Origin of the sequence: Hymenobacter sp. BT559, assembly GCF_017571525.1 — a bacterium.
In the GTDB taxonomy this organism is placed as follows: Bacteria; Bacteroidota; Bacteroidia; order Cytophagales; family Hymenobacteraceae; genus Hymenobacter; species Hymenobacter ginsengisoli.
The window spans coordinates 287,190-401,075 of record NZ_JAGETY010000001.1; the positions used below are offsets into that span (position 1 = coordinate 287,190).

General features: G+C 60.4%; 98 protein-coding genes, 1 tRNA gene and 2 pseudogenes (2 of these 101 running past the window's edge). 57 read left to right on the forward strand and 44 right to left on the reverse strand.

The window, feature by feature from the left end:
* Positions 1-636, reverse strand: partial view of an aspartate carbamoyltransferase catalytic subunit gene (locus J4D99_RS01150; protein ID WP_208129857.1) — the 5' portion only. It extends 351 nt beyond the left edge of the window; only the first 636 of its 987 coding nucleotides appear in the window; it begins with the start codon at positions 634-636; its stop codon lies off the left edge, out of view.
* 834 nt (positions 637-1,470) lie between these two features.
* Here J4D99_RS01150 and J4D99_RS01155 point away from each other — a divergent pair.
* The 3 genes from J4D99_RS01155 to J4D99_RS01165 all read left to right on the forward strand — a co-directional run bounded on the left by J4D99_RS01155 (position 1,471) and on the right by J4D99_RS01165 (position 4,049).
* Complete coding sequence (locus tag J4D99_RS01155) at positions 1,471-2,715, forward strand: site-specific integrase (RefSeq protein WP_208129858.1); 1,245 nt, start codon at positions 1,471-1,473, stop codon at positions 2,713-2,715.
* A gap of 126 nt (positions 2,716-2,841) precedes the next feature.
* The gene (locus tag J4D99_RS01160) at positions 2,842-3,408 is read left to right on the forward strand and encodes a hypothetical protein (protein ID WP_208129859.1); all 567 of its coding nucleotides are present in this window, start codon (positions 2,842-2,844) and stop codon (positions 3,406-3,408) included.
* Positions 3,409-3,734: 326 nt separating this feature from the next.
* Positions 3,735-4,049: an STAS-like domain-containing protein gene (locus J4D99_RS01165; protein WP_208129860.1), complete on the forward strand. Its 315-nt coding sequence runs from the start codon at positions 3,735-3,737 to the stop codon at positions 4,047-4,049.
* Positions 4,050-4,279: 230 nt separating this feature from the next.
* On the opposite strand, the gene J4D99_RS01170 is transcribed toward J4D99_RS01165, so the two are convergent.
* The gene (locus J4D99_RS01170) at positions 4,280-4,930 is read right to left on the reverse strand and encodes a helix-turn-helix domain-containing protein (RefSeq protein WP_208129861.1); all 651 of its coding nucleotides are present in this window, start codon (positions 4,928-4,930) and stop codon (positions 4,280-4,282) included.
* 342 nt (positions 4,931-5,272) lie between these two features.
* Between J4D99_RS01170 and J4D99_RS01175 the strand changes: the two genes are divergently transcribed.
* The 9 genes from J4D99_RS01175 to J4D99_RS01215 all read left to right on the forward strand — a co-directional run bounded on the left by J4D99_RS01175 (position 5,273) and on the right by J4D99_RS01215 (position 12,984).
* Positions 5,273-5,596 carry a helix-turn-helix domain-containing protein gene (locus J4D99_RS01175; protein ID WP_208129862.1) on the forward strand — a complete coding sequence of 108 codons (324 nt, stop codon included), beginning with the start codon at positions 5,273-5,275 and terminating at the stop codon, positions 5,594-5,596.
* A 91-nt stretch (positions 5,597-5,687) separates the two neighbouring features.
* A complete protein-coding gene (locus tag J4D99_RS01180; protein WP_208129863.1) occupies positions 5,688-6,317 on the forward strand; it encodes a hypothetical protein in 630 nt (209 codons plus the stop codon).
* A 19-nt stretch (positions 6,318-6,336) separates the two neighbouring features.
* Entirely contained in the window at positions 6,337-7,317 is a 981-nt protein-coding gene (locus J4D99_RS01185; RefSeq protein ID WP_208129864.1) for a hypothetical protein, read from the forward strand.
* A 31-nt stretch (positions 7,318-7,348) separates the two neighbouring features.
* Positions 7,349-7,867, forward strand: a complete 519-nt coding sequence (locus tag J4D99_RS01190) for a hypothetical protein (RefSeq protein ID WP_208129865.1) — start codon at positions 7,349-7,351, stop codon at positions 7,865-7,867.
* A gap of 9 nt (positions 7,868-7,876) precedes the next feature.
* Positions 7,877-9,085 carry a hypothetical protein gene (locus J4D99_RS01195; RefSeq protein WP_208129866.1) on the forward strand — a complete coding sequence of 403 codons (1,209 nt, stop codon included), beginning with the start codon at positions 7,877-7,879 and terminating at the stop codon, positions 9,083-9,085.
* 45 nt (positions 9,086-9,130) lie between these two features.
* Positions 9,131-9,679: an NUMOD3 domain-containing DNA-binding protein gene (locus J4D99_RS01200; protein ID WP_208129867.1), complete on the forward strand. Its 549-nt coding sequence runs from the start codon at positions 9,131-9,133 to the stop codon at positions 9,677-9,679.
* A gap of 100 nt (positions 9,680-9,779) precedes the next feature.
* Entirely contained in the window at positions 9,780-10,430 is a 651-nt protein-coding gene (locus J4D99_RS01205; protein WP_208129868.1) for a hypothetical protein, read from the forward strand.
* A 513-nt stretch (positions 10,431-10,943) separates the two neighbouring features.
* Positions 10,944-12,623, forward strand: coding sequence for a hypothetical protein (locus J4D99_RS01210; RefSeq protein ID WP_208129869.1), 1,680 nt, complete (start codon positions 10,944-10,946; stop codon positions 12,621-12,623).
* Between the two features lies 1 nt (position 12,624).
* Positions 12,625-12,984: a hypothetical protein gene (locus J4D99_RS01215; RefSeq protein ID WP_208129870.1), complete on the forward strand. Its 360-nt coding sequence runs from the start codon at positions 12,625-12,627 to the stop codon at positions 12,982-12,984.
* A gap of 211 nt (positions 12,985-13,195) precedes the next feature.
* Here J4D99_RS01215 and J4D99_RS22110 read toward each other — a convergent pair whose 3' ends face one another.
* The 3 genes from J4D99_RS22110 to J4D99_RS01230 form a co-directional block, all read right to left on the reverse strand.
* On the reverse strand, positions 13,196-13,507 hold the full coding sequence (locus J4D99_RS22110; RefSeq protein ID WP_208129871.1) for a DUF3892 domain-containing protein: 312 nt from the start codon (positions 13,505-13,507) through the stop codon (positions 13,196-13,198).
* A gap of 28 nt (positions 13,508-13,535) precedes the next feature.
* The gene (locus J4D99_RS01225; protein WP_208129872.1) at positions 13,536-14,576 is read right to left on the reverse strand and encodes a histidine phosphatase family protein; all 1,041 of its coding nucleotides are present in this window, start codon (positions 14,574-14,576) and stop codon (positions 13,536-13,538) included.
* Positions 14,577-14,757: 181 nt separating this feature from the next.
* Positions 14,758-14,830, reverse strand: a tRNA-Phe gene (locus J4D99_RS01230).
* A gap of 182 nt (positions 14,831-15,012) precedes the next feature.
* Between J4D99_RS01230 and J4D99_RS01235 the strand changes: the two genes are divergently transcribed.
* The 5 genes from J4D99_RS01235 to J4D99_RS22115 all read left to right on the forward strand — a co-directional run bounded on the left by J4D99_RS01235 (position 15,013) and on the right by J4D99_RS22115 (position 21,165).
* Positions 15,013-16,401, forward strand: coding sequence for a 4Fe-4S dicluster domain-containing protein (locus J4D99_RS01235; protein ID WP_208129873.1), 1,389 nt, complete (start codon positions 15,013-15,015; stop codon positions 16,399-16,401).
* A gap of 33 nt (positions 16,402-16,434) precedes the next feature.
* Positions 16,435-17,343, forward strand: coding sequence for a (Fe-S)-binding protein (locus J4D99_RS01240; RefSeq protein ID WP_208129874.1), 909 nt, complete (start codon positions 16,435-16,437; stop codon positions 17,341-17,343).
* 189 nt (positions 17,344-17,532) lie between these two features.
* Positions 17,533-18,021: a hypothetical protein gene (locus J4D99_RS01245; RefSeq protein WP_208129875.1), complete on the forward strand. Its 489-nt coding sequence runs from the start codon at positions 17,533-17,535 to the stop codon at positions 18,019-18,021.
* 83 nt (positions 18,022-18,104) lie between these two features.
* On the forward strand, positions 18,105-20,051 hold the full coding sequence (locus J4D99_RS01250) for a CHU_0125 family OmpA-like outer membrane integrity protein (RefSeq protein WP_208129876.1): 1,947 nt from the start codon (positions 18,105-18,107) through the stop codon (positions 20,049-20,051).
* Positions 20,052-20,892: 841 nt separating this feature from the next.
* The gene (locus J4D99_RS22115; protein ID WP_370551393.1) at positions 20,893-21,165 is read left to right on the forward strand and encodes a proline and serine-rich protein 1 family protein; all 273 of its coding nucleotides are present in this window, start codon (positions 20,893-20,895) and stop codon (positions 21,163-21,165) included.
* An 89-nt stretch (positions 21,166-21,254) separates the two neighbouring features.
* Here the strand turns inward: J4D99_RS22115 and J4D99_RS01260 are convergent, their stop codons facing one another.
* On the reverse strand, positions 21,255-21,731 hold the full coding sequence (locus J4D99_RS01260) for a DUF4293 domain-containing protein (protein WP_208129878.1): 477 nt from the start codon (positions 21,729-21,731) through the stop codon (positions 21,255-21,257).
* A 97-nt stretch (positions 21,732-21,828) separates the two neighbouring features.
* Between J4D99_RS01260 and J4D99_RS01265 the strand changes: the two genes are divergently transcribed.
* The 3 genes from J4D99_RS01265 to J4D99_RS01275 all read left to right on the forward strand — a co-directional run bounded on the left by J4D99_RS01265 (position 21,829) and on the right by J4D99_RS01275 (position 25,123).
* Complete coding sequence (locus tag J4D99_RS01265; RefSeq protein WP_208129879.1) at positions 21,829-23,031, forward strand: thiolase family protein; 1,203 nt, start codon at positions 21,829-21,831, stop codon at positions 23,029-23,031.
* Between the two features lie 40 nt (positions 23,032-23,071).
* Positions 23,072-24,388, forward strand: a complete 1,317-nt coding sequence (gene kynU, locus J4D99_RS01270) for a kynureninase (protein WP_309509605.1) — start codon at positions 23,072-23,074, stop codon at positions 24,386-24,388.
* A 63-nt stretch (positions 24,389-24,451) separates the two neighbouring features.
* Positions 24,452-25,123 carry a hypothetical protein gene (locus J4D99_RS01275; RefSeq protein ID WP_208129880.1) on the forward strand — a complete coding sequence of 224 codons (672 nt, stop codon included), beginning with the start codon at positions 24,452-24,454 and terminating at the stop codon, positions 25,121-25,123.
* Positions 25,124-25,198: 75 nt separating this feature from the next.
* Here the strand turns inward: J4D99_RS01275 and J4D99_RS01280 are convergent, their stop codons facing one another.
* The 4 genes from J4D99_RS01280 to J4D99_RS01295 all read right to left on the reverse strand — a co-directional run bounded on the left by J4D99_RS01280 (position 25,199) and on the right by J4D99_RS01295 (position 29,618).
* Positions 25,199-25,861, reverse strand: a complete 663-nt coding sequence (locus J4D99_RS01280; protein WP_208130139.1) for a phosphatidylserine decarboxylase family protein — start codon at positions 25,859-25,861, stop codon at positions 25,199-25,201.
* Between the two features lie 310 nt (positions 25,862-26,171).
* Complete coding sequence (locus J4D99_RS01285) at positions 26,172-27,461, reverse strand: Glu/Leu/Phe/Val family dehydrogenase (protein WP_208129881.1); 1,290 nt, start codon at positions 27,459-27,461, stop codon at positions 26,172-26,174.
* A gap of 153 nt (positions 27,462-27,614) precedes the next feature.
* Entirely contained in the window at positions 27,615-28,607 is a 993-nt protein-coding gene (locus J4D99_RS01290) for a phosphatidate cytidylyltransferase (RefSeq protein ID WP_208129882.1), read from the reverse strand.
* A gap of 42 nt (positions 28,608-28,649) precedes the next feature.
* Positions 28,650-29,618 carry a CPBP family intramembrane glutamic endopeptidase gene (locus J4D99_RS01295; RefSeq protein ID WP_208129883.1) on the reverse strand — a complete coding sequence of 323 codons (969 nt, stop codon included), beginning with the start codon at positions 29,616-29,618 and terminating at the stop codon, positions 28,650-28,652.
* Between the two features lie 117 nt (positions 29,619-29,735).
* Here J4D99_RS01295 and dusB point away from each other — a divergent pair, with 117 nt between their 5' ends.
* The gene (gene dusB / locus J4D99_RS01300) at positions 29,736-30,725 is read left to right on the forward strand and encodes a tRNA dihydrouridine synthase DusB (protein ID WP_208129884.1); all 990 of its coding nucleotides are present in this window, start codon (positions 29,736-29,738) and stop codon (positions 30,723-30,725) included.
* A 141-nt stretch (positions 30,726-30,866) separates the two neighbouring features.
* On the opposite strand, the gene J4D99_RS01305 is transcribed toward dusB, so the two are convergent.
* Entirely contained in the window at positions 30,867-31,313 is a 447-nt protein-coding gene (locus tag J4D99_RS01305) for a DUF4174 domain-containing protein (protein ID WP_208129885.1), read from the reverse strand.
* A gap of 145 nt (positions 31,314-31,458) precedes the next feature.
* Here J4D99_RS01305 and gnd point away from each other — a divergent pair, with 145 nt between their 5' ends.
* From gnd to pgl, 3 genes are read left to right on the forward strand one after another with little or no spacing between them, the layout of a single operon-like run.
* Positions 31,459-32,988, forward strand: a complete 1,530-nt coding sequence (gene gnd / locus J4D99_RS01310; protein WP_236018450.1) for an NADP-dependent phosphogluconate dehydrogenase — start codon at positions 31,459-31,461, stop codon at positions 32,986-32,988.
* A complete protein-coding gene (gene zwf, locus J4D99_RS01315; protein WP_208129886.1) occupies positions 32,989-34,503 on the forward strand; it encodes a glucose-6-phosphate dehydrogenase in 1,515 nt (504 codons plus the stop codon).
* A complete protein-coding gene (gene pgl, locus J4D99_RS01320; RefSeq protein WP_208129887.1) occupies positions 34,490-35,230 on the forward strand; it encodes a 6-phosphogluconolactonase in 741 nt (246 codons plus the stop codon). The genes zwf and pgl overlap by 14 nt, the downstream gene beginning before the upstream one ends.
* A 129-nt stretch (positions 35,231-35,359) precedes the next feature.
* Here the strand turns inward: pgl and rpiA are convergent, their stop codons facing one another.
* Entirely contained in the window at positions 35,360-36,106 is a 747-nt protein-coding gene (rpiA, locus tag J4D99_RS01325) for a ribose-5-phosphate isomerase RpiA (protein WP_208129888.1), read from the reverse strand.
* A gap of 101 nt (positions 36,107-36,207) precedes the next feature.
* On the opposite strand from rpiA, the gene J4D99_RS01330 reads away from it, so the two are divergent.
* A complete protein-coding gene (locus J4D99_RS01330) occupies positions 36,208-37,197 on the forward strand; it encodes a DMT family transporter (protein WP_208129889.1) in 990 nt (329 codons plus the stop codon).
* A gap of 8 nt (positions 37,198-37,205) precedes the next feature.
* Here the strand turns inward: J4D99_RS01330 and J4D99_RS01335 are convergent, their stop codons facing one another.
* The 5 genes from J4D99_RS01335 to J4D99_RS01355 form a co-directional block, all read right to left on the reverse strand.
* Positions 37,206-38,012, reverse strand: a complete 807-nt coding sequence (locus J4D99_RS01335; RefSeq protein ID WP_208129890.1) for a helix-turn-helix domain-containing protein — start codon at positions 38,010-38,012, stop codon at positions 37,206-37,208.
* Positions 38,013-38,096: 84 nt separating this feature from the next.
* A complete protein-coding gene (locus J4D99_RS01340) occupies positions 38,097-38,978 on the reverse strand; it encodes an oxidoreductase (RefSeq protein ID WP_208129891.1) in 882 nt (293 codons plus the stop codon).
* A gap of 172 nt (positions 38,979-39,150) precedes the next feature.
* Positions 39,151-43,920: an anti-phage protein ProA gene (gene proA / locus J4D99_RS01345; RefSeq protein WP_208129892.1), complete on the reverse strand. Its 4,770-nt coding sequence runs from the start codon at positions 43,918-43,920 to the stop codon at positions 39,151-39,153.
* Positions 43,921-44,019: 99 nt separating this feature from the next.
* Positions 44,020-44,700: an FG-GAP repeat protein gene (locus J4D99_RS01350; RefSeq protein ID WP_208129893.1), complete on the reverse strand. Its 681-nt coding sequence runs from the start codon at positions 44,698-44,700 to the stop codon at positions 44,020-44,022.
* Positions 44,697-46,472 carry an amino acid permease gene (locus J4D99_RS01355; protein WP_208129894.1) on the reverse strand — a complete coding sequence of 592 codons (1,776 nt, stop codon included), beginning with the start codon at positions 46,470-46,472 and terminating at the stop codon, positions 44,697-44,699. Before J4D99_RS01355 ends, J4D99_RS01350 begins: the two co-directional genes overlap by 4 nt.
* A 114-nt stretch (positions 46,473-46,586) precedes the next feature.
* On the opposite strand from J4D99_RS01355, the gene J4D99_RS01360 reads away from it, so the two are divergent.
* A complete protein-coding gene (locus tag J4D99_RS01360) occupies positions 46,587-47,375 on the forward strand; it encodes a carboxypeptidase-like regulatory domain-containing protein (RefSeq protein WP_208129895.1) in 789 nt (262 codons plus the stop codon).
* A 738-nt stretch (positions 47,376-48,113) separates the two neighbouring features.
* Positions 48,114-49,241 carry a lipocalin-like domain-containing protein gene (locus tag J4D99_RS01365; RefSeq protein ID WP_208129896.1) on the forward strand — a complete coding sequence of 376 codons (1,128 nt, stop codon included), beginning with the start codon at positions 48,114-48,116 and terminating at the stop codon, positions 49,239-49,241.
* Between the two features lie 14 nt (positions 49,242-49,255).
* On the opposite strand, the gene chrA is transcribed toward J4D99_RS01365, so the two are convergent.
* Entirely contained in the window at positions 49,256-50,479 is a 1,224-nt protein-coding gene (gene chrA, locus J4D99_RS01370; RefSeq protein WP_208130141.1) for a chromate efflux transporter, read from the reverse strand.
* A gap of 212 nt (positions 50,480-50,691) precedes the next feature.
* Complete coding sequence (locus J4D99_RS01375) at positions 50,692-51,669, reverse strand: isopenicillin N synthase family dioxygenase (protein ID WP_208129897.1); 978 nt, start codon at positions 51,667-51,669, stop codon at positions 50,692-50,694.
* 218 nt (positions 51,670-51,887) lie between these two features.
* Here J4D99_RS01375 and J4D99_RS01380 point away from each other — a divergent pair, with 218 nt between their 5' ends.
* Positions 51,888-52,754 carry a hypothetical protein gene (locus tag J4D99_RS01380; protein WP_208129898.1) on the forward strand — a complete coding sequence of 289 codons (867 nt, stop codon included), beginning with the start codon at positions 51,888-51,890 and terminating at the stop codon, positions 52,752-52,754.
* A gap of 79 nt (positions 52,755-52,833) precedes the next feature.
* On the opposite strand, the gene J4D99_RS01385 is transcribed toward J4D99_RS01380, so the two are convergent.
* From J4D99_RS01385 to J4D99_RS01400, 4 genes are read right to left on the reverse strand one after another with little or no spacing between them, the layout of a single operon-like run.
* Positions 52,834-54,210 (reverse strand): FAD-dependent oxidoreductase, encoded by a 1,377-nt coding sequence (locus J4D99_RS01385; protein ID WP_208129899.1) that lies wholly within the window; start codon positions 54,208-54,210, stop codon positions 52,834-52,836.
* 39 nt (positions 54,211-54,249) lie between these two features.
* Positions 54,250-54,660, reverse strand: coding sequence for a hypothetical protein (locus tag J4D99_RS01390; RefSeq protein WP_208129900.1), 411 nt, complete (start codon positions 54,658-54,660; stop codon positions 54,250-54,252).
* A gap of 11 nt (positions 54,661-54,671) precedes the next feature.
* Positions 54,672-55,154, reverse strand: coding sequence for a free L-methionine (R)-S-oxide reductase MsrC (gene msrC, locus J4D99_RS01395; protein WP_208129901.1), 483 nt, complete (start codon positions 55,152-55,154; stop codon positions 54,672-54,674).
* Between the two features lie 31 nt (positions 55,155-55,185).
* Entirely contained in the window at positions 55,186-56,298 is a 1,113-nt protein-coding gene (locus J4D99_RS01400) for a mechanosensitive ion channel family protein (protein WP_208129902.1), read from the reverse strand.
* 420 nt (positions 56,299-56,718) lie between these two features.
* On the opposite strand from J4D99_RS01400, the gene J4D99_RS01405 reads away from it, so the two are divergent.
* Positions 56,719-57,039, forward strand: a complete 321-nt coding sequence (locus tag J4D99_RS01405) for an ArsR/SmtB family transcription factor (RefSeq protein WP_208129903.1) — start codon at positions 56,719-56,721, stop codon at positions 57,037-57,039.
* A 254-nt stretch (positions 57,040-57,293) separates the two neighbouring features.
* Here J4D99_RS01405 and hemA read toward each other — a convergent pair whose 3' ends face one another.
* Positions 57,294-58,574: a glutamyl-tRNA reductase gene (hemA, locus tag J4D99_RS01410; protein WP_208129904.1), complete on the reverse strand. Its 1,281-nt coding sequence runs from the start codon at positions 58,572-58,574 to the stop codon at positions 57,294-57,296.
* Between the two features lie 173 nt (positions 58,575-58,747).
* Between hemA and J4D99_RS01415 the strand changes: the two genes are divergently transcribed.
* Entirely contained in the window at positions 58,748-59,956 is a 1,209-nt protein-coding gene (locus tag J4D99_RS01415) for an ATP-binding protein (RefSeq protein ID WP_208129905.1), read from the forward strand.
* A 64-nt stretch (positions 59,957-60,020) separates the two neighbouring features.
* On the opposite strand, the gene rfbA is transcribed toward J4D99_RS01415, so the two are convergent.
* The 6 genes from rfbA to J4D99_RS01445 form a co-directional block, all read right to left on the reverse strand.
* Positions 60,021-60,899 (reverse strand): glucose-1-phosphate thymidylyltransferase RfbA, encoded by an 879-nt coding sequence (rfbA, locus tag J4D99_RS01420; RefSeq protein ID WP_208129906.1) that lies wholly within the window; start codon positions 60,897-60,899, stop codon positions 60,021-60,023.
* Positions 60,900-60,999: 100 nt separating this feature from the next.
* The gene (locus tag J4D99_RS01425) at positions 61,000-62,007 is read right to left on the reverse strand and encodes an SDR family oxidoreductase (protein ID WP_208129907.1); all 1,008 of its coding nucleotides are present in this window, start codon (positions 62,005-62,007) and stop codon (positions 61,000-61,002) included.
* Positions 62,008-62,127: 120 nt separating this feature from the next.
* Complete coding sequence (rfbB, locus tag J4D99_RS01430; protein ID WP_208129908.1) at positions 62,128-63,183, reverse strand: dTDP-glucose 4,6-dehydratase; 1,056 nt, start codon at positions 63,181-63,183, stop codon at positions 62,128-62,130.
* 107 nt (positions 63,184-63,290) lie between these two features.
* A complete protein-coding gene (galE, locus tag J4D99_RS01435; protein WP_208129909.1) occupies positions 63,291-64,316 on the reverse strand; it encodes a UDP-glucose 4-epimerase GalE in 1,026 nt (341 codons plus the stop codon).
* A gap of 91 nt (positions 64,317-64,407) precedes the next feature.
* Positions 64,408-65,709, reverse strand: coding sequence for a nucleotide sugar dehydrogenase (locus tag J4D99_RS01440; protein ID WP_208129910.1), 1,302 nt, complete (start codon positions 65,707-65,709; stop codon positions 64,408-64,410).
* A gap of 24 nt (positions 65,710-65,733) precedes the next feature.
* Positions 65,734-66,399, reverse strand: coding sequence for an acyltransferase (locus J4D99_RS01445; protein WP_213019480.1), 666 nt, complete (start codon positions 66,397-66,399; stop codon positions 65,734-65,736).
* Positions 66,400-66,574: 175 nt separating this feature from the next.
* On the opposite strand from J4D99_RS01445, the pseudogene J4D99_RS01450 reads away from it, so the two are divergent.
* Positions 66,575-66,865, forward strand: a pseudogene (locus J4D99_RS01450) (Uma2 family endonuclease); the annotation flags it as partial.
* A 213-nt stretch (positions 66,866-67,078) separates the two neighbouring features.
* Here the strand turns inward: J4D99_RS01450 and J4D99_RS01455 are convergent.
* Positions 67,079-68,611, reverse strand: coding sequence for a DUF2079 domain-containing protein (locus tag J4D99_RS01455; RefSeq protein WP_208129911.1), 1,533 nt, complete (start codon positions 68,609-68,611; stop codon positions 67,079-67,081).
* Positions 68,612-68,929: 318 nt separating this feature from the next.
* On the opposite strand from J4D99_RS01455, the gene J4D99_RS01460 reads away from it, so the two are divergent.
* Positions 68,930-69,376: a carbohydrate binding domain-containing protein gene (locus J4D99_RS01460; protein WP_208129912.1), complete on the forward strand. Its 447-nt coding sequence runs from the start codon at positions 68,930-68,932 to the stop codon at positions 69,374-69,376.
* A 432-nt stretch (positions 69,377-69,808) separates the two neighbouring features.
* Here the strand turns inward: J4D99_RS01460 and J4D99_RS01465 are convergent, their stop codons facing one another.
* Positions 69,809-70,534 carry a glycosyltransferase family 2 protein gene (locus J4D99_RS01465; protein WP_208129913.1) on the reverse strand — a complete coding sequence of 242 codons (726 nt, stop codon included), beginning with the start codon at positions 70,532-70,534 and terminating at the stop codon, positions 69,809-69,811.
* Between the two features lie 183 nt (positions 70,535-70,717).
* On the opposite strand from J4D99_RS01465, the gene J4D99_RS01470 reads away from it, so the two are divergent.
* On the forward strand, positions 70,718-72,583 hold the full coding sequence (locus J4D99_RS01470) for a hypothetical protein (protein ID WP_208129914.1): 1,866 nt from the start codon (positions 70,718-70,720) through the stop codon (positions 72,581-72,583).
* Positions 72,584-72,726: 143 nt separating this feature from the next.
* Positions 72,727-73,260: a 3-hydroxyanthranilate 3,4-dioxygenase gene (locus tag J4D99_RS01475; protein ID WP_208129915.1), complete on the forward strand. Its 534-nt coding sequence runs from the start codon at positions 72,727-72,729 to the stop codon at positions 73,258-73,260.
* Between the two features lie 46 nt (positions 73,261-73,306).
* Here J4D99_RS01475 and J4D99_RS01480 read toward each other — a convergent pair whose 3' ends face one another.
* Positions 73,307-73,999 carry an HAD family hydrolase gene (locus J4D99_RS01480; protein WP_208129916.1) on the reverse strand — a complete coding sequence of 231 codons (693 nt, stop codon included), beginning with the start codon at positions 73,997-73,999 and terminating at the stop codon, positions 73,307-73,309.
* Positions 74,000-74,078: 79 nt separating this feature from the next.
* On the opposite strand from J4D99_RS01480, the gene pafA reads away from it, so the two are divergent.
* The 4 genes from pafA (at position 74,079) to J4D99_RS01500 (ending at position 78,852) form a co-directional block, all read left to right on the forward strand.
* Positions 74,079-75,779: an alkaline phosphatase PafA gene (gene pafA / locus J4D99_RS01485; protein ID WP_208129917.1), complete on the forward strand. Its 1,701-nt coding sequence runs from the start codon at positions 74,079-74,081 to the stop codon at positions 75,777-75,779.
* A 69-nt stretch (positions 75,780-75,848) separates the two neighbouring features.
* Positions 75,849-76,394, forward strand: a complete 546-nt coding sequence (locus J4D99_RS01490) for an inorganic diphosphatase (RefSeq protein WP_208129918.1) — start codon at positions 75,849-75,851, stop codon at positions 76,392-76,394.
* Positions 76,395-76,559: 165 nt separating this feature from the next.
* Positions 76,560-77,417 (forward strand): UbiA prenyltransferase family protein, encoded by an 858-nt coding sequence (locus J4D99_RS01495; protein ID WP_208129919.1) that lies wholly within the window; start codon positions 76,560-76,562, stop codon positions 77,415-77,417.
* A 157-nt stretch (positions 77,418-77,574) separates the two neighbouring features.
* Entirely contained in the window at positions 77,575-78,852 is a 1,278-nt protein-coding gene (locus tag J4D99_RS01500) for a tetratricopeptide repeat protein (RefSeq protein WP_208129920.1), read from the forward strand.
* 67 nt (positions 78,853-78,919) lie between these two features.
* Here J4D99_RS01500 and J4D99_RS01505 read toward each other — a convergent pair whose 3' ends face one another.
* On the reverse strand, positions 78,920-80,464 hold the full coding sequence (locus tag J4D99_RS01505; protein WP_208129921.1) for an NAD(P)H-hydrate dehydratase: 1,545 nt from the start codon (positions 80,462-80,464) through the stop codon (positions 78,920-78,922).
* A gap of 45 nt (positions 80,465-80,509) precedes the next feature.
* Here J4D99_RS01505 and J4D99_RS01510 point away from each other — a divergent pair, with 45 nt between their 5' ends.
* The 3 genes from J4D99_RS01510 to sdaAA all read left to right on the forward strand — a co-directional run bounded on the left by J4D99_RS01510 (position 80,510) and on the right by sdaAA (position 82,647).
* Complete coding sequence (locus tag J4D99_RS01510; protein WP_208129922.1) at positions 80,510-81,049, forward strand: RBBP9/YdeN family alpha/beta hydrolase; 540 nt, start codon at positions 80,510-80,512, stop codon at positions 81,047-81,049.
* A gap of 65 nt (positions 81,050-81,114) precedes the next feature.
* Positions 81,115-81,576 carry a peptide-methionine (R)-S-oxide reductase MsrB gene (gene msrB, locus J4D99_RS01515; RefSeq protein WP_208129923.1) on the forward strand — a complete coding sequence of 154 codons (462 nt, stop codon included), beginning with the start codon at positions 81,115-81,117 and terminating at the stop codon, positions 81,574-81,576.
* A 174-nt stretch (positions 81,577-81,750) separates the two neighbouring features.
* A complete protein-coding gene (gene sdaAA / locus J4D99_RS01520; protein ID WP_208129924.1) occupies positions 81,751-82,647 on the forward strand; it encodes an L-serine ammonia-lyase, iron-sulfur-dependent, subunit alpha in 897 nt (298 codons plus the stop codon).
* Between the two features lie 6 nt (positions 82,648-82,653).
* Here sdaAA and J4D99_RS01525 read toward each other — a convergent pair whose 3' ends face one another.
* From J4D99_RS01525 to ispF, 4 genes are all read right to left on the reverse strand, one after another.
* On the reverse strand, positions 82,654-83,718 hold the full coding sequence (locus J4D99_RS01525; RefSeq protein WP_208129925.1) for a hypothetical protein: 1,065 nt from the start codon (positions 83,716-83,718) through the stop codon (positions 82,654-82,656).
* Between the two features lie 102 nt (positions 83,719-83,820).
* Positions 83,821-85,194, reverse strand: a complete 1,374-nt coding sequence (locus tag J4D99_RS01530) for a lactate utilization protein B (RefSeq protein ID WP_208129926.1) — start codon at positions 85,192-85,194, stop codon at positions 83,821-83,823.
* An 87-nt stretch (positions 85,195-85,281) separates the two neighbouring features.
* A complete protein-coding gene (locus J4D99_RS01535) occupies positions 85,282-86,955 on the reverse strand; it encodes a M28 family peptidase (protein WP_208129927.1) in 1,674 nt (557 codons plus the stop codon).
* Between the two features lie 36 nt (positions 86,956-86,991).
* Positions 86,992-87,471 (reverse strand): 2-C-methyl-D-erythritol 2,4-cyclodiphosphate synthase, encoded by a 480-nt coding sequence (gene ispF, locus J4D99_RS01540; RefSeq protein WP_208129928.1) that lies wholly within the window; start codon positions 87,469-87,471, stop codon positions 86,992-86,994.
* Between the two features lie 312 nt (positions 87,472-87,783).
* Between ispF and J4D99_RS01545 the strand changes: the two genes are divergently transcribed.
* From J4D99_RS01545 to J4D99_RS01565, 5 genes are all read left to right on the forward strand, one after another.
* The gene (locus tag J4D99_RS01545) at positions 87,784-88,398 is read left to right on the forward strand and encodes a TetR/AcrR family transcriptional regulator (RefSeq protein ID WP_208129929.1); all 615 of its coding nucleotides are present in this window, start codon (positions 87,784-87,786) and stop codon (positions 88,396-88,398) included.
* 45 nt (positions 88,399-88,443) lie between these two features.
* A complete protein-coding gene (locus J4D99_RS01550; RefSeq protein WP_208129930.1) occupies positions 88,444-90,114 on the forward strand; it encodes a TolC family protein in 1,671 nt (556 codons plus the stop codon).
* A 69-nt stretch (positions 90,115-90,183) separates the two neighbouring features.
* On the forward strand, positions 90,184-91,326 hold the full coding sequence (locus J4D99_RS01555) for an efflux RND transporter periplasmic adaptor subunit (protein WP_208129931.1): 1,143 nt from the start codon (positions 90,184-90,186) through the stop codon (positions 91,324-91,326).
* A gap of 32 nt (positions 91,327-91,358) precedes the next feature.
* Entirely contained in the window at positions 91,359-94,799 is a 3,441-nt protein-coding gene (locus tag J4D99_RS01560; RefSeq protein ID WP_208129932.1) for an efflux RND transporter permease subunit, read from the forward strand.
* 114 nt (positions 94,800-94,913) lie between these two features.
* Positions 94,914-95,174 (forward strand): acyl carrier protein, encoded by a 261-nt coding sequence (locus J4D99_RS01565; RefSeq protein ID WP_208129933.1) that lies wholly within the window; start codon positions 94,914-94,916, stop codon positions 95,172-95,174.
* Between the two features lie 558 nt (positions 95,175-95,732).
* Here the strand turns inward: J4D99_RS01565 and J4D99_RS21955 are convergent.
* Positions 95,733-96,092: pseudogene (locus J4D99_RS21955) on the reverse strand (YkvA family protein); the annotation flags it as partial.
* Between the two features lie 151 nt (positions 96,093-96,243).
* On the reverse strand, positions 96,244-96,876 hold the full coding sequence (locus tag J4D99_RS01575) for a C40 family peptidase (protein ID WP_236018452.1): 633 nt from the start codon (positions 96,874-96,876) through the stop codon (positions 96,244-96,246).
* A gap of 388 nt (positions 96,877-97,264) precedes the next feature.
* Here J4D99_RS01575 and J4D99_RS01580 point away from each other — a divergent pair, with 388 nt between their 5' ends.
* A complete protein-coding gene (locus tag J4D99_RS01580; RefSeq protein ID WP_208129935.1) occupies positions 97,265-97,618 on the forward strand; it encodes a hypothetical protein in 354 nt (117 codons plus the stop codon).
* Between the two features lie 11 nt (positions 97,619-97,629).
* Here the strand turns inward: J4D99_RS01580 and J4D99_RS01585 are convergent, their stop codons facing one another.
* Positions 97,630-98,361, reverse strand: coding sequence for an SDR family NAD(P)-dependent oxidoreductase (locus J4D99_RS01585; protein ID WP_208129936.1), 732 nt, complete (start codon positions 98,359-98,361; stop codon positions 97,630-97,632).
* A gap of 138 nt (positions 98,362-98,499) precedes the next feature.
* On the opposite strand from J4D99_RS01585, the gene J4D99_RS01590 reads away from it, so the two are divergent.
* The 3 genes from J4D99_RS01590 (at position 98,500) to J4D99_RS01600 (ending at position 101,643) form a co-directional block, all read left to right on the forward strand.
* Positions 98,500-99,237 carry a DUF421 domain-containing protein gene (locus J4D99_RS01590; RefSeq protein WP_208129937.1) on the forward strand — a complete coding sequence of 246 codons (738 nt, stop codon included), beginning with the start codon at positions 98,500-98,502 and terminating at the stop codon, positions 99,235-99,237.
* A gap of 98 nt (positions 99,238-99,335) precedes the next feature.
* Positions 99,336-100,190, forward strand: a complete 855-nt coding sequence (locus J4D99_RS01595) for a hypothetical protein (RefSeq protein WP_208129938.1) — start codon at positions 99,336-99,338, stop codon at positions 100,188-100,190.
* Between the two features lie 76 nt (positions 100,191-100,266).
* Positions 100,267-101,643: a lysophospholipid acyltransferase family protein gene (locus tag J4D99_RS01600; RefSeq protein WP_208129939.1), complete on the forward strand. Its 1,377-nt coding sequence runs from the start codon at positions 100,267-100,269 to the stop codon at positions 101,641-101,643.
* Here the strand turns inward: J4D99_RS01600 and J4D99_RS01605 are convergent.
* Both J4D99_RS01605 and J4D99_RS01610 read right to left on the reverse strand, forming a co-directional pair.
* Complete coding sequence (locus tag J4D99_RS01605) at positions 101,612-103,270, reverse strand: NAD(P)/FAD-dependent oxidoreductase (RefSeq protein WP_208129940.1); 1,659 nt, start codon at positions 103,268-103,270, stop codon at positions 101,612-101,614. The two genes, J4D99_RS01600 and J4D99_RS01605, sit on opposite strands and share 32 nt — an antisense overlap.
* 6 nt (positions 103,271-103,276) lie before the next feature.
* Positions 103,277-104,674: a sensor histidine kinase gene (locus J4D99_RS01610; RefSeq protein WP_208129941.1), complete on the reverse strand. Its 1,398-nt coding sequence runs from the start codon at positions 104,672-104,674 to the stop codon at positions 103,277-103,279.
* 102 nt (positions 104,675-104,776) lie between these two features.
* On the opposite strand from J4D99_RS01610, the gene J4D99_RS22120 reads away from it, so the two are divergent.
* Positions 104,777-106,081, forward strand: coding sequence for an AAA family ATPase (locus J4D99_RS22120; RefSeq protein ID WP_208129942.1), 1,305 nt, complete (start codon positions 104,777-104,779; stop codon positions 106,079-106,081).
* Positions 106,082-107,116, forward strand: a complete 1,035-nt coding sequence (locus tag J4D99_RS01620) for a 5-methylcytosine restriction system specificity protein McrC (protein ID WP_208129943.1) — start codon at positions 106,082-106,084, stop codon at positions 107,114-107,116.
* Positions 107,117-107,183: 67 nt separating this feature from the next.
* On the opposite strand, the gene J4D99_RS01625 is transcribed toward J4D99_RS01620, so the two are convergent.
* On the reverse strand, positions 107,184-107,462 hold the full coding sequence (locus tag J4D99_RS01625; protein WP_208129944.1) for a hypothetical protein: 279 nt from the start codon (positions 107,460-107,462) through the stop codon (positions 107,184-107,186).
* A gap of 151 nt (positions 107,463-107,613) precedes the next feature.
* Here J4D99_RS01625 and J4D99_RS01630 point away from each other — a divergent pair, with 151 nt between their 5' ends.
* From J4D99_RS01630 to J4D99_RS01650, 5 genes are all read left to right on the forward strand, one after another.
* Positions 107,614-108,204 (forward strand): RNA polymerase sigma factor, encoded by a 591-nt coding sequence (locus J4D99_RS01630; protein WP_208129945.1) that lies wholly within the window; start codon positions 107,614-107,616, stop codon positions 108,202-108,204.
* A gap of 108 nt (positions 108,205-108,312) precedes the next feature.
* Positions 108,313-109,464, forward strand: a complete 1,152-nt coding sequence (locus J4D99_RS01635; protein WP_208129946.1) for a S1C family serine protease — start codon at positions 108,313-108,315, stop codon at positions 109,462-109,464.
* Positions 109,465-109,593: 129 nt separating this feature from the next.
* Entirely contained in the window at positions 109,594-110,484 is an 891-nt protein-coding gene (locus tag J4D99_RS01640) for a hypothetical protein (RefSeq protein ID WP_208129947.1), read from the forward strand.
* Between the two features lie 92 nt (positions 110,485-110,576).
* A complete protein-coding gene (locus tag J4D99_RS01645; protein ID WP_208129948.1) occupies positions 110,577-112,304 on the forward strand; it encodes a DUF1800 domain-containing protein in 1,728 nt (575 codons plus the stop codon).
* Between the two features lie 142 nt (positions 112,305-112,446).
* Positions 112,447-113,886: the 5' portion of a DUF1501 domain-containing protein gene (locus tag J4D99_RS01650; RefSeq protein ID WP_208129949.1), read on the forward strand. It continues 138 nt past the right edge of the window; 1,440 of the gene's 1,578 nt are visible here — the first part of the coding sequence; the start codon lies at positions 112,447-112,449; its stop codon lies beyond the right edge, outside the window.

The window sequence follows — 113,886 nt, forward strand, 5'->3', positions numbered from 1 at the left end:
CCAGGCCATAGCTGCCTCGTAGTCGGTGAAGCGGGGGATGCTTTCCGGCACGTACTTGGGCACCAGCGAGCCCGGCCCGAGGTACGCCACCTCGATGCCTAGCTTTTGCAGCAGCGTGCTGGTAGAGCGTGCCACGCGCGAGTGCAGAATATCACCGATGATGAGGACTTTTTTGCCCCTTGGGTCAGGAAATTTCTCCCGGATGGTAAAAGCGTCCAGCAGGGCCTGGGTGGGGTGCTCGTGCGCCCCGTCGCCGGCATTGATAACCGACGCCGTGGTTTGACGGGCTATCATGCCCGGCAGGCCGGGGTGGCTATGGCGCACCACGATATAGTCGGTGCGCATGGCCTGAAGCGTCTCGATGGTCTCGCGCACCGACTCGCCCTTGGTGATGGAGGAGTGGGCAACGTCGAAATTCGTGACCTCCGCCGAGAGACGTTTGGCCGCAACCTCGAAGGAGGAGTGCGTGCGGGTGCTAGCCTCGTAGAACAGCATGAGCACGGACTTACCCTCAAGGGCGGGGATTTTTTTCACCGAGTGGGTGAACAATTTTTTGAACGACGTGGATTGGTCGAGCAAAAACTCGATTTCCTCCCGGTGAAGGGAGGCGATATCGAGCAGGTCTTTACGTGCCATACCGAAGGGGAGGGAAATGAGATTGACTAGCTAAAACAGACAAGATGAAGGCTTACCGGCCACTACTCATGACGGGTAGCCTGATTGGTGGCGTGGCGACTGCCACCGAACGGAGCGGACATAAAAAAACCGTTTCGGAATCCGAAACGGTGGCGGGGTAATAAGCAGAAAAAATAGCGGAAATGCCAAAGGCAACATCGGGAAAACCGTTGGTGGCGAAGACCTTGCGGCCTACTCGCGGCTCCTTGCTGAGCAGGGTTCCGCGCTTCGTCAACAGGTTTTTTGGTTGAAGCACGGTGCAAAGCTACGGCAGTGTTACGTATCCCTTAAGCAGGTTAGGCAAAAATTTGCGTAGAGGCGAGCGTACGCATTGCGAGCAAACGAGTGAACGACGCGTTTTTGCCAAACATATGCAGCATGCGGAAGCGCTGCGGGCCGGTTGGCACCCCTAGCAGCCGGTTCAAGGCAAGGTCTTAAAGTCAACCAGGCAGCTTCAGTCCGCGCGCTTACCAGGAGGCAACAAGCGCATCCAAGTCAACGCGTAAACAATCTCGCAGAGCTTCAGTAACGCCACGCTACTAACCCGCAGGCCAATAAAAAACCTCAGAATATTTCTGAGGGTTTTTGTGGCAACAGTTGGGCCCGCACCCCACGAGTTAGCCCGCTCTCAACCACTACTAAAATTGCCTTTAATTCACCGTAGAGGCAGTTTCTCCCGAACGGCTATCTGAATTAGTCTAGCTAGTATCGGGATTAGTCGGGCATTTTGTCCCCCGGTTGTCCCCTGAGCGGGGGACAGGGCGTAGCTTTAGGGAAGTATTCCATTCCTACTCTATGGCCGCCGTTTCGTTTCTACTGAAGGAGCCCAGCGCTAGCAAAGCAACGCCCATTTTCGCCTTCGTGAGCTTTGATGGCCAGCGTGTCAAAGTCTCCACTGGCCTAAGCATTCTGCCCAGGCAGTGGCTCAAGACCGAGCAGCGAGCCCAGACGCGCGGGCTACCCGATAACGGCAAGCTTAACGACGCGCTGGAGCTAGCTGAGCAGCAGCTGCTCGACTGCTACCGCACTCACCGGGCCGAGGGCCACCTGCCCAGCACAGAGGCCTTGCGCGCGGCTGTGGTACCGGTGCCAGCTGAGCAGGTGGCCGCGGCGGCCGCCGTTACCTTCTGGCAGCATCTTGATGAGTGGGTAGAGCAGAAGCGCGCCCAGGGCCTGCTCAATACAGCCCGCACCTACGCCACCGCCGCGCGCCACCTACGCGAGTTTGCCCAGGCCAGCCGCTACGGGGTAGATTTCGACACTATTACGGCCAGCTTTGGGGAGAAATTCACGGCCTACCTCGTCGGGCCCGCCCACCTGACGGATAACACCATCAGCAAGAACCTGACCCGCCTCAAGCTCTTTATGAAGTGGGCAGCCGGCCGGGGCCTGCATACCAATACCTACTACCCGAAGCTCACCTGGTCCCGGCGCGAGCCCGACGTGATGACGCTCACGGCCGACGAATTGCAGCACTTGGCCACGCTGCCGCTGCCAGCGGGTAGCTACCTCGACAACGCCCGCGGACTGTTCGTGCTCAGCTGTTACACCGGCTTGCGCTACTCGGACCTGGTGAGCATCCGGGCTGAGCACGTGCGCGGCAACTCGCTGCGCCTAGTGATGCACAAAACGAAGGATGTAGTAACGGTGCCCTTGCGGCCTGAGGCTGTGGCGCTCGTCGAGCGCGTAGTGGCCGGCGAGCTGCGGCCGGTGGCCAACCAAGTGCTCAACCGGTTTTTAAAGGAGCTAGGCCAGCGCGCCGAGCTAGCGACGCCGGTAGAAGTGGTGCGCTACCGCGGCGGCCGGCGTGAGAGCGAGACGCTGGCCAAGTGGCAGCGGCTGACCTGCCACACCGGCCGGCGCACTTTCGCTACGCTGGCGCTGGAGCAAGGCCTGCGGCCCGAACTCGTGATGAAGATTACTGGGCACAAGAGCTGGGCCAGCTTCAAGCGCTACGTCAACATCACGGCAGATGTGGTGAGCAAGGAGTTTCACCGGGTGTATGGAGGTGGTGGCCAGGCTTTAAATGAAATCACCTAGTAAATTTGTTTGATGCACTTATCAGACCCACCCGGCTATGAACATACCATACACTTTCAGGCATTCATTACTTCCCCCGAATTATCTGATTTCCTATTAAGTAATCGCCTGCAGAGGGTACAAGCTATGCATCCTCTGCTGACAGGGGTTCGGGTAGTGATTGGTGGCACCAACACTGTAAAACCGCATCATGTCACTACCCTGGCTTGCTTGCTAGACGAGTACCGTCGAGCCCGAATAGCTATTCGCTTCGAAGAGGCAAATGCAGTAGTTTTTGACTACTTACGAATTATCAGCTTTTTTGCCCAGTGGGATACACTTGGTAATAACGTAGAAATATCCACTTTTCAGGTGGCAACTGATTCTACGTCATTCATCCTTTGGCGAGCTGAGCCAACAGCGATGAATGCTTACATTCAGGGTGCTTATCAGCATTATAGTACTAGCTTTTTCAAAGGGAAAAACCTAACTTTTCTAACTACTTATTTAGCAGAACTTTTCAATAATGTATTTGACCATGCGTTCAATGCCACTTCTTCTAATCGAGTAGCATTCGGCATGGTGCAGTACTATCCGTCTCGTCGTCGCTTATTTATCGCAGTATCCGACTTTGGCTTAGGTATACCCAAGACAATCAATCACTTTCTAACGACAAATGGTCAGGAACCAGTTACTGCTACCGAAGCGTTATAAAAGGCCCTAGCCCCTCGTTTCACTTCACGTTCGCGCCCTCATAACCAAGGCCGTGGCCTTGATACCCTGCGCACCGGAATTTTACAATTACGTGGTACTCTAACGCTTCAGACATCCAGAATTATCTACCACGTAAGCGAAAAGGGCCGCGAGATTTTTCATGGCTGCCCTGAGGTAGACTTTCCCGGCACAACTGCCACACTACGAATATTTTACGACAATTTGCCTCTTGAGGAAACTGACATCCTAGAAGACGATATTGAGTTGTTTTGAATAAATCTGCCGTATACTGTCAACAAGTAATTCGCCCTGTCCAATTTTCACCTATGAGCGCTCACCTCCCCACCGGCGCAGTCCTGATGGTAGCATCCGCTACGACTAGCACGCTTTCTAATGCAGACGGCTATAAGCTGTTTGTTGCCTTGAAAGAAGCGCTAACGGAGCAACCAGGCTCTGTTACATTGGACCTTACTGACGTAGTGAATTTCTCTAGCTCGTTTCTCAATTCTTCGCTTGGCGCATTGTATGACGAGTTTGGCACAGAAGGTTATAAGCGCTTACGTTTAAATAACTATAAGCCAGCTCAAGCTAAAATGCTGAAGGAATACATGGCTGATGTAGCTCGAACCCATCACGCTTAATATCGCCTCTCGCTTTATCATAGGCCTCGCCCACCCGGCGGGGCTTTTTTATGCCCAGCAACTACTCGTTACCCTCAGCCCCGAGCAGGCCGCTAGCTTGGTGAGCAGCTACTGCGCCGCTGGCAGCCCACTGCCCCAGTACCTGAGCTACCGGCGTGGCAAGGCCGAGCGATAATGAAGAAGGCCACCCGGTGGGGTGGCCTTCGTTGTTTTTATGCTGTCTCTATTGATTAGGCAGCAGGCCAAGTACCTGTGTCACCAAAAAAGTCTCTAACGGCTTGCTCGGTTACTATCGGTCGGTCTGCAATAAGTTGATAACGCAAACGCCCAGAGTCAATTAGCCTTACCGCTTCGCTTAATTCACAGCCCATCCTTCGATATAAACGGTCATCATAATCTCGGTCTGGGCTTGGATTTTCCCCAAGATGATAAGTACGCATCATTGCAGCCTCACGAGTAATAGCAATTGCTCTTGCTATTAGCTCCTCAGCCGTTTGTGTTCGCTGGCTACTCCCATGAAGGATAGCATTCTGACTATCAGCATAGTTTTCTTCATCAAGCTTCTGCTGTAAAAGCTCGAGTAGAGTAGCCTTCTCATTGATATAAGAAATCTCTTTTTTAGATGCTTCCCGCAGTGGGCGTGCTTCATAGTATAGCTCTGTCAAATCAGCATTGAGCACGTCTGAAATCTTCTTCATAGTTTCAAACGACGGCCGGGCTTCAGCTCGCTCAAACTGAGAGATAGCAGCCTTAGATACGCCAACTTTTAGCGCTAAATCAGTCTGAGTCATCTTACTCTGTTTGCGGAACCTGCGGATTATCTCGCTTAGTGAAGTTCTTGTTGCCATCGCTTTCAATGCAATCAATTGATTTTCAGGCAAATATAATACATTTTATGAAAGTAAAGTAAATTCCACTTGATTTTACAAGTAAAGTACTTTACTTTTGAACAGTAAAGTAAAGTAAGCACCTAAAACAGCATCTGTCAGATGAAGCGTACAAAAAGCCGCATCACCCAATTACTGCCTCGTGGGGCAGTCAAGGAGATTGCTACGACCGTAGGCCTTAGCGGACCTGCTGTTAGTATTGCCCTTCGTAGCGCTAATCCTGCCCACCCCGCTGTACAGGAAGCACTTCGTATCATTGACAAGAGTAACGCATTAGCTACAGCCCAGAAGCTAGCTACTCTCACCTCGGCCGCAGCCGACTAGCCCTGGTTAGGTATGCAAGCTATCATCACCCAGGGCGTAGAGTATCAGCAATTGCTTGAGGACCTGCGCGCCCTTATTCGCTTTGAGCTGACTCAGGCCCAGCCCATCGCTGGGGCCACCCAGCCGCCCGCTGACGAGTTGCTGACGATTGAGCAGGCAGCGGCCCTGCTCGACGTGTGCGTGGCCACCGTGCACGAGCACAAGCGCCGGGGCCTGCTACCCTACACCAAAATCGGGGGCCGGGCCTACGTGAAGCGCTCCGATGTGTTGGCCGCCGGCACCCGTGAGCAGCGCACTCAGAAACCTAGCAGGCCAAAGGGCAAATTACCAACTTAAAGCTTCTCATTTTCAGGTTTTTAACGTATCACCTAAGTAGTGACATGGCTGCGCCATGCCCATTTTTTTCACCCTTTCATTTTTTACAACTATGGTTGCTGTTGCCACCCGCGTACCCCAGGCTGTTGCAGGCCTGACTACGCTCACCCCCACCGCCCAGGCCGCTGCACTGGGCTATCCTGCCACTCTCGTTGGCTTCACACCTGACCAACGAGGCTACTGGTTTGAGCCAGGCTTGCCCTGGTTCACAGCCGAGATGTTCCAGAATCACCCGCTCGATAACCGTGAGGGCACGCCCGACTATTTCAAGGGCTGGTCTACTATCCCCTGCATCGGGGATGTAGAATGCGACCATATGGCCCCGCGCTTTCCTCGGGGCTGCGCTATCAATACGATGCCAGTCCACACCAAGGATATGCTCGTGGTGGGCAAGGTCTACACCTACCGCTATACCAATAGTGCAACCGGCCTTGAAGAATGGAACATCGGCCGCTTAGTTAAGATTGGCGGCAACTACTTGGAAGTAGCCAGCGACAACCCTAGCCCTGATGAGGCCGACCGCACTATCTGGCTACTTGAAGAAGAAGAGCACAAGGCCACTTGGGCTGTGCGCGAGGTAACGCACTACGCGAGCTACCCAAGCGAGGAAGGGCAGGGCCGCCCGGCCCTGCTGCTGGCCGAGCAACGAAGCGTTGCCACCCCGATGCCAACTGCTGCCTAGTATCCTGCCACGCCACCCTGTGACCTACCTCGATTACATCGTCTTTTTTGAGAAGCTAGACCAGCGGCAAGCATTCTCAGGTAACGCTACCCGGCTTTATTTGAAACTGCTTGCCCTGGCCAATGCTATTGGCTGGCCAGCTGAGTTTGCCAAGCCCGACCCCTACATAGCGGCCGTATGCAGCTTCTCAATTAATACGATGAAGGACTGCCGGGCGCAACTGGTAGCGGGTGGGCTACTCAGCATCACCTCAGGCGGAACAGGCCGCAGCGCTGCTACTACTTACCAGCTATTAAAGCCATCAAAATTTGACGCGTTACCAGTCTTAAACCCGTCAAATTTTGCTGGATTAAGAGCTCTAAAGCCGTCAAAATCTGACGGGTTTAAGGCCGAAAACCCGCTAAACCCATCAGAGAACCCATCAAATTTTGACACCCTTTATATAGATAAAGAAAATAACAACACTAGTGCGGCTAGCGCCGCCGAGGTGGGGATTTCTTTTTCTGATGCGGCTTCGACTGAACAGCAAGCTGCAAAAACGAGCCGGTCCAAGAAGTCAAAAAAAAATGGGGCTAGCCTCGCCGACGTTGCCGCCCTGTCGCTGCCCCATACCGATCCCGAGTTTGCCGAGTCCTGGCGCATATTCTACACCGAAAACACGAAGCAGGCTGGCAAGCCCCTCACAGCATTTGAGCTGATGTTGAAAAAGCTGGGCAAGTATCCGGCTGGCTTCGCTGTGGTGATGCTTGATGCCGCCATACAGGGCAATTGGTCGGGCGTGGAAAACGCCGGTACTGCTCGCGCCTTTGCCGAGTGGCAAAACGAGCAGGCTCGGCAAACTACCCACCGCCCGTTGCCCATGCCCTTGCCTACTGTAGGGCCAGCCCCTACTACTGCGCCTGACCTCAACCCCGAAGTGGTTGCCCAGCGTCAGGCCCAACGCGAGACCGAGGCTGCTGAAGCCCGCCGCCGGGTGCGCGCCGGCTCGCTGGCCAGCTAGGCCACCCCAACCCTTTCTCCCTTTCTCGCCGATGTCTACGCCATCGCCAACTATTCCGCCCGCTCTCGATCAAGCTGGCCACGCGCTACGCCAAGTATTGCTACGCCTCGACCACTATGCCCGGCAGCAGGTGCAGCGCCTCGACAACTCAGCCCGCCACGCTTCAGCCGTAATGGCTCACGTCAACGACTTGCAGGCGCTGCTGGCGGCCGTGGAGCAGTATGAACAGGCCGCACTGGCTAGCCTGCCCCCAGCCCCAGTGCTTGTGGGCAACCTGAGTCCGGCACAGCTGCTGGCCTACCGTGAAGCCGACCCCATCTACCGCCTCGGCTGGGTGCGTGGGCACAAGGCGGGAGTAGCCCAGGGCCAGCGCGCCGCCGAGCCAGCCATGCGTCTCTACGCACAGCATGCCCCGCTGCCGGTGCCCACTACCCCACCTACCGACTACGCGGCCCTGGTACAGCAGGTGCGGGCTTTTCTCGACCAGATGACTCAGCGCTACGGCACAGGCCCGATTACCCGCCCTTACTACGCACCCACCGCTGCTTAACTCTTTTTTATGGGACTCACCGATGGCCTCGGCCAGTATACCACCGGGGGCGAAGCCCCACCGCCTAAAATCGCGCCGGCTAGTGCCTTGCTGCAGTTGGATGATCTCACCTGGCAGCGCATGGAGCACGCCTATCACCACGGCCTGCCCAAGGGCGAAACCTGCCACATCGACGCGCTAGACCCCCATTTCAAGTGGATGCCGGGCTACCTCAACGTGTGGACCGGGTGGATGAATGAGGGAAAAACCGAATGGGTGTACCAAATGCTGCTGCTGCGCGCCGTGCTAGCGGGTAAAAAATCGGCCATCTACTCGCCCGAGAACATGCCCGAGGAGCATATCTACAACCAGCTCATTCACTCGCTCACGGGCCAGAACCCCGACCGTGATTGGCGCAACTGCCTGGCCTTGCACCGCTACAAGCTGGCTCGGGATTTCGTGCGCGAGTTCTTCGTGGTAGTGCACCCCGGCCGGGGACAGGGCCGCACGCCGGCCGACCTACTGCGCTACTTCGAAGCAGCAGTGGCTAAATGTGGCGTCAGCCACTGCCTGCTCGACCCCTGGAATAAAGCCGACCACGCGGCCCTCGGCAGCATGGGTGGCTACGAGCCCTACCTTGTGCACACACTGGGTATGCTCACAGATTGGAGCATCGATACGGGCCAGAGTCTCACTATCACGGCCCACCCTCGGCAGCTGCCCGACATGAAGCACGGGCAGGCCCGGCCCATTCCCGACAGCAGCCACATTGCCGGCGGGCAGACCTGGGAGAACATGGCCCACATCGTGGCCACTTACTACCGCCCCTGGAAGCACCTGGGTAGCAACCACCCGCTGTTCAGCGAGGTCGCCATCTACGTGCACAAGGTCAAAAGCGCCAAGCTCGTGGGCGTGCGTGGCAGCATCGGCGACGGGAGTGAGAACCCCGACACGCGCATCAACTACCGCTGGGAAACCGGCCGCTACTACTTCAACGGGGCAAGCCCGCTCGACTGCCGCGCCGCTGAAGAATGCTACCTCTCCGATGAAGAGCTACGTGCTCGTGATGACTTACGGGCCGGTACTGTCGCCACCCAAGCGACATCTGACTACCAACCCCACACGCTGCGCACGGCTAGCCCCAACGCTTTCGACGAGGGCCAGCCCACCGACGAGTTGCCCGTGGGCTGGCACCCCAACGGCCGCCCCATTACACTGCCCAAATCGGCCAAAGTATAGCAGTTAGTAGATTATTAAACTCCGACAACATCCGGTCTTTCAAAAATGCCCCGTTACCCTCAACTCATTTGTAACCTGACTGATACGGAGAAAAACAGCTCCGGCATTTACGTGCTCCGCAACGCCCACGATTTACGGGTGTATGTGGGCGCGGCCAAGCACCTGGGGCGAGCCTGCGCCAGCACCCGCCACGAGTTGCGCCAGGGCCGCCACGCCTCCCGGCAACTGCAAGCCTACGCCATCACCCACGGCCTGGCCTCGCTGCGCTTTGAGGTGCTGGAGCTGTGCCCGGTGGATGAACTACCCACGGCCAAGCAGCGCCAGGTAGCCGCCCATCTGGCCACCGACCCCGCCCACGGCTTTAATACACTGGCCTCGGCCGGCTTCACTCAGGGCCAGGTGCTCAGCGATGAGCACCGCGCCCGCATCAGCGCCGGCAAGGTGGGCCGGCCCATCACCCCACGCACCGCCGAGCATCAGGAGAAGCTAGCCTCCGCCCACCGAGGGCGCACCCGCAGCCCCGAAACTCGCGCCGCTATATCAGCTGCCACAACAGGCAAGAAAAAGCATAGAAAGGCCCCGCCAGCTGCCTAGCAGCGCCATTACCTCACTACCCCTTTATAGCAACTCAATGAGCCCCTAACGCCCGCTTTTCACTCCCATTCTTTTCTTTTTTTCATTTCCCTTTTTTCTTATGCCCTTTACTCCCGTTTTACTGGCCGACGACACCCAACGCTATGCCCAAGAGGTGGCACAGCTGACGCAACGAATGGCCCCGTTGCAAGAATGCTTGGATGCCTACACAGCCTTAGGGCTGGCGACTGCACCTACTACGACCGACCTAGCCGACCTATGGAATGCCCCCACTACTTTCCTGGAACGGATGCTCACGGGTGGCCAGCCCGTCACGCTCGGTGGGGGCGGCGGTGGCCTGGTAGTGGCCCCCGGTCAAGTATACCAGTTGCTGGCAAAGCCGGCCGGCACTGAGGCGTTTCTGGCCACCATAAAACGCTTGCATGGCCAGGGAGCATCCGCCTGGAACGGCGGCAACGTGTCCACCGAAGTGTATGAGCTAGTTGGTGGAACCCTGCAAATCAAGCAAGCCCAACTGGATTCCATCCGCGAAACCTGCCGCATCTATGCTCGTAGTCAGCGCCAAAAGGACGAGTGGGATGCCCTCCAAGTGGTAGTAAATACCTTGGAAACCATTCGACAAAACGGCCGCTTCGGCGCCGCCTTTGACGCCCCGCAGTACTTAAAAGAAGCCTTGACTAACGGCGGGAACGGCAATGCCCTTAACCCCATCCAGGCCAACGCCGCCTACATTGCTAGCGGCGTGCTTTAGCCCTTTTTTTGATGAGCCCACAAGCAGATTCTGGGGGACGACAAACGCGCCGGCCCTTCACCCGCGCCGATTATCACTACCTGGCCCAGCACTACCCCCACCAGTCGGCAGGCGCCTGCGCGCGGGCTCTAGGCCGCACACCGGGCAGTCTCTACAGCTTCGTAGCCGACCATCCAGAATTACGCAAACAGGGTAAGCCCTGAGCACACTATTAGCTATAAGTTTCTTGCTGGCCGCACTAGAAAGCCACACCTTTACACCATCAATTTTCTTCGAAAAACCCCGCTCTGTTTCAGACGGGGCTTTTTTGTGTCCAGTCTCTGCCTCTTGCTTCTATGCTATAGGCAGGTAGTAGGGCCGCCGCTCTTGAGTCCACCGTGCGCATCTCTACTTATTCATTGCCAGCCATCTGGTTCTGCGCACACATGGGGCTTAAGTAAATTATTAGGTATAAGTCACTTGCCCCGTGCTCTAGTACGGGGCAATTTGCATTTTTACTAATCTGCTGTTGCAATGAGTGCGCTTACTATCCCCGTCAAGTTTAGCCTAGAGGACCTTGTCAGTCCTGGCCTAGCTAAAATCATTCGTCAAACCCAGGAAATAACACAGAAGATTGAGCGACCGCACCACCTCAACGTCGATACTAGCGCCGCCAAAAGCGGCTTGCAGGGTATCGGCAAGCTGCTTGGTGGGCTGGGCCTGGCCTTCGGTGCCTTTGAGGCCTTCAACTTTCTAAAGGAGTCGGTGAGCATGTTTAACTCGGCCGACCAGGCGGGGGCGCAGTTTGACGCCACGCTGAGGTCGACGGGCAACGCGGTGGGTATCGCCCGGGGTGAGCTGCTTAAGATGAGCACAGATTTGATGGGCAAAAGCCTGTTTGATGATGATGCCATTACCGGAGCCCAGAGCATCCTGCTTACGTTCCACAACATTAAAGGAGCCGTTTACAAGGAGGCCGTTCCGGCCATGTTGGACATGGCCACCAAAATGCACCTAAGCCTCGACAGCGCGGCTCAGTTGGTAGGCAAAGCACTGGATAGTCCGAAGGAAGGCCTGAGTGCACTGACTCGCATGGGCGTGCGCTTCTCCGATAGCCAGCAGGCAATGATTGCCAAATTTGTCAAAACGGGCCAGGCCGCCAAAGCGCAGTCGCTGATGCTGCAAGAATTAAAAGTTCAGTTCGGCGGTTCCGCCGAGGCAGCCAGCAAGGCCGGCACGGGTGGATGGACGGTGCTCTACAACCGATTTAACAATGTCCGCGAGTCTATTGGGGCCTTACTTAGTCAGGGTGCGGACCAGGGCCTACCCATTCTCAATAACTTAGTCACGGAAGGCCAGAAAGCTGTCGACTGGGTAAGTACCCACCTTGAGGGTATCAAGGCCGCCTTTGCACCGCTCCAAGACGCCGTTCAGCCGCTGCTCGACACGTTTCGAAAGCTATGGGGCGAGCAGTATGGAAACAGCGAAGTTGGCGACATACTGGCGCAGACCTTTAACCGCATTGGCGGCGTCATTCGCCTGGTTTCTCCCTTTATTAAAACGGCCGCCACGCTACTGGGCGCCGTCTGGGAGCAAGGCCAGCGCGTGGTAAATACGCTCGCTAAATTCTGGGAGACCACCCCCAAGCTTCAGAAATTCTTTTCTGGGCTTTATGAAGGGGCCTTATCGGCCTTCAAGGGCATTGCCGAGGCCGTAGGCAAGTACCTGGGCGGCACGGCCACCTTCATCGAAGGCATCTTCACCGGTGACCTGCACAAAATTGGGGACGGCCTGAAACAGACGCTGGGCTCGCTGGGCGACCTGCAGGGCGTGGGCATGAAGGCCGCCAATTCTTTTGTAGACGGCTATAAAAAGGGTGTTGGTCCCACCGATGACTTGTTAGAGATAGGGTTGTTCGGCGTGGAAAGCAAAGGACGAGGCGATGCAGCCAGCAAGTTCATGGCTGGCGGCAAATCGGCCAGCAAGGCGTTAGTGCCCGCCCTGACCGCCGACGCCAGTAAGGGCGGGGTAGTAGGTGGCAGCAGCGGTGGCGCGAAGGTGATTAACATCACCCTTCGAGTTGATAGCCCCTTCCGCAACACGATTATCAACGTGAACGGCGTCACGGAGGGCGCCAAGGAGGCCGCCGACACTTTCCGCGAGTGGTTCATGGCCGAGCTGAACGACGTGAACACCATGTCCAGCAATTTTTAAGATGTCAACTACTCCCGCTACCCTGACGCTAGGCTACCTAGCGCAACTGGTTGGCAAGCCCTACCTGACGCTTGCCGACCTCGAATCAATCAACGGGCAGCTGCAGCCCGATGGCAGTTGCCTGCGCACGCCCAAGGTGCCCCCTGAGCAGTGGGCCGCGCTAGCGCCTGGCACACGCATTGCCTTTCGTTTGAAAGGCGAAGCGGCTCTGCAGGCTGGTGAGGTGGTGAGCAATAGCCTGGCTTACCTGCTGCTCCCGTCCCTTGTGATTCGCCACTTATCTAGGGACTTGACCGGTACGGTTCGCCGCCGGCAGCTGCGCGACGTGTACCGGCTTGAGCTTACGCCTGGCCCAGGTTAGGTATAAGTTGCTTGCTGCAAGCTAGCGGCTAGCCCAGTTTTGCAAGGGGTCTAAGCACCCGTTTTTCAACAGCGCCGAAAGCCCTACCCGCCTCGGGTGGGGCTTTTTCGTGCCTGTCGTGCTCTACGTACTGCTGTTTAGCGTTCACACATAAGGGCCGCTATGACAGCAGACGAGCGGCCCTTTTTGTTCGTGTGGTTGCAGGCCAAGACTACAGCCAGTCGTAATTGATTAGGTGCGCTAAGTTGTCCGTTACTTTTTTATCTGGATTGCTTCTCAAGTATTTGTTGCTCCCAGTTCCTACTACAGTAACAGTTTCTCCAATTTTCCAATAACAACTCGTGTAGTCCCATAACCAAGTCGTAGCACTGTTACCTGCGGTTTCTAATAATTTGATAGCGTCAGCCTTAGATGTCTTTCGGCCTCTGCTGATTCTATTTCCTTGAAGCACTTCATGAAATGCATAATGTGTGAGAACACCATCGTCACCCATCCAAATGCCTGATATTCTGTAGATTGTCATAATGGGAGCTGGGAAATGAGTTTATGATTTATAGTAGCACCTCTCCAGTCTCTGGGTCAACGGATGTGCCACCAGTGAAATTGACATCGTCAACCAATGCTTGAGCTTGTTCAACTAAATCATCTCGATTTAGCAGGCCATCATCCTCATTTCGCCGCACATTGTCTGTGACATCCACATCAGGCTGGTCACGGTCAGAATAGACTAAATGGAAGGTCTTTTGCTTCTTGCTCAGTTCAAGTCTGATGGTAACATCTGTAACCAATTGCTCCTCTCCACCTAGTTGGATTTTCGCCTTAGGTGTGCCTTCTGTCATATTAAGCTCAGGCTTGCCCGTCATTATATTAAGAGCCCACTCCTGCCAACTTGCCGGTAAGTCAACTGCTAAGTAAGAAACCCTCTGAGTTCCCTTGAAGGCATGTTCTTTAGGGTCTCTGCTATAGAGATTGTTAATGTTTTCGGGAATGCCTTCTTTAACTATAGTCAGTTCTTTGAACTGGCCACTTTCTAGCATGCGTTTAAATACACGTCTATCCAGTAAGTTATTTAGTTTGACTCGGTATCGTTGTAGACCTTTAGTGTTCATGAAATCCTGAAAGGTTTTTTCAACAACGCCTTTAATACCAAGACTTTGCGCTCGCTGTAGCACTAGGTAGGCTTTTTTACCTGATTTCGGAACATGCAAATAATAGAATGCAGGTCGTGTAACGTGCAGGTCCTTAGTAATGCTTACTACCTTTTTACTCTTAGCTTTTTTACCGCCGCTATCCTTTGATGTTAAATCAATGACCGTTGAGGGTGTACCATTCCTACCTGTATCGAAATAGCCATACAGCTCTCGCTCATTTTCGGCAAGCCTCGGTAGAGGGAATCTGTTGTCAGGTCCAGCAAGAGCGATAGATGTATTATTAGCCCGCGGCATTTCTGCCGCTATTTCATAAATGCCCATCGCAAACTCCTTGAATAAATCAAGTAGGTCGACATTCCCACCGAAATTACTTGGCATTTGGGACTCTTTGTCACCAGTAATAATTATACTGTAAACAGCAAGTAGTACTTTGTTTTCCATAGACAGAGAGCTTCATGGCTTAGAACGCTTAATAGCTATGCATTCAGGCCAATTATTAAGATGTTTGAATGAGTGAGAGTGCAAAACTCACGCAATCTCCACGGCATCACAAACATTGTCCCCTTATCCGTCCCCCCGAAATGCAAAAAAGCCCCTAGCATTTTGCTAAGGGCTTTTTTTGTGGCAACAGTTGGAATCGAACCAACGACACCAGCATTTTCAGTGCTGTGCTCTACCAACTGAGCTATGTTGCCGTTTCCCGTAGTCCGCCGAGCAGCTTGGGAGCGCAAAGGTACGAAAAGAGCCCAACGGTGCAAGAAAATGGGCAAAAAAATTTCTGCTTCGTAGGATGATTACGCCTGATAGCCATAAAAGTAGTCGTCATGCCTACTAAATTGCACCCCTATCCCACCCCGTCGGCTTACCTTTACCGTCTATGCTGCAACCTATTCTTTTCGCGCTGCTGCTGCTGGCAGCGTTCGGGCTGTTTACCTGGCAGGTCCGAAAAATCAGGGCTAATATCCTCGTCGGGCGCGACCGCGACATGAGCGGCCACTTCGGTGAGCGCCTCAATAAGACGCTGCTCGTAGCCTTCGGGCAGCAAAAGATGTTTAAGCGCCTCACGCCTGCGCTCTTGCACCTGGTGGTGTACGTCGGCTTTCTGGTTATCAACATCGAGGTAATTGAAATCATCATTGATGGGCTGTTTGGCACACACCGCGTGCTCGGCATTCTGGGGCCGGTGTATAGTGCCCTGATGGCCATCAATGAGACCCTAGCGGCCCTGGTTATTATTGCGGTGGCGGCCTTCTGGTGGCGCCGCAACCACAACCCGCCGGTGCAGCGCTTTACCGGCCCCGAGCTGCGCATGTGGCCCAAGCTCGATGCCAACATTATCCTCTACATCGAAGTGGCGCTGATGCTGGCCCTGTTCTTCATGAACTCGGCCGACATCAAGCTGCATCAGCTCGAAGGCAAAGACCTGCCGGGCGCGTTCCCGGTTAGCCACTTCCTGGCCAACCTGCTGCCAGCTACCAGCGTGGGCACACTAGAAGTAATGGAGCGCGCCGGCTGGTGGATTCACATCACGGGCATCCTGCTGTTTCTCAACTACCTGCCCAGCTCCAAGCACTTCCATATTATCTTGGCGTTCCCCAACGTGTGGTATTCACGCCTGGTGCCGCAAGGGCAGTTTTCCAACGTGGAGAGCATTACCCACGAGGTGAAGGCCATGATGGACCCTAGCTACGAGGTGCCCGCCCCGGCCACCAACCCCGACGGCTCGGCGGTAGCACCCACGCCCTTCGGGGCCAAGGACGTAGAAGATTTGCCCTGGACGGCCCTCATGAACTCGTACTCGTGCACCGAGTGCGGCCGCTGCACCTCGGTGTGCCCGGCCAACCTCACCGGCAAGCTGCTCTCGCCGCGCAAAATCATCATGGACACGCGCGACCGGGTCGAAGAGAAGTACAACTCGCCGCTCATCTTCCACCCCAACGTGTACGGCCCCGAGGCCAAGCATGAGCCCGTTACCGACCTCATGGAAGCCACGCTGCTGCGCGGCAAGGTGACGCCCGAGGAGCTCTGGGCCTGCACCACCTGCAACGCCTGCGTGGAAAGCTGCCCGGTGAACATCAACCCCTTGGAAAGCATCATTGAGATGCGCCGCTTTCTAGTGCTGGAAGAATCGGCGGCCCCCAACTCGCTGAATGTCATGTTTTCCAATATCGAAAACAACGGTGCACCCTGGGCTTTTTCGCCCTCCGACCGCCTAAATTGGGCCGACGAGCTGTACGTGGCCGAAAAAGCCCCGGCTAGGGCATAATCTTGATTTATAAGCAGTAGTATTCTTTTTACGATGACTCCTACCTCCTCCCCTACGCCCTCCACCAAGCGCCAGCTCACTGTGCCGACCGTGGCTGACCTCGCAGCCGAGGGCAAAGCGCCCGAAATCCTGTTTTGGGTGGGCTGTGCCGGCGCCTTCGACGACCGCTACAAGCGCGTGACCCGCGCCTTTGCCCGCATTCTGGAGCACGTGGGCACCAACTACGCGGTGCTGGGCCTCGAAGAAAGCTGCACCGGCGACCCGGCCAAGCGTGCCGGCAACGAGTTTCTGTTTCAGATGCAGGCCATGCAAAACATCACCACGATGAATGGCTACGGCATCAAGAAAATCGTGACGGCCTGCCCGCATTGCTTCAATACCATCAAGAATGAGTACCCTGCGCTAGGGGGTGATTACGAAGTAATTCACCACAGCACCTACCTGCAACAGCTTATCAATGAAGGCAAAGTAGCTGTGCAGGGTGGCGAAAGCTACAAGGGCCGCCGCATCACGTTCCACGACTCGTGCTACCTGGGCCGCGCCAACAATATCTACGAAGCCCCGCGCGATGTGCTCGCTGCCCTCGACGCCGACCTCGTGGAGATGAAGCGCAGCAAAGCCAACGGCCTGTGCTGCGGCGCCGGCGGTGCCCAGATGTGGAAAGAGCCCGAGCCCGGTAAGAAGGATATTAATATCGAGCGCACCGAGGAAGCCCTGGCTACCCTCAGCGGCCAGGCTGCGGCACTTGATAACCTGCGCGGCGTCGAAACCGAGCGCACGGCCCCTAGTCAGCACAGCTTGCAGGGCAGCATCATTGCCGTAAGCTGCCCCTTCTGCATGACCATGATGAGCGATGGCGTGAAAAACAAGGAGCAGGAAAGTGCTGTGCAGGTATTCGACTTAGCTGAGTTGATTGCCAGTGCCGAGGGCATCAACGCCTAGACCGCAGAGACAAACAGCTTGAACGGATTTCGCAGATACGCCCGCCTGCGGCGGGCGGGCTAGCCAGGCGATTACTTCGCTACTTTTGCCCGGCTAGTACTGTTGGGGTGACTAGTTACGTCAGCTTAGCCAGCCCGATTCAGCGGGCGTATCTGCGAAATCCGTTCAAGCCGTTTGAATCTGTGGTGTATGTATGTAGCCTTTGACCGCCTGCCTCCGCGGGCCCGCGTGTGGATTTACCAGGCTAGCCGCCCGCTGGCCGAAGAAGAGCTAATGGCCCTACTGCCGCGCCTGGCGGCCTTTGCGGAGGAATGGACGAGCCACGGCCGGCAGCTCGCCGCCTCAGCACAGTTTCTGCACCGGCAGTTCCTGGTAATTGGCCTCGACGAGGCCGTGGCGGGGGCTAGCGGGTGCTCTATCGACGCCTCGGTGCGCTTTGTGCAGGAGCTGGAGCAGCGGCTAGGGGTGCAGCTGCTTGAAAAGTCGCGCATGGCCTTCCTGGTCAATGGCGAGCTGCGGCAGCTCACGCGCCGCGAGCTGCGCGAGGCCATTGCCGCGGGCGAGCTAGGCCCCGACACGCCGTACTTCAACAATACGCTGGTCACAAAGCAGCAATTGGACGAGCAGTGGCCGGCGCCCGCCGGTCAGACCTGGCTAGCCAGCTATTTTGCGGCTTAGCCTCCCTGGGAGGGCACTAATCGGCAAGGCGAAACGGTTGTATTATTGCCTATTAAACTACTAGATTCGCTTTTTTCGGCTGCATGGCGCTCTCCATTCGATACTCGTCTCTCAAAAAACTCGTGCTTATTGGGGCGGCTGGCCCGGCCGTAGCACTGAGCGGCTGCGCCTCGTCGGGCAAGCTCAGCAAAGCCGACAAGCGCTTCCTGCACGGTGAGTATGAGGCCGCTATTCCGCTCTACAAGGCCGACATCGCCAAAGCTAAGAACGCCGCTACTGCCAACTTCCGCCTTGGCGAAGCGTACCGCCTCTCGAACCGGCTCGACCAGGCCGAGCCTTATTATAAAGCGGCCCTCGATGGCAACTCCCGCAATGCCGACCTCGGCTACCGCTATGCCGAGGCGCTGAAAGCCAACGGCAAGTTTGACGAAGCCGCCCAGCGATTTACCTCCTACGCCGAAAGCGGCACCAACCGCACCCTAGCCGCCCGCGCCGCTGCCGAAGCAGCCAGCGCCACCGCCAGCAAGGCCCTGGCGGGCCAGGCCGTGGCCTACGACGTAGCCCCGCTCGATGCCGTGAACTCGCCCGGCTCCGATTTTTCGGCAGCACGCATGCCGGGTAGCGGTGAGCTGGTGTTTGCCTCGGGCCGCGACGGCAAGCCGTATCCCGGCAATGGCGAGGGCTATACTTCCCTGTATGCCCAGAAGTTTGACGACCCCGCCGCCATGACCGGTGGCACACCGCGCAAGCTGGAGCCGCTTTTCAACAACGACAAGGTGCTCCAAGCCAGCGCCAGCTACACGCCCGACGGCAAGACGATGGTCTTTGCCCGCTCGAACGATGGCTCGAAAAAAGGGTATCGGAGCGTTGATATCTGGATTTCGTATTACCGCAACGGCGCCTGGACCGAGCCCATTCTGGCTAACATCAACGACCGCACGGCCGACGACTTCTCACCGGCATTCGCGCCCGATGGTACCACGCTCTATTTCGCCTCGTCGCGCAAGGGAGGGCTAGGCGGCAATGACTTGTACAAAGCTACCCTAGGCGCCAATGGCCGCTTCTCGCCGGCCGAAAACCTGGGCGAAACCATTAACACGGTAGGCAATGACAATTTCCCCGGCGTGGCGCCCGACGGCACGCTGTATTTCTCGTCCGATGGCCACCCGGGCTTCGGCAAGCTCGATATTTTTGAGGTGAAAGGCGGCAAGCCCGTGAACCTCGGCCCCGGCATAAACAGCCCCGGCGACGACTTTGCGCCCTTTTTCACGGCGCCGGGCGTGGGCGTATTCTCCTCTAACCGTGCCGGTGGCAAGGGTTCCGACGACCTCTATACCTTTAAGAAGAAGCCGCGCCGGATGGTGGCATTCTATGCCGATGGCGCCGTGCTGGAGCGCAATGACAAAGCCAACACCACCACACCGCTAGCCAGCGAAACGGTGACCATCACAAATACCAGCGGCCAGCGGCGCGACGTGCAGACTGGCCCCGATGGCAGGTTCACGACCAAGCTCGACTCGGCGCAGGTATATAGCCTACTGGCCGACCACCCCGGCGACTTTACCGCCCGCACCAGCGTGAGCACCGTGGGCCGCTACCCCAGCCCCGAAACGCTGACTCAGCCGCTAACCGAGGTAAGAATTCCGGTGACGCTCACGCTGACTAAAATCGTCGTGAATAAGGCTATCGAGGTGAAGGATATCTTCTACGATTACGACAAGTCGAATATCCGCCCCGACGCGGCTATCCGCCTCGACACGCTGGTGCAGACCTTGCAGGACAATCCCAAAATCAACATCGAGCTGAGCTCGCACACCGACCAGCGCGGCAAAGACGCTTATAACCTGGCGCTTAGCCAGCGCCGCGCCGAGGCAGCCGTGGCGTATATCGTGAGCAAGGGCATCAGCCCGAGCCGCATCACGGCCAAAGGCTACGGCGAAACCCGGCCCATTATCAAGAATCCTAAGAACGAAGCCGAGTATCAGCGCAACCGCCGCACCGAGTTTAAGGTGACGCGCATTGATAAGTAAGGTTAGCCGGCGGGCAGCTGCCGTGCCAACAAAAAAGCCCCCGCTCGGCGGGGGCTTTTTTGTTGGCACGGCGTTTGGGTTTAGCCTCTTTGAGCTGACGAACGCCTTCATCCGCTCCTAGTTTTTCACCTCCATGAAAACGCTTTTCAAGCTGGCTGCTACGGCGCTGTTTACCTCGCTAGGGGTGGCTCCCGCACTGGCGGCTCCGCCTGCCAACCTCCTGATTACCGCCGAGCGGGGCCAGCCCTTCAGCCTTGTGCTGGATGGGCGCCTGCTGACGCAGCCGGTGGCTCCGCAGGTGTGCGTGGGCATGCTGGCACCGGGCCGGCACTGGGCCGAGTTTAGTGTACCTATGGGCTACGGGCCGCCCATGCGCTTTCGTGCGCAGGTGTGGCTGCAGCCGGGCTTAGAAACTGACTACGTGCTGGTAATGCGGCCCTATGGCCCGCAGTTGCGGCAGGTGGGCCTGGTGCCGCTGGCAGGGCCTGGCTACGGTCGGGGCGGCTATTATGGCCCAGGTAATGTGCCTTATGGGGCTGGCCCTGGCGGCTATTACGGCAATGCCCAGCCGCCGCTACCTACTCAGGGCGACTATAGCAATGGGCAATACGACCCCAGCTACAACCCGCGCGGCAGCTACCCCAGCCAGGGCCAGTCGCCAGCCTATCCGGCGCCCACGCCTACTCCAACTTATCCGGGCCGGCAGCCGCAGAGCTACCCGGCCCCTAGCTACCCCGGCCAAAGCAATGCGCCCGGCAATGCCTATCCAGATACTGCTGATGGCGGCTACTACCCTGGCCAGAACCCTACGGCCAACCTGCGCCCCTTTGCCCCCGATGAAATTGCCGGGCTAGCCCAGGACCTGCGCGAGCGCCCCACCGATGCCGAGCGGCTGCGCACCGCCACCCAGGCGCTCGAAGAAAGCAGCCTGCGCGCCGAAGAGCTGGCCGAGCTCATGCACGCCTTCACCCACGATGAGTCGCGCATTGAGCTAGCCCGCTTCGGCTACGCGCACCTGAGCAACCCCCAGGATTTCAGCCGTGTGTACGACGCGCTGCAATTCAAGTCCAGCATCCGCACGCTGCGCCAGGCAGTGGGCTTGCCGCAAGAATAACCGCCCTTTCCAACCTCACACACCACCAAAAAGCCCCAGCTGCAACTTAGCAGCCGGGGCTTTTTGGTGGTGTGTGAGGCCTAGGGACCCTAGCGCAGGCGGTCGTAGCTATTGCGCACCAGCTGCTCATCGCGTCGAATGAAGCGGTTGGCCAGCAGGTTAAGCATCAGGCCCAGCGTGGGCAGGTAGAAAGCAGGCTGAAACTGGCCTTCCAGCTTCGGATTGAGGAAAGCCTCGCCTTGGTTGGAGAAATAGAACGCGGCGCCGAAGGTGGCCACGAGCAGCAGGATATTAACCGCACCCAGCTTGAGCTGCGTGAAGCGGTTGCGGAATTGAAAAATCTCGTATACCGCCACGGCAGCCGAGGCCAGCGCCAGCACGCCAATAATCCATACCGGGGCACCGGTGGTAGGCTTGGGCATATTAACGGCCGAAAAATTGAAGGCCGACAGGGTTAGCTCCTGGTGCGTGAGGCCATCTACTTTGTGCCAGAGCGGCAGGGCTAGCAGGCTCAACATCGCCAGCGCCAGCAGCAAAAGAAAAACGCTTTGGATTCTTTGTATCATCTTTGCGGTTGTGAAAAAGGCCCGCGCTGGTGCGCGTTGCCAGGCCAAAATTAGCCCTCAACCGGCGGACTCGCTTCGCCCCAACGATACCTTCGGAATGCCTAATGCGTATATCGTGGATGCCGTGCGCACCCCGATTGGAAAATTTGGCGGCGCGCTCAGCAGCGTTCGCCCCGACGATTTGGCCGCCCTCGTCCTGCGCGAGCTGTTGCGGCGCAACCCCAGCCTCGACAAGAGCGCCGTGGAGGATGTGATAATGGGCGCCGCCAACCAGGCCGGCGAGGACAACCGCAACGTGGCCCGCATGGCCGCGCTGCTGGCCGGCCTGCCCACCACGGTGCCCGGCAGCACCGTAAACCGCCTCTGCGCCAGCGGCATGCAGAGCATTATTGACGCTGCCCGTGCCATTAAAGTGGGCGAAGGCGACGTGTACCTGGCCGGTGGCGCCGAGAGCATGACCCGCGCGCCCTTTGTAATGGCGAAGTCGGCCACGGCTTTTGCCCGCGACTTTACTGCCCACGATACCACCCTGGGGTGGCGCTTCGTGAACCCGCGCCTGGCCCGGGAGCACTACCCCTACACCATGGGCGACACGGCCGAGAACGTGGCCCGGCAATATGGCGTGAGCCGCGAAGACCAGGACGCCTTCGCCTTCGAAAGCCAGCGCAAATACCACCGTGCGGCCGAAAAGGGCCGCTTCCGCAAGGAGCTGGTACCGGTGTTTTTGCCGCAGCCCAAAGGCGACACGGCCCTGTTTGACACCGATGAGCAGCCCCGCGTATCGACCCTCGAAAAGCTAGCCACCCTTAAGCCCGCCTTTCAGCCCGATGGCGGGACGGTGACGGCCGGCAACTCGGCGGGCATCAACGATGGGGCGGCCGCCGCGCTGCTGGTGAGCGAGGAAGCCCTCACGCGCTACAACCTCAAGCCGCTGGCCCGCATCGTGTCTTCGGCCGTGGCTGGCGTCGACCCGTCGATTATGGGTATGGGCCCGGTGCCCGCCACACGCAAGGCGCTGGAGCGAGCCGGCCTCACCATTGCCGACATCGACCTATTTGAAATCAATGAAGCTTTTGCTTCGCAGAGTGTGGCCGTGGTGCGCGAGCTGGGCATCGACATGGCCAAGTTGAATGTGAACGGCGGCTCTATTGCCCTGGGCCACCCGCTCGGGTCGAGCGGCGCCCGCATCATTGCCACATTGGTGCACGAAATGCAGCGCCGCGAGGGCGTGCGCTATGGCCTGGCGGCCATGTGCGTGGGCGTGGGCCAGGGCACAGCCATTGTGCTAGAAAAAATGTAAGCCTGGCGCGGGCTCGCTGAGCCCGCGTATTGAATGACCTATGCGCGGGCTTACAGAGCCCGCGCTACTTCCCACCCGCATGACCTACGATGCTTCGCCTGCCTTTGCCGCTGCCCAGGATGCAGCCGATTCGCTAGCCCCCTTCCGGCAGGAATTTCATATCCCACCCGGGCCCGATGGGCAGCCCACGGCTTACTTCTGCGGCAACTCGCTGGGGCTGCTGCCCAAAGCCGCCCGCGCCGCGGTAGAGGCCGAGTTTAAATCGTGGGAAACGCAGGCGGTGGAAGGTCACTTTCACGGCGAGTCGCCTTGGATGTATTACCAGGACACCCTAGCCGACGCTACGGCCCGGGTGGTAGGCGCCAAACCTATTGAGGTGGTCGTAATGAACACCTTAACGGTGAATCTGCACCTGCTGCTCATCTCTTTCTACCAGCCCACCGCCACGCGCTACAAGGTACTGATGGAGGGCGGCGCCTTCCCCTCGGACCAGTATGCGCTCGAAAGCCAGGCGCGCCTGCACGGCCTCGACCCGGCCGAGGCCATCGTGGAGATGACTCCGCGGCCCGGCGAGCACACGCTGCGCACCGAGGATATTGAGGCCAAAATCGCGGAGCTTGGCGACTCGCTAGCCACGGTCATTTTTGGTGGCATCAACTATTACACCGGGCAGGTGTTCGATATGGCAGCTATCACGAAGGCCGGGCACGCGGTGGGCGCCACCGTGGGCTTCGACCTGGCCCACGCGGCCGGCAACGTGGTGCTAAGCCTGCACGACTGGGACGTGGATTTTGCCTGCTGGTGCACTTACAAGTACCTCAACTCGGGGCCGGGCGGCACCTCGGGGGTGTTTATTAATGAGCGCTTTGCGCACCGGCCTGACCTGCTGCGGCTAGCCGGCTGGTGGGGCTACGACCCCAAGGAGCGCTTCCAGATGAAGCCGGGCTTCCGGCCGTCGCCGGGTGCGGCGGGCTGGCAGCTCTCGTGCGGGCAGGTGCTGCCCATGGCCGTGCACCGTGCCAACCTGGATATTTTTGACCGCGCCGGGGGTGTGGCCGCCCTGCGCCAGAAAAGCGAGAAGCTCACCGGCTACCTCGAATACCTGATTCAGCAGCTAGGCCTGCCGAAGTCGAAGTTTGAGATTATCACCCCCGCCGACCCTGGCCAGCGCGGCTGCCAGCTGTCGCTGCTGGTAAATGAGCGGGGCCGTGAGTTGTTCGATTTTCTGGCGGCGCGCGGCATCATTGCCGACTGGCGCGAGCCAAATGTGATTCGCCTCGCACCCGTTCCGCTCTATAATTCGTTTGAGGATGTACGCAGAGCGGGGGCGGCGCTTGCGGAGTTTTACAGTGCGTAGTAAACAGTGAGCAGCTAGAAGCCCGCTGCCTACTGTGCGCTGCGCATTATGCTTCAATTTGTTATGGAAGATTACGTCGCCAAGATGGCGCTCAAGCCCGATGCGGCGCTGCGCGAATACGTGACGGGCCACGCCCAGTACCGCGAAGATGCCGTGCTGGCCGCCCTCGACGAGCTGCGCCACCGCGGCCAGCCCGCCCCCGAAGAAGCTAGCCTGCGCCCAGGCCTCGAAGCGGCCGTGCAAGCCCAGCGGGCCGAGGCTGCTGCCAAGGCTAGCGAGCTAAACCGCACCGAAACCCAGGCGGTGCCCGACGAAGAGCAGCCCGTACTTTACACGCCGGGCGTGATTGTGCTGTTTTCAGTGCTTTTTAACACCATCATCACCGGAGCGGTGCTGCTGGCCCTTAACCTGCGCCGCCTCAAGCAAACGAAAGCTATTTGGGGCCTAGTCGCCTTTGTGCTGGCATATTTGGTCGCCGAGGCTGTAGTGGTCAACCTCCTGATGCAGCGCTACGTGCTAAGTCCCTGGTTTATATCGTTGCTGAATTTGCCAGCCATCTTGATTTACATTCTGTGGTTTTGGCCGCGCTACGTGGGCACTTATCAGTTTCAGCCGCGCGGCTGGTTGATACCGCTGCTGGTGTGCTTTATCATCGTGATGGGGCTAGGAATGGTTCTTTCGCACATTCCGGGCGCCGCTCAGCTACTAAAGCAGCAAACCCAGCAAGCACCCTAGCCAAGTAAACCCACAAAAAGGCCGCCCGAACCAAGTTCAGGCGGCCTTTTTAATTGCCTTAATGCCAGCTACGGGCTAGCCCTTCAGCTGGCACAGCACGGTTTCGCCGCCTTTCACTTTCTGGCCGAGCTCTACTTTGATGTCGGCGTCGAGCGGCACGAACACATCGACCCGCGAGCCAAATTTGATAAAGCCAAACTCTTCGCCCTGGCTTACTTCATCGCCTTCGTTGACGTACCACACAATGCGGCGCGCCATGGCGCCGGCTATCTGGCGGAAGAGTACCAGCGGGCCGGCATCGCTTTCCACTACTACTGTGGTGCGCTCGTTGTCGGTGCTGCTTTTGGGGTGCCAAGCCAGCAGGTATTTGCCGGGGTGATATTTGAAATACTTGACAATGCCTGATACCGGGTTACGGGTAATGTGCACGTTGATGGGCGACATAAACACGCTAATCTGACGGCGTGCATCCTCAAAGTACTCGGGCTCAAATACTTCCTCTATCACCACTACTTTGCCATCGGCGGGGGCTAGCAGCAGGTCTTCGTGGGTGAGCAGGCGCCGGAAGGGCGAGCGAAAGAACTGAAGCAGCGCCAAGAATGCCACCACCGAAGCCCCCGCGAAAATGCGGTTAAACACTACGTTGGGCCCGTTGTAGCGGCTTAGCAGCAGGTTGAGGGCCAGCAGCACGAGCAGCGTCACGAACAAGATGCGGCGGCCCTCTTTGTGTATTTTAATCACAGATTCAAACGGATTTAACGGATTTCGCAGCTACGCCCGCCTGTGGCGGGCTGACTACGCGGATTACTCTTGCGTTTACGTGCGTACGCTTGGTTGGTAGACAGTTTTTAGCGCTTCGCGGTGCCTTGCGCCTCAAAAATAGAAAGACGCGGGCCAACCGACCCACGCCTTCCGGTATTTTAACTACTATATACTCAATCGGCTCTTCCCAGCAGCTCAACAAACAGCTTAACAAACTCAGTAGTCAGCCTGCGTTAGCAGGCGTAGCTGCGAAATCCGTTAAATCCGTTTGAAGCTGCGGTCGGGCTTAGTAGCCGCCGCGGTATTTATACGTTTGAGCTACTTTGTCGATGGCCACCACGTAGGCCGCGATGCGCAGCGAAATATTGTATTTCTGGCTGGTAGCGTACACCTTCTCGAAGGCTTCGGTCATGATGCGGTCGGCGCGCTCGGTCACCATATCCAGGCTCCACTTGAAGCCCTGCTTATTCTGCACCCACTCGAAGTAACTCACCGTTACGCCGCCCGAGTTGGCCAGAATGTCGGGTACTACCGAAATGCCTTTGCCGTAGATAATGGGGTCGGCCGAAGCCGAGGTGGGGCCGTTAGCGCCTTCTACAATCAGCTTGGCTTGAATGTAGGGTGCATTATGCTCGGTAATAACATCTTCTACCGCAGCCGGCACCAGCACGTCTACCGCCGAGGTGAGCAGCTTGCTGGGGTCCATGGGGCTAGCCCCCTCAAAGCCTTCGAGGCGGCCGCCGTGGGCATTTTTATAGGCAATGGCATCGTCGATGTTGATGCCGTTGTCGTTCCAGTAGGCGCCCGAGATATCAGAAACGCCCTTGATGGTCAAGCCTTTGTCGAACATCAGCTTGGCCGTCCACGAGCCCACGTTGCCGAAGCCCTGAATGGCGACCGAAGTTTCCTCAATCTTCATACCCAGCTTATTCATAGCTGCCAGGCACGAAATCATGACGCCACGGCCGGTGGCCTCGGTGCGCCCGAGCGAGCCCCCCATTACCAGGGGCTTGCCCGTGACCACGGCCGAAGCCGTCTGGCCCACCGTCTTGGAGAATTCGTCCATAATCCAAGCCATCTCGCGGGGGCCGGTGCCCATGTCGGGAGCCGGAATGTCGCGGTCAGGGCCGAATACGTCTTTCATCGACACCGTATAGGCGCGGGTGAGCCGCTCAATCTCGCCGGCGCTCATGGTGGTCGGGTCGCAGATGATGCCGCCCTTGGCACCGCCGTAGGGAATATCTACCACGGCGCACTTCCAGGTCATCCAGGCGGCCAGCGCCTTCACCTCGTCGAGGTTTACGTTCTTATCGTAGCGAATACCGCCTTTGCTAGGGCCCAGAATGGTGTTGTGCACCACGCGGTAGCCCTCGAATACGCGTACCTTGCCATCGTCCATCGACACGGGCAGGTGCACAATTACCTGCTTGTCGGGTGCCTTCAGCACTTCGTAGGTGGTATCATCGAGTCCCAGGATTTCGGCCGCTACATTAAAGCGCGACATCATGGACTCAAGCGGATTTTCGGTATTCTCGACCCGGGGGGCGGGTTCTTTATACACAGTGGTGGCTGCCATGTGAGGGGGTAATGGGGTGAGGGTTGGGTGGGATATGAAGGACGTATGCGCTTACGAAAAAGCGCCGCAAAGGTACGTTTGCCGATGAGTGAATGGGCGAATGAGTAAATAAGCGAATGGTCGCACTAAGCATTTACTCATTCGCCCATTCACTCACTGAAACAGCGCTTGCAGCAGCGCCAGCACCGGCAGCACCAGCAAAAAGGCATCGAAACGGTCGAGCAGGCCGCCGTGGCCGGGCAGAAAGGTGCCCGAGTCTTTCACGCCCGCGCTGCGCTTGAGCATCGACTCGGCCAGGTCGCCGAGCGGGCCAAACACGGCCACCACGCCCGCCGCCACCAGCCGGTGGCTCAGCGGAATATCGGGCAGGAAGTAGCCAGCTGCCCAGCCTACTAGCAAAGTGAGTGCAGCACCGCCAGCCCAACCTTCCCAGGTTTTGCCGGGCGAGATGCTGGGCGCCAGCTTGTGCTTGCCAAAGTTTTTGCCGGCGAAATAGGCGCCCGTGTCCGCGGCCCACACAAAGAAGATGAGGCAGAACACGCGGCCGGGCTCAAAGTGGCCCGAACCATAGGCAATGACGCTCAGCATGGCCATCGGCAGGCTGACGTAGAGCAGGCCCGTGATGGTGGCACCAATATTATTGGCGGGCTGGCCGTTATTCGGCCATAAAAGTATCTCGCGCAGCATCAGCAGCACCAGCAATACCAGTGCGCCCCCTAGCCACACGGGCGCCGAGAGTATCGCCGTGCACGCCTTGAGCCACCCGGCAGCTTGGCCAGGAACGGCCTGCGGCAGAGCAGATAATGGCGGAAAAATAGTCCACCCAGTAGGCCAGCCAAATAGCTTGGCATACACAGCATAGCCCACCGCAAAATTGATGGCTAGAAAAATGACGACTCCCACTACAATGCCTAGCCAAAATGCCGGCTTCATGCCGCTAGCCCGGGTAATGCGATAAAACTCTTTCAGAATAACCGCCTGCACCGCTGCAAAGAATACCGCGAACGAGACAGGCCCGCCAAAGGTGCAGCCTGCCAGCAGCACCGCTGCCAACGCCCCCCAAATGGCGCGCAGGCGCAGGTTGCTAGGGCCCTTCTTGGGCTCGGTCGGTTCGGGGGCAGCAGAAGGGGTAGCGTCTGGGTTCAAATCGGGCAGAGGTTGGAGCCGGCGCGGCTCGTTGTGGAAAAGCTAGGGCAGCACCCGCTCGCTGGGCGGGGCGGGGTCGAAAGCGGCAGTTGGGCGGCCATCCTCCCAGCGTTGGTGCAGCCAGTAGAGCAGCGCGGCAGTGAGCGCAGCCGAGGCCAGCACGGCGGGCACGGGTACGGCTACGTTGGCGTCGGGGTTAAAAGAGCCGGGCAGCTGCTTGGTCTGAAAAAGATACAGCAGCAGCAGTTGAAAGGCATTCTGAGTGAAGTGCGCGGCCATCGAGACCACGATGTTGCCGCTCCACTCATACAGGTACCCTAGCACCAAGCCCAGCACGAAGCGCGGCACAAACCCAAAAAACTGCACGTGAATGGCCGAAAAAATGGCCGCTGCCAGCCACACACCCACGTGCCGCGACCCGAACCACTGCACCAGGCAGCGCTGCACGCCGCCCCGAAACACCAGCTCCTCGGCCACGGCTGGCACGATGGCAATGACGATGAGGCCCACCAGCAGCCGGCCGGGCGAGTTAAAATCGGTGAGAAACTTGGTGAGGCCAGCGGCCTGGTCTTCTTTGTCGCGGGCCCAGAGCTCGAAGTCGTGCAGCGTGGCGGGAAAGTGCGCATTGGCATTCCAGCTCACTAGGGCCGACAAAAACGGCACCGAGCACAGAATAACGAGCCCGGCCGCCACCGGCCACCACCCGGCCCCCAGCCGGCGCGGCGCAAAGTAGCTGGCTACCGACTGCCCCAGCAGGCGCGGCAGCACCAGTGCCCCCGCCCCCACCCCAGCCAGCGATAAGCCTTGGTAGAGCATCAGCGCATCCCAGCCGTGGGGGTATTGGTCGGGCATGGCCGCCAGGTTGGCAAATTGCAGCATCGAGATGCCATACAACGCATTGGCTAGCACCAGCGCCAGCAGACTGGCCAGGCATAGCCCCGCCACGGCTAGCCCCAGCAGCATGAGCAGTTGCACGGCAGGGTGCACGGGGCGCGGAGCTAAACCTTTCATAAGGGCAGGGGTGTTCAAGGGGGTGTAAATTTGCGCAATAAATATTCGTCCGTCATGCTTTGGCACTCTGCTGCCAGACAAACATGATGTTCTTTTACTTGAAGCTCATCCATCTCCGTGGTCACTATTCGTAACATCCAACTGCCCGACTTCCCGCTTCTGCTAGCCCCCATGGAGGACGTGAGCGACCCGCCCTTCCGGGCTGTGTGCAAGGCCAACGGTGCCGACCTGATGTACACCGAATTCATTTCCTCGGAGGGCCTCATTCGGGCGGCGGCCAAGAGCCGGCAGAAGCTCGATGTATTTGACTACGAGCGCCCTATCGGCATTCAGCTGTTCGGCTCTGATGTGGAAACGATGGGCGAGTGCGCGGCCATCAGCACCGAGGCCGGGCCCGACCTCATCGACATCAACTACGGCTGCCCCGTGAAGCAGGTAGCCCTGCGCGGTGCGGGCGCTGCCCTGCTGCGCGACATTCCGAAGATGGTGGCCATGACGGCCGCGGTCGTTAAAAACACCCACCTGCCCGTGACGGTGAAAACCCGCCTGGGCTGGGACAACGATACCCTGAACGTGGAGGAAGTGGCCGAGCGCCTGCAAGATGTAGGCATTGAGGCCCTTACCGTGCACGGCCGCACCCGCGTGCAGCTCTACAAAGGCGAGGCCGACTGGCGCCTCATCGCCAAAATAAAAGAAAATCCGCGCATCAAAATCCCGATTTTTGGCAACGGCGACATCGACTCGCCGGAGAAAGCGCTTGAATACAAAACCCGCTATGGCGTAGATGGCGTGATGATAGGCCGGGCGGCCATCGGCTACCCCTGGATTTTCCGGGAGGTGAAGCACTTTGTAGCCACTGGCCAGCACCTAGCCCCGCCTACCCTGGAAGAGCGCATTGCCATGTGCAAGATGCACTTCGACAAAAGCCTGGAGTGGAAAGGCCCTAAAGCCGGCATATTCGAGATGCGCCGCCACTACGCGCACTATTTCCGCGGCCTGGAGGGCGCCAAGCAATGGCGCACCCGCCTGGTCGATGCCGAGAACGGCGAGCAGGTGTATGCCATTTTGGAGGAAATCGCGGCTAGCGACGCGGTGTTAGTGGGGTAGCTTAGCATAAAAAATCGTCTGTCATTGCGAGCGCAGCGCGGCAATCTTTCCTTCACGCTAGGGGTACTAACTCAATGAAGCGAACGACAAGGAAAGATTGCCGCGCTGCGCTCGCAATGACAGACGATTTTCATGTCAGAACTATTGCGTTTTTCTACTCCACATTTCCTGGCGGCGCATGGGCATTTTATCCACGATGCCAAAGAGGCTGGCCGGGGCTAGCGGCTGGGTTTCGGTGCGCTTCACACCCCCGTCTTTGCCGATGAGCACCACCCGAAAGCCAGCCAGGGGCTGGCCAAGCTGCTGGGTCCAGCACTGGCGGTCGGCGGGCGAGAGCTGGTCGTAGAAGACCTCCATTATGGTCATATCGCGCGCGGCCAGCCCAGCTGCGTCAGCGGCCAGCAGCCGTTTTTGGCGCTGAAATTCGGCCTGCGCGGCCGTGGGCGCCCCGATGAGCAGCACGCGGTGCTGCCAGCGACTGGCGCGTAACCGCTCGGCCAGGCCGGGCGGCGCAGTAGCCTGGGCAGCCAGCAGGGGCCCCGTGGCTAGAGCCAGCAGCCCGCAAAGAATCGATTTTGTACAAGCCATTTTCAAACCTGAATGGGTGCATTGTGCTTACGCTAACTGGGCTAGCGGTGGCTAGGCAGCGGCTTCACCCGATATTCAGGGGCAGCCTGGCGGCCATTTCCGCGTATAGCCTTCCTTTGCGCTTTCACTCCTTTTCTTTCGCACGATGAGCGACACCCCCACGGACTACGCATTCGGCATGATTGGCCTCGGCACGATGGGCCGCAACCTGCTGCTGAACATGGCCGACCACGGCTTTGCAGTGGCTGGCTACGACAAAAATCAGAAGCAGGTAGACCTGCTAGGCCAGGAAGGCCAGGGCAAGCCCGTGAAGGGCTTCACCAACGCCAAGGCGTTTGTACAGAGCATCAAAACGCCCCGCGCCATTATGATGCTGGTGCCGGCCGGCGCCATTGTCGACAGCGTAATCGCCGACATGACGCCGCTGCTAGCCCCCGGCGACATCCTCATCGATGGGGGCAACTCGTATTACCTCGATACCGAGCGCCGCGACAAGGAACTGGATGCCAAAGGCCTGCACTTCTTCGGCATGGGCGTGAGCGGTGGCGAAGAAGGCGCCCGCTTTGGCCCTAGCATGATGCCCGGCGGCGACAAAGACGCCTACAAAACCATGCAGCCGGTATTTGAAGCCATTGCCGCCAAGGTAGATGGCGCGCCCTGCGTGGCCTGGATGGGGCCCGGCGCGGCCGGCCACTTTGTAAAAATGGTGCACAACGGCATCGAGTACGGCCTCATGGAGCTGATTGCCGAAACTTACGGCGTGCTCAAAACTGGGCTGGGTATGGATAATGCCGCCATCGGCCAGGTGTTTGCCCAGTGGAATGAGGGCCGCTTGCAATCCTTCTTGCTCGACATTACCAAAGATATTTTCGCCTTTAACGCACCCGACAGCGACCACCTGCTGCTCGACGACATCAAGGACGAGGCCCGCGCCAAGGGCACCGGCAAGTGGACCTCGCAGGTAGCCATGGACTTGCAGGCGCCCCTGCCCACGGTAGATACGGCCGTGTCGATGCGCGACCTCTCGAAGTACAAGCAGCTGCGCGAGCAGCTAGCCCAGCAGTACGGCCCCGCCGCCGGCCAGCTAGCCGGCGATAAAGAGGAAATCCTGAAGCAGCTCGAAAACGCTTTTTATTTCAGCATGATAATGAGCTATGCCCAAGGCATGCACATGCTGGCTAGGGCCTCGGAGGAGTTTAAGTATGACCTGCAACTGGCTACCATTGCCAAAATCTGGCGCGGCGGCTGCATCATCCGGTCAGCGTTCCTCAACGATATTTTCAACGCCTACGAGGGCAACAACCAGCTAGCCCACCTGCTGCTCGACGGCAAGGTGCAACAGCTGGTGCAAGGCAGCGTGGGCGGCTCGCGGACTGTTATCGCGGCGGCCGTGACGGCGGGCCTACCAGTGCCGGCCTACACCTCGGCGCTCGGGTACTTCGATGCCTTCCGCACGGGGCGCCTGCCCTCCAATCTTATTCAGGCCCAGCGCGATTACTTCGGCGCGCACACCTACGAGCTCATCGGCAAGGAAGGCGTGTTTCACACCCAGTGGACGGGCATGCGCAGCAAGCCCGAGGCTCCGGCTGGCACCGCTGCTAACCAGCCGCCCGCGACCCCACCGGTAGCTGGCAACAAGCAATCGAACGAGGAGCCTACTACCCCCCAAGCCTAAATGAATACGCAGCTCAAATCGCAGCCGACGGTCTTCGTCATCTTCGGCGGTACCGGCGACCTCAACGCCCGCAAGCTGGCCCCGGCCCTCTACAACCTCTACCTCGAAGGCTGGCTGCCCGAGCAGTTTGCCCTTATCGGCACGGGCCGCACCAAGCTCACCGACGAGGAGTTTCAGGGGCGGATGCTCAACGACATCAACGAGTTTTCGCGCACCGGCAAAGTGGCTGAGGACAAGTGGGCGGCCTTCGGTCCGCACATTCACTACCAGGCCGCCGACGTGCAAAACGCTGAGACTTACCGTGATTTTGGTAAGCTTATCAAGAAGTTCGAAAAGGAATGGCAAGGACCTGCCAACGTCATCTACTACCTGGCGGTGGCGCCCAACTTCTTCCCCATCATTGCCGAAAACCTAGCTAAGGCAGGCCTGACGGAGGATGCTGACCGCACGCGCATCGTGATTGAGAAGCCGTTTGGCCACGACCTGGAGTCGGCCAAGGAGCTGAATGCACTGCTAGCCCGCATTTTTGAGGAAAAGCAGATTTACCGCATCGACCACTACCTGGGCAAGGAAACGGTGCAGAACATCATGGCCTTCCGCTTCGCGAATGCCATTATGGAGCCGCTCTGGAACCGCGACCACATCGAGCACGTGCAGATTTCGGTGACCGAGAGCCTGGGCGTGGGCGAGCGCACGGGCTACTATGACGGCTCGGGGGCGCTGCGCGACATGATTCAGAACCACTTGCTGCAGCTCTTGTGCATTGTGGCGATGGAGCCGCCGGTGCGCTTCACGGCCGAGGAAGTGCGCGACCGCAAGGTGGACGTGCTGCGCGCCATGCGCCGCTTCACGCCCGAAACCGTGCGCGAGCAGGCCGTGCGCGGCCAGTATGGCGCGGGCTGGCTCGAGGGCCAGAAGGTGCCCGGCTACCGCGAGGAGCCCGGCGCCAACCCGCAGTCGAACACCGAAACCTTCGCGGCCGTGAAGTTTTTTGTGGATAACTGGCGCTGGCAGGGCGTGCCCTTCTACCTGCGCACCGGCAAGCGCCTGCACCGCTCGGCTTCGGTCATTACCATCCAGTTTAAGGACGTGCCGCACCTGGTGTTTTCGCCCGAAACGGTCGAAACTATGCGCCAGAACCGGCTCATTATCAGCATCCAGCCCGAGATGAGCATCCGGCTGCAAGTGCAGGCCAAGCGCCCCGGCGTCGACATGATGCTGAACACCGTGGATATGGTATTTGACTACAAAGGCACCTACCAGACCCAGGCGCCCGAAGCCTACGAAACGCTGCTGCTCGACGTGATGCTCGGTGACCAGACGCTGTTTATGCGCGCCGACCAGGTAGAAGAGGCCTGGGACCTGGTGATGCCCATCCTGACTTCGTGGCAGAACCGCATCAGCCAGAATTTCCCCAACTACTCGGCCGACTCGTGGGGCCCCGAAGATGCCGAAGCCCTCGTGGCCAAGGATGGCTTTCACTGGCTAACGCTCCCGCTCAATGGAAAAAAGTAGCTTCTGCCTGCACGTTTTTGCCGACGCCGACGCGGTACTCGCAGCCCTGGCCGACTACTTCGTGGACCAGGCTAGCCAAGCCGTGGCGGCGCGGGGCCGCTTTGCGGTGGCCTTGTCGGGCGGCAGCTCGCCCAAGAAACTGTACGAGCTGCTAGCCTCGCCCGCCTACCGCGAGCGCGTGGAATGGGACAAGGTATACTTCTTTTTCGGCGACGAGCGCAATGTGCCCCAGACCTCGCCCGACAGCAACTACCTGATGGCTAAAAAGGCCTTGTTCGAGCCGCTGGGCATCCGGCCGGCGCAGGTCTTTGCCATCGACACCGCGCTAGCCCCGGCCGAGGCCGCCGCCCAGTATGGGGTAGATGTAGAGGAGTTTTTTGGGGAGAAAAAGGCCAGGTTTGACCTCGTGCTGCTAGGGCTGGGCGACAATGCCCACACGGCTTCGCTCTTCCCGCACACGCCCGTGCTACACGATAAGGCGGTGGGTGTGAAGGACGTGTGGCTGCCAGTAGAGCAGGTATTCCGCATTACGTTCACGGCCCCGCTCATCAATCAGGCGCGGGCCGTGGCCTTCTTGGTCTATGGCCAAGGCAAGGCCGAAGCCGTGCACCAAATCCTGGACCTGCCGCGCGACATCGAAAATTATCCGGCCCAGCTTATTGAATTGGATGGGAAGGAAGTCGACTGGTTTCTGGACGAGGCGGCCGCTTCGCAGTTAAAGAAGTAAGTTGACCTATACAAGAACGTCATGCTGGCTTGCCGAGCATCTCTACTGCGCCGCTAGGGTGTCGTGCGGTAGAGATGCTTCGGCAAGCTCAGCATGACGTTCTATTTTATCATTCACTTCAGAACTCCCCTACGGCAGCTCGTCAAACTCGGCGGCCGGACGGGCGGCCTCGCCGGGCTTGAGCACCTGCGCCACACCACCCTGAATAACTACGGCGGCCTTGGCTAGGCCCATAAAGAGTCCGTGCTCCACAATGCCGGGAATGGTTTTGAGCCGCACCGCTAGCCCCTCGGCATCGGGTATTTGGCCGAAGTGGCAATCTACCAAGAAGTTGCGCTGGTCAGAATATACGGGGCTAGCGGAGTCGTCTTTATGCGTGCGCAGCACTGGCGCGCCGCCGAGCTTTTCAACCGCATCGAGCACCCAGGGCAGCGCGAAAGGCACGACTTCGAGGGGGAGCGGAAAGCGGCCCAGCACCGGCACCACCTTGCTGGAATCGGCAATGACAAGCAGGTAGCGCGACGCCGTTTCGATGGTTTTTTCGCGTAGCAGCGCCCCGCCGCCGCCTTTGATGAGGCGCAGCTGGCCGTCGAGCTCGTCGGCGCCATCCACGGCCAGGTCGAAGGTGAGGCCCCGGCGCGGCTCTAGCAGCGGGATGCCCAGCTGGCGCGCTAACGCTTCGCTGGCCAGCGAGGTAGCCGTGCCCTGCACTTTGAGGCCCGCCTGCACCCGCTCGCCTAACTGCTTGATAAAGTGGGCCGACGTAGTGCCAGTACCCAGGCCCAGCACCATTCCATCGCGCACCCAGCGCACGGCGGCGGCGGCGGCCTGTTGTTTTTCGAGTTCCTGGGGCGAGAGGGCGAGGGGCGCAGACATGGTAAGCAGGGCTGAGAAAATGAAAACCGGGGCAATGTTACGGCCAATCTGCCCCTGGCTGGGCACCCGCCCACCGCCGCAGCCGGGCGTAATTTTGTGCAATGCCCACTCCTGCTCCATCTACAGGCTCGCCCACAGCCCCCGAACCTGCCATTGCGCCCGTCGTATCGGCCGCGCCCGAAGTGGCCGTAGCTAGCCCCTCTCCGCCGGCCTCGGCCTGGGGGCTGCTCGGGGTACTCTCGCTCATCTGGGGCACGTCCTTTATCCTGATGAAGAAGGGCTTAGTGGTGTTTTCGGCCATGGAGCTAGGGGCTACGCGGGTGAGTGTGGCGGCCTTGCTCTTGCTGCCATTTGCGCTGCGCGAAATAGGTCGCGTCGAGCGCAGCCGCCTCAAGTGGTTGGCGCTCAGCGGCGCGGTGGGCACCCTCATTCCGGCTTTTCTATTCGCCTATGCCGAAACGCGGCTAGCCTCGGGGCTGGCGGGCGTGCTCAACGCGCTCACGGCCGTGTTTGCGCTGCTGATGGGGGCGCTGCTGTTTGGGCAGCGCCTCACGGGGCTGCGGGTGCTGGGCATCGGGCTAGGCCTGGTGGGCACGGTGGTGCTGATGCTGCTCGGCGGCAGCGGCGACGAGGCTACCGCCCCGGCCGGCGCGGGCAATGCCTGGTACGGCCTCTACATTGTGGCCGCGACAGTGGGCTACGGTCTCAGTGTCAATGTCATTAAGCACCGTCTGCACGCCATGACGCCTATGGCCGTGACCTCGCTGCTTCTGCTACTCATTGGCGGGCCGGCGCTGGCCTACCTGCTGCTCGGCACTGGCTTCGTGCATAAGCTAGCTACCGCGCCGGGCGCCTGGACGGCTTTTGGCTACATTGCGCTGCTCGCCACTATGAGCACGGCCGTGGCTACAGTACTGTTTAATATGCTCATTCAGCGCTCTACCACGCTGTTTGCATCTTCCAGCACTTACCTCATTCCCATTGTGGCGCTGGCCTGGGGCGCCCTCGATGGCGAGGCGTTTAACCTGTGGCATGCGCTCGGCATGGTGATTATTCTGCTAGGGGTGTTTATCATTCACCGGGCACGGTAGCTCTGCGGCTAGATTTTTGAGGGGGCTAGCCCGTACATTTTCTTGAAAGCGAACGAGAAGTGCGATAGGTCCTCGAAGCCTACTTCGAGGTATACTTCGGTGGGCGCCTTGCCTTTCTCCTTTAGCTGATAATACGCTTCTTGCAGGCGCCTACGCACCAGCCAGCGGCTGGGCGACAGCTGAAACAGCTTTTCAAAATCGCGCTTAAACGTGGCCAGGCTGCGCCCCGTGAGGTAGGCAAAGCGGCTCAGGCTCACGTTGAAATGAAAGTTCTTTTCCATGAAAGCCGCCAGGTCAATTTTGCCCGGCTCGCTGAAATCGAAGAGCACATCTTTCAGCGCCGGGGTGGTTTGCAGCAGGAGCAGCAGGGCTTCGCGCACCTTCAGGGCCAGCAGCGGGTCGCCGGGCGCCTGCGGCAGACGGTGGTAGGGCTGCAACGACTCGATATAGCTGGTATACAAGGGACTAGTGGGCAGCTCTAGCACTACCGGGCCGGGCGGCTGGGGCGTGGGCTGGTAGCCATATTCGAGGCTGAATGCCCGCAAAGTGGCCTCGTCGAAGGATACTGACAAGGACTGATAATCGCCACCCGGCGGCAGCTGCTTCGTGAATTTCACCAAATGGTTGCGCTTCAGCAATCGAAATGAGCCCGTTGGCAGCACATACTCGCGCGTGCCGTCGTGGAGCAGCAGCGTGCCCGCCACCTGGTAGCTGAACACGTGCTCAGGCACGAACTGCTCGCCCTCGCGGCTGAGGTTGGCGTAGCACGAATACAGAATGCGGGGCCGCGCGGGCGTTTCCTTAGCAAGTGGCATAAGCTTGAATAACAGGCCCCAACCAGCGGACTGGGCTAGTACTAACCGCAGCTCGGCCCGCTGCTTGGGGCCGGGCGCAGGGGGCTAGCGGTTTTGCACGTAGGCCCGGCCAGCCTCGGTTTCCAGAAAGTTAGTGGCCTCGTCGTGGTCGGTGGAGATGCTGACGGGCAGCCATTGCTCCAGCTCGGCGCGGCGCAGGTCTTCGGCGTGCTTTGTGATGGCCACGGCCTCGCTGCCCAACAGGAGGTGTACGGGCGGCGCGGGGCTTTCCACCAAGGCTAGCATCACCTGCGCGGCCTTGTCGGGGTCACCCATCGGCACAAAGCTGCCGCTCTGGAACATCTGCACGCGCGGACCCACGGTGGTTTCGTAGCCCTCCACCTCGGGTGCGTAGGTCATCGACTCGCCGGCCCAGTCGGTGCGGAAGCCCCCCGGCTCTACGCACGTCACCCGGATGCCGAGCGGCGCCACTTCCTTTGCTAGGGCCTCGCTAAAGCCGCCCAGGCCAAACTTGGCCGCCTGGTAAATGCTCACGCCCGGGTTGCCCACGCGGCCGCCCATCGAGCTGACTTGCAGGATGTGCCCGCTGCGCTGCCGGCGCAGGATGGGCAGCACGGCGCGCGTCACGGCGATAGGCGCGTAGAGGTTGACATCGAGCTGGCTCCGCACCTGCTCTTCGGTATATGCTTCGGTGGCGCCGGTGATGCCAAAGCCGGCATTATTGACTACTACATCGAGGCGACCAAAGCGGGCCACAGCAGCTGCTACGGCTTTGGCAATCTGCTCCTTATTTGTCACATCGAGGGCTAGCGGCAGGATGTGGTCGCCGTAGCGGGCCACGAGGTCGGCAAGCTGCTCGGGCTGGCGGGCGGTAGCGGCTACCAGGTCGCCGTGAGCTAGCACCGCTTCGGTGAGGCTGCGGCCCAGGCCGCGCGAGCTACCGGTAATAAACCAAACGTTAGGCATGACTTTGAGAGGGTTAAGTACTCTGCAAAGGTCCGGCCTGCGCTTGCCCACTACTTTGTTGAAAAGCTCAAATGCACTTTGTTGAAAAGCTCAGCTACTCCCAGAGCCAAAGCCGCACGGCGTTTCGCTGCTATTGAGTTGGCTGTAAATGCTAGCGTTGTCAATGGCTTGGCTATCCTATTGTCAGCACACCATTGCTTTCAGCCAACTCTTTGTCCAACAATAAGCTATCAATCACAACATTAAGCAGCTGCCGCTGCTCCTCGCCAGGCCGCGCAAAGCCCAGCAGCCGGGCGGCGGCCAGCGCTACTGCCTCGCGCGGCAGGGCAAAGCTGTCGCGCACCACGGTGCGCACGGCGGCGGCCAGCTCCTCGGGCGCCACGAGGCTCAGCTTGCGCGAGATGGGCGGCAGCGCGCTGCGGTCGCGCACGGGCACGGCGGCGGGCAGCATGGTAGGCGTCCACAAAAAATCGCCCTGCACCCGAATGCTACCGATTTTGGCGGCTAGCTGGGCCGCCTCGGCCACGCTGGCCCGAATGCGTGAGCCCACTTGCGTAGCGCCCGCAGCGTTGGCCAGGCGGCGGGTGGCTTCGTCAAGGTGCACGGGGCTTTCTACGGCCACTACCTCGGCCAGCCAGGCGGCCAGGCGGCCCACCGGGTGCTGGGGCAATTCTTTTTGGCGAATGGTGGGCGGCAACTGCGCCACCTGGTAGGGCGGCGCGGCCGAGGTGCCGGGCGCGGGCGGTGCCTCGCGGGCCAGCGCGGTGGGGCTAGCCACCTCAATGGCTTCTTCCTCAATCACATCAGCCTGGTCGAGGGTGGCCTGGCGGCGGGCTTCTTCGATGGCCGCCACGGCGCGCTCGGTGGCCGCAGCAGGGTCCCGGAACCAATCGGTGCTCCAGATGCGGTGCAGGCGCCAGCCTACGGCTTCGAGCACCTGCTGGCGCTGGCGGTCGCGGTCGCGGGCCGAGCGGGCGCTGTGGTACATGGCCCCGTCGCACTCGATGCCCAGCACGTACCGGCCCGGCTCGCTAGGGTCAACTACCGCCAAATCAATGTAAAAGCCCTGGCTGCCTACCTGCGGCCGCACGGCATAGCCCCGCGCCGTGAGCGCCTGCCGCACGGCATCTTCAAATGGTGTGGCGACCTCCTGGCTAGCCTCCTCGGCTTGGCTGAGGCGCCCGTGCTGCGCAAACTGCAGGAAAGTGCGCAATGCGGCCACGCCCTTGGCCCGCGTGCGGCTCAGGTCGAGGTCGTCGGCGGTGAGGTTGGTGAAGACCTCGCAGCGCTGCTTGGCGCGGGTTATCAGCACGTTGAGGCGGCGCTCGCCCCCCTCGCCATTCAGGGGGCCAAAGTTCATGGTGAGGCTGCCATCGTGGGTGCGGCCGTAGCCGAGGCTGATGAGAATGACGTCGCGCTCGTCGCCCTGCACATTCTCCAGGTTCTTGATAAAAAAAGGCTCGTGCGGGTGGCGGTTGAAAAACGCCTCGGTTTCGGGGTGCTGCCGGCGCCGGCTTTCGAGCGCATCCTGGATGGCCTGGCGCTGCGCCGTGCTGAAGGCCACCACCCCGAGCGTGAGCTGGGGCGTGGTGCGGGCGTGGGCGAGCACGGCCTCGGCCACCGCGGCGGCCTCCTGCGGATTGGTGCGCGTGGTGCCGCGCTCGTAGTAGGTATCGGGCAAGTGATGGTACACCAGCCCCAGCTGCCCTTGCCCGCCGGGGCTGGGGAAAATCACCAGCTTATCGTCGTAGAAAAGATGATTGGAGGCCGCGATAAGCGACTGGTGCAGCGAGCGGTAGTGCCAGCGCAGCATGCGCTCGGGCATCTGGCGGGCCTTGCAAAGCTCCAGAATACTCTGGATGTCGGCGGTCACGTTTTCCTCATCGGCCGCCTCGCCGGCGCCGGTGAGCGAGTCGAAAAAGCTCGTCGGCGGCAGCTGCTTCGAGTCGCCCACCACTACCAGCTGCCGGCCTCTGGCCACCGCGCCCAGCGCATCGACGGGCTTCACTTGGCTGGCCTCGTCGAACACTACCAGGTCAAACTCCACGGCGCCAGGCGGCAGGTAGCTGGCCACCGACAGCGGCGACATCATAAAAATAGGCTTGATGGCCTGCACCGCACGCCCTGCCTTGGCCATGAGCTGGCGCAGGGACAAGTGGCGGCTTTTCTTGGCAAACTCGTTGCGCAAGAGCAGCATCTGGCCGCCCGCCTGCGGGTTGGGCAGCTGCTCGAAGTGCTGCCGCATAGCCCGTATCCGGTTGTGAACCAGCGAGTCGCGGTCGGCCACCCGAAAGCGGCCGGCTATTTCCTCGTGGCTAGCCCGCTCAAACTGCCGCAGAGCCGGGTGCAGCTCGTAGGCCAGCCGCTGTAGGTATTCGAGCCAGGTTTGGCGCGCGGCGGCAGCCAGGTGCTGGCTGGCTTCGAGCCAGGTTTCGGCCAGCACCAGCAGCTCGGGCAGGTGCTCGGCGCGGGCAGTGGCGGCCATGTTATTCCACTCGGTGGCGAGACGCAGGGCCGGCAGGTTGGCTGCCCAAGCAGCCAGCGTGGCCAGCTGATGGTCAAATGGTTGAAACTGCAACCGGCCCTCGGTGCCAAAGCGCCGGGCTTCATTCAGCTGCAGCGCATCGGCTAGGGCCTGCACGGCGGCTCGCTGCTGGGCAAGCGCATTTTCGAGGCTAGCCAGTGGCGCGGCAATGGCGTCGGGGCGCTCGGCGCGGGCCAGGTAGCCTAGCAGGTCGGCGGGCAGCTCGCCGCGGGCAATACGCTGGTGCGTACTGGTAAGATACTCCTGCATTTTGGCCAATGCTGGCCAGTCGGAGCGCTCACCCTGCCAGGCATGGCCGAACAGCTGCTGGCCTAGTGAGCCAGTATCTATCACTGTCTGAGCATGCCGCGCCGCCTCGTGGATAGCGTCGATAATAGTCACCAAGCCAGCATTTTCTTTAGGGAGTGGACCGCGCCACAAGCCCTGCAGACGCTGGCGGGCGCGGCGATAGTCGCCGCTCAGAAACCGCCACCACTTATCGCCGTAGGCCAGCAGGGCGGCGCGCTCGGCCAGCAATTGCTGGCTCCAGGCTTCGGGCAGCAGCACGGCTTCATGCTGCCGGCGCAGGGCGGCGTGGGTGGCGCCGGCTTGCAGCGCCTCGGCGAGGCGGGCAGCCTGGTGCAGCCAGGCGGCCTCTGCTACGGCGGTGCCGGCTAGCGGCGGGGCTAGCTGGGCGTGGCGGGCGACTGGCAGCAGGGCTTCGGCAGCCAGGCGGCCGGTTGGCACGGGCAGGCCCAGTAGGCTGGCCAGGGCCTCGCCAGCCGCTTGCAGCGCCTGCACGGCAGCAGTGGCCGTGGCCAAGCGCGGGGCCAGCGCGGCCTGGTCGGCGGGCAGCAGCACGGTAAGCTCACTACCCCAGAATAACAGGCTTTTCGGCGGGCCTATTTTCTGCAAAGCGGCCTGCAAACTAGTGGCCAGGGCCTCGGCGTGAGCAGCGTCGGCATCGGTCCAGGTGGCGAGCTGGGCGAAGGGAATGCGGGGCAGCGACACTCCGCCAGTCGCTTCGCGCAGCGCCAGCAGCTCGCCGGCTACCTGCTGGGCGGTACGGCGGCTGCGGCCCAGCGGCGCATTCACGGCCAGGGCGTAGTCGTTGAGGACCTGGCGGTAGCGCGGCAGCTGGGCCATTTGGTCTTCTATACTGGCAGCGGTGGCGGGGCGGCCCAGGTTCAGGGTTTGCTTCAGCTCATCGAGCAAGGCCTTTTTATTGGCCTTGTGGCTGTGCAGCTCCAGGCAGGCGGCGCCGAGGCCTAGCGCGTCGAGGCGGCGCTTTACAACTTCGAGCGCCGCCATTTTTTCGGCCACGAAGAGCACTTTCTTGCCAGCCCCGATGGCCTCGGCCAGCAGGTTGGCAATGGTTTGCGACTTGCCCGTGCCGGGCGGCCCCTGAATGACGAGGTTGCGCCCCTCGTGCACGGCCAGCAGGGCTAGCAGTTGCGACGAGTCAGCATCGAGCACCTGGTGCAGCTCGGCGGCCGGGCTTTCGGTGTCCAAAAACGCCGTTTCGCCCACCGTGGGCGGGGCATCCTGGAAGCCCGTGTCGGTGCCCAGCAGCGCCCCAATGGCTGGGTGGCCGAGCAAGCTGGCCCCGGCGGGCCAGGTGCTGGGGTCGAGGTCGCGGTAGAGCAGAAATTTCCCAAACGAAAAGAAGCCAAGCGCCAGGCTATCACTCTCTACCCGCCAGCGCTCGAAGCCCGCCACGGCCGCCGCTACTTCGGTATAGTAGTCGCCCAGCTGGCCTTCCTCGTCCAACTCGGGCAGCGGCAGGGCTAGCCCGAAGCTGGCCTTGAGCTTGGCTTGCAGCGACAGATTGCCCTCGACCTCGGCACCGGTGTGGCGCAGCCGAAAGCGCTCGGCAGCGGTGCCGCGCTCCAGCAGCACGGGCACCAGCACCAGCGGCGCCTGGCGCGGCTCGGGGCTGCTGGCGTCCTCATACCAGGTGAGCATGCCCAGCGCCAGGAAAAGGATATTGACGCCGGTTTCTTCGAGGCTGGTGCGGGCGGTGTAGTAGGTATTGAGCAGGCGCTTTTCGAGCTGGGCCAGCGGCTCGGCAGTTTGCAGCTTATTGTCAGAGAGCAGGGCTAGCCGCTCGGCTTCGGTGGGCAGCAGAGGCGGATTCTCAACCAGGTAGTCGGTGAGGGCCGGTAGGTCGTCGGAGGCCGCGGTGGGCTGCTCTTTGAGCGCGGGCCGGGCCGGCTTGGGAGCTTGGGGCGCAGCCTGGAAATACATGGTTTTGCCCTGACGCACCAGCACGTCGAATACCGCTGCGGCTTCTTCGCGCACTATGCTCACCCCCTGCGCTTTAGACAAGCGAAAGTTGAGCAGCGGGTTGCGCATACCCAGGTCGAGCAGCTCCTGGCGGGAGGCGTCGAGGCGGGTGGCAAGGGAAGTAGGCTCCATACGATAGACTTGTCAGGGCGTCAATAGCTTACCATGATACTTCTGGCAAAGCTATTGGTGGTATGACCTCCTCCCGCCACGCTGGGCCTAGCACGTTATTCATGGGGCCGGCCTGTACTCAACCAGCCGGCGGAGCGGCCGCACTGGCTGCCGGCCGCGGCGATTTTCCAGCAGCTTGCATTCATCCGAAACTTTCACCGACTCGTAGGCGCCGGTGAGCAGATTGGTGTCGCGGTCCACGTCGCCGGGCCGGTGGTCGGGCAGGCTAGGGCAATTCTCCGCGTTGATATGGCTAAGGGTATAGGTTTCGCCAATCTGATAAAAGCTGCCCTGCTGGTAGCGAAACTTGCCCGTGACCGCCCAGCGCCAGCTGCTGCCGCCGTAATGGTAGATGCTCAGCACCCCTTTGGCAATGTCCAGGCCGGCAAAGGGGTCACCAAATACGCCGCCGCACTCTTTACACAGGACAGCTTGGCGCGCTGCAGCGGCTAGCTTGTAGCCGCTGGCCGTGCGCCACAGCACCACCAGCAGCCGCGGAAACGGAATATTGTCGTTGGTGGCCGGAACCGGGCCGGCTTCGGTACTGGCGGTAGGGGCAAGGGCTAGCACCACATCGGGGCGGCCGTCGCCGTTGAGGTCCCCGGTGGCACGGCCCTCGGGCAGCTGGTAGTAACCCTTGGGAACGAAGCCAGCCGGCGTGGGGGCGCTGGTGGGGAAGCTTTGGGCCTGGGCGACGGAGCTGGTCGCCACCGCCAGCAGGGCTAGCAGCCGGGTTCTCATGCTGGCACTCCTACCGGCTTATTCAGCTTGGAATGCTTATAGCCGTAGCCGAAATAAATGGCCAACCCGATGAGCAGCCAAATCAGGAACATCGTCCAGTTGTTGATGCCGAGCTGCGTCATTAAGTACAAGTTGGTGAGCAGGCCCAGCACCGGCAGCAGCGAGAGCTTTTTCTGAAACGTGACCACCATGATGGCTAGCGAGGCCAGGATGAAGACGAGGTACGGTATCTGGTGGCGAAATACGCTGTAGTAGCCCTCGCCCGAGCGGGCGGCGGTGCGGCCGTTTACGTCCTCAATGAGCTTCATAATGGTGTCGTGGTCGTAGCGCCACAGCAGCCAGCCAGCACCCACCAACAGCAGCGGCACCAGCCAGCGCCCGTTGATGTAGGGCACCGTGAAGCGGGCATCGGACTTGCCGTAGGGGTCGAGGATGAGGATGCCGCCGCACACCAGCGCAAAGGCGAACAGCGTGCCGATGCTGGTGAGGTCTACCACCAAATCCATATTCAGAAACAAAGCCGGCACGCCCACAAAAATGCCCGTGATGATGGTGCTGAACGAGGGCGTATGAAACCTGGGGTGGACCTTGGCAAATACGGGGGGCAGCAGGCCGTCGCGGCTCATCGTGAGCCAGATGCGCGGCTGGCCCAGCTGAAACACCAGCAGCACCGAGGCCATGGCAAACACCGCACTCACGGCCACCAGGCCCGAAAACTTAGGCAGGCCCACCTTGGCAAATACGAACGAGAGCGGGTCGCCCACCCCGAGCTCCTTGTAGCTTACCATGCCGGTGAGTACCAGCGTGATGATAACGTAGAGCACCGTGCAGATAATAAGCGCGTACATCATGGCCTTGGGCAGGTCGCGCTGCGGGTTTTTGCACTCCTCGGCAGTGGTCGAGATAGCGTCGAAGCCGATGTAGGCGAAGAACACCGCCGACACGCCCTTGAGCACGCCCCCGATACCGTTGGGCGCGAAGGGGTGCCAGTTAGCCGGCTTTACGTAGAACACGCCCACGGCAATTACAATCGCTACCACGGCTAGTTTCAAGGCTACCAAGAAGTTAGAAGCGTTTTTACTTTCCTTGATGCCGACGTATACCAGCGCCGTAATGGCTACCGTGATAAGGAAGGCCGGCAGGTCGACCACCAGTCGGAAGCCGCCCGGTAGCTCGGGGGCCTGGGCCCAAGCGTAGTACGCGTCGAGCTGCGCCGGCGTGGCGGCCGCTAGGGGCTTACCGCTCTGCATAAGCGTCATAACGGCCTCGTAGCCAGCATAGGCACTTTGGGTGCCCATGGTGAGCCAGCGCGGTATATGCATACCAATGCCATCGAGCAGGCCGGTAAAGTAATCGCTCCACGAAATGGCTACTACGATGTTGCCCACCGCGTATTCCATAATGAGCGCCCAGCCGATAATCCAGGCGGCGAGCTCGCCAAATGAGGTGTAGGCGTAGGTGTAAGCCGAGCCGCTGACCGGAATAGTGGCCGCAAACTGCGCGTAGCACAGCGCCGAAAACGCGCAGGCAATGGCGGTGAACACAAACAGCAGCGACACCGCCGGGCCGCCGTTGAGGCTAGCCTGCCCGATGGTCGAAAAAATGCCCGCCCCAATGATGGCCGCAATACCAAGGCCGGTGAGGTCGCGCACAGTAAGGTGGCGGGCTAGCCCGCCGGGCGCGCCGCCGTGGCCATCGGCATCGGCGGGCGGGTTGGCTAGGATGGCCGCGATGGACTTGCGGCGGAAGAGCGAGGAATTGGTGGGGGGCATTCGGCCAGGGGGAGATTGGGCGCGCAAACTAGTAAACGGCCAAGATACGGCCGGGGCCGTGTGCAATCGGGCGCAGCGCGGCATCAAGAGAAAACCACCGTGCTTTTCTGAGCTATGCCCCAACGTGCTACCCTAGTCCGCATTCCGCAGCCCTGCCCCGAAAGCTGGGATGCTATGGCGCCCGCCGCCACTGGTCGCCACTGCGCCGCCTGCCAGAAAACCGTGGTCGATTTCACCAAGAAAACCGACGCCGAAATCCTGATGGCCCTGCACCACGCGGCGGGCCAAACCTGCGGCCGGCTGCGCCCCGACCAGCTAGAACGGCCGCTGGTACCCGCCGCTGCCCCTGGTCGCTGGCGAAGCTGGCTAGGGGCAGTGCTGGCCCTGGGCGGGATGCTGGGGGCGGGCCGGGCGGCAGCCCAGACACGCAGCTACTACGCCGGACCCTTCCCCGCGGTGGTAAGCACCAGCACTTCGACGCAACATGGCCAGCCCGCCGCATCTACGTCAGCCCCTCCCGCCAGCACTAGCGGCAGTGGGCCAGTAACACTGCGCGGCGTGGTCACCGATGTCACCACGCACCAAGGAATACCCGGCGTAACGGTGTTGGTGAAGGGTACTACCCTCGGCGTTTCGACCGATGTTAATGGGGCTTTCACCTTGTCAGTAGAGGCTAGCGCTACGCCAGCGCAACTACTTATTAGCTCAGTAGGCTACGTTACGCAAGAGCATACGGCCGCCCCTAACCAGCTGCTCACGGTAGCGCTGTCCGTCGATTCGACTCAGTTATCGGGCGAGGTGGTGATAATCGGCGGAATTTCTCAGCGCCCGTGGCCCTGGCACCCGCGCCGCTTTTTCAACTGGAGCAAGTATTGGCTGACGAAGCCGTTTCGGGCGGGCTAGCTAGATTAGCATCGCTGCAAACTCACCTTTATCCTATGCCCACTACTGTTATCCACCAGCCCAACACTTGCCATGAGAGTTGGGATGCGATGGCCCCTAACGCAGTGGGCCGGCACTGTGCTAGCTGCCAAACGCAGGTTGTAGACTTTACCCTTATGACCGATGGGGAAGTAGTGGCCTTCCTGAGTCAATATAGCCCTAAACGTCGCTGCGGCCGGTTTCGAGAAGACCAGGTAGACCGGCCCCTATTGGCGGCGGCGCAGCCCGTAACCGGGTGGCGGCCGTGGTCAGTGGCTATGGTGCTGCTACTAGGCTCCGTTTCAGGAATGAAGGCCCGGGCGCAACATGCAAAGCCAAGGACTCCGGCACCCGACCTAATGCAAGCAGTCATTCCCGACAGCTTATTTCTCGTTCAGGGGGTAGTGCACAACTGGCTGGGTATACATCAAGCCGGGGCATGGGTGAGAATGAGAGGCGCAGAGGATAGTACCGATGCCAAGGGCCATTTTCAGTTTCTACTACCGAAGCGTGAATTTGGCCGAGCACGCTACCTCTCCGCTACTTACTGGAAGGAGAGCTACGGAAGAAACCGTCTGGGCGCTAGGGTGCCGTTCGACTCTACTCGTACCAAACCCTACCACATCCGGCTAAGAAAAGCAATTAACCGCAATCCTGGCTTCTTCTAGGCTCTATAGCTTGCCCCAAACTTTTCAGCCCCGAGAACCCTTGTGCTAGGGTATGATGCGCCTACCCCTAGCCCTACTATTTACGCTGTTTTTAGCGGCCTGCTCTTCTTTTAAGCCGGTACCGACCACCCGCTTTAACCCCACTACTACCCGCGCCGAGCTGCCCCGCGAGGAGGCCGTGCACCCCAAAAACTCGCTGGAGTGGTGGTACCTTACCGGCCACCTGCGCGACCAGGCCAGCGGCGAGGAATTTGGGATTGAGTACGTCTTTTTTCACTTCAACCTGAAGGATGGCAAGGACGACTACCAGATGGTGAACGTGGCTATTACGGACCCCAAGGGCCAGAAATTCAACTACGACTACCAGCTCGACAAGCTGCCGCGCCTGCTTGCCGACTCGCTGCCCCTGCGCCTGCGCGACCACAAGGCCGGCCAGACCTGGACCTTTAATGGCCAGGAGGGCAAGTATCAGTTTCAGGCCGCCCTCACGGGCAAAGCCAACGCCGGCTACGCTCTCAATCTGAGCACCACGCCCACTAAGCCCGTACTGCTGCACGGTGGCACTGGCTACGAAAACTATGGACAAGGCATCACGGCGGGCTACTACTCCTACCCCCGGCTAGCTACCATCGGTACGCTTACGGTAGGTGGCAAAACCCACCAGGTAACCGGCGAGCTGTGGTACGACCGCCAGTGGAACTGCACCAGTATCGTGAGCAAGGGCGTGGGCTGGGACTGGCTCAGCATCCAGCTCGACCAGCCCCGCGAGGAGCTGATGCTCAATACGCTGCGCAATACCGAAACCAACCAGACGCTCAACAACGGCTCGTTTTTCAGCGCCACGAATGAGAACGTGCACCTTAGCGGCACCGACTTCACCCTCACGCCCCTCACCTACTGGACCAGCCCTAGGTCGAAGAAGAAATACCCCGCTACGTGGCGCGTGCAGGTGCCGAGCCAGGGCTATGACCTCGTGGTAGAGCCCCTGGTACCCAACCAGGAGCTGGCGCTGCGCTTCTTCCACGCCTTCACGATGTACTACTGGGAGGGCATGTGCAAAGTGACAGGCACCCACCGCGGCCAGCCCGTCACGGGCAAGGCCTACGTCGAAATCACTAACCGTCAGGCGGAGGCGGCCCAGCGCGCGGCGGGCGTGCTGCCCACCGACGCAGCCAACTAGCCTAGCGCACAGTGTTATAGTAGCGCCCCTGCCAGCAAGGCCGCGCCCACGATGGCCACGCTGGGCACCTTTTCCCAGAGCAGCAGCAGAAACGTGAAGCCCACCAGCAACGGGTTGAGCGGCAGGCTTACCTGGTGGGCGTGGGCCCAGGCGCCGGGCAGGGCTAGCAGGCGGTCGGGCAGCGGGTGGTAGAGCAGCAGCGCCGCCGCGCACACCAGGCCGGCGCTCACGGCATTCACGCCTTCCAATGAGGCCTTCACCACGCGGTACTGGCGCAGGCTGTCCCAGAACCGGATAACGAAGAATATCAGGAACGTGCCCGGCAGGAAGATGCCCGCGGCGCCTACCGCGGCGCCTAGTACCTGGGCCGCCGTGCCCCCCACCGGCCGCATGGCTAGGGCCCCGATATAGCTGGCAAACGAGAAATTGGGGCCCGGCAAGGCCTGCACCAGCCCTAGCCCCGACAAAAACTCGGGGCCCGTGAGGTAGTGCTTATATTCCACAAACTCGGCGAAGAGCAGCGGGGCCAGCACCTGCCCGCCCCCAAACACAAGCGAGCCGTTGCGGTAAAAATTCTCAAACAGCCGCACCGGCAGCAGCTGCGTGTAGTGCCCTAGCAGGGCTGCCACCAGAAACACCCCTAGCCACAGCGCCCCATTGGCCCACTCTACCCGAATGGGCTTTTTATTTTGCACAATGGCGTGCTTGCGGTAGCGTAGCGTGGTTACGGCCCCGCCGGCCAGCAGCAGCAGCGGCAGCACACCCGGCCGCTGAAAAAAATAGGCCACCATGGCCGCCGCCACCAGCAGGGCCACCGAGGTCTTGGTCTTAATCACCTTTTCGGCAATACGGTAGGCTGAAAACGCCACGAAGCCCACCGCCACGGGCTGCACAAACTGCACCAGCCGCGCCGTGAAGGCCGTATCGAAGCGCGTGAGCAGCAGCCCCGCCAGGGTCATTATCGTCACGGCCGGCAGGCACCAGATGAAGAGCGTGAGATAAGCCAGATTAGGCCCCCCTAACCGGAAGCCGATGGCCGTCATGGTCTGGGTAGAGGTGGGGCCGGGCAGCAAGGCGCACAGCGCCTGTAGCTCAAGCAGCTCGGCGGCGGTGAGGTAGCGGCGCTTGTTGACTAAGAGCCCAAACATCATGGCCAGGTGCGCCTGCGGCCCCCCAAAGGCCGTGCAGGCCAGCGCCGCCACATCTTTGAGAAAGATGAAGTTGCGTGTGCGCCGCATGCGCCGGCCCGCCCGGCGCAGCGGCACCAGCGGAGCAGACGAATCGGGGTGAGTGGGCAAGGAGTCGGGCACGGGGCAGCAGCATAGCTACGCCGAAGATAGAGCCGCGTCCCAAAAGTCTTCAGTTTTTGCGAGGGCCAGGTCCAAAAAGAAACGGCTGGCCCGCTAGGGTCAGCCGTTTCCGCAAGGGGCGCGCGATAGAGCGCAAATACCTACTTCTTTTTCAAGCCCAGCTCGATGAGGCGCTCGTTGAGGAATTCGCCGGCCGTGATGTCGGCTTCCTTCTTGGGGTTGTCGGCCGTCACAAGGTGCGGCAGGGCCGCCAGGCTCATTTCGGAGCGCGGGTGCATGAAGAACGGAATGCTGTAGCGCGAGGTGTTCATTTTCTCGCGGGGCGGGTTCACCACGCGGTGAATGGTGCTCTTAAGCACACCATTGGTGAGGCGCTGTAGCATGTCGCCCACGTTCACCACAATCTGGTCGGGCAGGGCCGTGATGCTAATCCACTGGCCATCGCGGCGCTTCACTTGAAGGCCATCGGCGCTAGCCCCCATCAGCAGCGTGATGAGGTTGATATCGCCGTGCTCGGCGGCGCGCACGGCATCGGCCGGCACCGCATCCGGGTCTTCGATGGGGAAGTAGTGGATGGGGCGCAGGATGCTGTTGCCGTTCTGCACTTTATCGTCGAAGTAGTTTTCGGGCAGCTTGAGGTACAGCGCGATAGCGCGCAGCACGTCTTTGCCGGCGGCCTCCAGGGTGCGGTAGGCCTTCATGGTGCTTTGCTCGAAGCGGGGCACCTCCCGGGGCCAGATGTTGGCCGGGTAGTCGTTTTTCACCGGGTCATTCTCGTCGAGCACTTCCTGGCCCACGTGGAAGAACTCCTTCAGGTCGCCGGTATTGCGGCCCTTGGCGTGCTCCTTGCCCTTGCTGATGTAGCCGCGCTGGCCAGCCAGCTCGGGCACTTCGTAGCTCTGCTTGGCCTGGTCGGGCAGCTGGAAAAACTCCTGCACGTCGGCATACAGCTCTTTGGTATGCTGCTCGTTGAGGCCGTGGTTTTTGAGGGCAATGAAGCCAATGCTCTCGTAGGCATCGCCAAGCTCTTGCACGAACTTAGCTTTGCGGGTAGGGTCGCCCGAGCGGAAGTCCGCAAGGTCGAGCGACGGAATGTGGTCAGGCAGTTTCTCAGCCATAACTTGTTAAGGAAGTGGTTGGTGGTTGATAATTGCTGATTACGCTCCATAACCACTGGTAGCGGGTGGAGGCCGGTGAGCCAGCTGCCCAAGCAGCTACTTTCCGACCCCAACCCACTAGCAGCAACCAGTAGTTACCTAGTGCGAAGTTAACAAAAAAACCCTGCAGCTACTTACTTGCGTACTCACTGTTCACCTTACACCTTTCTTCTCGTCACATGCCTCTTCCATCCAACTTTTTCGGGGGCTCGGTAGCCCTGGCCGCCCTGGTGCTGCTCGGTAGCTGCAGCACCACGCAGCAGGCCGAAACCACCACTAGCCCCGCCGACCGCCCCACTGCTATTGGGGCGCCTACCACCGCCTCTACCGTATCGGGCCAGGCGCAGAGCAAGGGTGGCATCACGCTCACGCCCTACAACGACTCGCCTAAGTTTCCGTCGGCTCAGATGCGCGTTAATGCGCCCATCCAGGGCTCAACGGTGCCTAGCGGCGAGGTGGCTTTTTCGTACGATTTGACCAACTTCCAGCTCACCAAAATGACGGAGAGCGAGCATAGCATGCAGATGGCCAACTCGATGAAAGGCCAGCACATCCACAACATCGTGGACAATCAGCCCTACACGGCGCACTACGACACCAAGTTTACCAAGCCCATCGCCGACGGCCAGCACGTTATCCTGTCGTTCCTGTCGCGCTCCTACCACGAGAGCCTCAAGCACCGCGGGGCCTACGACCTGCGCACCATCACGGTGGGCACGCCCGCAGCCGGCGCCCCGGCAAACGATTTCGACCTGAAAGCTCCGCACCTCTTCTACAGCCGCCCCAAGGATACTTACTCGGGGAAAGACGCTCAGAAGATTATGCTGGATTTTTACCTCGTAAACACCACGCTAGCCCCCGATGGCAACAAGGTGCGCGCCACCATCAACGGCAACGAGTTTATGCTCACTAACTGGCTGCCCTACATGATGGAAGGCTTACCCGCCGGCCAGGCTACTATTAAGCTGGAGCTGCTCGATAGCAGCGGCAACCTCATTCCCGGCCCGTACAACTCGGTGACGCGCACCATCACGGTAGCCCCATAGGTGCCCTAGCCAAGCGCAACTGAAACAAAAAACATCTATCAGTTTAAGCTGATAGATGTTTTTTTATAGGCTGTTATCACTATTTGCTGGCTAGCTCCTGCTCCACCAGTGCCTGCACCTCCGGCTTTTCGTAGTCGGTTTCTTCTTGAATGTGCGGCATAAGGCGCTGCATAATGGCCTCCTGGTGCTGCCCGGCCGCCCAGGCCTCGGCATAAGGTGTATCGGGCGAAAACGTGACGCGCGAATACAGCGGCAGCCACTGGCCGGGAAACTGCGCCGCAATTTTGCTTTCGATGCGCTTTTGCAGCAAGAAGCGGGGGTCGGCCACGTGGTCGCGCATCTCCACAAAGTTGTAGAGGGCTAGTTCGGCCATGGCATCGGTATTGGGTTTGCGCAGGCGCTCAAACTGGTCGAGCACCTGGCCCCAGTTGTCTTCGCCCAGCTCGTCGAGCAGGCGGTCGAGCACGGTGCAGTCTTCAAAGCCCGCATTCATGCCCTGCCCATAAAAGGGCACAATGGCGTGGGCCGCATCGCCGAGCAGCAGCACCGAGTCTTGGTAGCTCCAGGGCCAGCACCGGATGGTGACGAGCGAGCCCGTGGGATGGTCAAAAAATTCGGTATCGAGCTCCGGCATCAGCGGCACCACATCCGGGAACACGTCGCCAAAGAACCGCTCTACCTCCTCCGGCGTGCGCAGGCTCTCAAACGAGAGCGGCCCCTCGTAGGGAAAAAACAGCGTGGCGTTGAACGAACCGTCGAGATTAGGCAGCGCAATCATCAGGTAATTGCCGCGCGGCCAGATGTGCAGCGCGTTTTTTTCGAGCTGCCAGGCGCCGCCCGGCCCCGCCGCAATGGTTAGCTCTTTGTAGCCATACTCCAGGTATTGCTGCGAGTAGTCGGCCCGGTCGAGCCGCTGCAGGGCACCCCGTACCGCCGACCACGCGCCATCGACCCCAAACAAGCGCTGATACGGCACGTCATATTCGCGGGCGCTGGCCACGTCGCGCAGGTGCAGGCGCCGGCCCGGCAAGTCGAGCTGCGTCAGCTTCTGGCCGAAGGTAATTTCTACGTTTGGTTTAGCCTCGGCCAGGTTCAGTAATGTGCGGTTGAGGCTGTCGCGGCTTACCGAGAAAATGGCCTGGCCCTCCTGCCCATAGGGTTGGTAAGTAAGCTGCCCGCGCTGGTCGTGCATCACGCGGCGGTACATCGGAATGCCCACCTTCCGAATATCATCGGTGATGCCCACGCCCGCTAGCCCCCGCCAGCCCCTGTCCGAGAGGGCAAGGTTGATGGAGCGCGCCTCGCGTAGGCCCGCCTTGCGCGGGTCGGGCAGGCGCTCGTAGAGGTGCACCGGGTGGCCCCGCCGCGTGAGGTATAGGGCTAGCAGCGTGCCCACCAGGCCCGCTCCCATAATGACGAGCGGCTCGGCGGCGGGAGTAGCAGGAGAAGAATCCATGCGAGAAAAGTAATCGCGCAGCCAGCGGCGGAAACGCCGCTATTTGAGGCTGGACAGTGGGTAGATAAAGGTCTGCGAGCTGGAGCCGTTCCGGGGCGAGCGCAGGCTGCGCCGGAAGGTAGCCTGCGCGCTCACCACCTGGTAGCTGGCGGGGCTGGCCAGGTCGGCCACCAGCAGGTGCGCCAGCTTACGCATGCGCTGCTTTAGGCTATCGGGGGTCTGCTCGGGCGAACTGTGGGGGTTCACGACGTCCAGCGTGAGCACGGCGGGCGCGGCGCTGCTGGCCTCGGTGGCCGATACTTTTACCTGCTCGGCGCCCAAAAGCTTCGCCTGCTGCGCAAAAGCATCTTTATGTTGTTGCGTAAGCGCTACGTTGGGCGCAACTTCCAGCTGCGAGCCGCAGGCCGTGAGCCCCACGGCCAGCACCCCTAGCCACCAATGCGTTTTCATATTCTTTATGGTTAAAACCAGGTGGCGGCCAACTGCATCAGCTGCTCCAGGCCAGCCTGGTCGGCCTCATCAAAATCGGCGAGCCGGTCGCTATCTACGTCGAGCACCGCCACCACCTGTCCCCCCTTAAACACCGGCACCACGATTTCCGACTTCGAGTCGGAGCTGCAGGCAATATGCCCCGGAAAAGCCTCCACATCGGGCACCAGCACGGTGCGCGCGTCGGCCCAGCTCGTGCCGCACACCCCGCGCCCACGCCGGATGCGCGTGCAGGCTATTGGCCCCTGAAAAGGCCCTAGCACCAGCTCCTCGCCCTGCACCAGGTAAAAGCCCACCCAGAAGAAGCCAAACGCCTGCCGCAGCGCCGCAGCCGTGTTGGCGAGGTTAGCGGTGCGGTCGGTTTCGCCGGTGGTGAGGGCTTCCAGCTGGGGGTGCAGCTCGGCATAGCGGGCCGCCTTAGGCAGGCCCGGCGTCAAAAACAGGGTTTCGGACATAATCTAAATCAGAAAAAAGCAGCGGGCCAGCCTAGGCCGTAGCGGCCACGGGGGCCGGTGTTGCCAGGGCAAAGCTACCGCCCTGGTGCTCGACTGCTTCGATGAGGCGGTAGTTGAGCGACTCCTTCACGTCGAGGTATTCATCGTAGCTGCTGGTTTCGACGAAGTACTGCACCGTCACTTCCTTGCCGGCTGGCGAGATGGCGTTGAATTTCATCTGCACATCGTCCGTCACGAGTGGGTGCTCTTTCATAGCCGCTACGGCCTCCTTAATGATGGCCTGCAGCTGGTCGCTGGTCGTTTTCTGGTCGAAATACAGCGTGAAGCCCACCCGCCGCGCCGTGCGCAGGCTCAAGTTATCCAAGGGCTTGTCTATCATGCTTTTATTGGGCACCGTGAGGTAGCTTTTTTCGGCCGTGCGCAGGCGTGTGCTGCGAAAGCCGATTTTCTCTACCGTGCCACTCACCGAGCCCGCCGTCACGAGGTCGCCCACCCCAAACGGCTGGTCGATGAAGATGGTGAACGAGGCCAGCAGATTTTCCAGACTTTCCTTGGCCGCGAAGGCCACCGCTAGCCCCCCTATGCCCAGGCCCCCAATCAGGGCTGTCACATTCACCCCAAATACCTGGCCTAGCACCACCAGCAGTCCAATCACCACAATAAAGACCTTCAGCAGGTCTTTGGCAAAGGGCAAAAACTGACTATCGAGCCGGCGGGCTGTGGGGGTAGTTACCAGCTCGGCCCGGCGCTGCACTACCAGCAGCGCAAAATCGACTAGCCGCATTATCACCCACACCACCGTGGCAATTACCCCCAGGTGAAACAACCCTAGCAGCGCTACTTTGGGCCAGGGCTCCACGCCTTTCACCGGCGTCAGCGGCATTGGGTAGCGCAATACACTAAAGGCCAAGTAAAAAGATGCCAAGAATAGCAGCGCGCCCAGCGGCTGAATCAGCAGGTCGTGCAGCTCGCTTTCCGACACCCCGGCCGTGTAGCGCTTGGTGAGGCGAAACAGGCCCTTGCTCAGCAGCCTCGATACCAAGCGGTTGAGGGCGGCCCCTAGCAGCATAATAAAAGCCGCGATGAGATAGTCCAGCAACGCATTGCCCAACACCTCTCGGCGTAAAAAATCAGGAATTTCCATAGGCACAAGTAGCACAGAATAACACAACTCTCAAGCAGTACGCAAGCACCCACCGCTAGTTAAGGCGCTAGCCCACTAGCTAGCTGTTCTAGCAGCGTGCTGCTTTATACTGGCTTTGAACTCCTTACCCCATACGTGCAGGTCATAAGTTGAATTACTGATGAGCAACAGAATATTTATTGTATAAAAATGCCCACAATTAAGTACTCAGAAAACGTAAAAAAGTGCCAAACCGCGCTGCAAACCCATAAATTGGATTTACCCAAGTGTATAAGCCGGAATTTTGTTGTGTCGTTATGCTTACTGAATAGTTTACAATAGTATTCTTTACACTTACTTTGCGTTACCAATATCCTAGCAATAGGCGTTTGGATTCATTCTTCTATCTTCCCTTCTACCATTTTCTAATTAAACGTTACCATGAAACCATTGCACAGCCGTGTTGAAGCGGAGCAGCTGGACCGCGCAGCCGCTATGCTTAAGGTGCTCTCGCATCCCAAGCGCCTAGCCATTGTCGACCTTCTTGGCAAGAGCAAAACCAAAGAACACCAGATGTCAGTTACTGAGATTTATCAGGCACTCGACATCCCTCAGGCTATTGCCTCACAGCACCTTATCACCCTCAAAGACCGGGGCGTGCTGAAATCGAGCAAAGTTGGCACCAAGATTTACTACTCGTTGGCCGTGCCGGAGCTGCTCAAGATTATCGACACGCTGGAAACCTACTCGGGCCGGATGTAAGCTGCTAGTCAGAAAGCGCGCGTAGGCTTATCAATGATAGCCTACGCGCGCTTTTTTTGTTGCCACGCCTGTTAAACGTTTTTGCACTATCCCTGGCCAAGTTTTTTCTGCGAAACTTGGAATTTATCAGGAATTGTGAACAATAGATTAACGTTTTGGCGAAGCCTGCGGACAGCAGCACTGCGCCCGCCCTGCTGCCGACGATAAAGTCGGCAGCAGGGCGGGCGCAGTGTTTGGGAGAAGCTAGCGGCTGGCTAAGTGGTTGCCGGCTGGCGCTCTAGGTCAAATATGTCGGTGAGTAGCGGCAGCAGCTGCTCGGCCTCGTTGCGGCGGCAGGCCGCTTTTAGGTGCAACACGTGTTGCTTAAGCACCTTCTGCATGAAAGCGCGGGTGGCATCGTCGAGCAGCTTTACTTCGGCCGGGGTAGCCTTTTTCTGGAAGCGGTCGAGTTCTTGCTGGCGTAGCTGCTCTAGGCCGGCCTTCATGCGCTGAATTAAGGGCGATACCAGCATTTCGCGGCTCCAGTCGCCAAAGTCAGCCAGGCTCTCCCCAATAATGGCCTGAACCTGGGGCACAGCCGCCAGGCGCTGCTCCAGCGCAGCCGACGCCTTGCTCTGAATGGCGTCCACGTTGTAGACCAATACGCCCGGCACTTGTTCGACGTCGGCGGCCACGGAGCGCGGCACGGCCAAGTCGATAAAGAACTTGTAGCTCAGCACATCTAGGTGCGCTACCAGCTCGCGGGTGAAGAACGGCGTATCGCGGCTAATGGAAGAGATGATGACATCGGCCTCGCGCAGCGTCTCGGCCAGGTTTTCGAAATTGGCGATTTGCAGCCGGCCGGGCGCAAACTCGGCGGCCAGCTCCTCGGCACGGGCACGGGTGCGGTTGCAGAGCGTAACGCTCGCAAAGGCTTTGCTATCGGCCAGGTGGCGGCACACATCGCTGCCTATCTCGCCCAGGCCTACTACCAGCACGCGGGGGCTAGCCACATCGGCGGTCAGCTCCTCTACCAGCTCCAGGGCGGCGTAGCTCATCGAGGCAGCCCCATCGCGGAAGCTCGTTTCCTGCTGCACGCGCTTGTTGGCAAAGAAGATGGTATGCAGCAAGCGGTGCAGAAAAGGCCCCGCCGCATCGGCGTCGGCCGTCCACTGATAGGCCTGCTTTACCTGGTTGATAATCTGCATATCGCCCACTACCTGCGCGTCGAGGCCTAGCGCTACTTCAAACAGGTGGCGCGTGGCCGCTTCGGCTTCCAGATAGCGGTCGAAATACTCCGTAAAGCTGACCGCATCGGGTCGCTGCTTCAGTTCGCCAAGCGCCCGGATGATGGCGGCCGAATAGTCGTCGTCGTGCGCGTAGTAAATTTCAGTCCGGTTGCAGGTGCTCAGCACCAGCAAGTCGGTGAGGTGCAGCTCGGTACGCAGCTGCGTCAAAAAGCGGCGGCAGGCAGCCTCGTCCAATGCCAGCAGCTCGCGGATGGCGAGCGGCGCATTACGGAAAGACAAACTAACGGCCTTAAACGGATGAGACATAGCACGGACCGACCCGGGGCCGGCCTGCAAAATTACGGCATAAATAACTGCGATGGAAACAGCCAGCCGGGTCATTGGGTTCGGCCGCGGCCGTAAGTGCACAAACTAGCGCTTTTGCTCGTTGAATGGGGCTAGCGGCACTGCGAGCGGTGCCCCCGACCTTTACCACCCTTATGCTTCCTCCTCTTTACGACCAGAAATCGCGCATCAAACTCTTGGTCTTGCTGCTAGCTCTGCTTATTGCCGGGGCTACTGTTGTGTACACCAATGTATTAGTGCAGCGCCTCTCCGAGCGCGAGCAGAGCCAGATTGATTTATACGCCAAAACGCTGCGCTACATTATCAATACGGAGGACACTAAAAACCTGCCTTTTTTACAGGAACAAATTATCGAGGCCAATACCACGATACCCGTTATCCTCACCGACGGCGAAAATATAAACGATGCCAAAAACCTGGGGCTGGGCAAAGGCTTGTCGGAGGCCGACTCGGTGCGGCGCATGAATGCCGTGCTGCTCGACATGCAAAAGCGCCACCCGCCCATCGTGATTGAGCTGGCAGGCGGCGTGCGCAACTACGTTTTTTACCAGGATTCCCGGCTGCTGCGACAGCTGCGCACCTACCCGCTGGCGGCGCTGGCCGTCATTGCCTCGCTGTCGATGATGGCCTACATCGCGTTCAGCTACTCGCGCCGGGCCGAGCAAAACCGCGTGTGGGTGGGGCTAGCCAAGGAAACCGCTCACCAGCTCGGCACGCCGCTGAGCTCGCTTGTGGGCTGGCAAGAATACCTAAGGCAGTCGGACCGCTTCCGCGAAGAGCCCATCGTGGAGGAGCTTGGTAAGGACATCAAGCGCCTGGAAATCATCACCGAGCGCTTCAGTAACATTGGCTCGGTGCCGGTGCTTAAGGCCGAAAACCTCTACCACACCACCCGCAACGCTATTGCTTACCTCGAAAGCCGGGTGTCGCGCAAAGTCAAGTTCAGCATCGAAACCGACCTGCCACTCGACACACCTGCCTGCCTCAATGTGCCGCTCTTCGACTGGGTGGTGGAGAATATTTGTAAAAACGCCGTTGATGCCATGGATGGCAGGGGCAGTATTACCCTGCGCCTACGCCGGGTAAAAACGCGCCGCGAATGGTGGCGCTGGCGCAAGCCCCGTCCCCAGGTAGCCATCGATATCACCGATACCGGAAAGGGCATTTCTAAAAATAAGCTCGAAAGCGTCTTTCTGCCCGGCTACACCACCAAAAAGCGTGGCTGGGGCCTCGGCCTAGCCCTGGCCCGCCGCATCATCGAGAATTACCACGAAGGCCGCCTCTTTGTGAAGTGGAGTGAAGTAGGCAAAGGCACCACGTTTCGGCTAATACTGAACCAATGAGTGAACGGCTGAAGGATTAAATGGCTTTGCATACTATTTACTCCTTCAGCCATTCACTCATTGGCTAGCCGCCCATCACCAGTTGGTCGGGCAGGTGCAGCAGGTAGTCACCGTAGCCACTTTTACGCAGTGGCTCAGCAAGTTTGCGTAGCTGCTCGGCATTGATAAAGCCTTGGCGGAAAGCGGCCTCCTCAATAGAGCCCACTTTAAGACCCTGGCGCTGCTCTAGTACGCGCACAAACTCGCCGGCCTGCATCAGGCTCTCGAAGGTACCGGTATCGAGCCATGCGGTGCCCCGACCCAGAATACCTACCTTGAGCTTGCCCTGGCGCAGGTACTCGCGGTTCACGTCCGTGATTTCATACTCGCCGCGTGCGCTGGGTTGTAGATTTTTGGCAATTTCTACTACATCATTGTCATAGAAATACAAGCCTGGCACGGCGTAATTGCTTTTTGGCTTAGCCGGCTTCTCCTCAATGCTGAGCGCTACTTTATTGGCATCGAACTCGACTACGCCATAGCGCTCGGGGTCATGCACGTGGTAGGCATACACCACCCCCCCATCGGGGTTATTGTTGGCTTTTAATAGCTCTTCCATGCCTTCGCCGTGGAAGATGTTGTCGCCCAGCACGAGAGCTACCTTATCCTGCCCGATAAAATCGGCCCCTAGCACAAAGGCCTGAGCTAGCCCATTCGGTACCTCCTGCACCACGTACTGAAAATTGCAGCCTAGGTTCTGGCCGTCGCCAAGCAGCTTTTTAAACTGCGCTTGGTCGTGGGGCGTGGTGATAATCAGGATTTCCCGAATGCCGGCCATCATCAGAATCGACAGCGGATAGTATATCATCGGCTTGTCGTAGACGGGCATGAGCTGCTTGCTCACGGCGAGGGTCAGGGGGTGCAGCCGGGTGCCCGAGCCACCGGCGAGGATGATGCCTTTCATAGCGCGAAGTTTCGCTAGGTTAAAATAAGTTTCGCAAGGTTTTTCGACTCTGTTTTTGTCAACTTCGCGAGACCTTGCTCAACCCCGCGAACCTTGCGCGCTAGTTACGCTCCTTGATAAAATCCTGGTTAGCCTTAAACCACGACAAGGTTTTTTGCAGGCCTTCGCGAATGCGTACCTGCGGGGCATACCCTAGCCGGGTTTCAGCCTTGGTGATGTCGGCGAGCGAGTCGCGAATGTCGCCAGCGCGGTTGGGGCCAAACTTGGGCTCCAGGTCCGAATGAGCTTCTTCGCGCAGAATGTCGTACATCTGCACCAGCGAGGTGCGGTCGCCTACTGCGATGTTGTAGACTTGGTTTACCGCCTCAGGGTTGGTCGTGAGCGCAGCCCGGATATTGGCCTGCACGCAATTGGCCACAAAAGTGAAGTCGCGGGTCTGGCCACCATCGCCGTTGAGCGTGGGCGCGTTATTCTCCAAGATGGCGTCGATAAACAGCGGAATAACCGCCGCATACGCTCCGCCCGGGTCCTGGCGCGGCCCGAAGATGTTGAAGTAGCGCAGGCCGATAATCTCCATGCCGTAGGTGCGGGCAAATACGTCGGCATAGAGCTCGTTGGCGTACTTAGTCACAGCGTAGGGCGACAGCGGCTTGCCAATGCGGTCTTCTACCTTCGGCAGGCCAGGGTGGTCGCCATAGGTCGAGCTGCTGGCCGCGTATACAAAGCGCTTGATGCCAGCCTCTTTAGCTGCAAATAGCATTTTCACGAAGCCGCCCACGTTTACCTCGTCAGTCGTCACGGGGTCGTTGATGGAGCGCGGCACCGACCCTAGCGCAGCCTGGTGCAGCACAATATCGATGCCCGCACAGGCCTTGGCGCAGGCCTCACGGTCACGGATGTCGCCTTCCTGCACTTCAAGCGCCGCGTTGCCCTCAAACAGGCGTAGGTTTTTGCGGAAGCCGTTGGAGAAATTGTCCAGCACCCGCACCTTTTTAGCGCCGTGCTTCAACAGGTACTCTACCAGGTTGGAGCCAATAAATCCTGCCCCGCCCGTCACGAGAAAGGAAAGCTGGTCGAGCGGCTGGTCGGTAAAGGGAATTTCGTACATAATTTTCTGGCTTGTCATTGCGAGCGCAGCGAAGCAGTCGCATTAGAATATCATCGTCCGGGTATCATGCAGGTGCGATTGCTGCGCTGCGCTCGCAAGGACAAAATGCCTGAGGCTAGGCTAGCGGCTGCCGTACTGCTTTTGGTTATACTCTTGGTAAGCGCCACTGGTCACGTGGTCGAGCCATTGCTGGTTAGCCAGGTACCAATCTACCGTCTGGCTTAGGCCCTGCTCGAAGGTTACGCTTGGCTTCCAGCCCAGTTCGCTCATAATTTTCGACGAGTCGATGGCGTAGCGCATGTCGTGGCCCGCGCGGTCGGTTACGAAGGTGATAAGCTGTCGCGAAGTGCCAGGGGCTTGGCCGGTTTTCTCGTCTACCACATCGCAAAGCAGCTCGATGAGCTTCAGATTCTGCCACTCGTTCACGCCCCCAATGTTGTAGGTATCGCCCAGCTTGCCTTTATGGAAAACCGCGTCGATGGCCGTGGCGTGGTCTTTCACAAAAAGCCAGTCGCGCACGTTCTCGCCCTTGCCATACACGGGCACCTTCTGGCCAGTGCGCAGGCGATGGATAGCTAGCGGAATAAGCTTCTCGGGGAAGTGGTTGGGGCCGTAGTTGTTCGAGCAGTTGCTCAGCTTGATGGGCAGGCCGTAGGTGTGGTACCAAGCCCGCACAAAGTGGTCGGAGCTAGCCTTGGAGGCCGAGTAGGGCGAGCGTGGGTCGTAGGAAGTTTCTTCCGTAAACAGCTCGGGACCAAACTCCAGCGAGCCGTACACCTCATCGGTGCTAACGTGATAAAACGTGTGCCCGTCAAAGCCGTTGGGCTTCCACAGGTTTTTTGCCGCATTCAGCAGATACACGGTGCCGAGCACGTTGGTGCGCACGAAGGCCAGCGGGTCGGTGATGCTACGGTCGACGTGGCTTTCAGCGGCGAGGTGAATTACCGCATCGGGCTCCTCGTTGGCAAACAGCTGGTCGACAAAAGCCTGGTCAGCAATATCGCCTTTGATAAACTTGTAATTCGGGGCCTGCTCGATATCGCGCAGGTTTTCCAGGTTGCCCGCGTACGTCAGCGCGTCCAGATTCAGAATCTGGTACTCGGGGTATTTCGTGACGAACAGCCGCACCACATGCGAGCCTATGAAGCCGGCCCCGCCGGTAATAAGAATTTTCATTTTTTTATTATTGGTCATCCCAAGCTTGCGCAGTACCTGAATACGCTAGCACCGCCTTTGTTAGTAAATCTGACGCTGGCCTTCCGTCTGCTTAGTATGGCAACTATCTATTTCTTACTCAGTGCTTCCTGCCACTTCCAGGCGCTGGCTAGGGCATCGAGAAGCGAAGTAGTAGTTCTGAATTCCAATACCTCAGTTGATTTCGTAACGTCGGCGTAGATGGCGGGCACGTCGCCCACGCGGCGAGGGCCAATGACGTAATTGAGCTTCTGGCCGCTAGCCTGCTCAAACGTCGTAACCATTTCTAGTACCGAGTTACCGTGCCCGGTGCCTACGTTGAAAGTTTCGACCGCTTCGCTAGCCTTGCGGTCGAGCAAACGCTGCACGGCCACAATATGCGCCTTGGCCAAGTCTACTACATAAATGTAGTCGCGCACATTGGTGCCATCGGGTGTATCGTAGTCATTGCCAAAAATGGTCAGCTTCTCGCGCAGGCCGGCCGCCGTTTGGGTGATGAAGGGCACCAAGTTGTTGGGCACTCCTAGCGGTAGTTCACCAATCTTGGCCGACGCGTGCGCCCCAATCGGGTTGAAGTAGCGCAGCAAGATGGTGTGCACTTTATTGTCGGGCGCACCGGCCGCATCGTGCACAATGTCTTCGCACATTTGCTTGGTGCGGCCGTAGGGCGAGCTGGCGGGCTTAGTGGGTGTGGCCTCGGTTACGGGCAGGTGGTCGGGCACGCCATATACGGTGCACGACGATGAGAATACCAGGTTTTCCACACCTTCCTCCTGCATGACCTGCAGCAGTGTGATGAGCGAGCCCACATTGTTGTGGAAGTAGGCTAGTGGCTTCTGCACCGACTCACCTACTGCTTTAAAAGCGGCAAAGTGAATGACACCCGCAATGTTACCCTCGGCTTTGAATACCTGGCGTAGCGCCTCTAGGTCGCCGCAGTCGATGCGGTGGCAAGGCACTTCGCGGCCCAGAATAGCCTGAATACCCCCTAGCGCCGACTCCTGCGAGTTGCTGAAATTGTCGATGATAATAGGCTCATAGCCTGCCTGCGCCAGCTCTACTACCGTGTGTGAGCCGATGTAGCCGGCCCCGCCGGTAACAAGAATCTTGTTCATTTTTAAGCTTTTAGCTAATGGCTATTAGCTGTTAGCTATTAATAAAGACTGTAAGCTAGAAGCTAACAGCCAGTGGCTAACAGCTTAGAGTCTACAGGCTCCAGTAGTGAATTTCTTCCATGGGCTTGCTGCGATACAGGCCTTTGATGTCGACCAGCACGGCGTTGTCGGACGTGATAGACTGGAAGTATGCCTCATCTTTTTCCAGGTAAGGCTTGTGGCTCACGGCTACAATAACAGCGTCGTAATCCTTGCGGATTTTATCCTCCGGTGTGAGACGGAAGCCGTACTCGTGGTGCAATTCGTCGGAGTTGGCGTGCGGGTCTATGATGTCTACGTTCACCGAGAAATTTTTCAGCTCCTGAATCACGTCGGCCACCTTCGAGTTGCGGATATCCTCCACATTTTCCTTGAACGTGGCGCCCATCACCAGCACGCGGCTCTTGGCCACGTCCTTGCCGCGCTTAATCATCATCTGCACCGTTTTGCGGGCGATGTAGGCACCCATATTGTCGTTGGTGGTGCGGCCGCTTAGAATAACCTTGGCATCGTAGCCTAGCTCTTTTGCCTTGTAAGTCAGGTAGTACGGGTCTACGCCGATGCAGTGGCCGCCCACCAGGCCGGGGCTGAACTTGAGGAAGTTCCACTTGGTACCGGCCGCCTCCAGCACCTCATAGGTATTGATATTCATGCGGTCGAAAATCATCGACAGCTCGTTCATGAGCGCGATGTTGACGTCGCGCTGCGTGTTTTCAATAATCTTGGCCGCCTCGGCTACCTGAATGCTGCTAGCCCGGTGCACACCGGCTTTTACCACTAGCTCATAGACCTTGGCAATGGTGTCGAGGCTTTCCTCGTCGCAGCCGGCTACCACCTTCACAATGCTCGTGAGGGTATGCTCCTTGTCGCCGGGGTTGATACGCTCGGGCGAGTAGCCCACCTTATAGTCGCCCTTGGCAAAGCTCAGGCCCGAAAGCCTGTCCATCACCGGAATGCAGTCTTCCTCGGTGCACCCGGGATACACGGTGCTCTCAAACACCACGTAATCGCCTTTTTTCAACACTTTGCCCACCGACGACGAGGCGCCGAGCAGGGGCTTAAGGTCGGGCTGGGCGTGCTCATCGATGGGCGTAGGCACGGCCACGATGAAGAACCGGGCCTCGCGCAGCACGTCGAGCGAATCGGTGAAGGTGATATCGGTGCCCTCAAAGGCCGAGCTGTCGAGCTCGCCGCTAGGGTCTTGGTGGTTGCGCATCATCTCCACGCGGCCCGCGTTGATGTCGAAGCCGACAACCGAGAGTTGCTTGGCAAATTCGAGGGCGATGGGCAGGCCCACGTAGCCGAGGCCAATCACGGCCAGCTTGGCTTCTTTACGGAGGAGTTCGTCGTACACTTCTAAAGAATTATGAGTTGTGAATTATGAGTTATGAATTGAAACAGCGCCACTTGGGGTAGTCACGCAACTCTCGCTCATAACGCTTACTGATTGTTTATCAAGACTTAACTGGTAGGCTTCGCCGGTTTCGGGGCAGCTAGCCTGGCCAGCGGCATCGAAGGTTAGCTTTCCGCCGTGCGCGCTCAGCCAACCGTGCTGCCGGGCGGGCGTGCCGTAGACGAGCGCAAAGGCCGGAACGTTGCGCGTGACCACGCTACCTGCCCCCACAAACGCGTAGCGCCCTAGCCGCACCCCACACACGAGGGTAGCATTGGCCCCAATGCTGACGCCCTGCTCCAGATACGTGGGCTGGTAGTAGCTAGCCCCCCGGCGAGACACGGCGGCGCGCGGGTTCTTCACGTTGGTAAATACCACCGAAGGCCCCACAAACACGTCGTCTTCACACACCACGCCTTCGTAGAGGCTCACATTGTTCTGCACCTTCACGTTGCGGCCCAGCGTTACGCCGTCGGCTACAAAAACATTCTGGCCTAGCGAGCAGTTTTCGCCCAATACGGCACCCGCTGCCAGGTGGCAGAAATGCCAAATGCGACTGCCCGCCCCCACACGGCAGCCCGCGTCGAGCACAGCGGTGGGGTGAGCATAGAAATCGGCAGCAGGGTCGGCCACGAGGTCAGGAAAAGGCAATTGCGCCCGCAAAGGTAACAGGCCGGAGGGGGTTGGGCAGAGAGGCGCTTTTTTGAAAAGTAAAAGCTCTACAAAGTAAAAGCTCTACTACGCTAACTATCTGCTTTTATGGGACTGGCTGCTTTAAAACCAATGCTCCCGGCTATGTTTCGCCCAAAGACTACTTGCGGCTGAAAACAAGCACGAGGATTATGCTGACGAGATTCGGGCAATGGCCGGTGCTAAGTCGGCGCATAGCCGCTTGTGCTTTAACCCAGCGGCAGTGCTAGGCACCCAACTCGACGGGAGCCCCTGCGAGGGCTATACCACCACAGCGCGCGTGCTAAATGCCAGCTCCTACCTCCACGCCAACTTGTCGGCAGTATGTGGGGAGGCAGAGTTTAACCGCAGCAAAACGCCCGAAAACCTGCTCACCCCTACGCTCATGGTGGAGGTATCATCGGCCTCGACAGCTGGGCCCGACTGAGGCAGGACATTTATGCTGTACTGCCAGCTGCCAAGCCTGCGCCAGTATTTGATACCGGACTCACAAACCATTCACGTCGAAGTTTATACTTGGCAAAATGACGGCCGCTAGCTATCTGACGAAACCCGCGACTCTGCCACCGTGCTTGACCTCAGCAGCGTAGGCACTACCTATCTGCCCTAGCAGCCCTCTGGCGGGGCCGCCAGAGGGCTGCTAGGGCTGCCACACGGCCGCCGAGTCGGCCGGAGCAGCTTGCCGGGCTAGCAATACTACCTGCGCGTCTTCATAGAGCACCCGGTAGCCAGGGGCAGTGCGCAGCTGAGCCGCCGCGCGCTGGCCATCGGCCGGCGAAAGGGGCCAGGCGCCGCGCTCGTCGGGCTCGCGCAGCAGTGCTACTACCTGGGCCGTACGCAGCACTGGGAATAAGAATAAGTCGCTCCGGCCCGTGAGGTGCGGCACCAGCGTGGACGAAGCGCTAAGCGGCAATCCAGCGGGCACCCTGGATAGCGCGGCGCGGAGGCCGGACGGGTCGGGATAAGCCGGGCGGTAGTGGCTACGAGTGAGGAAATTGGTAGTAGTACGGTCGTACCAGGTGCTGCGGCGCTTGTAGAGCGTAATGGTTGTAAAGAGCACTACCCCAGCCAGGGCCAGCGGCCAACGCACGTAGCCCGGCCTCGATACCGGGCAGCGGGCCAGCAGCGCGTCGGTCATAGCCAAAGCTAATACTGGTGCTATTTCGATAGAATACTGATAGTTAAGCCCCCAGAAGCTGGCGTCGTTGGCCAGGAGCTTCTGCCCCAGAATGGGCACCAGCATGAGCGCATACCACGGGTAGCGTAGCAGCGCCCAGCCGCCCGACAGCAGCAGCCCCACCCATAGCTCCAGCTTGATGTAGTCGTAGGCCGCATCGGGCAGCGTATTGGTAAAGAGTTCTTGCCAGAGCAGGGTGGGATGCGCGAGCAGGTGTCCGGCAATGCCCGGTAGCGAGGTGCCCAGCTGGCTATAGCGGCCTAGCTGAGTATACGCCCGATGAGTTGTATCGAGAGCAGGGATAAAATAGTGCGTCACTAGCACGAAATAGCCTAGCGCCAGTACCACGCCCACCCCAGCGCGCCACACTACGGCGCGGCGCGGCCAGTGCTGCCAAGCCAGGCCAAGCAACACGAAAGCTAGCCACAGCGCCAGGTTTTCCTTGCTGAGCAGGATGAAAAGTGCCGCCAGGGCCGCTCGGCCCCAGTGCCCCTCCCGCGCCCAGTAAGCTAGCCAGGGCAAAGCCATTGCACCCAGCACGTTATTATGAAAGTCGAACCCTAGCGCCGAAAAAAGCCCCCATTGACTACCTAACAACGCCATTGCCCAGTTGGCCTGGGCCTCGCTGGCCCCTAGCGAGTGCGCATAGCGTGCCACGCCCAGCATGCCTACCAGCAAGGCCCCTATTTGCAACAGCAACAACGCCCATACCGGCCCCACCAAATAGTAGAGGGGCACGGCTAGGGCCGACGTGAAGCTGAAATGAGCTGCGAGATAAGCAATGGGGGGCGCATCGGCCAGCAGCGTAATGCGAGGTATTCGTAGCTGCGCCACATCGGCCAGGGCCTGCGCCTCATACCCCAAATCGAGGGCCCCGGTACGAAAATTAGCCTGATTAACCAGCGATATAAGGCTGTATATGATGGCAAAAGCCAACAGCAACCCTAGGCGGTGGCGGCGCGCAGGGTGCATAGCCGGGAGGGTAATGGCTGGCATAGGGAGAATAAAAGCTAACATCCCCGAGCCCGCCAACTAAGCGGCAGCCGGGTCAACGATGACCCAAAGTTGGGGCTAAAAGTGGGCCAATACCTCGCCCTGGCAGCTTGCTGGCCGTATTCAGGGCATTGCCAGCGAACCGAGGGTGCCCCAAAGCCACCTACCTTTGCCGGCGCTACCTCCCTAGCAAAGACTTTATGCAACGAGTATTGGCCACCGCACTCCTGCGCCCCTCTCCTTTTTGGCGCTTGGTTTAGGGTTGTTGCTTAGCAGCGGCTGAAAACTACTACGGATGCTAAAGATGAGGAAGGCGTGCTGATGAGCAACGATTTTGACCACCTGGACGGCTGGGTGGGCGATGCCGCCTCCCTTATTCGCGAGCAGGCTCACTCTGGTGCCTATAGCGTAGTGGTAAAGCCGGGTACAGACTACAGCCTGGGCTATAGCAACCCGCTGGGCCGGCTTAGTGCCGCGCGGCCCGATAAAATTCGTATCAGCGCCTGGGTCATGCGCACGGGTGGCCCGCAGGCAGCCATGCTCGTGGTCGAAATAAAAGACCCTGCCACGGGTGCCAAAATTCTTTGGGACGGCCTCGACCTGGGCAAAAAAGTTTCTAAGCTCAATGAGTGGCAGCACATCGACCACGTTATTGAGGTGCCCCCTACGGTATCGGCCAACTCGCGCATCATGGTCTATATGTGGACGGCCGGGGCCAACCAGCCTACTTACCTCGATGACCTCACCGTTAGTCCGGTAACGGACTAACCCCGCTTTGGTGCCTTGCTGGCCGGGCGGCGCGTGGGCTTGCCCCAGCTTCTACTCCTTTGCAATGAAATCCCGGCTGGTAGCTTTGCTTACGCTTGTACTGGCACTGGCCGCCATATTCAAAGCGGCTAAGTAGGAACTCGCTGACGTGCTGGTACGGAACCCGGCCGGCTATTACTAGTACCTGCCCAGCCAGCTTATCTACCACGACCAAGGCAACAGCTCGTATACAGCTTATGCCCGGCAGTGATACTGCCCGTCCATCGCCGGTTCAGCAACCAGTTGTAGGCCCATCAAAAGCCGAATGGCAGCAACATCAGCGGGAAGCCGAATCCGCCAGCGCCGCGAAAGATTATGTGCAAGAAGCAGAGGCACCTAGCCTGCGGCTGGCAAATTACTTTCTCTTGGGCAGCACAGCAGGCTGCTAGGGGGCTAGCCCCCTAGCAGCCCGTATTTGATGATGCAGTAAATAGCCCGGAAGCCGTCGCGCCAGCCTATTTTCTTGCCTTCGGCATAGGTGCGGCCATAGTAGCTGATGCCGACTTCGTAGATGCGCACATTAGGCACGCGTGCCACTTTGGCGGTGACTTCGGGCTCGAAGCCGAAGCGCTTTTCGACCAAGCTGATATTTTGAATAATATCGCGCCGGAAGAGCTTATAGCAGGTTTCCATGTCGGTCAGGTTTAAGTCGGTGACCATGTTCGACAGGAAGGTTAGGATGGCGTTGCCGATGCTATGCCAGAAAAACAGGATGCGGTGCGGCTGCCCACCCATAAAGCGCGAGCCATATACCACGTCGGCAAAGCCTTTGAGGATAGGCTTCAACAGCAGGTTGTATTCCTCCGGGTCATATTCGAGGTCGGCATCCTGGATAATGACGTAGTCGCCGGTGGCCGCCCGAATACCGGTGTGCAACGCAGCGCCTTTGCCTTGGTTAACGGGGTGCTCGAGCAGCTGCAAGTTGAGCTCGGGGTAGCGAGCTGCATACTGCCGGATAACCGCCGCCGAGTCGTCGGTCGAGCAGTCATTGACCAAGATTATCTGCTTGGTGATGTCGTGCGTAAGCCGCAGTTCGCGCAGTAAATCCAGAATCTGGTGAATGGTGCGCGCCTCGTTGTACACGGGCACGACGATAGACAGCGTGTCGAATTTAACCAAAATAATAACCAGCTTAAACCAGTCAAATATAGCCGCTAGCTGAGCAATGGCACCGACCAGGGTTGTACCCGGCTTACATTTGGCCCGGTGTGCCCCACCGGTTTTTCTATTCTTGCTGCCGAATTGGCTGCTGCCGGGGCACCATTATAGGCCGGGCTATCCGCTTTTTGCTTCGCTTTTGCCATGCCTACGCGCTCTTTAGCTTCTGCTACCACCCCACGAGGCCCCTGGTCGCTGGGAGCGCTGCTCGTGCTCTTCCTGCTGATGGTGCAGGCACGACTGTGGGAGCCTTACTGGGATACGCACAACGTGCTGGCTATCCTGAGTTGGGATTCGATGGGGTATTACCTCTACCTGCCGGCCCACTTCATTTACCACGACCTTAGCCACCAAGCATTTATCACGAATATTCTGCGCGAGTATAATCCCACTGGTTCGTTCTACCAAGCATTTCAGGTGCCAGGCGCGCCCGCTGGGCAGCTCGTAATGAAGTACGCCATGGGCCTGGCCGTGCTCGAAACGCCGTTTTTTTGGCTAGGGCACTGGGCCGCCGGCTGGCTCAAGTATCCGCAGGATGGCTTTTCGGCGCCCTACCAGGCAGCTATCGCTTTGGGCGGCATGCTATACACGTTATTCGGCATGGGGCTGCTGCGCCGCGTACTGCTGCGCTATTATGCCGATGCCGTAGTAGCCTTGGTGCTGGTGACGCTGCTGCTGGGCTCCAATTTTTTGGAGTACGCGGTGTTCGACGTGGCCATGACCCACAACTACCTCTTTGCCGGCTACGCACTGCTGCTGTGGCTCACAGTGCGCTGGCACGAGCGGCCTAGCGGGGCAGGCGCGTGGGCCATTGGCCTCACGCTCGGGCTGCTGATGCTCATCCGGCCCTCCGAGGCGGTGGCGGTAGTGGTGCCGGCACTGTGGGGCGTGGGCAGCCTGGACGCCGCCCGCCACAAGCTAGCCTTGCTGCGCCAGCGTTGGCCCGAGGTGGCCCTGCTGGCGTTGGGCGGCCTGCTGGGCGCGCTGCCCCAGGCGCTGTACTGGCACTGGGCCACCGGGCACTGGCTATTTTACAGCTATGGCGACCAGCACTTTAGTTTTCTAACACCGCACATCTGGCAGGTGCTGTTCAGCTTCCGTAAGGGGTGGCTGGTCTACTCGCCGCTACTGGTGCTTGTGTTGGCAGGCTTTGGGCCACTGTGGCGGCAGTACCGGGGCCTAGCGGTGCCGGCATTGGCTTATTTTCTGCTGAACCTGTGGGTGGTGTCGGCCTGGGACATCTGGTGGTATGGTGGCAGCATGGGGCAGCGGGCGCTGGTGCAGAGCTACGCCGTACTAGGCTTACCTTGGGCGGCAGCCGTGGCCTGGGTATCGGCGCCGGCACGGGGGCGCCGGGTGGTGGCCGCAGCGGCCATTGTCACGGTGCTGCTCATCGACCTTAACCTGCTGCAGCACTGGCAGCTCCAGAACGCTATTATCGACGCCGAGAATATGAATCGGCGCTACTACTTCGCCATTTTTGGCAAATTATCGCCTACCCAGGCAGACTATGCCCAGCTCGATGTGCCAGCCAGCCTACCCTATGCTGAGCGCCACTACCGCCCGCGTGCGCTGGGCAAGCTCGACTTCGACCAGCTACCCGCCAGCGGTGCCACCGGCATCAGCGCCGAGCAGGGCTACTACAGTCGGCAGTCGTTTCATGCCGATAGTGACCACCCGTACAGCCCGGCCTTCACGGTGCCGCTAGGGGCCGCTGGCCTGCACGCTGGTGATTACGTGCGCGCGTCCTGCCAGGTATTCTCTGACCACGGCGCTTGGGGCAATAAATTGATAATGACCGTAGAGCGTAATGGCCAGAACCTGTCCTGGTATGGCACGCGCCTTCAGAATCCCGGCTGCCAGAATCGCCTCTGGAATCACATCTATTTCGACGCGCCCCTACCCGCCGACGTGCAGCCCACCGACGTACTGAAGGTGTATACACTCAACGAACACGGCTCCGGTTGCTTTATCGACGATGTGGAAGCCGTGGCAATGGCGGAGCAATAAGTGGGAGCCGCAGGCTAGCGCAAACACCGCCCCTAGGTAGCTACCAGTTGGCCTGCGTGCCCCTGACTCCTGTCGGCCGTTAAATAGAGGCAACGGCGGCGCGGCACCTAGCTTTGTACTTCTTTCTTTTCAGCCCACTAGCTATGCCCGTTGCTCGTCCCTTCAATTTCCAGCAGTGGATTGCTGAACACCGCCATTTGCTAAAACCGCCGGTGGGCAATCAGCAGGTTTTCAAAGACAACAAAGACTTTATCGTGATGGTAGTAGGCGGCCCCAATGCGCGCAAAGACTACCATGTAGACGAGGGCGAGGAGCTGTTCTGGCAGCTCGAAGGCGAAATGACCGTCAAGATTATCGAAGATGGCAAGCCTGTAGACATCGTTATCGGCCCCGGCGATATGTTTCTGCTGCCGCCCGGTGTGCCGCACTCGCCACGCCGCCCGGCCAGCACGGTGGGCCTAGTGCTGGAGCGCTACCGCACCGCCGGCGAGCTCGACGGCTTTCAGTGGTACTGCGAACACTGCGGCCACAAGCTTTACGAAGAATACGCCGAGATTACGGATATTGTGGCCCAGCTGCCGCCCATTATGGACCGCTTCTGGGCCAATGATGACCTGCGCACCTGCAAGGTGTGCGGCACTTACATGGAGGCACCAGCTAAAACTGTCGAACCTTAGTAACCAGGATTGCTTTCTACGCTGGTGCTCCGGCGGCACATATTACTTATCGGCTGCTTGCGGGCGCGGCACCCGCCGCCGCAAATACCTCGCGCAGCTGCGCGGGCGTGAGCTCCGTAAAATCGCGGATGACCAGCAGCGGGGTTTGGAAATCGCGGCCCGGCAGGGTCGAGGCTACGGCCACACAGTGCATACGGGCACGGTAAGCGGCTTGCTCGCCCAGCAGCGCATCTTCAAATACGACGCAGTGGGCGGGGTTTACGCTCAGCTTTTCGGCCGTCACGGCGTAGGTATCGGCGTGGGGCTTACCCTTGTCTACGTCGTCTTTGGTGATAACTACATCGAAGAAGCGGCGCAGGTTGAGGTCGTCGAGGATGTAGCCAATGGTTTCCTGGCCCGAGCCAGTACCGAGGCCGATTTTGAGGCCGGCGGCACGGGCGCCTTCCAGAAACTCGACCAGGCCAGGCAAGGGCCGGCGGTCGTCCCAGTACAGCGTGCGATAGAGAAACTCCCGCTGGCCGGCTAGCTCTTCGAGCTTATCGGTGGGCTGGGGGTGGCTAGCGAAGGCTTCTTTGAGAATTTCGGAGGCCGGTGCGCCGTTGAGGCGACGCAGCAGGGATATGGCATCGGCCTGTACGCCCTGGTCACGAAAAAGCAGCTGAAAAGCACGGGCTTGCACAGGAGTGTTATCGACCAACACACCATCCATATCAAAAATGAGCGCTTGTAAATCGGGCATAACAAATAGGTTATCGGCCACCGGTGCAGCCAAAAGGGCCACACGGTATCTTTGTCGGCCCCTCTTTACCCGCTTTTGCATGAAAAAGATATTGCTGCTCGCTTTACTGGCCTTGCCGGCGCTGGCGCAGAAAAAATCGGCGGCGCTAGCCCGCCCCAGGCTGGTGGTGGGCATTGTGGTAGACCAAATGCGCTACGACTACCTCTACCGCTACTGGAATAAGCTGGGCAATGACGGCTTCAAGCGCCTTATAGGCGAGGGATTTAGCTACGAAAGCTGCCACTACAACTACGTGCCTACCTACACCGGGCCGGGCCACACCAGCGTATTTACGGGCACCACGCCGGCCACCCACGGCATTGTGGGCAATAATTGGTTTGAGCGCGAAACGGGCAAGACCACCTACGTTACCGACGACAAAACCGTGCAGCCGGTGGGCGGCACGGTGGCGGCGGGCCAGATGTCGCCGCGCCACAACCTGGCCACCACCATCACCGACGAGCTGCGGCTAGCCACCAATTTTCAGAGCAAAGTCATTGGGGTGTGCATCAAGGACCGGGGCAGCATTCTGCCGGCCGGCCATGCCGCCAACGCCGCTTATTGGTATGATGGCTCGAACGGGGCCTTCATTACCAGTACGTTTTACACCCAGGCGCTGCCCGAGTGGGTGAGCAAATTCAACGCCGCCGGCCACGCCGCCGAGTACCTGGCCCAGCCCTGGAACACGCTGCTGCCCCTAGCCGCATACACCGAGAGCACCCCCGACGACGTGCCCTGGGAATCGGCCTTTAAGGGCGAAGCCAAGCCCGTTTTTCCGCACGACCTGCCCAGCCTGAGCGCCACGCCCACCGCCGCCGTGAAGGCCACGGAGAAGGCCTCGGGCGAAAAGCAGCCAGCCGCGCCTACGCGCAACCTCGACCTCATTCGCTCGACGCCCTTCGGCAACTCGCTTACTGCCGACTTTGCCATCGAAACCTTGCGCCAGGAGCAGATGGGCCAGCGCGGCCAGACCGACTTCCTGACCCTGAGCTTTAGCAGCACCGACTACGTGGGCCACCAGTTTGGCACCACCGCCATCGAAACCGAAGACACCTACCTGCGCCTCGACCGCGACCTGGCTAGGGTGCTCGACTTTATCGATAAGCAGGTAGGCAAGGGCCAGGCGCTCGTATTTCTGACGGCCGACCACGCTGCCGACCAGGCCGCCGGCTTTTTGGAGGCGCATCGCCTGCCGGGCGGCGGCCTGGGCATGGCCCCGCTGCGCGACTCGGTGCAGCGCGCCTTGGTGCGGGCTCACGGCCCCGGCCAGTGGATACTCGACTTTGAGAATCAGCAGATTTACCTCAACCGCAGCTTACTCGCCCAGAAAAAGCTGGAGCTGGCTAAAGTGCAGAACGAGGTAGCCGAACTCCTGCGCCAGCAGCCACATATTGCGCAGGCCATCTCGGCCACCGACTTGCAGCGCAATGCCTGGCCGGTGGGCCTGAGCATGTACCAAGCCAACGGCTTTTACGGCCCGCGCTCGGGCGATGTGCTGTTTGTAATGTCGCCGGGCTGGCTCGAAGCCTACAGCTATCCCGTTATCAAAGGCACTACGCACGGCGCCTCCTGGGCCTACGATACCCACGTGCCGCTGCTGTGGTGGGGCTGGCACGTGCCGCACGGCGAGTCGAGCGCCGAGGTTAAAATTGTGGACATTGCCCCCACAGTTGCCCGTTATTTGCACATTCAGGAGCCTAGCGGGTGTAGCGGCGTGCCGCTGCAAGAGGTGCTGAAGTAGACACTTCGACGCTCGCAGGCTTTTTTACGTTAGTCAATTTCCATTTTTACTCATTTTCCTCTTTTTAAAGTGGCCCAATTCAACCCCTGGCACGACGTATCGCGCGGCGACAGCCTTCCTGAAGTAGTTACCGGCGTTATTGAAATTCCGAAAGGCAGCAAAGGCAAGTACGAACTCGACAAAGACAGCGGCCTGCTCAAGCTCGACCGCGTGCTGTTTTCAGCCGTGCACTACCCGGCTGCCTATGGCTTCATTCCGCAAACGTATTGCGATGACAAAGACCCGCTCGACATCCTGGTGCTATGCTCGGTCGACATTCCGCACATGTGCCTCGTCGAGGCTAAGGTTATCGGCGTGATGCAGATGCTGGACCAGGACGAGGAAGACGATAAAATCATTGCCGTAGCCGCCCACGACGTGAGCGTGAACCACTACAATGAGCTTGCCGACCTGCCGCCCTACATGATGCTCGAAATGCAGCGCTTCTTCGAAGACTACAAAGCTCTGGAAAACAAGCACGTAGAGGTAAAACAGTTTCTGGGCCGCGAAGAAGCCTACCGCATCATCAACGACAGCATCAAGCTCTACGAAGAAACCTTCGGCGACACAAAGTAGCCGCTGCTGGTTGCTTAAACTAATCTGGAACGTCATGCTGCGCTTGTCGAAGCATCTCGCTCGCGCCGCTAGGGGTACTACGGGGCGGGCAAGATGCTTCGGCAAGCGCAGCATGACGTTCTTTTGTGCTGGCTACGCCCGCCGCCCGCTTTTAGCCTTTAATCCATGCCTGCCGCCCACCGCGCTCTGCCCCTGCGCCTGCTTGATGCGCTGCTCTTTAGCAGTGTGTGGCTAGCCGGCGCGGCCGCTGCCCAAACGGCTGCCACGCTGCGCCTGTGGCCCGGGCCAGCGGGCGCCACCGGGCTGCACGTGGTGGTGCTGGTATTTGCGGCCACCCTACTCACGTATAATCTCGACGCGGCGCTGCCCTTTAAGTACCGGCAGCCGGCCGGCACCTCGGGGCGCAAAGCCTGGCAGCAGCGCCACCGCCCGGCGCTGGTGGGGCTGGCCGGGGCAGCGGCGCTGTCGGGGGCCTATTTGCTGCTCACCGATGGCTGGGTGCATTTCTTACCGGTGCTGCTGCCACTGGCGGCGCTGGCTATTGGCTACTCGTGGCCGGTGCTGCCGTGGCGGGGCCGCTGGTGGGCCATCCGGGAGGTGCCGCTGCTAAAGGTATTTCTGATTGCGGGGGTGTGGACGGCCGTGACGGTGGGCCTGCCTGCGCTGGCCCTGCACCGGCCACTGGGCACGGTGCTCGGGCTGCTCGGGCAGCGGTTTTGCCTCGTAGCAGCCCTAGCCATTGTGTTTGATATTCGCGACTACAGCCGCGACCGAGGCGTGGGGCTGCGTACGTTTCCGGTGCTGCTGGGTGTAGGCGGCGCCAAGGCCGTGTCGCTGGCGCTACTGGCCGGGGCGGTGGCGCTGGGGCTGGTGCGCGAGGCTACCCCCCTGGCAGTGTTGCTGCCGGCCGGGCTGGCCGCGGCCGTGGTGCTGGCTGCCGACGAACACCGGGGTGACTACTTTTTTGCCCTCGTCACCGATGGTATGCTACTGGTGCAGGCCGCCGCATATTTTGTGCTGTAGGCACGGACCCGGTAAGGGGCCTAGCAAAGACGGCTGTTCGTTTGAATTATTTCGGTAATTTAGCAGGCGGCCAGGGCTACCAGGCAACTGAAAACGACAAAACGGAGTAGCCGTATTTGCTTCTACTGCCATTCCTACCTGCAAAACTCATCAGCTTATGAACCGCTCTTTTGTGTTGCGCTATTGGCTGATGATTACCACCTTCATGCTGAGCATGTTGGGCGGCAGTGTGGTTGGGCAGGCCCAGGGCCAGCCCGGCACGCCCCCGGTGCCGCCCATGCGCGAAATCGCCCTCGACAGCGTGCGTGCCGTGCCCCAGGCCCTCGACATTGCGGGCTGGCTGCTGCTCGATAAAGACATACAGCTAGAGCTGGGTGGGGCCGTACAAAACTTGTACAACTTTAAGTTTGACAAGGCCGACAAGCAGTTTCATTCGTTGCAGCGGCGCTACCCGCAGCACCCCATGGCGTATTTCCTGCTGGGCCTGAGCACCTGGTGGCGCATGATGCCCGCTGGCCCCACCGACACCCGCTACGACCAGCGCTTTCTGGCTTACCTCGACACAACCCAGACCCGCGCCGAGGCCCTTTACAAAGCCGACGCGCGCAACTACGAAGCCTGCTTCTTTCTGTCGGCCGCCTATGGCATGGAGGCCCGCCTGCACGCCGAGCGCCACAACTGGCGCAAGGCCACCGTGGCGAGCCGCCGTGCCCTCATCTACCTCGAAAAAAGCAAGGAAGCCAATGGCTTAAGCTCCGAGTTTCTGTTTGGTGAGGGCCTGTTCAATTACTACGCCGTGTGGATAGGCGAGGAGTATAAATGGCTGCGGCCGGTGCTGTTCTTCTTTCCGAAGGGCAACCGTGAGCGCGGGCTGGCCCAGCTGCGGGAGGTGGGCCGCACGGCCTTCTACACAGGCACCGAAGCCAATTTCTTCCTGGTCACCATCCTCAACAGCGAGCGCGAAAAGAAGTCGGCCGAGGCTTACACGCTGGCCCGGCAGCTGACCACGCAGTTTCCCGATAACTCGCGCTTTCAGCTCGATTACGCCAAGCTGTGCTTTAAGCTCGGCAAATTTGAGGAAAGCGAGGCGGCCAGCCTCTCGGTGCTGCGCAAGTATGCGGCCGGGCAGGTGGGCTACGAGGCCCACGCAGGGCGGGCCGCCACCTACATTATGGGCTACCTGATGCACTATAAGTACCACGACCTGCCGCAGGCCCAGGATTATTACCAGCGCTGCATGGCCTACTCCGAGCAGGCCGGCATGGCGAAGCAGGGCTACTATATTTTTGCCGAAGCCGGGCTAGCCCGCCTGGCGCTGCAAAAGAGCGACCACGCCACCGCCCGCCGCTACTACCGCGCCGTGCTCGAGCAGAGTGAGAACGGCGAAGACGAGTACCTCGAAGCCCGCGACTGGCTGCGTAAGCACCCGCAGTAGCAGTGGTTAGTGGTTAGTGGTTAGTGGTTAGTGGTTAAAGATTGTTCAACTAACCGTTAATCACTAATCACTGTACCAGCACCGCCAGCGCCGGGCCGATGTGCTGCACCAGGTCGCTGGCCACTAGCCCGGCTTCGCCGGTTTCGCGGGCGGCCAGGTCGCCGGCGTGGCCGTGAGCCAGCACCGCTAAGCGGGCGGCCAGCACAGTATCGAGGCGCTGGTCGGCGCGCAGGGCCAGCACGAGGCCGGTGAGCACGTCGCCGCTGCCGCCGGTGCCCATGCCAGGGTTGCCGGTGCTATTGAAATACACCTGGCCATCGGGGGCGGCCACGGCGGTGTAAGCACCTTTCAGGATAACTATGCACTTGTGCTTTTGCACGAAGTCGCGCAGCAAGTCGAGGCGGTGGTAGTCGTCGCGGGCCTTCTCGGTGAGGCGCGTAAACTCGCCGATGTGGGGCGTGAGCACCGTGTTTTCGGGCAGCAGGGCTAGCAACTCGCGGTGCTCGCCGAGCAGGTTGAGCGCATCGGCGTCGATAACTAGCGGCACCTTGGCTTCGCGCAATAGCTTCTCAAGCACGGCCCGGCTAGCCTCCTCCTGGCCCAGGCCGGGGCCAATGCCTACGGCCTGATAGGGTTTCAAGTCGGGCAGTTCGCTGATGAAATCGGCCTGCGTATCGGGCAGGCACATGGCCTCGGGCCGGGTGGTCTGGATGATATCGTAGCCGCAGCCCGGCACCGCCACCGTGAGCAGGCCCACGCCGCCGCGCAGGCATGCGCCGCTGGCCAGCACTGCGGCGCCCACCTTGCCCCGGCTGCCCGCCAGTAGCAAGGCATGGCCGAAGGTGTTTTTGTAGGCAAACTTGCCACGCCGGGGCAGCGCTACGTCGGGCTGCCGGGCGGCCAGTGCGGCATCGAAGCCGCCAGTGCCCGGCAGGCGCGTGAGGTGCCAGGGCGTATCGGCTTGCGCAATAAAATCGGGGCTCAGGCCGATGTCTACCACGTGCCACTCGCCCACATAGTCAGCATTTTGCGGCAGCAAAAAAGCCAGCTTGGGTAGCCCAAAGCTGATGGTATGGCTAGCCCGCACCACGGGCGCCTGCGGGTCGGGCTGCGGTGCGTCGGCCAGCAGGCCACTCGGCAGGTCGATGGCCACCACGCGGGCGTGGCTGCCGTTGAGGTGCCGCACCACGGCAGCCGCCACCCCATCGAGCGGACGGCTGAGGCCGGTGCCAAACAGGGCATCCACGACCAGCGTGCCAGGTTGAATATCGGGCAGTTTTTCGGCGCTTAACTCCTGAATAGCAATGACCTTGGGCAGCACATGATGATTGTACTCGTAATCGTCGGAGTACTTGGCGGCCGGTAGCAGGCCTAGCCGCACGGCGTAGCCGGCCAGGTAGAGCAGGCGGGCCAGAGCCAGGCCATCGCCGCCGTTGTTGCCGGGGCCGCACAGCAGCAAGATTTCGCCCGCCTCGGCTGGAGTGTAGTGCTGGTAGAGCCAGCCGGCCAGCGCAATGGCCGCGCGCTCCATCAGGGCCGTGGAGGTGGTGCGCTGCTCGCGGATGGTAGCCTGGTCGAGCGCGCGGATTTGGGCGGCAGAAAGGAGTTTCATAAGGTGATTTTTACGCAGGAAGCTGCCAGCAGGCTACTTTCGGCCATGCAAAGAACCACTCGCTTTTTCATTGTACCCGGCCTCGGCAGCTCGGGCCCTGAGCACTGGCAAACCTATTTCGAGCGCCAAAACCCTGATTTTACCCGCATTCAGCAGCGTGAGTGGGACGCTCCCGACCGCACCGAGTGGGTTGAAACCCTGGAGCAGGCCCTGGCCGGCGAAGACCTTAGCCAGGTAGTGCTCATTGCGCACAGCCTGGGCTGCCCCACGGTGGCGCACTGGGCTGCCACCTACGGCCACACCATCAAAGGTGCGCTGCTGGTGGCGCCCGTCGATGTAGAAACTCCGGGCTTCGCGGCCCAGCCACCTACCGGCTTTGGGCCGCTACCGTTGCAGCGGTTGCCTTTTCCGAGCAAAGTGGTAACCAGCACGACCGATGAATGGGTGACGCCGGAGCGCGCCCAGCAATTTGCCGAAGCCTGGGGCAGTGAGCTGGTGAACGTAGGCGACGCCGGCCACATCAACACGGCCAGCGGCCACGGGCCCTGGCCCGAGGGGCTAGCGCTGCTGCAAGACTGGGCGTAGCGGCGCCAGTGAACCATGCGCCAGCCTATACGTTTTACTGCTACCCAACCTCAGCCATTGATTTTATGCAAACCTGGAACGACGTTATCCGCCTGGCCAACCACGGCGCCCCCACCCCGCCCCGCCGCGTGGAGAAAACCGCCGCCGAATGGAAGGCCCAGCTCACGCCTGAGCAGTACCACGTGACCCGGGAGCACGGCACCGAGCGCGCTTTCACCGGCGAGTATTGCGAGGCTCACGAGGCGGGCCTCTACGCCTGCGTGTGCTGCGGCACCCCGCTCTACGACTCGCGCACCAAGTTTGAGAGCGGCACCGGCTGGCCTAGCTTTACGCAGCCCGTCGACGAGGCCGCCATCAAGTACAAGAAAGACACCAGCTACGGCATGGTGCGCGTGGAAGTGCTCTGCAACGTGTGCGATGCCCACCAGGGCCACGCTTTCCCCGATGGCCCGCCGCCCAGCGGCCTGCGCCTGTGCATCAACTCGGCCAGCATCAAGCTCGTGACGACTAAGGAGCCGGCCGCGTAGCAGAGCACCTCCGACCAACGTTCCCCACACTATAGAACGTCATGCTGAGCTTGCCGAAGCATCTCTACCGCGCCAGTCGCATTGTTCGGTAGAGATGCTTCGACAGACTCAGCATGACGTTCTTTTTTATCTTTAATACCTTTTTCCTTCCGTCCTCCCCTACCCCACCCAACCATGTCGCTCTTATTCACTGATTTTGCTTCGTGGCAGGCCCACTGCGCTGCCACCGGCGAGCCGCTCTACCAGCCGGTGCTGGCCTACGAGATTGAGCAGAAGGGGGCTAGCGAAGAAGCCATCTGGCCTACCCTGCAGCGGGCCTACGACGTGATGCGCGACGCCGTCCACGAAGGCCAGACCGGCAATATGACTTCGCGCTCGGGCATGATAAACAACGGTGCCAAAAAAATTGCCGCCTCGCCCGTGACCGTGCTTTCACCCGAATTCAAATCACTCATTGTGAGTGCGCTGGGGGCCAAAGAAGTAAACTCGTGCATGGGCCGCGTGGTGGCCGCGCCCACGGCCGGCGCCTCGGGCATTTTGCCGGGCGTGCTTACCACCATTCAAAAGCTGCACGGCCTCGACGACCGTAAAATACTGGAAGGCCTGCTGGTGGCGGCCGGCATCGCGCTCATCATCGAGCAGAATGCCTCATTGGCTGGGGCTGTAGGCGGCTGCCAGGCCGAAACCGGCTCGGCCGCCGCTATGGGCGCGGGGGCCATTGTGTACTGCCTGGGCGGCAGCGTGGAGGAGACGTTTGCCGCCGTGGCCATCACTATCCAGTGTATGCTTGGGCTGGTCTGCGACCCCGTGGCGGGCCTAGTGGAGGTGCCGTGCGTGGTGCGCAATGCCTCGGCGGCGGCCATCGCGTTTTCATCGGCCCAGATTGCCATTGCGGGCGTCGACCCGGTCATCCCGGTAGACCAATGCGTGGCGGCCCTTGGCGAAGTGGGCCAAAGCATGGAAACCCGCTACAAAGAAACTGCCCTCGGCGGGCTAGCCAACACCCGGCGCGGCCGCGAAATCGAGAAAATGGTGCTGGTGCAAGACGTTAATATTCTGCCCGATGAATAGGGCCGCCTAGTGCAGCGAGCCCATGGAAGGGGCTAGCAGCAGCTGGCTCAAAAACTCGATGGCCGGAGCGTAGCGTGCACGGCGCTCGTGGTAGTGGTGCCAGGCGGCTTCCTCGTCGGCGCGCATGGGCAGGCCGGCTTCGCGCAGCTCCTGCCAGGTTTTGGCGAAGGCAGCGCGGCCGGGGTTAGCGGCGTCTACTTCTTCGGGCGTGCGCAGCTCGGCGGGCTTCGTCTCAGCCTTGTCGTCGAAGAAACGATGCACACGGCTCACGGCCAGGCAGCCCGCCGTGAAGGTGAGCTCAACCTGCTTGGAGCGGGGCACATCGAGGGCCGAGAAAAGCAGGTTGGCCGCGTCGAGCACAAGCCCGGCGGCCGTTACCCACGAGCGGCCAGCCTGCGGCGAGCGAAAGAAAGCCAGCACCGGCAGCGAGGTATGGCTTTCGTCGATTTCGATGAGCCACTGCTCCCAGGCCAGCCACTGCGCATCATCGTTCTTAAAATCGCCGTCGTGGCCCAGCCACCGCAGCAGCCCGCTTGCCACCGCCGGCACGCCGGCCCGCAGCTCTATCTGAGCCACCACCACCTCACGCCGCGAAAACGCCTGGTAGATAGTAGGCAAATACGAGATAAGCAGCGTGAGCAGCAGCAGGCCCAACGTGGCCTCGGAGTAGCTAAATATGTTGAGTACCAACCCCTGCACCGGCGTGGTGCCCAGCGTGAGCAGTGAGCTACCGCTCAGCTCGTAGCTCTTCGTAATGCTCTCAACCCCCAGCGCCCAGTAGATAGCCGTGAAGCCCGCGCCTACCAGGGCTAGCCAGCCAATGGGCAGCGCTACCAGCGCCACCGGCGCATAGTGGGCCAGTATGCGGTCGCGGTGCGCAAAGGTGCTAGACCGCTGCGCTACAAAGTCGAACAACGCCCGCACGCCGCCAAACACAAAGGCATTGAGCCGCACCGACTCATTGCGCGGCAGCACGAATGAGCGAATAGCTGCCGATACTGTGATGATAACCACCCCGCCGCCGGCCAGCCCCACCAGCAGGTGCACTATAAACTTGATAGCAAAAGACATGATGTCCTGTACGGACAGCTGCCGCTACCGGCTGCCTACCAATGCATAAGGATGCTAGTACAGCAGCTAGGGTCCGCTAACCTTTCTCGGTAGCAGAAGCGGCTATCTGGCCTTCCACAGCTCCCGAAACGACTTATCGGCCACGTGCAGGCTTTCGCGGCGCTTGCGCCAGCCGGCCTGGTCGAGTAGGTAGCCCAGGCTGAAATCCTTGAGGCGGCCAGGCAGTACATCGAGCGCCCAGCGGTGGCGCATGCTCCAGCGCCAGAGGCCGATGGCTACTTTCTCGACCGGCGCATTGTGGCCTTCCTCCACGCTTTGCTGGCGATTGAGCAGCAAGAGGTTGTGCAAATTGATGCGCACGGGGCAGACGCTGGTGCAGGCGCCGCACAGGCTGCTGGCGAAGCTCAGGTGCTGGTGCTCCTTCAGCCCGCTCAGGTGGGGGCTGATAACCGAGCCGATAGGACCCGAATACGTGGTTTCGTAGGTGTGCCCGCCGATGTTCTTATACACCGGGCACACGTTGAGGCAGGCGCCGCACCTGATGCAGCGCAGCGCCTCGCGGCGGTCGGGGCGGGCTAGCAGATTGGTGCGGCCATTGTCGAGCAAGATGACGACCATCTCCTCGGGCCCATCGGGCTCGCCGGGCTGGCGCGGGCCGAAGTACACAGTATTATACACCGTGACCTGCTGGCCGGTGCCGCTGGTGCTGAGCAGCGGCCAGAATAAGTCGAGGTCAGTAAGCTGCGGAATGAGCTTTTCGATGCCCACCACCGCAATGTGCAGCCCGGGAAAGGTGGCCGAGAGGCGGGCATTGCCCTCATTTTCGGTCACAGCCACACCGCCTTCTTTGGCAATGAGGAAGTTGCCGCCCGTGATGCCTACCTCGGCCGAGGTGTACTTATCGCGCAGCAGGTGCCTAGCCGTGAGCACCAACTGCTGGGCATCATCGGTGTGCTCGATGCCGAGGTGTTTCACGAAAATATTGGCAATGTCGGCCTTGCTCAGGTGCATGGCCGGCGTCACGATGTGATAGGGCCGCTCGCCGTTGAGCTGCACAATGTATTCGCCCAGGTCCGTCTCCACCGACTCCACGCCCCGGCTTTGCAGGTACTTATTGACGTGGATTTCCTCGGTGGTCATGCTCTTGGCTTTCACCACCGTGCGGGCGCCGCGCGCCGCCGTGAGGCGGCCGATTTCGGCTAGGGCCTCCTGGGCGTCGTTGGCCCATACCACGCGGCCGCCGCGCGCCGTGAAAGCCGCTTCAAATTGCAGCAGGTACTCGTCGAGCTTTTCGAGCACCTGCGCCTTGAGGTAGGCAGCGCGGGCGCGGGCCAGTTCGTGGTCGGCGTAGTGCTGCATGCCGGCGCTCACGGCCGCGTCATATTTGCCTATGTTGAAGCGGATTTTGCGGCGGTGCTCGAGGTCGAAGGCTTTGCGTTCGGCGTCGGTCTGGAAGGCGGTGGCTTTCGTTAGCATGGCGTGGCGGGCGGCAGTAAAAGAAAGGCGCCGGGAAGAGCTTGGCTAGCCTGCCCTGCTCTTCCCGGCGCCCCAGCTACGTTAAAGTTACGGCTTGTTGGAGTCTACCACCGGCTTGGTATCCCGGTTGGCCAGGTCCCAGGCTAGGAAGAACACCAGCCGCGCCCGTGCTTCCAGCTTGTCGAACTCGATTTTCGAAATCTCGTCGCTGGCCTCGTGGTAGTCGGGGTGCACGCCGTTGAAGAAGAACGCCACCGGAATACCCTTCTTGGCAAAGTTGTAGTGGTCGGAGCGGTAGTAAAACCGGTTCGGGTCGGCGGGGTCGTTGAAGCGGAAGTCGAGGTCGATGTTGCCGTGCTGGCGGTTGGCCGTTTGCAGGGCCTCGTGCAGCTGCGACGACAGCTTATCGGAGCCAATGACATACACGTAGTTAGGCTTGCCCTCGTGGGCCGCATCGGTGCGGCCTATCATGTCAATGTTGAGGTCCGTCACCGTATTCGCCAGCGGAAATACCGGGTGGTCGGTGTAGTATTCCGACCCTAGCAGGCCTTTTTCCTCGCCCGTATTGGCCAGGAACAAAATGCTGCGGCGCGGCCCGTGCCCGCTGCGCGCGGCCTTGGCAAATGCCTGCGCAATGCTGAGCATGCCTACCGTGCCCGAGCCATCGTCGTCGGCGCCATTATATACCTGGCCGCCAATGATGCCCAGGTGGTCGTAGTGCGCCGACACCACCAAGATTTCATCCTTCAAATCGGTGCCTGGCAAGAAGCCCAGCACGTTTTCGGTAGTAACCGCCGAGCGCTGCTGGGGCGCACTGATGCTGAATTTCACCGGCTTCAGCTTGCTGGCCACCGGCTGTTTGGCGGCCGCCGTGGCGGTAGCGTACTGCTGCAACGTAGCCGCATTGGTACCCAGCACTTTGAGGCCTAGCGCGGGCGATAAGAAAAACGACACCGCCCGGCTACCAGGTTGTTCGGCAAAGGCAATAGTAGGCTGCATGATGCGCGGGGCTAGCCTAGCGGTCATTTTCTCAAATTGGTCGGCCGGCTCAAGATTCACGAAGAAGATGCTGCGAGCGCCTTTCTGCGCCGCCAGCGCGGCCTTAGCCCTGAAATCGACGGCCCACTTGGTAGCGCTGCCATCGGGACTGAGTACCGACTTGCCTTCGGGTGTGCGCGGTTCCCCAATCAATACGATAACGTCCTTGCCCTTTACATCCAAGCCTTTATAATCGGAGTAATCACCCTGCTCAATGCCATAGCCCAGAAAAACCGGTTGCACAGCCGTGGCCTGGTCGAAGGGCGTGCGCCCGAAGGCGTAAAAATCCTTGAGCCACTCGTAGGCCTTGCCGCCCACCGTGATGGTGCCGCCCGGCTGCCAGGCGCTGCGCTCCATGGCAAAGGTCTGGAGGTAAGGATTCGTCGTATTGGCCGTGACGGGCGCTTGCAGGCTGTCGTCGGCAAACTGCTTGCTGATGTAGGCAGCGGCCATCTTCTGGCCCTTGGTGCCCGTTTCGCGGCCCTCGTATTCATCCGAAGCCAGCACCGAGAGGTCGCGGCGCAGGTGTTCCTGCGTCACGTAGCGGTCGGCATACTGGGTGGCATAGTCGGCGGGCGGCGCGGGCATGGGCGCGTGCGGCCGCACTCCGGGGCTAGCGGCCGAGGAACCTGGCTTGAGCTTGGTCTTAACCTTGGTGTGTGTTTGGGCGAGCAGCGGCGCAGGGAGGGCCAGCGCGGCCAGCAGCAGGGTGGTATACTTCATAAAAAGGCGAAAAGCGGGAGGACAGCAGAACTTAGGTTATGGCTTTGTAATCAACACAGTAGCATAGGCAGCTACCCCCTCCTGCCGGCCCACAAAGCCCAGCTTTTCGGTCGTAGTAGCCTTAATGGAAATATCGTCTTCGGGTACGCCCATCACCTCAGCCAGGGCGGTGCGCATGGCCGGAATGTGCGGATTCACCTTGGGTTTTTCGAGGCAGATGGTCGAGTCTACGTTGCCGAGTTCGTAGCCATTTTCGCGCAGCAGGCGCATGGTGTGGGCTAGCAGCTTCTTGCTGTCGATGCCCTTGTACTGCGGGTCGGTGTCGGGAAAGTGAAAGCCGATGTCGCGCAGGTTGGCCGCCCCAAGCAGCGCATCGCAAATGACGTGAATAAGCACGTCGGCATCGGAGTGACCAAGGGCACCGTGCGTGTGCGGCACCACTATGCCCCCTAGCCAGAACGGCAGGTCAGGCTGCAATTGGTGAACGTCGTAGCCGAAGCCAACGCGGATTTTCATAAGAGGCGGGGTGAGTTGAATTGCCCGCAAAGGTATTTACCCGGGCCGGCGCAAGTGCCCCTACCTGCACAACTAAAATTATTAGTAGAAATAACGCTTAAAATTCAACTAATTTATTTAGCTTTACGGCGCCAATAACGCTAACAGCTAAGCGAGTATGCTAGTCGATAATTTTTATGCCGATGGCTAAAGTATTACGAGGGCCGCTACGTCAACAGGCTAGCTGGCAAGTGGCTGGCGCATGGAAACAAAAGAAACTTTGGAAACTACGAACTCACCGAAAGTTTCCGTTGTATCTTTGCCGTGCGAATCATGGAAACCAAAGACCGAATTCTGACCCACGCGGCCGCGCTGTTTATGCGCAATGGCATCAAGAGTGTGAGCATGGATGACATTGCCGCCGACCTCGGCATGTCGAAGAAAACGCTTTACAAAACCTTCACCAACAAGGATGAGATAGTGCTGGCCGTGATGACGAGCCACCTCTGCCAGGCGCAGGGCGAGTGCGCCCGGGTGGCGAGCAGTGCGGCCGATGCGGTGCAGGAAATGCTCACCATCTCGGCCTGGGCCGACCAGCAGTTCAGCAACATTCACCCCAGCATTTTTCATGACCTGCGTAAGTATTACCCAGCGGCCTGGACGCTGTTCAGAGCCCATAAAAGCGGCTTCATTCTCGAGCAAATAACCCGCAACCTGCGCCGGGGCATCGAGGAAGGGCTGTTTCGTGCCGACCTCGACGTGGAAGTGCTAGCCCGCCTCAACCTGGCCCAGATTGAGCTGGCCTTCGACCCCGAGCTCTACCCACCCGCCCAGTTTGCCCCCATCCGGGTCAATAAAGTATTCGACGAGCACTTTCTGCTGGGTGTCGCCACGCTTAAGGGGCACCGGCTCTTCAATAAGTACCAACACATTACGGAAGAGGAATAGACTGGCTGCCAGTCATTTTCAACACACTCCTTCTTTCACACACTCATGAAAAATAGTACCCTTGGGGTATGGCTGGCCGCCTCGGCGCTAGCTCTGGGGCCGCTTGCCCCAGCCCTGGCGCAGGCGCCGGCGGCACTGCCCGCCCAACCCTCTTCTGGCCCGATGGCGCTGAGCTTGCAGCAGGCCGTGCGCTATGCTGTGGCCAACAAGCCCAGCCTGCTAGGCACCCGCCTGGCCGAGCAAACCGCCGCCGCCCGCGTGGGCGAAATCAAGAGCCAGGGCCTGCCTCAGCTCAACGTGGCGACCAATGTGGCCGACAACTTCAAGCTGCAAAAGAGCTTGGTCGATTTTTCGAGCTTCGGCGGCGCGCCGCTTAATGGCACCACCCTCACCCAGGCCGACCTGGCCAAGGCCCAGGCCGGGCAGACTGTCACGCTGGTTCCTGCCTACGGGGTAGCACCGGCCACCGGCCCCACGCCACTGGCCTTTGGCTTGCAGTACGCCGGCAACACGTCGGCCTCGCTCTCGCAGCTGCTTTTCGATGGCTCGTATCTGATTGGCCTGAAGGCCGCTAAGGTGTATACGGACCTGGCCAAGAAGCAGACCCAGCAGGCCGAAATCGACGTGGTGGAGCAAGTGAGCAAGGCTTACTACAGCACCCTGGTGGCCCGGGCCCGGCTAGGCCTGCTGGCGCGCAACGTGCAGCGCCTCGACACGGTGCTCTACCAAACCAACCAGACGTTTAAGGCCGGTTTTGCTGAAAAGCTCGATGTGGACCGCCTGCGCGTGCAGCGCAACAACCTGGTAGTAGAGCAGCAGAAAGCCCAGCGCCTCACCGAGCTGAGTGTGGCTTTGCTGAAGTTTCAGATGGGCCTGCCGCAGGCGCAGCCCGTAACGCTTACCGACTCGCTCGGGGCAGCGGTAGTGGATGCCGGCACGCTGCGCCGCAACCTGGGCGCCGCCAGCTTTGGCACCGGTGGCGGGGCTGATGGCCTTGGGGGTGTGCCCAGCGCGCCCGCTGGCCTGAGCCAAGGGGCTAGCAGCGCCCCGCCCACGCCGGGCATCAACAACGGGCAGCCGGTGCAGGCCCAAGCAGCGTTCAACTACAACAACCGAATCGAGTTTTCGACTTTGCAGACGCAGCAGGCCCTAGCGGGCCTCGACCTGCGCAACCGCCAGGCGGGCGCCTATCCGCGCCTGGCGTTCACGGCGGCCTACGGTTTTACGGGCTCGGCCAAGTCGGTGAGCGACCTGTTTGCTTTCCGGGGGCCCAATTCGCGCAACTCGGCGGGCTTTATCAACCAAAACTGGTTTGGCTTCGGCAACGTGGGGCTGGCCCTCAACATTCCGGTGTTCGACGGCTTCCGCCGTAAGTACCTGGTGCAGCAGGCGCGCATTGCGCAGCAAACCATCGAGCGCGGCTTTGAGACGCTGCGCCAAAGCATTGACTTGCAAGATGCCCAGAGCCGCACTACGCTCATCAACGCCCTCGATGTGCTGGACAACCAAAAGGCTAACCTTGACTTGGCCGCCGACGTGGCCCGCGTGACGCGCATCAAGTTCAACGCTGGGGTGGGGTCCAACCTCGAAGTGATTACGGCCGAGACTTCGCTGCGTGAGGCCCAAACCAACTACTACGCCGCCATCTACGACGTGCTGGTAGCCAAGGTGGACCGCGACAAAGCCACCGGCGAACTCTACACCCAAGCTAAATAAATTCTCAAGCTCTTAGCTGTCAGCTACTAGCTGCTAGCTTCCTCTCTTACTCCGAAGCTTTTCTTTGACATGAATTTCTCCTTTTCGAAAGCTATCAGCTACCAGCTACTAGCTAGCAGCTTGCTACTTGCCTCCTGCGGCGGTGGTGCCAAAGACCCGAATGCCGAGCTAGCCAAACTGAAGGCCGACCAAGCCGCCACCCAGGCCAAGATAGCCGACCTGGAAGCCAAAACCGGCGCCGGTAAAACTGCCGAGGCGTCCGGCGCTGTGCCCGTATCGGTGCTGAAAGTGGAGCCCCAAAACTTCGCTGGCTACCTCGACGTGCAGGGCCGCGTCGACTTTGACCAGAATGCCACCGTGGGCGCCCGTGCCGCCGGCACGCTCACCAGCGTGCGGGTGCAGCGCGGCGACCACGTGCGCAAGGGCCAGGTGCTAGCCACCGTAGATGCCAGCATCCTGGACGCCAACATTGCCGAGCTGCGCACCCGCATGGACCTAGCCCGCACGGTGTATGAGAAGCAAGCTGGCCTGTGGAAGCAGCAGATTGGCACCGAAATTCAGTACCTGCAAGCCAAGAACAACTACGAGGCCTTGCAGCGCAACCTCGCCACACTCAACCAGCAGCGCTCCTTATATAACGTAGTGGCGCCCTACGCCGGTGTGGTCGACAACGTGCTTCCGAAGCTGGGCGAAACCGTGGCACCGGGCGCGCCGGTGGTGCAGCTCAACAGCGGCCAGGGCGGCAAAATACTGGCCGACGTTTCGGAAGCTTATGCTGGCAGCATCAAGGCGGGCGACAAGGCGCTCGTGACCTTGCCCGACCTCGGCACCGAGGAAATTCCGAGCACGGTGCGCACCGTGAGCCGCACCATCTCGGCCAACAGCCGCACGTTCACCGTGGAGCTGCGCTTGCCCAACGACCAGGCTAGCCGCCTGCGGCCCAACATGGTAGCTACCGTGCGCATCCAAAACTATGGCCAGGCCAACGCTACCGTACTACCCGTGGACCTCATTCAGCACGACGAGGAAAATGCCTACGTGCTGGTGGTGAACCACGAAGGCGGCAAGGCCGTGGCAGCCAAGCGCGTGATTAAAACCGGCCAGACCTACAACGGCAAGCAGGAAATCACCAGCGGCCTCAAGCCCGGCGACGAGGTTATCTCGGCCGGCTACCAGAACCTGAACGAAGGGCAGGTGCTGAAAATCAGCTAAATCATCTTCCGCTCAACTAGCAACCGATTGTTATGCAGGATATTGAGAAGGAGTTTGGGCCTACCAGTTGGTCCATCAACAACAAGACCAGTATTTACATCATCACCTTGCTGCTCTCGATAGCAGGCATTTTTGCCTACATCAAGCTCGGCAAGGAGAAGTTTCCGGATATCGTGATTCCGCGCATTATCGTGGCCACGGTGTACCCGGGCACGTCGCCGACCGATATTGAGAACTTGGTGACGCGCCAGCTTGAGAAAGAAATCAAAAGCGTGAACGGGGTGAAGAAAATCAACTCGACCTCGAACCAGGACTACTGTATTGTCGACGTGGAGTTTAACTCCGGCGTAGACGTGCAGGCCGCCAAGCAGCTCATTAAAGATGCCGTGGATAAGGCCAGCACCGAGCTGCCCAACGACCTGCCGTCGGCACCCCTAGTGAAAGAGGTAAACATCTCGGAGCAGCCGATTATGTACGTCAACCTGAGCGGCAACCTGCCCGCCGCCCAGTTGAAGAAGCTCGCCGACGACTTCCAGGACAAGATTGAGGCGCTGCCTGAAATTACCCGCGTAGACATCGTGGGTGCCCTGGAGCAGCAGGTAAACGTGGACGTGGACCTGTACAAGCTGCAAGCCTCGCAGCTCAGCTTTACCGACATTGAGAATGCCATTGCCCGCGAAAACATCACGGTTTCGGGGGGCTCTATCGACGTGGGCGCCCAAAAGCGGGCCGTGCGCGTGGCCGGCCAGTACGTGAACGCTGCCGACATTGCCAACATCCAGGTGAAGAACCTGCGTGGGGCGCCGGTGCGGCTAGGCGACATTGCCACCGTAACGGACGGCTTCAAGGACCGCGAAAGCTACGCCCGCCTCGACGGCCAGCCCACCGTGACGCTGAACGTGGTGAAGCGCCAGGGCGAGAACCTGCTCGACGCTTCCGACAAGATTCACCAGCTGGTGAAAGACTCGGAAGCCAGCATGCCCAAGGGCCTGAAAATCACGATTACGGGCGACTCGTCGAACGAAACCCGCAATACGCTCAATGACCTCATCAACACCATCATCATCGGCTTCTTGCTGGTGACCTTGATTCTGATGTTCTTCATGGGCACCACCAACGCCTTGTTTGTGGGCTTGTCGGTGCCGCTGTCGATGTTCCTGGCCTTCGTGATGCTGCCCATGTTCGGTTTCTCGCTGAACATGATTGTGCTCTTCGCCTTCCTGCTAGCCCTGGGTATTGTGGTCGACGACGCCATTGTGGTAATCGAGAACACCCACCGCCTGCTGCACGAGCACCCCAACCTGAGCACCGCTAAAGCAGCCAAATACGCGGCCGGCGAAGTGTTCATTCCGGTGCTGGCGGGCACGCTCACCACGGTGGCGCCGTTTGTGCCGCTGCTGTTCTGGCCCGGCATCGTGGGCTCGTTCATGTTCTTTTTGCCGGTTACGCTTATCCTCACGCTAGGGGCCTCGCTGGTGGTGGCCTTCATCATGAACCCGGTGTTTGCCGTGAGCTTTATGAACCGCAACGAGCATCTCGACCATGTGGAGAAGCCCCAGCTGACGCGCGGCTTCCTACTTGGTATGGCTGGGCTGCTGCTGGTGGCCCTAGCGGGCTATGCGTCGGGCTCGAAATTCCTGGGCAACCTGATGGTGACCATCATCGTGCTCTGCTTCCTTGATAAGTACGTGTTTGTGTACATGATAGCCGGGTTCCAGCGTAGCATTCTGCCGCGCTTCCAGGATGGCTACGCCCGCTTGGTAGAGCTAGCCGTGGGCGGCAAAGTGTGGCGCCAAGTGGGTATCATTGCCGGCCTGCTGGTGCTGGGCGTGATTAGCATCATGGCCGTGGGCGCCCGCAAGCCCAAGGTGGACTTCTTCCCCAAAGGCGACCCCAAGTTCATCTACACTTACCTGCGTATGCCGGTTGGTACTCGCGTAGAGGTAACCGACTCCATCACCCGTATCCTCGAAAACAGGGTGTATAAGGTGATTGGCCGCAACAACCCCGACGTAGAATCGGTGATTACCAACGTGGCTATTGGCGCCGGCGACCCCACCGAGGCTACGGCCGCCGGTACGTCGCAGTCGCACCTCGGCAAGGTAGGCGTAGCCTTCAAGGAGCTAGCTGACCGCAAGGGCCAGGCCACGCACATCTACATGGATGACATTCGCGAAGCCGTGAAAGGCATTCCCGGCGCCGAGGTTTCGGTAGACCAGGAGGCTAGCGGCCCGCCCCAGGGCAAGCCGGTAGCTATCGAGGTATCGGGCGACGACTACCCCAAACTCGCTGCGCTGAGTAAGAAAGTGGAGCGGTACATCGACTCGCTCAAGATTGGTGGTATCGAAGACCTGCGCTCCGACTTGCAGGACCGCAACCCCGAAATCGGCGTGAACATCAACCGCACCCGTGCCAACCGCGAGGGCATCAGCACCGGCCAGATTGGCTCGGAAGTGCGCACCGCCATCTACGGCTTCGAGGCCAGCAAATTCAAGACCCCGGATGATGAGTACCCCATCCAGGTTCGCTACGCTAAGCCCTACCGCGACAACGTGAACGCCATCGTGAACGCTCCGCTGACCTTCCGCGACGCCACCGGCGCTGTGCGCCAGGTGCCTATTTCAGCTATCGCTGACGTTACCTACGGCACTACTTACGGCGGCATTAAGCGCAAGGACACGCACCGCCTCATCACGATTTCCTCCAATGTGCTCAACGGCTTCACTGGCCCCGACGTGGTGGCCAACGTGACCCGCGCCCTCAAGAGCTTCCCCGTGCCGCCGGGCTACACCGTGAAAATGGGTGGCGCCCAGGAAGACCAGAAAGAAACCAGCGACTTCCTTGGCGTAGCCGCCATCGGCGCCATCGCCCTCATCTTCCTGGTGCTCGTGACGCAGTTCAACTCGGTAAGCAAGCCGCTCATCATCCTCACCGAAATCATTTTCTCGATTATCGGCGTGATGCTGGGCCTAGCCATCTCGGGCATGAACATCTCCATCGTGATGACGGGTGTGGGTGTGATTGCGCTGGCCGGCATTGTGGTGAAAAACGGCATTCTGCTGGTTGAATTCACTGACATGCTGCGCGCCCAGGGCATGAACCTGCACGACGCCCTCGTGACGGCCGGCCGCACCCGCCTCAACCCGGTTATCCTCACGGCCACGGCCGCTACGCTAGGCCTCATTCCGCTGGCCGTGGGCCTGAACATCGACTTCTACGAGCTCTTCAACTCGGGCAACCCGCACTTCTTCCTGGGTGGCGAGTCGGTAGTATTCTGGGGTCCGCTGGCCTGGACGATAATTTTCGGCTTAACGTTTGCAACCCTTATCACCCTGCTGGTAGTCCCGGTCATGTACCTTCTTAATGAGAAGCTACGGGCCCGTATCACCGGCCGCGACTACAACTCGCCGCCCCCTCCTACCGAGGTCGACCACGAGGAAGTAGAAGCCGCCCGGCCGCCGGTACTGGCATAGTAAAGCACTTTGTTCGTCGGTTTCTGCGGCCTAGCCAGCAACTAGCCGTAAGAAACCGACGATGCGCGGCGTTACTTCGACCCCTGCTACACTCATCTATTTTTTGCAAAAATTATGTTTGCCGCCATCTCTACTACCGCCCCTACCAAGAGCATCGAGCAGCAAGTGCTGCGCATTATTAGCAAGCGCAAAGCCATTAAGGCCGTGCGCCTGCGCCGCACTGCCAGCCTGAGCCGCGACCTGCGCTTCGACACCGTAGACCTGGTCGATATTATCCTGGAGCTGGAGCGCAACTTCCACATTACCGTGCCCGACGAAGTACCCTTCAACACGGTAGGCGATTTTGTGCGCTACGTAACGGCCCACGCTGCCTAGGGTGGTTGTCTGAACCACGGATTCGGGCGGATTTTGTGGACGATTTTCGCTAGGTCAAAAAAGAAAGGCCGCTCAAATGAGCGGCCTTTTTCGCGTCCACAAAATCCGAGTAATCCGAAAAATCCGCTCGAATCCGTGGTTCAGAAATTACCGGTCGTTGCCGCCGGTGTCGTTGCGCATATCGGTATTGCCCTCACGCGAGCCATCGCCCACGTTTGCAAAATCATCTACGCCCGCCGAGCCGGGTCCGGCAACGTCGGGGCCGGCGTTGTGCACCGGCTGGCTCGTGGAGCTGCTCGGCGACCCTAGCCCGGCATCGGTGGCCGACTGGTGAGTGCCGGCCGGGGCGGTGGGCAGGTCGGTAGTACCAGCATTTTTGGCCGACTGGTTAGTGGTGGCACCTAGCGAGCGGATACCAACTGTGGCTGGCTGGCTAGGGGTGCGGGCACCACCGCGATTGGTATGCAGCTCGTCGTCCGATACCATAGTGGAGGCCTTGGTGGCTTCCCACTCGTGAAACTTGTCCAGCTCGTGTTTGATGGAGGTTGAGAACCAAGCCACCAGGGCCATATCGTCGAGCAAACCTACTACCGGAATGAAATCGGGAATGAGGTCAATCGGCGAAAGAAAGTAAATGAGCACCGCCACGGCCGCTACCACCGTGGTAGTGGGCACACCCGTGTACTCGCCGGCCACGCTCAGCTTAATGAGGCGAAACAGGCTTTGCAAGGTTTCCCAGGCTTCGTGGGCGAGGGCGCCAATTTCCTTTTTCTCGCGCGCCTTGTTGAAGGCATCGAGCAGTAGCTTTTTGAGGCGCGTGGGCTGCTTGATATAGCCTTCGGCCGCAGCCAGAAACTTCTTGAAGATGGCCGAGGCGGCGATATTATCGCCGCTGGGCGGGGTGCTGGTGGTAGCCATGCCGAAAAAAGGAAGAGAGTAGGGCAGCTAGGCCGCCGTAAGTTGTTTCAAGTCCGTGTACTGCAATAGCCACGTTCAAGTTTTGCAGGCACAAAAAAACGGCTTCCGGCGCAAATGCCGAAAGCCGTTCTCCTTATAGAATATCGATTACTTACTCGGGGCGGGCGTCGGCCGCCTGGGCCAGCAGGCCCACCACATCGGCGGGCGAAGCATCGGGCGACACGGCCTCAGTGCCTGCTACGCGGCCGGCCGAGTAAAAATTGCGGTGGTAGTAGGGCTGGTTGAGCGAGCTTACCATTACGCCGCCGTTGCAGGCTGCGTGGGCAAACTTGCCGTCTTTCAAGTAGATACCAACGTGGTAAATAGCACCCTTACCGTGGCGGAAGAAAACCAGGTCACCCGCCTTCATGTCGGTCTTGGCCACGCGCTGCACCGTCGAGAACATCGAGCGCGAGCTGCGCTTGAGCGTGATACCATACACCTTCTTGAATACCTGCGTTACGAAGCCCGAGCAGTCGGTACCCCGGCGCGAGTTGCTGCCGTAGCTATAGGGCGTGCCCAGCCAGTCGGTCACCGTCTGCAAGAGGCTCTTGTTTTCGGTGTGAGCCAATTTCAGGCCCAGCGTCTGGTTGTAGTAGCCATAGGCCAGCGAGTCGCGCGTGGCCGTAACGGTGGCCGACTCGGCAGGAGCATCGCCGCCTTCAGAGCCGATGAGGCCCGAAAGCAAAGATGCCTCGGCTACCGCCGGGGCCGAAGCACCAGCCGAAGCCGGGGCATCGGGCATTTTTTCAAAGCAGAAAGAGAGCGCCAGGGAAGCAGCGGCGAGGCAACACAGCAGGGTATTCTTCATTGTCCGTCGTTGGGGTGGGCACCGGCCAGCGCCCGTAAGCTGGCTGACCGGGGAGTGCAGAAAAAGGCGTAGATTGTTGCGCTAGGCAGAGCTGCTAAGCAGCCAGAGTTAAGGGTTAATGAATGCGTGACAACTACCTTTTTAATTAAATTTTTAGGGGTAGTAGCCGGCCAAAGCTAAGCAGTAAATTCCGAAACTGCCTACTGTTTTCTCGAAAAAAGACACATTTTCTTATAAAAGCACAATAAAAAGAATGATATTCGTCATTTCTGTTTGCAACCCTTACTAATTATCCATCGTAGCTACGCCCGAATTATATACAATGAGCCAGCCCCGTACTTTCGTCAATTCACCCCTGGCCCGCATTGCGCGGCTGGTGCTGGGCCGCGCCCCACGCGTGGCCATGGTGCTCGGCCAAACCGTGCACTTGAGCGGGGCTAGCCGCGAGGAATTTTTGGCCGACGCCGAGTGGGTGGCGCACGAGGAAGTGCACCTGCGGCAGGTGCGCGACCTGGGCACGCTGCGCTTCTTATATAAATATCTGGTCGAGTCGGCGCGGGTGGGCTACTACCAGAATAAGTTTGAGGTAGAGGCGCGCGAAGGCGCCCGGCACCACATGCTGGCGCGGGCAGCTGGTAAGGCTAGCGAATCAAAACAGGGGCTAGCTGCTTCTTAATCAGCGAGTAGCTAGAGTTGGGCTAGCCGGCCGCCATCCACAGCCAGGGTGCTGCCGTTGATAAAGCTCGCCTCGTCGGAGGCCAGGAAGCAGATAGCAGCGGCCAGCTCCTCGGGGGTACCGATTTGACCGGTAATTTTCTCGGTGCCATTCACCACGTTGGGGTTGCTGCGGAGCATGGGCGTTTCGACGGCGCCCGGCGCCACGGCGTTGATGCGGGCCTGGGTGTGCGGCACTTCGAGGCTGAGGCCGCGCACGAAGGCTTCGAGGCCACCCTTGCTGGCGGCGTAGGGCACCACGTTTGGGGTGCTCTGGAAGGCGTGTACCGAGCTGATGGCCACCACGGCACCGCCCTGCATGTGCGGCACGCACAGCTGGCAAAGGCGAAAGAGCGCGCGCAGGTTTACGTTTAGCACCTGGTCCCAGTCGGCGGGGTCGAGCTCCAAAATGGGCGTGTAAGTCATCATGGCTGCGTCATTTATCAGAACATCAATGCGCTGAAACCGGGCCAGGGTTTGCGCGACGGCGTGCACGAGGTCGGCATCGCGCCCCACGTCGGCTTTGATAAAGAGCGCCTCGCTGCCGCCCGCCTTGATTTCGGCTTCTACTTCGTGGCCCTCCTTCACCTCGCGGCCCAGGCACACCACAGTGGCGCCTTCACGGCCCAGCCGCAGGGCCGTGGCCCGGCCAATGCCCGAGGTAGCCCCCGTGACGAGGCAAATTTTATTCTGAAACCGAAACATGGGCTAGCGCGCGTAAAGACGAGGTTATAGTAAGAAACGGCCAGGACAAGTGGTTGTTTGCGTGGCAGATGAAGAAAATTGCTGCGTAGCTGCGCTCAGCGGAGCAGCCAACGAGAGAACTCGACCGTATCAGAAAGTATGACAACCACTTACCTGACACTGCTGGCCGCTGATATCGTGCCTTTCGACTGGCAGCGCCTGCTGCTTTCAGACCAGGCCCCCGCCAGCTACCTCTGGGAGGTGGCGGGCCGCAGCGTATTTGCCTTTGTGCTCACCATTGCGGCGCTACGCATCACGGGCAAGCGGGGCGTGCGGCAGTTGTCGCTGTTTGAGTTTGGGCTGCTGCTGGTGCTGGGGGCGGCTGCCGGCGATGCGACCTTCTACCACGACGTACCGCTACTGTATGTGCTGGTAGTTTTTGTGGTAGTTATGGCGCTCTATGTGCTCTCTAACTACCTCATCGACAAGGCGTCGCGCATCGAGCATTTGCTAGAGGGTGTTCCTGAGCTCATTGTTATTGAAGGGGAAATTGACTTGCCGGCTTTTACCAAGGCCAGCCTTACGGCGCAGGAGTTGTTTGGGCAATTGCGCCAGTACCAGGTCGAGCACCTGGGGCAGGTGCGCCGCCTCTACCTAGAAGCCACCGGCGAGGTAAGCGTGTATTTCTTTGAGCCACAGGCCGAACGGCCGGGCCTGCCTATCTGGCCCGAGCTATACCACCAGCCGCTACACGAATTGCCCGCCGCGGGGCGCTATGCCTGCCACGCCTGCGCCACCGTGCGCGAGCTGCCAGCGGGCCCGGCCCCGGCGCAGTGCCCACGCTGCCAGCGCCCCGATGGCTGGCTGGCGGCCTGCAACACGCCCCGGCAGGCCTAGCCACTCGCAACCTATGCGCCCCCACTTACGAATACTACCCCTAGCCCCCACTACCGTGGTGGTCGTTTGCACCTTTCCCCTTTTCCTTTTCTTCGCTCATGGAACCAACACCCACCCGGCCGAATAGCGGCTACACCGGCTCGACGAGCCCCTCTTACTCCGATTCTTCGAACGCAACTACTGGCGGCACCGACAGCCAGTTTTCGACCACTGCGGCCCATGCCACCGGCACTGGCAAATACCCTACCGACGCGACCACTGCCAACAGCCAACCTTCGGCCAGCGGCGTGCAGGCCACGCTGAACAATGCTGTGGCTAGTGGTAAAAAATGGCTCAATGATTCGGGCATCAGCGACAAGGCCCAGCAACTGCCCCAAAGTGCCAAAGACCTCGGTAACAAAGCTCTGAACAGCGTAAGCGGCCTCACCAACACGCAAAAGGCGGTAGGCGTAGGCCTGCTGGCAGCCGGTGTAGCCTTTTTGGTAACGCGCGGCAGCAAGCACAAAAAGCACCATGATGAAGACGGGGAGTACCGCCACAAGGCCCGTCGCTCGCCCTTCGACCACCAGCCCCACACCAAGGATGGCGACTACGCCTACGACCGCAAGGGCCAGCGCCCCTGGGGTGCCTCGCGCTACGGCGCGCAATCAGGCCAAGGCCAGCAAGGCTACGGCCAGCAGCAGGGCAGCCGCAGCCGCGTAACGTCGGGCAGCGGCTACTCGTCGGGCTCTTCGTATGGTAATGACTATAGCGGCCGCCAGTCGAGCGACCGCAGTACCAGCGTAGGCGGCAGCTCACATAGCAGCAGCCATAATAGCCAGTACGATAGTACTTCGCAGCACGGCAGCGGCCACCGCCGCGACCAGGGCCCGGCCTCGGGCAGCCGCTACGACGCCAATTCGTCGGGCGGTCAAAACCCCAATAACCTCGACCAGCTGAACAGCGCCTACTAGGCCTGCAAGTTGCGCAAAGCCTGAAAAGGGCCGGCTGCCAGTGCAGCCGGCCCTTTTTGCGTAAACTTGCCCGCCTATGCTCTTCTACACCGTCATGAAGCCCGTGGTGCGCGTGGGGCTGCGCGTGTTTTTTCGCCGCCTGGAGGTGCGTCACCGCGAACGCCTGCGCTTGCCCGGCCCGCTCATGCTGTGCAGCAACCACCCCAACACGCTCATGGACCCGCTCGTGACGGCCGTGCAGCGGCACCAGCCCATCGCGTTTTTGGCCAAGAGCACGTTTTTTAAGAATCCTTTTCTGGGCGCCATCATGCGCTCGGGCAATTGCATTCCCATCTACCGCCGGCAAGATGCGGAGGGGGCCGACGCGCTTAGCGCGCAGCAGCTGGCGGCCAGCAACGAGGCCAGCTTCGGGCGCTGCTACGACTACCTGGAGCGCGGCGGCACGGTCATGATTTTTCCGGAGGGCACCAGTGTAAGCGAACGCCGCCTGCGCCCGCTCAAAACTGGCGCGGCCCGCATTGCGCTCGGCACCGAGGCGAGACATGCGTTTCAGCTAGGCCTAAAAATCGTGTGCGTGGGCACCAACTACTTCGACCCCACGCGCTTCCGCTCCGATGTATTCTTAAACGTGGCGCCGCCCATCAACGTGGCCGACTACGCCGCCAGCTACCGCCAAGACCCCGAAGCCGCCGCCGACGAGCTGACCGAAGAAATCCGCAAGCGTCTCACGCGCCGCCTCGTCATCAGCCGCGCGGCCGAAGACGACCAGCTGGCCCAGCAGGTAGAGCGCACCTTCGGCAACCACCTTGACCCCGACGACGACCCTAGCACCCTCTACGACAACTTTCAGCTCAGCCGCACCTTGCTCGATGCCGTGGCTTGGTTTGAGCAGCACGATGCCGACCGGCTAACTTCCCTGCGCTCGGCCCTCAGCACCTACCTGGCGAGCCTCCACAACCTACGGCTCGACGACGATGACCTCGACCAGAGCCAGCGCCCCGGCACCCGCCTGGCCGATTATCTGAATTTGATTCTCGGCTTTCCGGTGTGGCTTTACGGGCTTATCACCAACTATTTACCCTACAAGCTGCCGGCCGAAGTAGCTTACCGCGCTACCAAGGATACTGAGTTTATCGCGGCTATTATGTTTGGCGTAGGCATCCTCACGTTTCCGCTGGCCTATGCCGCAGAGGCAGCCGCAGTGCAGCACTGGCTCACGCACGACTGGCGGCTTACCGCGCTGTTTGTCATCAGCTTACCCCTAGCTGGGTTTTACGCGCTCGGCTACTGGAACACCCTGAGCGCCCGGCTCAGGCGCCTGCGCGTGCGCCGCCTGCCAGCCACTGCGCTGGCTTCTTTACAAAGCCAGCGCAGTGCTGTGCTAGCCCTGCTTGATGAGGCCCGAACGGCCTACCTCACAGCTATTCATCCAGGTATTGGTGCACAAACTTGATGGCCATGCTGCCCTCGCCCACGGCCGAGGCCACGCGGGCCATGGCGCCGGCGCGGCCATCGCCGGCCGCAAACATGCCAGGCACGCAAGTCTCTAACAGATAAGGCTCGCGGTCTTTTTTCCAGGCCTGCTTGTAGCGCGGGTCGGCCACCAGGTCGCGGCCGGTGAGCAGGTAGCCCTTGGGGTCGCAAATGGCCAGGTCGCACACCCACTCGGTGCTGGGCTTGGCCCCGATGAAGATAAACAGCGCCCTAGCCGGGTGCTTTTCGGGCTCGTGGCCTTCCTGCTGAATGACCACAGCTTCGAGCGCATATTGGCCGCAGGCTTCGCGCACCTGGGTCCGAGGCAAAATCGTGATGTTAGGCGTTTGGGCAATCTGCTCAATCAAATAGGCTGACATGCTGGCCGTCAGGCTATCGCCGCGAATAACGATGAACACCTGCGAGGCGTAAGTAGACAAATACATGGCCGCCTGCCCGGCCGAGTTGCCCCCGCCAATGACGTACACCGGCTGCTGGCTGCAGCTGCGCGCCTCGGTGCGCGCTGCCCCGTAGTACACACCAGCCCCGCTGAGGCGGTCGAGCCCCGGCGCGTTCAGTGTGCGGTAACTGACGCCGGTAGTGAGCACCACGGCGCGGGCTTTTATTTCCTTATTATCGGTCAAGGTCAGCACTTTGTAGCCGTCTTGAATGCACATACTGACCACTTCCTGCGGCGCCATAAACTCGGCCCCGAGGCGGGTAGCCTGCGTCCAAGCGCGGTGGGCTAGCTCAGCCCCGCTCAGGCCAGTGGGGAAGCCCAGGTAGTTTTCGATGCGCGAGGAGGAGCCGGCTTGCCCGCCGGGAGTCTGGCGCTCAATAATGAGCGTTTTCAGGCCTTCGGAGGCGCCATACACGGCCGCGGCTAGCCCCGCCGGGCCGGCCCCCACCACTACTACATCGTACAATTCCTGCTGCGCATCGACCAGCAAGCCCAGGTGCCGGGCCAGGTCGAGCTTGTCGGGCCGGGCCACGGCTTTGCTATCGGGGCAAATGACCACCGGCAAGTCGTCGGCTTTAAAGCCATTGGCTTCGAGCAGCACCTTGGCCTCGGCATCCTTCTCGTAGTCAAGCCACTGGTAGCCCACCATGTAGCCGCTCAAAAAGTCCTTCAGCTCGTGCGAGAGCGGCGACCACTGAAAGCCGATAAGCCGCAGGCCCGCAAAGGCCGGCCGGTAGCTAGCCTGCCAGCTGTTGAGCAGGTCGTGCAAGGTGGGGTACAGCAGCTGCTCGGGCGGGTCCCAAGGCTTGAGCAGGTAGTAGTCGAGCTGGGCCGAGTTGATGGCCTTAATGGCGGCCGTGGTGTCGGCATAAGCGGTGAGCAGCACGCGCTTGGCTTCGGGGAACAGCTCGCGGGCGCGGGTGAGCACCTCCACGCCTTCGACCTCGGGCATGCGCTGGTCGGCCAGCACGAGGGCTAGCGGCTCGTCGGCGCGGGCGCGCAGCTCGGTGAGGGTGGCCAGGGCCTCGGGGCCGGAGTTGACACTCAAAATGCGGTAATCCTTGCGAAACTCCTGGCGCAGGTCGCGCGTAATGGCCGCCAGCACCTGGGCGTCGTCATCAACGGTGAGAATAATCGGCTTTTTCATAGGGGGTTAGCTAGCCGCTGGCAGCCAGACGGAGAACTCGGTGCGGCCGGGCACCGACTGGGCTTCGAGCCGACCGCCGTGCTCCTGCACGATGCGGCGGGCAATATCGAGGCCCAGGCCGCTGCCCTCGCCAGCAGGCTTGGTAGTGTAGAAGGGCTCAAACATATGCGCCAGCACCTCGGGCGTGAGGCCGCTGCCATTGTCGATGATGCTGACGCACACGCCGCCCGGTTGCTTTACGGTATGCACCGCCAAGGTGCCGCCACTGGCCGGCAGGGCATCGATGGCATTATCTATCAGGTTGGTCCACACCTGGTTTAGCTGGCCCGCGCTGGCTAGCACGGGTGGCACGTCGGGGGCGTAGGTACGGGTGAGCTGCACGTTTTTCTGGCGCAGGGCATAATCAAAAATATTGAGCGTACTGTCGAGGCCCGTTGCTACGTCGAGCGGCTCGCGGCCGCCGGCGCGGTCCATGTGCGAGTAGGCTTTTACGTTGCCCACCAGCGTGCTGATGCGCTGGCTAGCCTCCCGAATGTCGCGCGTGAGGCGCACTACCGCCAGGTGGCTTTCGAGCCAGGCCAGCGCCGCCGGGCGGGCGGGGGCGGCCAGCGGGGCCACCAGCGGCTCGAGGGTGGCGGCGGTGTGGCCGGCATCGAGTAGGCTGGGCGCCAGGGCGTAGCCATCTTCGCAGCCCTGGGTTTCAAGCCAGTCGGCCAGCTCGTCTTCGGCATCGGCGCGGGCCAGGGCCGAGCGCGGAGCCGGCGCGGCGTCCGCTACGCCGGCGCTCAGCAGCGTGGCCACCACCTCGGCGGGCGGACAGGCCAGCAGCAGATTTTTCAGCAAAACGGGCTTTTCCTGCAGCATAGCCCCTAGCGTGTCGGAGGCGCGGGCAATGGCAGCAGCGGGGTTATTCAGTTCATGGGCCAGGCCAGCCGAGAGTTTGCCCAAGGCCCGCAGCTTGTCATCGCGCTCCTGGGCGCGCACCTCATCGCGGGCGCGGTCGCTCATAATGCCCACCAGGCGCTGCACCAGCTCGGGGCTTACTTGCTCCAGGGCCGGAAATTCGGTGCGCGGCAGCAGGTAGAGCGTCGTTTCGCCTATCACTAAGCCTTGGCCTTTAGATATTTGCAGCCGTGAGTAAGGCAGGATGCCCGTTACGCGCCCGGCCTCGACCCGAAACACCGGCTCGTTGCGGCCGTTGTCGGGGCGGTAGTATTGCAGGCCGCCGGCTAGCACGCCCAGCATGTGGCTAGCGGGCTCGCCGGCGCGCACCACCGTTTCGCCATCGGTGTAGCGGCAGATTTGGCCATGTTCGCTGAGCCAGGCCAGCACCTCGGCGGGCAGGTTTTGAAACGCCACGATGCCAGTGAGCGCGGCGGGGTCGGGAGGAAGTTGCTGAGCCATAAACCAGATAACCAGCGGCGCGGCACGAAGTTGGCCGCCGGGCGGCCAAGTTACTCCTCAGCAACTCGCACTACTCACTTGCAGTAGGTGTTCTTTTGTACCGTGACCGCTCCTTCTGCTACTCCTCCCTCACCGCCCACCGCCGCGCTCACCCGCGAGCAAGTGCTGCGCGCCCTGCGCCTGGTGGAGCGCGAAGGCCGCCGCCTGCCCCCTAGCACCGTGTACGAGCTGCTGTACCGGGGCCGCCGCTACCCACCCCGCGCCGTGGCCGAGCTGGCCTACCGGCTCGCCCAGGCCAACCCGCAGGCGCGCTGGCCCCACGGCGCCGGCCAGCCCACCAATGCCCTGCTCGAAGCCCTCGACTTCACCATTGTGGCCAAGCGCCCGGTGCTGGCCGCCGGCTCGGCCCAAGACCAGGGCCAGGCCGCCGAGCAGCAGGCCGAAGAACTTTATACCGGCTCCGAAACGTCGCTGCAAAGCTCGGCTGCCCTGGCCGCCGAGCCCGGGGCTGCTTACGCTAGCTCCCCGCCTGCTTATACCAAGCACGATGCCCTAGCCGAGGCTTTTATAACTGATAATGAGTTGGAAGCAGCCCTAGCTGGCTTGCGCCGCCGGCGGGCGCTGCTGCTACAAGGCCCACCCGGCACCGGCAAAACCTACCTGGCCCGCCGCCTCGCCTGGCTGCTGCTCGGTGCCCGCGATGAAAGCCGCATCGAACTGGTGCAGTTTCACCCCAGCTATGGCTATGAGGACTTCATGCTTGGCTTCCGGCCGGGGGCCAAAGGGCAGTTTCAACTGGTAGCGGGGGTGCTGCCGCTGCTAGCCCAGCGCGCCGCCCAAGACCCCGAAAAGCCTTATTTTCTGCTGGTTGATGAGCTGAACCGGGGCAACGTGGCCCGCATTTTTGGCGAGCTGCTGCTACTGCTCGAGCCCGATAAGCGCGGCCCGGCCCACGCCCTGCGCCTGCCCTACGCGCCCCCTGGCGCGCCGCGCTTTTTCGTGCCCGACAACTTATATATCATCGGTACGCTCAACCTGGCCGACCGCTCGCTAGCCCCGCTCGACTACGCCCTGCGGCGGCGCTTTGCCTTCGTGGGCATGACGCCGCAATTTGGCGCACCGCTGCGCGCGTTGCTAAAGGCCAGCCAAGTGCCTAAGCCGCTCATCGACTTATTACTTGAGCGCATGAATGCCTTAAACGCCGTCATTGCCGCCGACCCCGAGCTAGGGCCCGACTTTGAGATTGGCCACAGCTATTTCTGCGCCCCGCCTGCCCAGCCGGCCGAAGCCAGCGCGTGGCTGCGTTTGGTTTTCGAGCAGGAAATCGGTCCTTTGCTGGCCGACTATTGGCGCGAGCAGCCCGACAAAGCCACCGCGCAGCTCCGCCAGCTACTCGCTGACTTGTAGATGATTCCGCTCGCCACGCTCTATTATTTGCTCTGCTACGCCTGGCAGCGCCTGCCCGAGCCGGCCGTGCTGCAAGCCACCGAGGCAGCGCCTTTTCACCGCCCGCTCGAACTGCTGACGCAGATGCTTCTGCACGCCGCCGGCCAGTTGCTACGCACCGGCCTGCCGCTGGCGTTTAGTACCAATGAACAGGAAACCAAGCAGCTGCGCGGGCGCATCGAGCTAGTCCCCACCCTCAGCCGGGGCCTGCTGCCACAGGGCCGCGCCGTGTGCACCTTCGATGAGCTGAGCCCCAACCAACCCCTACACCAAGTGCTGGCGGGTACCCTGGTGGCCCTGGCCCCGCACCCCGACCTACCGCTAGCCCTGCGCCGCCTGGTGAGCCAGCTGCGGCGGCGCCTGCCGGCCAGCGTGCAGCCGCTAGCCCCGTCGGCGGCGGTTTTCGCGGCGCTGCGGCGCCATCGGCTAGCCTCGGCTCAGGCATTTCTGCTGCACATCTGCGAGCTGATTTATAAGACGTCGCTGCCCGCGCCGGCCGCGGGCAGCCGGGGCCGCTTCGCTGACTTTCGGCGCGATGAGCGGCTGATGGCGCGACTGTTTGAGCAGGCGGTGCGCAACTTTTATCGCCGCGAGCAGCGCCAGTACCGGGTATTTACCGAAACCATTGCCTGGCAGGCTGAGGCCGCCCACGCGCCCGACCTGGCCCTGCTGCCCACGATGCTTACCGATACCACGTTGGAGAGCCCTAGCCGCAAAATTATTCTCGATACCAAATACTACGCTGCCGCGCTGCGCCCCCGCTACGACCAGCAGCGGCTCATCTCGCCACACCTCTATCAGCTCTATGCCTACCTCCAAAACCTGCGCCCCGACCCCGGCCAGGCGCTCGAAGGCATCTTGCTCTACCCCGCGGCCACGGCGGCCGTAGATGTGCGCTACGCGCTGGGCGGCCACCCGGTGCGCATCGTCACCCTCGACCTGCACCAGCCCTGGCCCGGTATCGCGGCCAATTTACTCGGGCTTATTGCCACATAAAAAAGGCCCACACGTTGCCGTGCGGGCCTTTTTTATAGAAACTACGCTGGGCTAGGCCCAGCCGTAATTACTTCTTAACCTCCTCGGTCGTGGTGGTGGTGGTACCAGTGGTGGTAGCGCCAGCAGCAGGAGCAGCAGCGTCGGTGGTGGTAGCGCCAGCAGCAGGAGCAGCCGTAGCGTCAGCAGCCGGAGCCGTGGTGGTAGCCGTCGAGTCCGTGGTAGCCGTGGTCGAAGTCGACTCGGTGGTAGCAGGGGTAGTGGTGGTCGACTCGGTGGTCGATTTCGACTCGCACGAAGCCAGGCCTACAGCCAGGAACAGGGCAGATACTTTCAGCAGGTTGTTCATCTTGGGGTAAATTTGAAAGGGGATTAGCGAAAAAGCTGCCCTTAATGCCGCCGCTACGGAGAGGTAACCCGTCGGTTGCAAAAAATTTTAAAAAGTTTTTCATGGGTTACTAATGCCCGTTAGCTAGCATTAAGACCCGAAGCGAATGAACATGGATAGCACAACGGCGCTGGCAGCCGATGCCCAACTCATCAAAGCCATTCACGGTGGCGACGAGCGGGCCCTGAGCCAGCTCTACCGCTTGCACTGGCCGATGGTATCGCACTTCGTGCTGCAAAACAGCGGCTCGGAAGATGATGCCCGCGACGTGTACCAGGAAGGCGTAATGGTGTTTTATGAAAAGGTGCGCGAAGGCTCGCTAGAGCTCAGCTGCCAAATTAAAACCTACCTCTACGCCGTGTGCCGCCGCCTGTGGCTCAAGCGCCTCACTACCAAGAGCCGGCTGCACGGTGTGCGCCTGCTCGACGAGGAAGAATACGGCCCCTACCTCAACACCGGGGCCGAGGATGACTTGCAGGAAGCCGAAGAGCGCGACCGGCGCTTTGCCACCATGAGCGAGGCGCTAACTCACCTGGGTGAGCCCTGCCGCTCGCTGCTCGAAGGCTTTTATCTGCTCGACAAATCGATGCTCGACCTCACGGCGGAGCACGGCTACACCAATGCCGATACCGCCAAAACCCAGAAGTACAAGTGCTTAACGCGCCTGAAGAAGTTGTTTTTTGCCAGTTATAAAGAGGCTTAGCTTTAAGCTGTTAGCCTGTAGCTATTAGCGGTTCGCTTTTTCTGAAAAGGAAGAAGAACCGTTAATAAGCCAACAGTTAACAGCGACAGGCTAACAGCTAAAAAGAAGATGCAAACCGAAGCCGATTACTACGCCTTATTTGAAGCTTACCAGCGCGGTGAGCTGGCGGCCGGCGCGCGGGCCAGCCTCGAAGCCCGGCTCGGCGCCGAGCCCCGGCTCCAGCAGCTCTACCAAGAGTTTCTGGACATGACGGGCACGCTGCGCGGCTACGGCGAGCGCCGCCGCACGCGCCTCAAAATCAGCGCCCTGCACGAGGCCATGTTGGCCGCCGAGGCTACGCCGGTAGTCGAAACGGCACCGGCGCTCACGCACTCCGTAAACCCGATGCTGCGCATTTCGCGCACCGAGCGCAAGCTGCGCGAGTTTTGGAGCGGGCACCGCGCCACCATAGGCGTGGCTGCCTCGGTAGCTGTGCTGGCGGTGTTTTGCACCCTGCTAGGTCTCGATTTGTGGCGCTCGGCCCAAACCGGGCACTCGCTGGCCGGCTACACCATGCTGCGCCGCGAGCTGGACAAAATCAAGCAAACCCAGCGCGTCATCAATGCCAAGCTCGACGGCAGCACGCCCTTACCGGTGAACCCCGGTAAATTTGGCGGTACCGGCTTCGCCCTCACGGCCGATGGCTACCTGGTTACCAGCGCCCACGTTATTCAGGGTGCCGACTCGCTGCTGATTGAAAGCCGTAACCACCAGCGCTACCACGCCGAGACTGTGTATTCCGATGTGAAGCACGACCTAGCCATTCTGCGCATCAAGGACGCAAAATTTGCGGGCTTCGGCCGGCTGCCCTACACGTTTAAGGGCGGGCAGGCCGACCTGGGCGAGCGGGTGTACACGCTCGGCTACCCCCGCGAAGACGTAGTATATGGCGAAGGCGCACTAAGCGCGCGCTCGGGCTTTGGCGGCGACACGGCCTTCTACCAGGTGAGCATCCCGGTAAACCCCGGCAACTCGGGTGGCCCGCTGCTCGATGGCCAGGGCAACCTGATTGGCGTGCTTAGCGGCCGCCAGGACGACGTGCAGAGCGCCGCATTTGCCACTAAGTCGTCGTATTTGGTGCGCCTCGTCGATTCACTCAAGAATAAGCAGCCCGCCCAGCCTTATCACATGCCTCGCGCCAACCAGCTGCTGGGCGCTGGGCGCTCACAGCAAGTGAAGCGCCTGCAAGATTTTGTGTTTGTAGTGAAAGTATACGAATAAGCTACCCTTCCCGCTCTGCAATAAGCTACGAAAAGCCCTGCCACCTGGCGGGGCTTTTTTGGTGGCTGACTCCCGCGCTCTATCGTGCTGGCAGGAGGGCTAGCAAGATATTTCCGACCTTTGCCAGACATGAGCAACTACCTCATTTACCAGGCCTACGGCAGCCCCAACATCCTCAACGAGGCCTTGTTGAGCATTCTTTCTTACCTGCGGCAGCCGGCTGGTGCTACCGTGCTCGTTTACACCGACAACCCGGGGCACTTTCAGGCTGTGCTGGGCGATGCCGCGGGCGTGGCCTACGTTTTTATTGAGCCCGCGCAATGGCGGGCCTGGCGTGGGGAAATAGATTTTGTGCATCGGGTCAAAATCAAGGTCTTGCAGCACGCGGCGGCCCACTACACTGGTCAGCTGCTGTACGTCGATACCGACACCATTTTTACGCAGTCGCCGTCCGCCATTTTTGCCATGCTTGCGCAGGGTGAGCGCTTTATGCACGTGGGCGAGGGCCGGCTGGGCGATGGCAACCCCCTGAATCGCAAGATAAACCGAGCCTTGCAGCAAGCCAGTGGTGGGCCGGCCCTGGCTGGCGGCACCATCGGCCCCGATACGCGCATGTACAATGCCGGCGTGCTGGGCCTGCGCAGCCCCGCCGATGCGCCACGGCTGGCCGAGGTGCTAGCCCTCACCGAGCAGCTCTTCCGCCTCTACCCCAAGCACGTGATGGAGCAGCTGGCCTTTAGCATAGTGTGGGCACGCTCGGGGCCGGTGCGCGAGGCCGCGCCGTGGATATATCACTACTGGAATTTAAAGGAAATCTGGCCGGTGCTGGCCAAGATTTTTACTCCGCAGCCTGGCACTACCCTAGCCGACTGGCAAGCTCGCGCTACCAGCCTCAATGTGCCTGCCTTGGCCGAGGGCAAGGCTCACTTTCGGGCGCTGCCGGGGTGGCGGCGGGCTGTGCAGCGCTGGCTTGGGCGCGACTGGCAGCTGCCGCCTGGCTTAGGCAGCGGCCCAGTTTAGATGAGGACAAAATGAAGGGTAAAATTTTGTTTATCAAAGCGTAAACTATTGTAAAAAAATAGCATCTTTACGAGGTAACTGTACTGCTGCTTATGAACCGCCGAGCTTTACTGCAACCCCATCTGCTGGCGCACCGCGCTCCGGCCAAGGCTAGCGCGATGCTGGCTCCCGCTGGCGGCCCCGGCGACCCGCCCGAAGCAATTAGCCCTTTTGCCAATAAGGCGCTGCCGGCGCGGCTCAGCACCACCGCCTCGACGCTGGCGCCCTACGCCGGGCCCTGGGGCGTGGCACAGGCTACGCACCTGCTGCGGCGCAGCTTGTTTGGGCCCACGCGCGGCGAGATACAGGCGGCGGCCAGCTCGTCGCTTTCAGCCGTGCTCGATAAGCTATTGACGCCCTCTGCGGCCCCTAGCCCGCCCCTGAACGTGAGCACGGCCGACACCACCGTGCCCATCGGCCAGCCCTGGGTGGGCCAGGCGTTCGACCAGACGCTGGAGGGCGCCCGCCGCACCTCCCTGCGCGACTGGTGGCTGGGGCAGCAGCTGGGGCAGGGCACCTCGCTGAGCGAAAAGATGACGCTGTTCTGGCACAACCACTTTGTGGTAGAGTTTAGCACCATTAACAGCGCGCAGTACGGCTACGACTATGTGCGGCTGCTGCGGCAGTATGCCCTGGGAAATATTCGGCAATTGGCTAAGGATATGACCATTAACCCGGCCATGCTGCGCTATCTCAATGGCAACGCCAGCACGGCTGGCGCCCCCAACGAGAACTACGGCCGCGAGCTGATGGAGCTTTTCACGCTGGGCAAGGGGCCGCTCATCGGGCCCGGAAATTATACCACCTACACCGAGGCCGATGTGCAGGCCGCCGCCAAAGTGCTCACCGGCTGGCGCGACGACCCGGCTACCGTGACGGGCTACTTCACAGCCAGCCGCCACGACACCAGTACCAAGCAGTTTTCGGCCGCCTTTGGCAACGCCAAGATTGCGCCCAACGGGGCTAGCGAGTACAAGGATTTAATTGACTTGATTTTTCGGCAGTCGGCCACGGCGGCCTTTCTGGTGCGCAAGCTCTACCGCTGGTTTGTGTATTATGTAATTGATGCGCAGATAGAAAGCGACATCATTCAGCCCCTGGCCAGCCTGCTCGTGAGCAGCAACTTTGAGGTGGCGCCGGTGCTGCGGGCACTGCTGGGCTCGGAGCATTTTTTTGATATGGCCAACGTAGGCTGCCTGATTAAGAGCCCGTTGGATTTTACTATCGGGGTATGTCGGCAGTTTGAGCTGGCTTTTCCACCGGCCAGCAGCCCGGTGGCGCAGTACGGCATGTGGGACTACCTCTACTCGCTAGCCTACGTGCAGCAGCAAACCCTGGGCGACCCGCCCAATGTGGCCGGCTGGGTGGCCTATTACCAGACGCCGCAGTACCACGAACTGTGGATAAATGCCGTGACGCTGCCCCGCCGCAACCAGGCCACCGACCTGTTTCTGAGCACCACTGGCTACGCCCGCAACGGCTTCACCCTTAAGGCCGACCTGGTGGCCTGGGTGCAGGCCCTGCCCCCCGCCACGGCCGCCGACCCCAACCTTGTCATCGCCGAGTTTGCGCAGCTCATGGTGCCCCTCGACCTCACGGCCAACCAGCTGGCGTTTCTCAAAAATGCACTCATTCCCGGCCTGCCCGACTTTGAATGGACGGCCGAGTGGAGCCAGTTTTTATCGGCGCCCACCAACACAGCCAAGCGCAACGCAGTCGCGCTCAAGCTCTCGGCTATGGCGCGAGCGCTGGCGGGGCTAGCCGAGTACCAGCTGAGCTAGCCTGTGCCAGGCTGTCAGTGCGAGCCTGCGCAGCAATTACCCCTGCTCAACGCCCGGACGACTTGCGCCAGAACCGTGCGGATGCGATTGCCTGGCAGGCTCGCACTGCCCAACGCTTATTAATCAGCAATTTTCTACTACGATGAAACGCCGCGCCTTTCTTCAGACTTCTGCTGCGGCCACTACGGGCGTGGCCCTGCTCAGTGGTTTTCCCATTGGGGCCTATGGCTACTCGCCCGAGCTGGCAGCACTTACCAATGCGGCCACCGTCACGGATAAGGTATTGGTAATCGTGCAGTTGCAGGGTGGCAACGACGGGCTGAACATGATTATTCCCGTGGACCAGTACGCGGCGCTGGCGGCGGCGCGGCCCAACATTATGCTGCCTCAAAACCAGGTGCTGCCCCTCACCACGGCCACGGGCATGCACCCGGCCATGGCCACGGCCCAGCAGCTCTTCCAGAATGGCCAGCTAGGGGTGGTGCAGAGCGTGGGCTACCCCAACCCCAACTTTTCGCACTTCCGGGCCACCGATATCTGGACTTCGGGCTCCAGCTCGGATGTGGTGTGGACTACCGGCTGGGGCGGACGCTACCTCGACGGCGAGTTTCTGGGCTACCCCACCGGCTACCCCAGCGCCGCCAACCCCGACCCGCTGGCCGTGAGCATCGGCTCGGTGGTGAGCAATTGCGTACAGGGCCCGATGGTGAACATGGGCATGGCCATCGCCAGCACTTCCAGCTTTTACCAGCTGCTGAGCGGCGGCGTAGATGCGGCGCCCGCCACCCAGGCGGGGCACGAGCTCACGTTTATCCGGCAGGTGGTGAGCCAGACGCAGGTGTACACCACGGCTATTCAGGCGGCGGCCGGCAAGGCCAAAAACCTCTCGCCCCTCTACCCTACCGCCGGCCAGAATGCCTTAGCCGACCAGCTTAAGATAGTGGCCCAGCTGGTGGCCGGCGGCCTGCAAACGCGCATCTACGTGTGCCAACTCGGCGGCTTCGACCTGCACTCCAACCAGGTGCCTACCACCGGAAGCACCACTACCGGCGCCCACGCCACGCTGCTCGGCAAGTTGGCCGATGGCATCAATGCCTTTCAGGACGACCTGCGGCGGCTAGGGGTGCAAGACCGGGTTATCGGCCTGACCTTCTCGGAATTTGGGCGCCGTATCAAGGCTAACTCGGGCTACGGCACCGACCACGGCGCGGCGGCCCCGCTGCTGGTGTTCGGCGCGCAGGCCAACCCGCTGGTGCACGGCCCCAACCCCACGCTACCCGCCAACGCCGGCGTGAACGACAATGTGGCCATGCAAGTCGATTTCCGCAGCGTGTACACCAGTATTCTCAAAGACTGGTTTCAGGTGCCCCAAGCCACGCTCAATCAGCTATTTGGGCAGGCGTTCCCTTATGTGCCGGTTATCAAGCAAGCGCCCCTTGCCACGCTGCCGGGCGCGGCGCCGGTGGCGGGCTTCCGCCTCTACCCCAACCCCGCCCGCACCCTAGCCACCGCGCTGTTCGAAAGCCAGGGCGAGGCCGTGTATGTCAGCCTTTTCGACGGGCTGGGGCGCGAGGTGAGCCGG

What these genes read in the sequence shown, in the direction of transcription:
- J4D99_RS01470 (WP_208129914.1), top strand. Translation starts at nt 70,718, where the DNA reads ATGCCTACGCGCTCTTTAGCTTCTGCTACCACCCCACGAGGCCCCTGG.
- J4D99_RS01590 (WP_208129937.1), top strand. Translation starts at nt 98,500, where the DNA reads ATGACAACCACTTACCTGACACTGCTGGCCGCTGATATCGTGCCTTTC.
- J4D99_RS01545 (WP_208129929.1), top strand. Translation starts at nt 87,784, where the DNA reads ATGGAAACCAAAGACCGAATTCTGACCCACGCGGCCGCGCTGTTTATG.
- J4D99_RS01165 (WP_208129860.1), top strand. Translation starts at nt 3,735, where the DNA reads ATGAGCGCTCACCTCCCCACCGGCGCAGTCCTGATGGTAGCATCCGCT.
- J4D99_RS01455 (WP_208129911.1), bottom strand. Translation starts at nt 68,611, where the DNA reads ATGCCAGCCATTACCCTCCCGGCTATGCACCCTGCGCGCCGCCACCGC.
- J4D99_RS01505 (WP_208129921.1), bottom strand. Translation starts at nt 80,464, where the DNA reads ATGAAACTCCTTTCTGCCGCCCAAATCCGCGCGCTCGACCAGGCTACC.
- J4D99_RS01530 (WP_208129926.1), bottom strand. Translation starts at nt 85,194, where the DNA reads ATGCTAACGAAAGCCACCGCCTTCCAGACCGACGCCGAACGCAAAGCC.
- J4D99_RS01295 (WP_208129883.1), bottom strand. Translation starts at nt 29,618, where the DNA reads ATGAAAGGTTTAGCTCCGCGCCCCGTGCACCCTGCCGTGCAACTGCTC.
- chrA (WP_208130141.1), bottom strand. Translation starts at nt 50,479, where the DNA reads ATGCGGCGCACACGCAACTTCATCTTTCTCAAAGATGTGGCGGCGCTG.
- gnd (WP_236018450.1), top strand. Translation starts at nt 31,459, where the DNA reads ATGAGCGACACCCCCACGGACTACGCATTCGGCATGATTGGCCTCGGC.
- J4D99_RS01260 (WP_208129878.1), bottom strand. Translation starts at nt 21,731, where the DNA reads ATGATACAAAGAATCCAAAGCGTTTTTCTTTTGCTGCTGGCGCTGGCG.
- J4D99_RS01535 (WP_208129927.1), bottom strand. Translation starts at nt 86,955, where the DNA reads ATGAAGTATACCACCCTGCTGCTGGCCGCGCTGGCCCTCCCTGCGCCG.
- msrB (WP_208129923.1), top strand. Translation starts at nt 81,115, where the DNA reads ATGCAAACCTGGAACGACGTTATCCGCCTGGCCAACCACGGCGCCCCC.
- J4D99_RS01350 (WP_208129893.1), bottom strand. Translation starts at nt 44,700, where the DNA reads ATGAGAACCCGGCTGCTAGCCCTGCTGGCGGTGGCGACCAGCTCCGTC.
- J4D99_RS01340 (WP_208129891.1), bottom strand. Translation starts at nt 38,978, where the DNA reads ATGCCTAACGTTTGGTTTATTACCGGTAGCTCGCGCGGCCTGGGCCGC.
- J4D99_RS01555 (WP_208129931.1), top strand. Translation starts at nt 90,184, where the DNA reads ATGAATTTCTCCTTTTCGAAAGCTATCAGCTACCAGCTACTAGCTAGC.
- J4D99_RS01630 (WP_208129945.1), top strand. Translation starts at nt 107,614, where the DNA reads ATGGATAGCACAACGGCGCTGGCAGCCGATGCCCAACTCATCAAAGCC.
- J4D99_RS01215 (WP_208129870.1), top strand. Translation starts at nt 12,625, where the DNA reads ATGTCAACTACTCCCGCTACCCTGACGCTAGGCTACCTAGCGCAACTG.
- J4D99_RS01275 (WP_208129880.1), top strand. Translation starts at nt 24,452, where the DNA reads ATGGAAGATTACGTCGCCAAGATGGCGCTCAAGCCCGATGCGGCGCTG.
- J4D99_RS01240 (WP_208129874.1), top strand. Translation starts at nt 16,435, where the DNA reads ATGACTCCTACCTCCTCCCCTACGCCCTCCACCAAGCGCCAGCTCACT.
- J4D99_RS01390 (WP_208129900.1), bottom strand. Translation starts at nt 54,660, where the DNA reads ATGAAAACGCATTGGTGGCTAGGGGTGCTGGCCGTGGGGCTCACGGCC.
- J4D99_RS01475 (WP_208129915.1), top strand. Translation starts at nt 72,727, where the DNA reads ATGCCCGTTGCTCGTCCCTTCAATTTCCAGCAGTGGATTGCTGAACAC.
- J4D99_RS01460 (WP_208129912.1), top strand. Translation starts at nt 68,930, where the DNA reads ATGAGCAACGATTTTGACCACCTGGACGGCTGGGTGGGCGATGCCGCC.
- J4D99_RS01355 (WP_208129894.1), bottom strand. Translation starts at nt 46,472, where the DNA reads ATGCCCCCCACCAATTCCTCGCTCTTCCGCCGCAAGTCCATCGCGGCC.
- J4D99_RS01380 (WP_208129898.1), top strand. Translation starts at nt 51,888, where the DNA reads ATGCCTCTTCCATCCAACTTTTTCGGGGGCTCGGTAGCCCTGGCCGCC.
- J4D99_RS01235 (WP_208129873.1), top strand. Translation starts at nt 15,013, where the DNA reads ATGCTGCAACCTATTCTTTTCGCGCTGCTGCTGCTGGCAGCGTTCGGG.
- J4D99_RS01625 (WP_208129944.1), bottom strand. Translation starts at nt 107,462, where the DNA reads ATGAACAACCTGCTGAAAGTATCTGCCCTGTTCCTGGCTGTAGGCCTG.
- J4D99_RS01495 (WP_208129919.1), top strand. Translation starts at nt 76,560, where the DNA reads ATGCCTGCCGCCCACCGCGCTCTGCCCCTGCGCCTGCTTGATGCGCTG.
- hemA (WP_208129904.1), bottom strand. Translation starts at nt 58,574, where the DNA reads ATGTCTCATCCGTTTAAGGCCGTTAGTTTGTCTTTCCGTAATGCGCCG.
- J4D99_RS01510 (WP_208129922.1), top strand. Translation starts at nt 80,510, where the DNA reads ATGCAAAGAACCACTCGCTTTTTCATTGTACCCGGCCTCGGCAGCTCG.
- J4D99_RS01400 (WP_208129902.1), bottom strand. Translation starts at nt 56,298, where the DNA reads ATGGAAATTCCTGATTTTTTACGCCGAGAGGTGTTGGGCAATGCGTTG.
- J4D99_RS01480 (WP_208129916.1), bottom strand. Translation starts at nt 73,999, where the DNA reads ATGCCCGATTTACAAGCGCTCATTTTTGATATGGATGGTGTGTTGGTC.
- J4D99_RS01595 (WP_208129938.1), top strand. Translation starts at nt 99,336, where the DNA reads ATGGAACCAACACCCACCCGGCCGAATAGCGGCTACACCGGCTCGACG.
- rpiA (WP_208129888.1), bottom strand. Translation starts at nt 36,106, where the DNA reads ATGTCTGCGCCCCTCGCCCTCTCGCCCCAGGAACTCGAAAAACAACAG.
- J4D99_RS01330 (WP_208129889.1), top strand. Translation starts at nt 36,208, where the DNA reads ATGCCCACTCCTGCTCCATCTACAGGCTCGCCCACAGCCCCCGAACCT.
- J4D99_RS01385 (WP_208129899.1), bottom strand. Translation starts at nt 54,210, where the DNA reads ATGGATTCTTCTCCTGCTACTCCCGCCGCCGAGCCGCTCGTCATTATG.
- J4D99_RS01190 (WP_208129865.1), top strand. Translation starts at nt 7,349, where the DNA reads ATGTCTACGCCATCGCCAACTATTCCGCCCGCTCTCGATCAAGCTGGC.
- sdaAA (WP_208129924.1), top strand. Translation starts at nt 81,751, where the DNA reads ATGTCGCTCTTATTCACTGATTTTGCTTCGTGGCAGGCCCACTGCGCT.
- J4D99_RS01620 (WP_208129943.1), top strand. Translation starts at nt 106,082, where the DNA reads ATGATTCCGCTCGCCACGCTCTATTATTTGCTCTGCTACGCCTGGCAG.
- J4D99_RS01415 (WP_208129905.1), top strand. Translation starts at nt 58,748, where the DNA reads ATGCTTCCTCCTCTTTACGACCAGAAATCGCGCATCAAACTCTTGGTC.
- J4D99_RS01600 (WP_208129939.1), top strand. Translation starts at nt 100,267, where the DNA reads ATGCTCTTCTACACCGTCATGAAGCCCGTGGTGCGCGTGGGGCTGCGC.
- J4D99_RS01360 (WP_208129895.1), top strand. Translation starts at nt 46,587, where the DNA reads ATGCCCCAACGTGCTACCCTAGTCCGCATTCCGCAGCCCTGCCCCGAA.
- J4D99_RS01550 (WP_208129930.1), top strand. Translation starts at nt 88,444, where the DNA reads ATGAAAAATAGTACCCTTGGGGTATGGCTGGCCGCCTCGGCGCTAGCT.
- J4D99_RS01635 (WP_208129946.1), top strand. Translation starts at nt 108,313, where the DNA reads ATGCAAACCGAAGCCGATTACTACGCCTTATTTGAAGCTTACCAGCGC.
- ispF (WP_208129928.1), bottom strand. Translation starts at nt 87,471, where the DNA reads ATGAAAATCCGCGTTGGCTTCGGCTACGACGTTCACCAATTGCAGCCT.
- J4D99_RS01365 (WP_208129896.1), top strand. Translation starts at nt 48,114, where the DNA reads ATGATGCGCCTACCCCTAGCCCTACTATTTACGCTGTTTTTAGCGGCC.
- J4D99_RS01375 (WP_208129897.1), bottom strand. Translation starts at nt 51,669, where the DNA reads ATGGCTGAGAAACTGCCTGACCACATTCCGTCGCTCGACCTTGCGGAC.
- J4D99_RS01425 (WP_208129907.1), bottom strand. Translation starts at nt 62,007, where the DNA reads ATGTACGAAATTCCCTTTACCGACCAGCCGCTCGACCAGCTTTCCTTT.
- J4D99_RS01250 (WP_208129876.1), top strand. Translation starts at nt 18,105, where the DNA reads ATGGCGCTCTCCATTCGATACTCGTCTCTCAAAAAACTCGTGCTTATT.
- J4D99_RS01565 (WP_208129933.1), top strand. Translation starts at nt 94,914, where the DNA reads ATGTTTGCCGCCATCTCTACTACCGCCCCTACCAAGAGCATCGAGCAG.
- J4D99_RS01645 (WP_208129948.1), top strand. Translation starts at nt 110,577, where the DNA reads ATGAACCGCCGAGCTTTACTGCAACCCCATCTGCTGGCGCACCGCGCT.
- J4D99_RS01585 (WP_208129936.1), bottom strand. Translation starts at nt 98,361, where the DNA reads ATGTTTCGGTTTCAGAATAAAATTTGCCTCGTCACGGGGGCTACCTCG.
- J4D99_RS01525 (WP_208129925.1), bottom strand. Translation starts at nt 83,718, where the DNA reads ATGTCTTTTGCTATCAAGTTTATAGTGCACCTGCTGGTGGGGCTGGCC.
- msrC (WP_208129901.1), bottom strand. Translation starts at nt 55,154, where the DNA reads ATGTCCGAAACCCTGTTTTTGACGCCGGGCCTGCCTAAGGCGGCCCGC.
- J4D99_RS01640 (WP_208129947.1), top strand. Translation starts at nt 109,594, where the DNA reads ATGAGCAACTACCTCATTTACCAGGCCTACGGCAGCCCCAACATCCTC.
- J4D99_RS01285 (WP_208129881.1), bottom strand. Translation starts at nt 27,461, where the DNA reads ATGGCAGCCACCACTGTGTATAAAGAACCCGCCCCCCGGGTCGAGAAT.
- rfbB (WP_208129908.1), bottom strand. Translation starts at nt 63,183, where the DNA reads ATGAAAATTCTTATTACCGGCGGGGCCGGCTTCATAGGCTCGCATGTG.
- J4D99_RS01205 (WP_208129868.1), top strand. Translation starts at nt 9,780, where the DNA reads ATGCCCTTTACTCCCGTTTTACTGGCCGACGACACCCAACGCTATGCC.
- J4D99_RS01225 (WP_208129872.1), bottom strand. Translation starts at nt 14,576, where the DNA reads ATGGAAAACAAAGTACTACTTGCTGTTTACAGTATAATTATTACTGGT.
- J4D99_RS01575 (WP_236018452.1), bottom strand. Translation starts at nt 96,876, where the DNA reads ATGCCCGATGCCCCGGCTTCGGCTGGTGCTTCGGCCCCGGCGGTAGCC.
- rfbA (WP_208129906.1), bottom strand. Translation starts at nt 60,899, where the DNA reads ATGAAAGGCATCATCCTCGCCGGTGGCTCGGGCACCCGGCTGCACCCC.
- pgl (WP_208129887.1), top strand. Translation starts at nt 34,490, where the DNA reads ATGGAAAAAAGTAGCTTCTGCCTGCACGTTTTTGCCGACGCCGACGCG.
- J4D99_RS01200 (WP_208129867.1), top strand. Translation starts at nt 9,131, where the DNA reads ATGCCCCGTTACCCTCAACTCATTTGTAACCTGACTGATACGGAGAAA.
- J4D99_RS01175 (WP_208129862.1), top strand. Translation starts at nt 5,273, where the DNA reads ATGCAAGCTATCATCACCCAGGGCGTAGAGTATCAGCAATTGCTTGAG.
- galE (WP_208129909.1), bottom strand. Translation starts at nt 64,316, where the DNA reads ATGAACAAGATTCTTGTTACCGGCGGGGCCGGCTACATCGGCTCACAC.
- kynU (WP_309509605.1), top strand. Translation starts at nt 23,072, where the DNA reads ATGCGCGGGCTTACAGAGCCCGCGCTACTTCCCACCCGCATGACCTAC.
- J4D99_RS01305 (WP_208129885.1), bottom strand. Translation starts at nt 31,313, where the DNA reads ATGGCTTGTACAAAATCGATTCTTTGCGGGCTGCTGGCTCTAGCCACG.
- J4D99_RS01195 (WP_208129866.1), top strand. Translation starts at nt 7,877, where the DNA reads ATGGGACTCACCGATGGCCTCGGCCAGTATACCACCGGGGGCGAAGCC.
- J4D99_RS01245 (WP_208129875.1), top strand. Translation starts at nt 17,533, where the DNA reads ATGTATGTAGCCTTTGACCGCCTGCCTCCGCGGGCCCGCGTGTGGATT.
- J4D99_RS01180 (WP_208129863.1), top strand. Translation starts at nt 5,688, where the DNA reads ATGGTTGCTGTTGCCACCCGCGTACCCCAGGCTGTTGCAGGCCTGACT.
- proA (WP_208129892.1), bottom strand. Translation starts at nt 43,920, where the DNA reads ATGGAGCCTACTTCCCTTGCCACCCGCCTCGACGCCTCCCGCCAGGAG.
- J4D99_RS01210 (WP_208129869.1), top strand. Translation starts at nt 10,944, where the DNA reads ATGAGTGCGCTTACTATCCCCGTCAAGTTTAGCCTAGAGGACCTTGTC.
- J4D99_RS01265 (WP_208129879.1), top strand. Translation starts at nt 21,829, where the DNA reads ATGCCTAATGCGTATATCGTGGATGCCGTGCGCACCCCGATTGGAAAA.
- J4D99_RS01610 (WP_208129941.1), bottom strand. Translation starts at nt 104,674, where the DNA reads ATGGCTCAGCAACTTCCTCCCGACCCCGCCGCGCTCACTGGCATCGTG.
- J4D99_RS01605 (WP_208129940.1), bottom strand. Translation starts at nt 103,270, where the DNA reads ATGAAAAAGCCGATTATTCTCACCGTTGATGACGACGCCCAGGTGCTG.
- J4D99_RS01580 (WP_208129935.1), top strand. Translation starts at nt 97,265, where the DNA reads ATGAGCCAGCCCCGTACTTTCGTCAATTCACCCCTGGCCCGCATTGCG.
- zwf (WP_208129886.1), top strand. Translation starts at nt 32,989, where the DNA reads ATGAATACGCAGCTCAAATCGCAGCCGACGGTCTTCGTCATCTTCGGC.
- J4D99_RS01500 (WP_208129920.1), top strand. Translation starts at nt 77,575, where the DNA reads ATGAACCGCTCTTTTGTGTTGCGCTATTGGCTGATGATTACCACCTTC.
- J4D99_RS01160 (WP_208129859.1), top strand. Translation starts at nt 2,842, where the DNA reads ATGCATCCTCTGCTGACAGGGGTTCGGGTAGTGATTGGTGGCACCAAC.
- J4D99_RS22110 (WP_208129871.1), bottom strand. Translation starts at nt 13,507, where the DNA reads ATGACAATCTACAGAATATCAGGCATTTGGATGGGTGACGATGGTGTT.
- pafA (WP_208129917.1), top strand. Translation starts at nt 74,079, where the DNA reads ATGAAAAAGATATTGCTGCTCGCTTTACTGGCCTTGCCGGCGCTGGCG.
- J4D99_RS01560 (WP_208129932.1), top strand. Translation starts at nt 91,359, where the DNA reads ATGCAGGATATTGAGAAGGAGTTTGGGCCTACCAGTTGGTCCATCAAC.
- J4D99_RS01405 (WP_208129903.1), top strand. Translation starts at nt 56,719, where the DNA reads ATGAAACCATTGCACAGCCGTGTTGAAGCGGAGCAGCTGGACCGCGCA.
- J4D99_RS01155 (WP_208129858.1), top strand. Translation starts at nt 1,471, where the DNA reads ATGGCCGCCGTTTCGTTTCTACTGAAGGAGCCCAGCGCTAGCAAAGCA.
- J4D99_RS01335 (WP_208129890.1), bottom strand. Translation starts at nt 38,012, where the DNA reads ATGCCACTTGCTAAGGAAACGCCCGCGCGGCCCCGCATTCTGTATTCG.